The sequence below is a fragment of the Lentzea waywayandensis genome (genome assembly GCF_900115955.1).
GTDB lineage: Bacteria > Actinomycetota > Actinomycetes > Mycobacteriales > Pseudonocardiaceae > Lentzea > Lentzea waywayandensis.
The window spans coordinates 749,491-862,471 of record NZ_FOYL01000003.1; the positions used below are offsets into that span (position 1 = coordinate 749,491).

Here is a 112,981-nt window from a genome sequence, read left to right on the forward strand (position 1 = left end):
AAGCCCTTGGCGCGCGCGTCCGTCGTGGACGTGCCGGCCTTGGTGTTGAGCACCAGCACCGAGCCGGACTTGCCGGCGGCGAGCTTGTTCAGCGTCTCGGCCGCGAGCTTGCCGCCCTGCTCGTTGTTGGACGAGATGGAGGAGACGCCGATCGAGGTGTCCTGGAGCTTGGTGTCGACCTCGACGACCTTGATGCCCGCGTCCTTGAGTTGCTTCATCGGGCCGGCCATGGCCTTGTCGTCGGTCGGCGCGATGAGGACCGCGGCCGGCTTCGACGCGAGGATGCCCGTGACGATCGGGGTCTGCTGGGCCGCGTCGAACTTGGCGGGGGCCTGCGTGTCGAACTCGTAGCCCGCGGCCTTCGCCGCCTCCTCGAAACCGCACTGCATCGAGATGTAGAACGGTTCCGCCGTGATGCCGGGGATCAGCACCAGTTTCTTGTTCGCGGCCGAGTTGCCCGAGTTCGAGTCACCGATCTGGCCACCCCCACCACACGCGGCGAGCAGGAAAGCGGCACAGACAGCCACTGCGGAGCGGATCTTCATTGGTCCAGCACCTTCCCTAACGTTGGTTGCGCGCCCGCCGCCGTGTCTGGTCCAGCCACACGGCGGCCACCAGCACGATCGCCACGGCGATCGGCTGCCAGAACTCCTTGACCCCGATGATCACGAGGCCCTTCTCCAACACCGCCGGGATGAACACGCCGAAGACCGTGCCCAGCACCGAACCCATGCCGCCGAAGATGCTCGTCCCACCCAGGACGACGGCGGCGATCGCGTTCAGGTTGTCCGTCTCGTGGCCGGTGACGACCGCGACGCGGAAGAACGCGTTGCCCATGAACCCCGCGAGACCCGCCAGGGTGCCCGCGAGCAGGTAGACCTTCGTCAGGTGGCCGCGCACCGAGATGCCGACGCGCCTGGCCGCCTCCTCGTTCGACCCGACCGCGTAGGTGTAGCGGCCGAACCGCGTGGTGGACAACAGCAACGCGCCGAGAGCGGTGACGACCGCGGCCACGATCACGATGTTCGGGATGCCGAGGTACGTGCCGGAGCCGAACGTGCGGTTGAGCTTGTCCGGGATGCCGGACACGTTGGAACCGTTGTTCAGCAACAGGGCCGCGCCCTGCGCCGCACCGAACGAGCCCAGGGTCACGATCAGCGGCGGGATCTTCGCCCGCGAGATCAGCAGGCCGTTGAGCAGTCCCCAGACCGCGCCGCTGACCACGGCGACCAGCAGGCCGAACGCGATCACGCCCCAGCCCGCGTTCGTCGCGTCGCCGCCGGACACCGCGTTCATGGCCATGGCCGACGACACCGACGCGAACACCAGCACCGAACCGACGGACAGGTCGATGCCGGACGTGATGATCACGAACGTCATGCCGACCGACAGCACCAGCAGCACGGCGGTCTCCGCGAGCAGGAACTGCAGCGTGGTCACCTGGAAGATCGCGTCCGGGCGGATCGCGCCGAACGTGGCGACCAGGACCAGCAGCACCAGGCCGATCCACAGCGTGTTCGCGCCGGTCAGACGCTTGAGCAACGGGGTGCGCTGCTCGTCCGGCAGAGTTGACAACGTTGTCTTCTCGTCGGTGGTCATTACGCCGCGTCCTCCTGAGTGAGCGCGCCGGTCATCGCGCCGACGAGCTCTTCCACGCTGGTGTCCGAGGCCTTGAAACGGGCCACGCGCCGGCCGAGACGCAACACCTCGACGCGGTCGGAGACCGACAGCACCTCGGGCATGTTGTGCGAGATCAGCACCACGGCGATGCCCTCGTCGCGGACGCGCTTGATCACTTCCAGCACGCGTTCCCGCTGCACCACACCGAGTGCGGCCGTCGGCTCGTCCATGAACACGAGCTTCGACGCCCACGCCACCGACCGCGCGACCGCGACGGACTGGCGCTGGCCACCGGAGAGCGCCGCGATCGGCACGTCGATGCTCTGCAGCGTCGCGCCGAACCGGGTGAAGTGCTCGGCGGCCTGCCTGCGCATCGCCTTCTTGTCCAGCACGCCCAGGAGGCCGAGGACGCCGGGCTTGAGGATCTCCCTGCCCAGGAACATGTTCGCGGCCGGATCGAGGTCCGGCGCGACAGCGAGGTCCTGGAACACCGTCTCGATGCCGAGGTCGCGGGCGCTGTTGGGGGAGTCGAGCACGAGCGGCTCGCCGTCGAAGAACAGCGTGCCGCTGGTCGGCTGCTCCACCCCGGACAGGCACTTCACCAGGGTGGACTTGCCCGCGCCGTTGTCGCCGATCAGCGACACGACCTCGCCGGGATAGGCGGTGAACGAGGCACCGCGGAGAGCTTCCACGGTGCCGTAGTTCTTCGTGAGATCACGAGCCTCCAGCAACGGCTGGCTCACGGAATCACATCCTCCACAGTGGACAACACGGGTGGGCGGCAGCGGATCGCCACCAGGTCGCCGGTCAGCCCCAGCTCGCCGGCCGCGTGCGGTACGACGACGGTGCTGCCCTTGTGCACCTCCAGCGCACCGAGCTGGCCGGAACCCTCCAGCACCACCAGCACGGCGAACGACGGCTCCAGTGCGAAGGAACCCTCCACGTGCAGGCGGTCGGCCTGGAAGAACGGGTCCGCGTCGTGGCCGAGCAGATCGACCGACGGCGCCCACTTCTCGGACGTCTGGCGCACCAGCTCCTCGAGCTTGCCGCTCCAGCCCTGCCGGTCCACGCAGTCCAGGGCGACGCCGTAGCCGAGGCCGAGGTGACCGATGTCGGCGTTCGCGAGGAAGCCCTGCCATTCCAGCGTCACCGAGAAGTCGGTGGGCTGCTGGAGTTCGACGATGAAGACGCCCTCGCCGATCGCGTGCGGCACACCGGCGGGCACGAAGACCGTGTCACCGGGCCGGACGCAGACCGGGTTGAGCGCGTCGAGCATCGCCGAGGTGTTCTGCGTGGCGACCCAGTCCGCGACGGTCGCGGCCGGCACGTCGTCGCGGAATCCGATGTAGACGGTCGGGGTCGCCCCCGTCGTGCCCACGACGATCCACGCTTCCGTCTTGCCGTGGCGGCAGTTCAGGTGTGAGGACGCGAAGGCGTTCGACGGGTGGCAGTGCACGGGCAGGCGCTGGCCCGCGTCGAGCAGCTTCACCAGCAACGCCGTGTCGCCGCCGAACTTCGCGGCGTGGTCCGCGCCGAGCCATCCCGTCGGGTCGGCCTTGACCGCGTCGCGCAGGAGAACGCCGTTTGGCAACGTTGTCAACCCGGCGTCGTCGCGCCCGTAGAGCGTCGTCGTGGACGCCACCCAGTCCTCGGGGCCGAAGTCGCCGCTCGTGCCGCCGCGCAGCGCGGCGATCGCCTCACCGCCGCGGTAGAACTGCTTCGGCTGGTTGGCGGGCAAGTTGACAGGCTGGTGGAGAACACCAGAACTCACGCGTGGACCTCCCCGGATCCTCGTGGCACCAAGCGCACCGGCAGCACGACGCGGCGCGGTGGTGAGTTGTCGCCGTCCAGTCGGGCGAACAACAAATCGGTGGCCGCCTTGCCGAGCGCGCTCGCGTCGTGCGCGATCACGGTCACCGGCGGCGACAACAGGTCGGCGAGTTCGAAGTCGTCGAAGCCCACCAGAGCGGGCCTTTCCGCGACGCCCGCGAGAGCGCGCAGGATGTACACGGTGATGCGGTTGTTGCCCGCCACGATCGCCGTCGCGGGCTCCCGCATGCTCTGCAGGCGCTGCAACGTGGTCCTGACGCTGCTTTCGTCGTGCGGTCCCATCGCCACGAGTTCCTCGTGGTAGCCGATGCCGGCCCGTACGCAGCCCTCGCGGTAGCCCCGCAGGCGCTCGTTGGCGGTGAAGATGTCCGGCGCGTCCCCGAGGAACGCGATGCGGCGGTGGCCGTGCGCGGCGAGGTGCGTGACCGCCTCGACGGTGCCGCCGATGTTGTCCACCAGCACGGTGTCGGCCACGACGTCACCGGCGGGCCGGTCCAGGAACACCACGGGCGTGCCCGCGCGCATCTCCGGCACCAGATAGCTGTGCTGGAGGCCGGCGGGCACGATCAGCAGCCCGTCCACGCGCCTGCTGCAGAACTCCAGCGCCAGTTCGCGCTCGCGGCTCGGATCCTCGTCCGACGACCCCGAGATCACCTGTCTGCCGCGCAAACGGGCGATCTCCTCGACAGCGCGCGTCACGCCGGAGTAGAACGGGTTGCCGACGTCTTCCAGCACCAGCCCGATGGTGCCGGTGGACGAGCCTCGGCGCAGGTTGCGGGCACTCAGGTTCCGCCGGAACCCGAGCTGGTCGATGGCCGCCAGCACGCGCTCCGCGGTGGACGGGTGCACGCCCGGCTCGTCGTTGACCACGCGCGAGACGGTCTTGATGCTCACGCCCGCGAGCCGCGCGACGTCGTTCATCGTCGCGCGACGTACCTTGCGCTGACCGGCTACGGGCCCGCTGGGGGACAACGTTGTCATAGTGGGCGTATCTCACCTTGGCTTTACGGCCTTGTCAACAGTTCCTGACCGGTCAAGGGCGCGGACGCCTATGGCTCACAACGCTGCCTGCGACGCGACGAGCCGGGTCATGTGCGCCGACGGAGTGACGCCCAGCTCGCGGTGCAGAAGGGCGCGGTACTGCTGGTAGTGCCGCAGCGCCGACCCGTGGTTGCCCTGGGCGAGATGTGCTGCGATCACCGTCCGGTGCGCGGTCTCCCGGACCGGGTCGATGGAGATCGCGGTGAACGCGGCCTCCAGCGCGGCGAGGTGCGCGCCGGTCGAGATGAGGTGCTGGGCGATCGCCTCCAGCGCGTGCAGCCGGACCTGCTCCCAGCGGCGCCGTTGCGGAGCCAGCCAGTCGTCGGCCCAGTAGGGCAGCAGGTCCCGGGACAGGGCGCCGACCAGGTCCTCCGCGGCGGGCGCGGCGGAGCCGACGACGAGATGGGCCGCCTCGACCGCCCGGCAGAAGTCGACGGTCAGCGCGGGGGACAGCCGCAGCCGGTCCACCGAGGGTTCGACGACCGGCCGTTCCGTCGCCCGGCGCAGGTGCCACAGCGCCTGCCGCACGTTGGCGGTCGCGCGCTGCCTGCGGCACTCGGGCCACAGTTGCTCGGCGGCGGCCTGCCGGCTCACCGCGTCGCCGTGGTGGATCGCGAGGTAGGCCAGCAGCCGCTGCGCGCCCTTGGGCAGCGTGACGTCACCGCATCCGGCGAGCAGCTCGAACCGGCCCAGCAACACCAGCTGGGCTCCCCCAGTGCCGGCCCGTCTGCCGCCTTCCGCTTCCGTCATCGTGGTCCCCTCCGTCAGCGCCGACGCCGTCGTCCCGAGCATTGCCCGGAAGCGTCTCCGGGGCATCTCGCACTCGCCTGCCGCAGCGTCCGGTCCGCCGCCGGTCGGCCGTGGCCACTCAGTCGTGCGCGGACTTGACGTCCACTCCTGAGGTCACCTGGTCGGGAGGGAGCGGCGACGGCGCGTCGCCGATCTCCCAGAGGATCGGCGGGCGGCCGTAACGCCAATGGCCCAACGGAACCCGCTTGGCCCAGTCCAGCCCATCGAGTGACGCCGATGCGGCCGTGACAGCACGTCGTGCGTCGCGGCGACCTTCGGGAGACGCGGCCACCGGAGCGTGTGTCACCGGGGTCGGACCGGCCCCGACGACATCCAGCCCAGGAGCGCCACCATGACGGACGGCCAGATCAAGAGCGTCGACATCCAGATCGCCCAGGCGGACCTCAAGACGCTGAAGGACAGCGGGTACAAGCTCTGCTTCGCGAAGAAGGTCAACGGCACCTACAACGTCGTGTGGCAGTCGGCCGAGAAGTACCTCCACGACAACACGTTCTCGTGGCAGCCGCTCTACCAGCTCTTCGGCAGCAACACCTTCCAGGGCAACGTGAACGTCAAGGTCGCCACCAACGAGGTGGCCGTCGGCCTCGGCGACCAGGCGACGCTGGACAAGGACGGCAACCTCGGCGAAGCCTCCACCGGCGGCCCGGCGACCGGGATCACGATGATCAACCAGTTCGGCCCGATCCACCCCGGACTGTCCGCGTACTCGACGGACATCAACGGCAACGGCTCGACGACCCCCATCTACGTCGGCGAGTCCCCGATCGTCCTGGGCAACGACCTCCTCACGCCGGTCGAGGCCGTGCAGGTCTGGTTCGAACAGGACGTCGCCACGGGCACCATGTTCAGCGTGGCCAGGTCCAACGCCGTCGACATCGATCTGACCTCGGGCAACTCGGCGGTCCGGCTCTACAGCGACGGCAAGTGGTCGACGCCGAAGTCCCAGGCGCTCTACGCGGACCCGGCGACGATCCTGACCATCATCGCCGGCCTGACCGCGGCCGTCATCGTCCACGACCTCGCGACGAAGATCGCCTCGAAGCTGAGCGGCGTCTACAAGGACATCCAGGTCAGCGTCACGGCGGCGGACGGCCAGAGCGTCAAGATCGTGTACAGCGAGAAGCCACGCCTCACCGGGACCAGGCAGACCCAGACGCAGTTGCTGCTGCTCAACCCGGCCACGATCGACCAGCTCTCCGAGTTCGCCCTGGAGGCGTTCGCGCAGCTCGGCGTCGGCTACCGGACGCTGAACGCGATGCCGGGCCGCTGACCCGGCGGCCCGGCATCGATGTCCGGAACCGGACAAGTGATCGTCATGGGCTTGACCTCGACCGTGTGCGCTCAGCGATGATCTGGTGACGGACAGCGTTGTCAGGCCACGCGGGTCCGGCGAGTAGGCCCCCGGGCCGGGGTGCGCATGCGGCGGCGGTCGCACCCCGGCCCGGTCCCTCCCGGCAACCACCCGACCGGACCACTGCGCCACCCCACACCACCCCAAGATCCCAACTAGGGTGAAAGTCGTGGACGCACTGGATCCCATTGAGTCGGTCAACACCTTCATCGGCACAAAGGACGAGGGCAACACGTTCCCCGGTGCGTCCATGCCGTTCGGCAAGGCGCACTCCAGCCCGATCGGCTCCCACTACGCCGGCTACCGCTACGACGACCAGCAGATCCGGGGCTTCGGGCACTTCTTCCTGTCCGGCGCCGGCTGCTGGGAACAGGGCGGCCTGGTCCCGATCCTCCCGGTCACCCAGCTGCCGCAGAACTTCGACCACAAGCGGTACGCCAGCGGCTACACGCACGACGGCGAGATCGGCAAGCCCGGCTACTACAAGGTCAAGCTGGACCGCGACATCACCGTCGAGTGCACGGCGACCACGCGCGCGGGCGTCGAGCGGTACACGTTCCCCGGTGGCGTCAAGGGCACGCTGCTCGTCAACGTGGGGCAGGCCAACGACAAGGAACCGGTGAGCGCCAGTTCCGTGAGGATCGTCGGCGACCGCACGATCGTCGGAACCGTGGAGACGCAGGCGTTCTGCGGTGGCCGTCCGTACCTCACGCACTTCACCACCAGGTTCGACCGCCCGTTCACGCAGTTCGGCACGTGGGGTCCGACAGGATCCAAGCCGGGCCAACGGGATTCCGCCGGTGGCGCCGGACTGCGGGGCGCCTGGGTGACGTTCGACCCCGGCCCGGTCACGGCCACCACCGCACTGTCCCAAGTGGACGAACAGGGGGCGGCGAACAACCTGGAGACCGAGACCGGCGGCAAGACGTTCGACGACGTTCGCAACGAGGCGCAGGAAGCCTGGCGCGCGGAGCTCGGGTGCGTCGAGATCGAGACCGAGGACTGGGACGAGCGCGCGGTCTTCTACACCGCGCTCTACCACGTGCTGCTCCAGCCGCTGACCGGCAGCGACGCGGACGGCAGGTACCGGGGCTTCGACAACCAGATCCACCAGGCCGATGGCTGGACCTACTACGAGTACTACTCGCTGTGGGACACCTACCGCGCGCACAACCAGCTCCTGGCGCTGCTCCGCACGAAACGCTCCCAGGACATCGCGCGGAGCATCCTGGCCATTCACGAACAGGGCGGTTGGCTCCCGCGCTGGGCGTACGCGAACCAGGAGACGAACTGCATGACCGGCGACCCGGTCACGCCGTTCCTGGTCGACCTCTGGCGCTTCGGCCACCTCAAGGGCTTCGAAGAGCAGGCGTACCAGGCACTTCTCCGCAACGCCGACGGCGTCCCGCCGCAGAGCTCCCGTTTCCAGGGCAGGTCCGGCAACCCGAACTACCTCGCGAACGGATTCGTCCAGTACGACAAGCGCTTCCCGAAGAAGGGCCAGGACACCGACCCGCACCACGGCGCGTCGGCGACCCTGGAGTACGCGCTGGCCGACGCCACGCTCGCGATCATGGCCGCGGAACTGGGCCACGCGGAAGACGCGGAACGACTCCGCAAGCGAGGCCTCAACCACCGCACCCTCTGGGACAACAGCGTCACGGACCGGGGCTTCACCGGGTTCCCACGGCCGAAGCTCCAGGGCGGCGCGTGGCTCACCCCGTTCACGCCGCAGGGCCCGGAAGGGTTCCACGAGGGCACGGCGTGGCAGTACCAGTGGCTCTGCCAGCACGACATACCCGGGTTGATCACGGCGCTCGGCGGCAAGGCGGCGGCCGAGGCGCGGCTGGACGACTTCTTCGCGTACCCCGACCTCCTGAAAGACCCAGCGAAGACCGTCCGCGAGAAGTGGGTCGTGGGGCCGTACGACTACTACAACCAGTTCAGGTACAACCCGAACAACGAGCCCGACCTGCACGCGCCGTGGATGTACGCGCTCATCGGCAAGCCGGAGAAGACGTCGGTGGTCGTGCGAGCCGCGCAGACGTTGTTCGTCAACGGGCCGGCAGGCGTCACGGGCAACGACGACCTCGGCACGATGTCGGCCTGGTACGTGTTCAGCGCGCTCGGGATGTATCCGGCCGTGCCCGGAACCGGCGAGTTCGTGCCACACGCTCCCAAGTTCACGAAAGCCGTGATCCATCTGGAGAACGGCAAGGACATCGTGATCAGGGCGGAGGCGGCCGACATCACGAAGACGCAGGTGGTGCAGCGAATCCGCAGCGGCTGGCGCTCCAGGACGAAGGATCGGATCGAGCTCGCGGAGCTGCGTTCGGGTACCACGCTGGAGGTCGACCTTCACACACTTTCCAATTGAGACGTCAGAACGGTCGTAGTCTCGTGCGATGGGCATCTGCGCGAGCTGTGGCACGGGCTTCGCGCCCCTGCCCTCGCGGGCGCGGTACTGCTCGAACGCCTGCCGTCAGCGTGCCTATCGTCAGCGTTCCGCCGGAACGTCCACTGTGGTCGCGGAGCTGCCCCGCTACGACGACGCGTTCGTCGGCAGGGAGAGCGAGCTCGCGGAGCTGCTTTCGTTGCTGCGCAAGCACAGGATGCTCACGCTCGTCGGGCCGGCCGGGGCCGGCAAGACGCGGCTCGCGGCCGAGCTCGCCGGACGTGCCAGACGCACCGAGGTCCGCACCGTCGAGCTGGGCAGGCTGAGCCGGCCGGAGCAGGTGGTGCAGGCCGTCGCGGAAGCCGTTGGGGTGTACCAGCACGCGGGTGTCGCGCTGCGGACCACGTTGCTCCAGGAGCTGACCAATCGTCGAATCTTGCTGCTTGTCGACAACTGCGAGCATCTCGTCGAAGAATGCTGTGCCGTCGTGGACGCGCTCCTGTCGCGGTGCCCGAACGTGCAGATTCTCGCGACCAGCCGGGAAGCACTGAGATCCATCGGCGAGGTCGTCTATCCGCTGCACGGCATGGAGAGCGACGCGGCGAAGTTGTTCGCCGAACGCGCTGGAACCAGTGGTGACGAGGCCGCGATCGCGGCGATCTGCGCGCGGCTGGACGGCCTGCCGTTGGCCGTGGAACTGGCCGCGAAGCTCTCCAGGTCCGTGCCTCTGTCCGAGCTCGCGGACCGCCTCGACCACCGGCTCGACCTGCTCAGCGACGCCGGGGAGCAGGCACGGCACCAGAGCCTGCGCGCCGCCATCGCGTGGAGCCACGACCTGCTGACCACACCCGAGAAGGAGCTGTTCCGGCGGCTCGCCCTGCTGCCGGGCGGGTTCGGGCTGGAGATCGCCCAGGTCGTGCACGGCGGCGCGGTGATCGGCCTGCTCACGGCGTTGCAGGCGAAGTCGTTGGTGGCACGGGAGAACGACGGCCGGTTCCGGATGCTCGAATCGGTCCGCCTCTACGCCCAGGAGCGCCTCGAAGAGCACGGTGAGCGCGAGGTGACGGCCGAACGGATCATCGCCTGGCTGTGCGAGAAGGGCGAACCCGCCGTCTCGTCGTCGATCCTCACGCCGGAGCAGGTGAAGGCGCAGCACCAGGAGTACGACAACGTGACGTACGCGTTCGCCCATCTGGTGGCATCGCGGGACGACCGGCGGCTGATGCTCGCCACGATGCTGCTCAGGGTGTGCTTCGACCGCGGCTACTTCGCCGAGGCCGGCGCGGTGCTGATGCAGGTGCTGGACCGGTCGCCCGCCGACGCCCGCTACCGCATCCTCGCGTTGGAATACGCGTCTTTGCTGGCGGGCCACGAGCAACGGCACGACGAGGCGGTGAAGTACGCCATCGAGGCGGTCGAGACCGCCGAGGCAGGCGGGCAGGACCTGATCATGTGCCGCCTCTTCCGGACGTTAGCGAGCGCTTACGACGGCATGGGCGACGTGGTGAACACCGCGTGGGCGTTGCGCCAATCGATCCAGCACGGCGTGCGCAACGGCAACGACGTGAGTGTCGCTGTGTCCAGCCAGAACCTCGGCTGGCGGCTGCTCGTCCAGGGTGACGTGGACGCCGCCGCCGTCCTGATCGAGGGCGCGTTGCCGGTGCTCAGACTCCATGCACGGCAGGACGTCGTGGCCGTCGCCGTGCACACGTCGGGCTGCATCGCGTTGGAACGAGGGGACTTGGCGGCGGCCGGCGCCCGGTTCGCCGAGAGCGCGCGCATGACGGCGACCACACCCCGGGCGGTGCTGGAGTCGGTCGAGGGCCGCGGCCTGGTAGCGATGCTGTCCGGACGCCACGAGCTCGGCGTGCGGCTTCTGGCCGCCTGTCAGCAGATGCGCGCGGCGTGGGTCGTTCCGTCCGAAACGTGGTGGCGGCGGAAGATGGGCGCCGCACTGGACCTCGCACGGGAATCCCTGTCTCCAGCGGCTTTTCAGCGGGCGCTCGGTGCGGGCCGGGCGATGGACGTGCGGCACGCCCTGGAAACCGCGCTGGACAAGGAGATCGTGCAGGACCCGGTGCTCAGCGACCGGCAGCGCATGGTCGTCGAACTGGTGGCGCGGGGCCTGACGAACGCGCAGGTCGCGGCCAAGCTCGGCATCTCGCACCGCACCGTGGAATCCCACGTGCACAACGTGAAAACCGTGCTGAATCTTTCGTCTCGCGCGCAGCTCTCGGCCTGGGCCCAGTCGCGCTGACGCGTCCAACTGAGACGTAACGCTGCGGTTCATCCGGATGACTTCCCGCCCCCTGCCGTTCATTGTGAGTACAACGACGGAAGGGGAGGGGTGACGTGGAACCGTTCCGCCTGCTGCACCCCGACCTCGTGCCCCAGCAGCGCGAGTCGTTGCAGCACGCCGCGTCCACGCTCGTCCAGATGGGGCTGGACGACACGGTGCTCTCCGCGTCGCCCGTGCACCAGCGGCTCGCGCGCGTGGTGCTGGCCAGCAGCGGCGTCATCGAGTGGACGCCCGGCTACTGGGTCCAGGACAACGCCCTCGACGAGCGCTTCGGCGTCGTCCGGGTCGGCGGCGACCGCGGCGGGATCTTCCTCTCGGGCGTCCTGATCGCCTACCTCGACGTGCTGGAGAACGCGGCCAGGATGGGCACCTCGATCACCGAGGACTCCTGGCGCACCCTGCTCTGGGCCCCGACCGCGCTCTTCGACCACGTGCTGCGCCGCCCCCAGGTCGGCATGACCGTCGTGACGCCCGGCTGCGGCGCCGAGGACCTGCCGTTCGAACGCACCCAGGCCGGGCAGCGCCTCTACCTCGCGCTGATGCAGGCCGTCCGGTTCGCCGTCAGCGGCGTCCTGCGTGCCCAGGACGACCGCACGCTCGTCGAGGATTGCGTGACGCTCGCGACCGCGTGCCTGCGTGCCGCTGCGGTGGCGCTGGCGTTCGCCTGCGACGTCCCCGGCGACCCGGCGCTGCCGGCCGTGGAGACCGCTGAGCACCGCTACCTGTGGCAGGTGATCAGCGAGGTCCGCGCGGCCGTTCCGAGGGCCCGATTCGAGCAGTTCGCGGCCGCTCTCCGCAGGTTGAACGACGTGTACACCGCCTGCCCGTTGCTGGTTGCAGGCGGCTGACCTCGTTCGTCTCGACTTGGCTTCGACTTTCGTCTTTCCGCCACGCGAACCAGCAGGTGCTGACCTACCGTCTCGTCCATGACGGAGGAACGGTCGGCGGTCGTGGTGCGGGACATCCGCAAGAGCTACGGCGAGCTGAAGGCGGTGGACGGGGTCTCGTTCACCGTGGCCGAAGGCGAGTTCTTCGGCATCCTGGGGCCCAACGGCGCCGGGAAGACCACCACGCTGGAGATCGTCGAGGGGCTGCGCAAGCCCGACAGCGGTGAGGTGCGGCTGCTCGGCGAGAGCCCGTGGCCACGCAACGTGAAGTTGTTGCCGCGCATCGGTGTTCAGCTCCAGGCGACGTCGTTCTTCGACAAGCTGACGGCCAAGGAGCAGCTGCAGACGTTCGGCTCGCTCTACGGCGTGAGTCACGGCACGGCCGCGGACATGCTGGAGCTGGTCGGCCTCGCGGACAAGGCGAACGAGCAGGAGAACAAACTCTCCGGAGGTCAGCGCCAACGGCTCTCGATCGCGTGCGCGCTGGTGCACGACCCGGACATCGTGTTCCTCGACGAACCGACCGCGGCGCTCGACCCGCAGGCCCGCCGCAACCTCTGGGACGTGCTGCGCGCCATCCAGGAACGCGGCAAGACCATCGTCTACACCACGCACTACCTGGACGAGGCCGAGATCCTCTGCGACCGCGTGGCCATCATGGACACCGGCAGGATCCTCGCGCTCGACCCGCCGGCCGTGCTGGTGCGCGGTCTCGACGCGCCGACCCACGTGACGCTCCAGAAGGGCGTTCTGTCCGTTGTGGACGCTTCCGCTCTCGAAGGTGTCGACGAGGCGCACGAGGACGAGGTGTCGCTGACGCTCTCCACGCGCCGCCCGGCTCCCGTGCTGTCGGCGCTGGCCGAACGCGGCGCGCTCGACGGCCTTCAGGTCCGCACGGCCACCCTCGAAGATGTTTTCCTCAACCTGACCGGTCGGGAGTACCGCGCGTGAACGCGTTCAAGACGCTCTCGGTGGCGATGCTCAAGGGATTCCTGCGGGACAAGGTGACGTTGTTCTTCACCTTCTTGTTCCCGTTGATGTTCCTCGTCATCTTCGGCCTGATCCTGCGCGACGTCGGTGCGGACAAGACGCGGATCGCGGTGGTCGGCGACGGCCCGATCGTGTCCGCGCTGCGCGACAGCGGTGCGCTGGAACTGGAGCCGTACAACGACGAGAGCTCCGCCGTGCAGAAGGTGAAGGACGGCGACCTGCCCGCCGCGCTGATCGTCCGCGGGCAACAGCTCGACGTGCGGTTCGCGCAGAGCGACCAGGTCAAGTCCGCGACCGTGCTCGGCATCATCAACGGGTTCGTGGACAAGGCGAACCTCGCCGCGACCGGTCAGCCGCCGACCTTCACGTTCGCCGCGGAGAAGGTCGAGGACGCCTCGCTGAAGCCGATCCAGTACCTGACGCCGGGCATCCTGTCGTGGGGTGTGGCGGTGTCGGCGGTGTTCGGCTCGGCGCTGACCCTCGTGTCGTGGCGCCGCAAGCAGGTGCTGCGGCGCATCCGGCTGGCACCCGTCTCAACGGGTTCCGTGCTGTCCTCGCGGATCCTGGTCAGCGCCGGCGTCGCGCTGGTGCAGGGCGTGACCTTCATCGGCATCGCGTCACTGCCGGTGTTCGGGCTGAAGCTCTCCGGGCAGTGGTGGCTGGCGATTCCGTTGCTGCTGCTGGGAACCGTCGCGTTCTTCGCGCTCGGCATGCTGGTCGGCGCGTTCGCCAAGACCGAGGAAGCGGCGTCGGCGGCCGCGAACATCGTGGTGCTGCCGATGGCGTTCCTGTCCGGCACGTTCTTTCCCGTCGACCAGGCGCCCGCGTGGCTGCAGACCGTCTCGAAGATCTTCCCGTTGCGGCACATGAACGACGGCATGCTCGACGTGCTGGTGCGGGGCAAGGGGATCGAGGCTTTGGCGATGCCGGCGGCGATCCTCGTCGGCTTCTCGCTCGTCGTCGGATTCGTGGCCTCCCGCGTCTTCAAATGGGAGGAATAGACAGTGTTGGATTGCCGCGCCTCCGGCGCGGCGGAGGGTTCGCCTTCAAGTCGGTCGTCCGGCCGAATCGCTCACGAACCCTCAGGGTGGTTGCCGTGTGCCGCCGGTCACGGTTCATGATGGGGAACCATGACGTTCTCCAGCGTGGTCGGACGGTTCCGCATCCTCGCCCTGGCCGAGGCCATCTCCTGGGCGGGCCTGCTGCTCGGGATGTTCTTCAAGTACGTCGTCGTGCAGAACGAGATCGGCGTCAAGGTCTTCGGCCCGATCCACGGCCTGATCTTCGTCGGCTACGTGCTGGTGACGCTGATGGCCGTCGCGCCGCTGAAGTGGGACGCGCGCACGACGGTCCTCGCGCTGTTCGCGAGCATCCCGCCGTTCGGCACGGTGATCTTCGAGCGCTGGGCCTCGAAGACCGGCCGCCTCAGCGAACCAGCCGCCGAACAGCTCTGAGCTCCACCTCGGGGTCGCCGTCGTGGTAGATCCGCTCGGACTCCTCGATGTTGTCCAGGAACTCCTGGTACTTCACCGCGTTGTGCAGGTGTGACGCGCGGCGGGCGACGTCGAGCGCTTCGAGCGGACGGCTGTCCGGGCGGTGCGCGAGCCACGCCTCGCTCCACACCTTCCGGATGTGGTCGTGCAGTTCGGGCCCGGCGTACTCCATGGCCCGGCACGCGTCGAGCGCCGGATGGCCCCACACGGCGTCGGACCAGTCGATGACCTCGCCGCTGCGGCGCCAGTTGCCGGGGTGGAAGTCGCCGTGCGTCAGCGTGTCCGGCAGCCCGAACGACGGCATCGGCACGGTGGTCGGACGCAGCCGCGCCGCGCCGGCCAGCGCGTTCTGCACGGCCACCCAGCGCGGCACGATCAACTCGACCTGCTCCGCCGTGACGGGCCAGCACTTGTCGCCCGGCGCGTCGGCGAGCAGGATCCGGTGCGGCGCCGAGGCGATCAGCGTGGGGACCAGCGTCGGGTCGTGCGCGCCGACCATCTCGATCACCGCGCCCTCGTCGGCGAAGAACGACGGAATGGCCTTCAGCCACACCGGGCCGTTCGCGGTGGGCAGCCGGTGCACGGTCGAGAGGTTCCACGTGCGGACCTGAACGGACGGGCCGGTGCGTTCGACGTGCGTGTCGGCCCACGCGATCAGCTCGGAAGGGCCGCCCAACCGTGCGTACGGTGCGAGGAACTCCGCGTCCGCCTCGGGCTCCTGTGCCGGGTGCAGCTTCGTGCGGTCGGGCTCGCCGTACGCCTCGACGTGGTAGGTGACCAGGCCGTCCTGCGGCACGGTGCCGCCCTCGGCCGAGATCAGCCTGAGCACGTTCGTCCGGACGCCCAGGTGTGCTTCGAGCACCTCGTTGACCGGTTCGACGTGGTACCAGTCGCGGGTGGGCACCGGGAGCGCGTCCGTCCGGCCCGCGAACCCTCCGGGCGCGCTGACCAGGGCGATGATCTTCCGTGCCGTCACGTGGTCACCAGTTCTCTGACGGTCCTGAGCTCGTGCGCGGGGTCGTTCTCGTGGTAGATCCGCTCGGAGTCCTCGATGTTGTCCAGGAACTCCTGGTACTTCACGGCGTTCAGCAGGTGCGAGGCGCGCCGGGCGGCGTCGAGCGCGTCGAGCGGGCGGCTGTCCGGACGGTGCCGCAGCCACGCCTCGCTCCACACGCGACGGATCAGGTCACCCAGTTCGGGCGGGCAGAACCCGATGAGCCGGCCGGCGTCCAGTGCGGGATGGCCCCAGACGACGTCGGACCAGTCGATGATCACGCCACCGCTGAACCAGTTGCCGGGGTGGAAGTCGCCGTGCACCAGCGTGTCCGGCAGTCCGAACGACGGCATCGGCACGACGCACGGCCGCACCCGAGGCGCGCCCGCCAGCGCGTGCTGCACCGCGACCCAGCGCGGCACGATCTCCTCGACGTGCTCGGGCCTGGTGTTCCAGCAGTCCTCGCCGGGAGCCTCACCGAGCAGGACTCGCAGCGGCGCCGAGGCGATCAGTCCGGGCACCAGGCCGGGGTCGTGCGCGGCGACCATCTCGATCACCGCGCCCTCGTCGGCGAAGAACGGCGGGACGGTCTTCAGCCAGGCGGAGCCGTTCGCGGTCGGGAGCCGGTGCACGCTCGACAGGTTCCACGACTTGACCTGCACGGCCGGGCCGGTGCGTTCGACGTGCTCGTCGGCCCACGCGAGGAGTTCGGACGGTCCGCCCAGGCGGGCCCACGGCAGTCTGCGCGGAGCGTCCGGGGCGGGCTCTTCCGCCGGGCGGAGACGGGTGCGGTCAGGTTCGCCGTGCGCCTCGACGTGATAGGTGACCAGACCGCCGCCGGGTGGGTCGCCGCCCTCGGCGGAGATCAGTCTGAGCACGCTCGTCCGGACGCCCAGCAACCGTTCCAGCGCCGCGTTGACGGGTTCGGTGTCGGCCCACCACGGTGACTCGACCGGGATCGCGCCGGTCCGGCCCGCGAACCCGCTGGGGCCGCTGACCAGGGCGATGATCGACCGTTCCGTCACGCGACCATCATCGCGGGACGATCAACCGGATTTCAGTCCTCGAAGTCGCCGCTGGCCCGGCGGACCTTGGCGAGCAGGTCCGTGAGCTGCTCGGTCTGCCGGTCGGTCAGGCCCTTGAGACCCAGGTTGACGTCGACGACGGCCGCGGTCGCGCTCTCACGGCGCTGCAGCCCCGCGTCGGTGATCTCGACCAGCGTCGTGCGGCGGTCGGTCGGGTGCGGCGTGCGGCGCACGAGGCCGTCGCTCTCCAGCCGGTCGACGATGTTGGTCACGCTCGTCGGGTGCAGCTGGAGGCGCTCGCCCATGACCCGCATCGGCAGCGCGCCCTTGCGGGAGAAGTAGAGCAGCACCAACGCCTCGTAGCGCGCGAACGTGAGTCCGTGCGGCTTGAGGGCTGCGTCCACGGCGGACTGGATGATTTGCTGGACACGCATGACGCTCGTGACGGCGGCCATCGATGTGGAGGAACCCACCCGGTCGTCCCACAGTTCGGCCGCGCGGGCGATCGGATCGAACGGCAGCGGTGTCATGGGCACCGAAGCTACCAGTCAGTACCACCCGTGGATCACCAGGAGGCACGTGTGCTTGTCGCGTTCAGTGTTGCTCCGTCCGGTTCGGACGAGACAGGAGGTGTCGCGAAGGCAGTCGCCGAGGCGATCCGGGTCGTGCGGGAGTCCGGCCTGCCCAACGAGACGAACGCGATGTTCACCCTGATCGAGGGGGAGTGGGACGAGGTGATGGACGTGGTCAAGCGCGCGACGGAAGCCGTGCAGGCCAGTGCCTCGCGCGTGTCTCTCGTGCTCAAGGCGGACATCCGGCCCGGCTACACCGGTCAGCTCAGGGCCAAGGTCGAACGGGTTGAGGAGCACCTCGCCGACACGCCATGATTCGGGTCCGCCGCCGACCGTTGGGAGTCGAGCGGAGGCGTGTCTCGTGAGATTCGTGATCACCCTGCTGGCCGTGGTGCTGGCGATCGCTCCAACAGCTCATGCCGGGCCGTCCACCAGGTGGGACAACATCGGTCCGAACGGCGCGGGCGGATATCTGGCGTTCGCCGGGAACGTCGCCTACGTGTTGCCGGGCGCGGGCCAGCAGGTGTTCCGGTCCGGCGACCGGGGCCGCAGCTGGCGGCAGGGACGGCTGTTCCCGGAGATGCGCGGTGCCGCGGTGGCGGCCGATCCGTCGCGGCCGGACACCGTGCTCGTGGCCGGGTACGAAGGCGGTGGCGGTGCGGGCGCCGTGCTGCGCTCTGTGGACGGTGCCGGGACTTTCTCGGTCGCTCTGCGGACGCCTTCCGAGGTGCAGGACGTGGCGTTCGGCGGTGGCTTCTCGTACGCGGCTTCGGCCGAGGGGGTTTATCGCGGCGTTGGCGGGCTTGGGTGGTCGTTGCTGCCCGGCTCGCCTGTCGACGCTGAGGACGTGCAGGTCGTCGGGGCTGATGTCGTTGTGGCAGCCGGTGGCGTTGTGCACGTGTTGAGGTCTGGGCGGTGGACTGCCACGAGCGTGCCGGCGGACAAGATCACCTCGTTGGGCGACGTCGTGGTGGCGCGGAAGTTCAGCGGTGGCGTGCACCTGTCGTTGGACCGTGGGGCTTCCTGGCGTGTGGTCACAGGGCCGTGGACGGCGTCGTGGATCTTGTATGGCGGGATCACGGCCAACGGCTGGATTCAGGTGCAGACGCTGGACGGGCACTTCATCAGCTCGGACCTCGGGGCGTCCTGGAAGCGGACCGACGCGGTGGAGCGGGTCGACGTCTACACGGAGATCGGCAGCTTCGCCGACCAGCCCGAGTGGCAGTGGGTCTACGGGAGCGGCGGCGTTTACGCGACGGCTGACCACGAGCACTTCAAGCGGGTCGGGGTGCCGGGTGCGCACGTGCTGTCGCTCGCGGTGGCCGGGCGTTCGCTCGTGGCCGGGACGATGCAGGGCTCGTACCGGACCGATCTGCCGGTCGTGACGCAGGAGTGGGACTTCGACGGATCCGCGCCTCACGCGGTGGGCAACCGGATCGGGGCGCTGGCGGCTCGGGACGGGGTGCTGCTGCGCGGCCGCAACGCCTATCGAGGGTCGTTGGACACGATCTTCGTCGAGCGGTCGCTGGACGAGGGGCGGACGTGGGTGACGACCGCGACGGTGCCGGGCAACACGCGTTCGCTGGTGTTCGGACCGGGTTCCCAGGTCTATCTGGGCGCGTACCTGGTCAACGCGTTCTACGTGTCCTTCGACGGCGGGCTGTCGTTCGTGCAGCGGGTGCATGGCGCGTTGCGCGGGATTCGGACGGTCGCGGCTGACGCTTCGGGTGTCTGGCTCGCGGACGCCGGTGGGCTGTACCGGTCGACCGATGCCGGGGTGACGGTGAAGCAGGTGCTGCCGGGACGGATGAACTCGGTGCTCGTAGACCCGCGCGATCCGCAGCACGTGGTGGCGGTCGGGCAGAACTCGGTGTTCGTGTCGTTCGACGGGGTGTCGTTCTCCGAGGTGCGTGACGTGTCGGCCGAGCAGTTGTCGGCGGTCGCCATGGGGCCCGATGGCGTGCTCTACCTCGGCTCGATCGCGTTCTCCGGTTCCAGCAAAGGGGTGTTGCGGTCGCTGGACGGTGGCCGTTCGTGGAGCGTGTTCGGGGGCCCGGAGGTGGAGCGTGGCGTGGAGGCGTTGCTCGTCTCCTCGGATGGCCGAACGCTCTACGCCGGCACGGTGAGCGGATCCGTGCACCGGCGTTCGCTGGGTTAGCGTGTCGGGCGTGGACGCGAGACAACTGTGGTTGAGGTTCGAGCCCTACCACGACGTCACGTACTTCACGCCCGAATCCCGCGCGGCGACCGACGCGCTGGGTTGCAAGGGCGGATGGATGGGCTACTTCGGCATGCGCGCCGCACCTCTGGGCGCCGCGTCGCCGGAGCTGGTGACGGCGGTCTTCTACAACTTCGCGCCGCGCATGGTCTCCCGTGCGCTGCCGGACGCGTGGGCGGTCGCCTCACCGTCCGAGTACCTGAGGGTTCGGCTGGCAGGCGCGGACGGTGCGTTGCGTCGTCTGCTGGGCTCGGTGGACACGCCCGAAATCGCCGAGGCGGCCTCGCTGGCTCGTGTCGCGGCTCTGGCGGCGCCTCTCGCCGGGCGTCCGTTGGCCGCGGCGAACCGTGCGTTGCCGTGGCCCGTCGAGCCTCACCTGGAGCTGTGGCACGCCTGCACGATCCTGCGCGAAGCACGCGGTGATGGTCATGTCGCCGCGCTGGTGGCCGCCGGCGTGGGACCGCGCCAAGCGCTTGCGCTCTATGCGCGTGAGCATTCCCTCGATCCGGCATACATGCGCACCGCGCGTGGTTGGACTGTCGAAGAATGGGAAGCAGTGGAGGGAATGCCCGGCGACCTTCCTTCGGTGGAACGTGCCACTGATATGGCCGCTCTAGCTCCGTGGGAAGCGCTGGGTGCAGTTGGTACGTCGCGGTTCATCGACCTGATGACACCGCTAGCTCTACGCATCGCCTCAGCCAACGAGGCGATGCGCGTCAACCCGATGGCCCTGGACCCGGTCCGGGAACTAGCCGTGCCAGGATGGAACACGTGACAAGGCCTGATCCTCGCAAGACCGCCGCACTGTCCGCCGCGCTCTCGGGCGCCGTCGATCTGGGCGCCCTGAAGGCCCGCGCCGACGCCGCCCGCACCGCCGCCGCCACGCCGGCTGCTCCCGCTGGTGCTTCCGCGCCCGACAACGGCTCTGTGCCGTGGATCGTGGACGTCACCGAGGCCTCTTTCCAGGCCGTGGTCGAGCAGTCCCTGCAGGTGCCCGTCGTGGTGCTGCTGGGTGCTTCCTACAGTCCTGAGTCGCAGCAGCTGGCCGCGTCCTTGACCCGGTTCGCCTCGGCTTCCGGTGGGTCCTGGATTCTTGCCCGCGTTGATCTGGAGTCGTCGCCTCGGATCGGGCAGGCGTTCGGGGTGCAGTCCGTGCCCACGACTGTCGCCGTTGCCGCTGGTCAGCCCATTGACGCATTTGCCGGGCCCATTGCCGACGCTGAGTTGTCGCAGTGGATTGCCCGGTTGCTGGATGCCTTGCGAGAGCGGCTTCCTGGGATTCGGGCTGGGGAGGCTCGGGCTGGGTCTCCTGTTGTCGCTGAAGAGGACGTTGTCGAGGATCCTCGGATCGTTGCGGCTGAGGAAGCCTTTGAGCGTGGCGACTATGTTGCCGCTCAGGGGTATTACTCGGAGATTCTCGCTTCTGAGCCTGGCAATGAGCTGGCCAAGGAAGGGCTTGCCCAGGCTCGGTTCGCTGAGCGGGCTGAGGCTGTTGATCCTGCGGTGATCGGGAAGGCTGATTCCGCGCCTGAGGATGTCGACGCTCAGTTGGCCGCTGCTGATGCCGAGGTTGCCGGGCAGATGGTCGACGAGGCGTTTTCTCGGCTTGTTGCGACTGTTCGGCGGGTTTATGGGGACGATCGGGATCGGGTTCGGTCGCATTTGGTCGGGTTGTTCGAGTTGTTCCCCGCTGATGATGCTCGGGTTGCTGCGGCTCGGCGGAATTTGGCTTCTGCGTTGTACTGATCTTGTCGGACCTGCTGAGTAGGTTGAGTTGTAGGGGTTCCCGGATCGGGGGGACGCCTGCGTTAGCGTTGGGTTTCGCCGGTTTCGTGCGTTCCCTGGCTTGTGGGCCTGCGGCTTTGCGGGGTGGTCACCTTGCGGGCGGCCGGCTTGCGGTTGCGTGCTTCCCTCTGGGGGCTCTGCCCCCAGACCCCCGGCAATCTGATCGGGGGAGGGCGCCGTGGGTGGGTTGATGGCACGCCTGTTGGGTTGGGCGGCTGCGCGTTGCTTTGAGGGTTGCGTTGGCGGTGTGTCCCGTCACGAGCCGCACCAAGAGCGGGCCACATGCAAGGAGGGGTGTCAAGCGGACGAAAAGCGTGTCCGCTTGACACCCCTCCTTGCATGCAGCAAGAGCTGTGGCGCGACTCGTGACGGGACCCACCGCCTGGCCCGTTCGGTAAAGACGGCTCGCCTTCGGCTTCGCTGGTGAGTGGGCGTTGTTATGGGCGCCTTCGTTCCAAAAGGACTGTGTCTCGCCATTCGTCGTGGTGTTTGGCGATTCGTTCTCGTACGCCCACTGTTCGGAAGCCTGCTTTGTGGTGCAGGGCGATGCTTGCTCGGTTCTCCGGGAAGATCACTGCTTGGAGGGTCCAGAGGTCGTCTGCGTCTGCTGACGTGACCTGGTGGTGCAGCAGGGTTTTGCCCACGCCCTTGCCCTGGGAGGCGTCGGCCACGTAGATCGAGGTTTCCACCACGCCCGCGTAGCACTCGCGTGCCGATACCGGGGTGGCTGCTGCCCAGCCTGCGATTGTGCCGTCCACCTCGGCTATCCAGCGGTGGTCTGGTAGCCACTTGGATTCCAGGGTTCTGCGGGACGGGACTTCGGTTTCGAACGTCGCGTTGCCTGAGGCTATGCCTTCGCCGTAGATGCGGCGGACGTCTGACCAGTCGGCTGTGGTCATGGGGCGGATGGTCACGCCTGGCATGGGGCGGACCGTGCCTGTGGGCAGGGTGCCCATGACCGCGTCCGCTGCCTGGGGGAGGCCCGTGCAGCAGGCCGGGTTGACTGTGACGAGGGTGGTTGTGCCTTCGCGCTGGACGTGGAGGAAGCCGACCTCTGCCAGTTTGCGGACGTGGTGTGAGCAGGTGGACTGGCTCACGCCCAGCAGGGTGGTCAGTTCGCCGACGGTGACTGGAACCGAGGCTGAGGCCACGTGGTGGAGCAGGCGGACTCGGGTCGGGTCGGACAGCGTCGAGAACCATGAGGCGTAGGTCGTGGCTTCATCGGTTAGCACCGGGCAAGTATCGACGGTGGTCGATGGAAGAATCAAACTGAATACTTTTTGACGCAGAACGAGAGGCCTCGGAAGAAGCCGTCGCCGAACGCTTCCACTCGGGCGAAGCCCGAGGGGACGGCTTTGCCGTTCACGTCCGCTGCGATGAGGCTGTCGTCGGCCAGGAGTTCTGCCACCGCCTCGTCTAGGTCTCCTGGGGACAGGCGCAGGCCCGCTGCCGCGTCCGGGCGGTTCGTCAGGCCTGCCCAGGCTCCTGTCAGGCAGGCGGTGCGCTGGCCTGCCGCGTCGTCGTCCAGCTTGAAGCCTGTGGCGTGCTGGATGGAGAGGGAGAAGCGGGAGGCGATGACGGCGAACGCCGCGAAGTCGCCGATTCCGCCCTTCGAGCCCCTCTTCGGGGGTGTGCCGATCTTCACCAGTGACGGGAGGTCGAGCTGGAGTTGGTTGACGGCCGGGCAGTAGGAGGCCGGGGACGTGGTCTGGGCGTCCGCGCAGGGCTTGATGCCGGCCTTGTCGAAGGCCGGGAAGGCCGCGCCGCTCGTCTTGTAGGCGTCGCGGAGGGACTCTTCGAGGGCCCTGAGGTACTTGTCCTCGTCGATCTTGGCGTTGCCGCGGCCCTGGCCCTGGTCGGTGTCGGAGAGGTCGAAGGGGCGTTCGGTGATGCGCTTGGCGATCTCGGCCTCGTTGATCTCGGCGCAGCGGGCCGCGCCTCGGGTGAAGCCGAACTGGAAGGCCGAGACTCGGTCGAACGCGCTGCCGTGGGCGCCCTGCTTCTCGAACGACGTGCCGGCGCTGTCGCGGATGAAGAACATCGTCTGCAGGACCTGGTTGAGGCCCTCGCCGGTGGAGAGTTCGAAGTGCTTCGACTTGTTCTCGGCGATCCAGCGCATGAAGACGCCGGTGTAGCAGTCGGCCTGCTGCTCCTTGACGATCGACGGGGTGTTGGCACCGATGTTGGAGGCCGGGCCGAGCTTGTACTGGACGGCGTGGCCCATCTCGTGCGCGAGGACCGTCACGACGGCCATCGGGCCGAACGAGTCCTTGAGCATCGGGAGGAGTTCGCCGCGGTCCCAGGTGATGCTGTCGTCGAGGGCGCAGTAGAACGCGTTCGCTATGCCGGTGGTGTTGAGCTTGCAGACCTCGACGCCCTTGCCGTTGGAGTCGTAGGAGATCACGCGCTTCACCGGCTCGAAGGTCTTGCCGGGGAACGAGTTCGGGAACTCGCCCTTCCAGAACTCCTGCACGTCGGCGAGGGTGTTGATCGCGAGGCGGTCCATCTCGCCGCCGTCGCCGTTCTCCACGCTCAGGTCCGCGTCGGGCACACCTGCCTTGGGGCCGGACGGGCCGTTGGAGATCTCCAGGCCCGCGACCTTGGACGGGTCGGGGCGCTCGCCCTTCGGTTCGCCCTCGACCACGGAAGCGCACGCGGTCAAGGCTGCGGTCACGGCCAGCGCGACGGCGATTCGTCCGAATCCCATGAGGTCAGACCCTACTAAGCGCGTTGTGGGCTGTTCGGCGAGGACCCTGCGGCCAAACGTGAAACTCTCTCACCCCCTGGGGTGATTCCAAGACTGCGCGGACTCGTTTTCGTTGTCTCGCATCGGTTTTGAGGCGCACTCTCCCTCCGAGGCAAGCCTTCAGCGTGGAAGGAGTTCGGCGGTATGGGTAGAACGCGCTGGGCACGGTTCGTCGGGGTGCTCGGTATCGGTGTCGTCGGCGCCGGTGCCCTCCTCTTCGGCATGTCCCAGGGAGCGCTGGCCGCATCGTTCGCGGTGTCCGGCACTAATTTCAAGGTCTCCGCCGACAACTTGACGGGCCAGGGATTCGTCCAGTTCGGCGGCGTGGACGCGGGTGCGGGCAAGGTGCACGTCGTCGCGGTCAGCGGGTTCAAGACGGCAAGGCTCGACAAGTTCTGCCAGTCGGTGTTCGTCCCGGGCATGCCGATCGTCGGTGACGTGACGATGCGCATCACCGCGGACAGCGTGGGCGGCATGTCCGCCGACAACCTGGTCGTCAACCTCACGGACCTCAACGGTGACCTGGTCCTCGGCAACCCCGAGATCGGCGTCGACGCGAGCAAGGTGACGAAGGGACCGGAGAACCTCAGGGGTCTGCCGGGGTCGTTCGGTCTGCAGGCTGACACGGCGAACATCACCTCGCTGCAGCAGACCGCCTGGGCCACCACGGCCCAGACCATCAGGTTCAAGGGCATGAACCTGACGATTCGCCAGGGGAAGCAAGAGTGCTTCTGACGGTCTGGCACGGCTTCACCGCGTGGCGACGTGGCCGGCCCTTCTGGGCCGGCCTGTTCGTGGCCGCGGGCGCACTCATCATCCTGTTCCCGCCGTTCGTCGGCGTGAAGCTCGGCGACATGGTCATCTCGATCAAGACGATCGGTGGCGTCTCCGCGCTGCTGATCGGCGCGTTGCTGGCGATCTGCGCGGTCTCGTTGTGGCTGCAGCCCAAGTTCCGGCTCGCGGCCGGCCTCGTCACGGTGCTGTTGTCGCTGGTCGCGCTCGTCGTGACCAACCTCGGCGGCTTCCTGGCCGGAACCGTTCTGAGTCTGCTCGGCGGCGCGCTCGCCGTGGCGTGGACCGACGAACCCAAGAAGCCGAAGGAGGCGAAGGGGTCGAAGAAGGCGAGGCGTGAGAACGCTGCCGTGGAACCAGAGCTAGCGCCGGAGACGACCCAAAGGGTTCAACCCACATGATGCGAACACAGCCGCTGGCCGCCGTCGCGATGGTCGCGGTGCTGGCGCTGCAACCGCCGTCGAGCACCGAGCCACCGCCGTCGTCGACCCCCGGCAGCAGCTCACCGGCCCCGACCAGCACCACGTCGGAGCCGCCCCCGTCGAGCACCAGCTCCACCCCGCCGCCGACGTCGTCGTCCGTGCCGGTCCAGCCGCCCAGCACGGAGCCGACTTCGACGCCGGCGCCCCCGCCACCGGCCCCTGCCCCGGTGGCGGCCGGAGGGCGTGAGTGGACCCTGACGGCGTCGCGGCTCGACCTCGGCGGTCTCAACTTCGTCGGGGTCGTCGACGCGCTGGTCGGCGGGCAGATCGTCAAGGTCCTGAAGTTCACGGCCAACGACATGAAGATCAAGGACCTGGTGCAGTCCGGCGAGATCTCGCCGGGCGTCAGGCTGGTCACGGCGGCACGGCCGGGAAGCACGTCCACGGTGTCACCGGGGCGCATCGAGCTGTACACGGTGCAGCTCAAGGGCAACCTGGACCTGCTCGGGATCAAGATCCCGGTGAACTACACGGCCGCGCACCCGCCGCCGTTGAACGTGCCGTTCGTGACCTTCACCGAGGTCACGGTGCGCAACACGGATCTGATCGGCGGCACGCTGAAGATCCCGGGCGCACGGATCTCGGTCGTGTCCGACCAGGCACCGGTCGAAAGACGCTGAAGCCCGCACCTGGCCCTGAGCCGGTGCGGGCTTCCGCTTGTCCTCAGAACCTCAGACGCCGCACTTCTTCGCGCCCTCGAACACGCCCTCGCGGAACCGCGCCACGCGCTCGAAGCCGGGATCCACGGGGTTGCCGCCCTTGGCGTCCCTGGCCGCGTAGTCGAACTGGAGCAGCACGGTCACGGCCTCGTCGAAGTCGCCCGGCGAGAGCCCGAACCCGTCCTGCCGCTGGAACACCGCGCCCGTGTACGCCCCGGCCAGGCACAGCGCCGCCGCGGAGGCGCCCTCGCCCTCGGTCGGCTTGCCGAACACGGCCAGTTCGGCCATCGCGTACCTGGACGCGATCAGCGTGCCCGTCGCGTAGTCGCCGAGCTCCTTGTGCAGGGCCGGCAGCTCGTCCTTGGTGTCGATCTTGATGGTCTTGTCCGACGGGCAGTACGCGACCGGACCCTGGTCGCCGGAGCAGTTCGGCTCGGACTGGGCGGCCTCCGCGCGCGGCGACGGCCAGGTCTTGCCCCCGGTCGTGGCCAGGTTCTTGAAGAAGCCGTCGAGGTCGGGCGTGACGGACTCGAGCATCTCCGAGAACGGCAGGTTGCCGCCGTTCGCACGGTCCTTGACGCTGGTGAACGCGCGCTGCGTGAACTGGCGGTTCTGCACCGACATGGCCGCGCAGAACTTCGTGCCCTGCTCGTAGCCGTCCTGGAACGCCGCCACGCGGTCGAACGCGCTGCCGTGCGCCTGCTCGTCCTCCGGGGAGGTGCCCACCGGGTCGCGGAACGTGATCAGCGCGCCCAGGGCCTTGTCCAGGGCGTCCGCGTTGATGTCCAGACGCGGCGACTTGCCGTCCGTCACGTTGCGGACGAACGAGCCGGCGAAGCAGTCGGCCTGCGCCTCGGTGAGGATCGTCGGGTACTTCTCCGGCTCACGGCGCTCGGCCTCCGGCGTGATGCCCATGCGGTTCTGCACCGCGTGGCCGATCTCGTGCGCGAGCACCACGACCACGGCGGCCTCGCCGAAGCGGTCCTGCAACACCGGCAGCAGGGACGCCCTGTCCCAGGCGATCGCGTCGGCGGCCGGGCAGTAGAACGCGTTGCCCTCCACGTCGGCGGCCTTCTGCGTGCACGGTGGCGGCTTCGCGGTGGCGTCGGCCGTGTCGACCGAGAAGTAACCGCCGCTCAGCGGCTTCCACGGCTTGTTGAAGGTCGACTGGAACGAGTCGGACCAGAACTCGTCGATGTCGGTGAGCGCGGTGGCGGCCAGCTTGTCGATCGCGCCGTTGTCCGTGCCGCGGATCTGGATCGTGGGGTTGGAGGCTTCCTTCTTCACCACCTTCGCCGCACGCGGGCGCCCTGGGATCTCGGCGGTGCAGCCCACCGCGAGCAGGGCGATGGCGACGATCAGCGCGATGCTCCGGTGCCGCATGAACCCATTGTGCCTGCCGGCCGGCTTCATGGGCGTCCTAGTCGTCCAAGTCAGGCGCATACAAGGGGCAACGTGCGCCGGGCTGATCAGGTTCACCGTGTTGGAGTCACCCGATCGACCCAGCGCCGCCACTCCAGGTCAGTCGGTTTCGGCCGCCGGATCCGGGACCAGCCACAGCACACCGGACGGCGGCAGCTGAAGCAGCGCGGAGTACGGCCGCCCGTGCCACGGCCTGGCCTCGGCCTCGACGCCACCGAGGTTGCCCACACCGGAACCGCCGTAGTGCGCGGCGTCGGTGTTCACGAGCTCCTTCCAGCGTCCAGACGTTGGCAGGCCGACGCGGTAGTCGTGGTGCGGCGACCCGGAGAAGTTCGCCACGCAGGCGAGCGTCGAGCCGTCCTCACCGATCCGCAGGAACGACAGCACGTTGCCCGCCGAGTCGTTCGCGTCGATCCACTGGAACCCCTCCGGCGTGACGTCGTGCGAGAACAACGCCGCCGCCGTCTTGTACACCGAGTTCAGGTCCCGCGTCAGTGCCTGGATGCCCTGGTGCAGCGGTTCCTGCTCGACCAGGTGCCAGTCGAGCGACCGCGACTCCGACCACTCCTGGCGCTGCCCGAACTCACCACCCATGAACAGCAGCTGCTTGCCCGGATGCGCCCACATGAACGCCAGCAGCGACCGAACGCCGGCGGCCTTGTTCCAGTCGTCACCCGGCATCCGCTCCCACAGCGAGCCCTTGCCGTGCACCACCTCGTCGTGCGAGAGCGGCAGCACGAAGTTCTCACTCCACGCGTACACCAGCGAGAACGTCATCTCGTTGTGGTGGAACGAGCGGTGGATCGGCTCGCGCGACAGGTAGTGCAGCGAGTCGTGCATCCAGCCCATGTTCCACTTGAAGCCGAACCCGAGCCCGCCCAGATGCGTCGGCCGCGTGACGCCCGGCCACGCCGTCGACTCCTCGGCGATCATGACCACGCCGGGGTGCCGCCGGTACACGGTCGCGTTCAGCTCCTGCAGGAACCGCACCGCGTCGAGGTTCTCCCGGCCACCGAACTCGTTGGGCAGCCACTGACCCTCGGGCCGTGAGTAGTCGAGGTAGAGCATCGACGCGACGGCGTCCACGCGCAGACCGTCGAGGTGGAACTCCTCGATCCAGTACAGCGCGTTCGCCACGAGGAAGTTCCGGACCTCGTTGCGCCCGAAGTCGAAGACGTACGTGCCCCAGTCGAGCTGCTCACCACGGCGCGGGTCGGCGTGCTCGTACAGCGGCGTGCCGTCGAACTTCGCGAGCGCCCAGGCGTCCTTCGGGAAGTGCGCGGGCACCCAGTCGACCAGCACGCCGATGCCGCGCTGGTGCAACGTGTCCACGAAGTACCGGAAGTCGTCCGGCGACCCGAACCGCGAGGTCGGCGCGTAGTACGAGGTGACCTGGTAGCCCCACGAACCACCGAACGGGTGCTCGGCCACCGGCAGCATCTCGATGTGCGTGAAGCCCATGTCCTCGCAGTAGTCCGCGAGTTCCGTGGCCAGCTCCCGATACCCGAGACCCGGCTTCCACGAGCCGAGATGCACCTCGTAGGTCGACATCGGCGCGTTCGCCCACTGCGTGGCCTCGCGCCGGGCCTCCCACTCCGCGTCCTGCCACTGGTACTCGGACCGCGTCACGACCGAGGCCGTCTGCGGCGGAACCTCCGTCGCGAACGCCATCGGGTCGGCCTTCTCGTGCCAGATGCCGTCCTGGCCGAGGATGCGGAACTTGTACCGCGAGCCCACCACGACGTTCGGCAGGAACACTTCCCAGACACCGCTGGAACCCATGGAGCGCAACGGGTTCGCGCGCCCGTCCCAGCCGTCGAAGTCACCGGTCACGCGCACACCGCGCGCGTTCGGCGCCCACACGGCGAACGAGATGCCGGTGACGTCCCCGGACGCCGTTTCGTAGGAACGGACGTGCGCGCCGAGGACGTCCCAGAGCCGTTCGTGCCGGCCCTCGCCGATCAGGTGCAGGTCCAGCTCGCCCACGGTCGGCAGCCACCGGTACGGGTCGTCGACCTCGACCGCCGGACCACCGTTGTACTTCACCAGCAGCCGGTAGTCGCCGGGCACCTCCGGCAGCTCGCCCTCGAACAGGGCGTCGGCGATGCGCGGCAGCTCGACCTGCTTGTCGCCCCACGCCACGGAGACCGAGGTCGCGCCGGGCCGAAGAGCCCGTGCGATGACCTGGTCGCCCACGGCGTGCACACCCAGCACCGAGTGCGGGTCGTGGTGCGCACCTGACAGGAGTCGGTCCAGGTCGGCCTTCACGGCTTACTCTCCTCCAGAAGTCATCCGGGCGATCGACGACAGCGGAACCGTCAACCACTCCGGCCTGTTGGCGTGCTCGTAGGCGACCTCGTAGACCGCCTTGTCCAGCTCGAACGCGCGCAGCAGGTGCGCGTGGTCCCGCGGGTCGTCCGCCACCTCGGCGTAGCCGTCGCAGAACGCCGCCCGGTTGCGCTTGGTCCACTCCATCGCGCGGTAGGCGAGCTGGTCGTCATCGGGCTGGCCGATGAGCAGCTGCCGGGCCGCGTAGTCGAACGACCTCAGCATCCCCGCCACGTCGCGCAACGGCGACCGCAGCGCGAGACGGTCCTCGACCTTGGCCGCGGGCTCGCCCTCGAAGTCGATCAGCAACCAGCCGTGCACGGTCCGCAGCACCTGCCCGAGGTGCAGGTCGCCGTGGATGTGCTGGATCGGGATGGCGCCGATGTGCTCGCGGGCCTCCTCGAACGCGGCGCGCAACGGCTCCTCGTGGCGGCCCAGTTCCGGCACCGCCTCCAGCACGACGCCGAGACGCCGTTGCATGCCGGCGATGGCGCGCGAGATGGCCTCGTCGTCGGCGATCTGGGTGCCCAACGCCTCGGCCAGGTCGGCGTGCACCTTCGCGACCGCGTGGCCGAGTCGTTGCGCCTCACCGGCGAAGTCGCCGCCGACCTCGAACGCGTGCAGGTCGGCCTCGGCCATCAGGTCGCGCACCGAGGTCTTGGCCATGTCCCAGCCCTCGACCGCGTCCGGCAGGAACTCCTGCAGCATCGCGAGGGTGACCTGCTCGCCGTTCAGCTCGGTCGAGATCGCGCCCAGCGGCAGCGCGATGTGCTCGCAGCCGACCGAACGCAACGCGCGGTGCATCGTGAGGTCGCGGTTCTCGCCGTTCGCGAGCTTGCGGAAGATCTTCAGGATGTACTGCTGGCCGTAGATCAGCGACGTGTTGGACTGCTCGACGCCGATCGGCCGTCCGCGCAGGCCCGAGCGCAGTTCGGTGCCGGGTTCGTGCGCGAAGGTGATGCCGTCCACCTCGTGCCCGGTCGCGATCCGGTCGAGCAGCACGCCGTTGTGCTCGGGGTCGAGCAGTACGTCCCAGGCGCCGGTGCTCAGGCTCAGCGCGCCCTGGTACTGCTCGGTGCGGCCCGGCTGTTCGACCTCGAAGATCACGTGCACCAGGTCGCCGTCCACCACCGTCGTCCTCAGTGGACGGACGGCCGTGATCGGCTTGTCCTTGCCGCCGAACCACCTGGCGGCCGGGAGCAGATCGGGCAGTGAGGCGACCAGCTTCTCGACTAGTTCGTGGGGGTCGGTCACAACGGCCTCCGGTGAAAGTCCCAGCCCTTGAACAAGGGAGAGATCCGGTCTCTGTCAGGCGTCTCCGGACGGAGCCGCGTCGGCCCAGTCGCACGCCTCGCCGCCCACCAGCCCATTGTCTTGCACGCCATTGTGCTCCCGGGATGTTGTGTTGCATGCGGACGGCGTACAAGTGCCGCGCCTACCCGACTCCCGACCAAGCCGCAGCCTTGAACCGTGTTTTCGGGTGTGTGCGTCTGGCGTGGAACAAGACGCTGAGCGAGCGTCAGCTGCGCTACCGAACCGAGGGTGTACGCACCTCGTACAGGGAAACCGACTGCGCTCTGACAGCATGGAAGCGCACCGAGGAACTCGCGTTCCTGTCGGAAGTGTCCTCCGTGCCCTTGCAGCAGACTCTGCGTCACCAACACACCGCGTTTGTGAACTTCTTCGCCGGACGAACCCGTTACCCGCGATTCAAGTCCCGCGTCGGACGTCAAAGCGCGCACTACACCCGCTCGGCGTTCCGGATGCGTGACGGAGTGCTGACGCTGGCCAGAACCAGCTCGCCACTGCGTTTCGTCTGGTCCTTCGACCTGGACGCCGCCACACCGGACCCCACGATGGTCGTGATTTCCCGTGAGCCGGATGGCCGCTGGTACGTGACGTTCACCGTGGACGCCGCGACGGTCGCGCCAACGGCTCCCACTGGCCACGCCGTCGGCGTGGATCTCGGGTTGACCAGCTTCTTGGTGACCAGTGACGGGGAGCGTGTCGCCAATCCGGCGCACCTGGCCCGCAAAGCGCGAAAACTCGCTCGCTACCAACGCCGATTGGCCCGGTGCCGGGAAGGTAGCCGCAATCGCCGCAAAGCCAAGCTCAAGGTCGCTCGTGCACACCGCAAGGTCCGTCACGCGCGCGAAGACTTCCTGCACCGCACCACCACAGGACTTGTGCGCTCGGCAGACATGATCGCGATCGAGGACCTGGCGGTGCGGAACATGATCCGCAATCGCAGCCTCGCTCGAGCCATCTCCGATGCGGGATGGGGCGAATTCCGCAGACAGTTGCAGTACAAGTGCGCCCGTGCCGGTCGGACGTTGGTTGTGATCGACCGTTGGTACCCGTCCAGCAAGACGTGCTCGACCTGTGGGCATCGGCTCGCTGAGCTGAAGCTTTCCACCCGGCACTGGACGTGTCCGGACTGCCGCACCCGGCACGACCGGGACCTCAACGCGGCGAAGAACATCCTTGCGGCTGGTCGAGCCGTAGCCCGAGGCAACTCGGGCGATGCCTGCGGAGCTGATGTCAGACGGCAAGGGTCCTCCTTTCCGCGATCGGCAGTGAAACAGGAAGCCCGCGCCGTGAGGCGCAGTCCGTAGGGACTACCCGCCGCAAGGCGGGCGGGAACCTCGTCCTCGTGGCGAGGGAAGTCAACTCATCTCGCTGTCGTTCGCCTCTACCAGCTGGAACCAGTAGAAACCGTGACCCGGAAGGGTCAGCAGGTAGGGGAGTTCCCCGATCGCGGGGAATTTGACACCTCCGGTGAGCTCCATCGGCGCGTAGTCGCGGTGCTCGGAGAGGTCCAGCTCGACGGGTTGCGGGAAGCGTGACAGGTTGTTCACGCAGAGCACGATGTCCTCGCGGCCGTCCGGGCGCTTCCACTGCCGCTTGTAGGCGAGCACGCTCGGGTTGGAGCCGCCGAGCTCGGTGAAGTCGCCCTCGGCGAACGCGTGGTGCTGCTTGCGCACCTCGATCATGTGCCGGGTCCAGTTGAGCAGCGACGTCGAGCTGTTGAGCTGCGCCTCGACGTTGAGGCCCTGGTAGCCGTAGACCGGGTCCATGATCACCGGCAGGTAGATCCGGCCGGGGTCGCACGAGGAGAAGCCCGCGTTGCGGTCCGGGGTCCACTGCATCGGCGTGCGGACGGCGTCGCGGTCCTGTAGCCAGATGTTGTCGCCCATGCCGATCTCGTCGCCGTAGTACAGAACGGGCGAACCGGGCAGCGACAGCAGCAGTGCGGTGAACAGCTCGTGCTGGTTGCGGTCGTTCTCCAGCAGCGGAGCGAGCCGTCGGCGGATGCCGATGTTCGCCTTCATCCGCGGGTCCTTGGCGTACTCCGCGTACATGTAGTCGCGCTCTTCGTCACTGACCATCTCGAGCGTGAGCTCGTCGTGGTTGCGCAGGAAGATGCCCCACTGCGCGTTCTCCGGGATGGCCGGCGTCTGCGCCAGGATCTCCGAGATCGGGAACCGCGACTCCCTCCGCACCGCCATGAAGATCCGCGGCATCAACGGGAAGTGGAACGCCATGTGGCACTCGTCGCCACCCACGGCCTGATCACCGAAGTACTCCACGACGTCCGACGGCCACTGGTTCGCCTCGGCCAGCAGGACGCGGCCGGGGAACTCGTCGTCGACCACCTTGCGGCACTTGCGCAGGAAGTCGTGGGTCTCGGGCAGGTTCTCGCAGTTGGTGCCCTCGCGCTCGAACAGGTAGGGCACGGCGTCCAGACGGAACCCGTCGATGCCCAGATCGAGCCAGAACCGCAGAATGTCCAGCATCGCCTCCTGCACGGCCGGGTTCTCGAAGTTGAGGTCCGGCTGGTGGCTGAAGAAGCGGTGCCAGAAGAACTGCCCGCGCACCGGGTCATACGTCCAGTTCGACGACTCCGTGTCGACGAAGATGATCCGCGCGTCGCTGTAGCGCGAGTCGTCGTCGCTCCACACGTAGTAGTCGCCGTACGGGCCCGTCGGATCCTGCCGCGACTGCTGGAACCACGGGTGTGCGTCGCTGGTGTGGTTGAGCACCAGGTCCGTGATCACCCGGATCCCGCGCCGGTGCGCCTCCTCCAGCAGGTACACGAAGTCCTCGACCGTGCCGAACTCCGGCAGCACCGCACGGAAGTCGCTGATGTCGTACCCGCCATCGCGCAACGGCGACGCGTAGAACGGTGGCAGCCAGAGACAGTCGACGCCGAGCCACTCCAGGTAGTCGAGGCGCGAGGCGAGTCCTCTGAGGTCGCCCGTGCCGTCGCCGTTGGAGTCGCTGAACGCCCGGACCAGGACCTCGTAGAAGACGGCGCCCTTGTACCAGTCCGGGTTGGGCTTCGCCTGCCTCGCGGACCGGAAGTCCTCTGCCTGGGGCTCGACCAGCAGGCCGTCGTCGTTGACGGCTTCTCCGGTGTGCGGGACACCATCCAACCCGAGTGCAGCGTCGTGACGGGAGTCGTCGGCCATTGTTCCCACCTCGTCGGGGGTTGTGCGGTTGATCAGCTGAAACGCCGCTGAAGGCTGACGACGTGCGCGGTGGCACGCCACGGTTCGAGGCGGACGTAGTTCGCCTGTCCCCAGTCCCAGGTCTCCCCGGTGACCTCGTCGTGCGCGATCACGCGTTCGTGCCAGTCGAAACCGAGCTCGGGCAGGTCGAGGTACAGCGTCCCCTCCTGCGTGTTGTGCGGGTCGAGGCTCACGACGACCACGACGGTGTCGCCCGTCGCCGGGTCGCGCTTGGAGAAGGCGACCAACGCGTCGTTCTCGATGTTCTGGAACCTCAGCGTGCGCATCTGCTGAAGCGCCGGGTGCGCCTTGCGGATGTGGTTCAGCTTGCGCAGCCACGGCTCGAGCGAACGCCCGTCCGCCAGCGCGCGTGCGTAGTCACGAGGACGCAGCTGGTACTTCTCGGAGTTGAGGTACTCCTCGCTACCGGGCTTCACGGCCTCGTGCTCGAACAGCTCGTAGCCGCTGTACACGCCCCACGTGGGGGAGAGCGTGGCCGCGAGTGCCGCGCGGAGCCCGAACATTCCGGGACCGCCGTGCTGGAGCGACTCGTGCAGGATGTCCGGCGTGTTCACGAAGAGGTTCGGCCGCGCCTCGTCCCAGTGGTCGCGGACGTCCTCGCCGAACTCGATCAGCTCCTGCTTGCCCGTCCGCCAGGTGAAGTACGTGTAGGACTGGGTGAAGCCGAGCTTGGCCAGGCCGTAGAGGCGGGCCGGCCGGGTGAAGGCCTCCGCCAGGAACAGCGTGTCCGGGTAGACCTCCTTCACCTTCCAGATCAGCCACTGCCAGAAGTCCGGCGGCTTGGTGTGCGGGTTGTCGACCCGGAAGATCCGCACCCCGTGCTCGGCCCAGAAGAGGACCACGCGCAGCACCTCGTGGTAGAGGCCCTGCGGGTCGAGGTCGAAGTTGATCGGGTAGATGTCCTGGTACTTCTTGGGCGGGTTCTCGGCGTACATGATCGTGCCGTCGGGCTGCGTCGTGAACCACTCCGGGTGCTTGAGCACCCACGGGTGATCAGGCGCGCACTGCAGCGCGAAGTCGAGCGCCACCTCGAGGCCGAGATCGTTCGCCCGTGCGACGAGCGCGTCGAAGTCCTCGATCGTGCCGAGCTGCGGGTGGATCGCGTCGTGCCCGCCCTCGTCCGCGCCGATCGCCCACGGCGAGCCGGTGTCCTCGGGCGTCGCGACGAGCGTGTTGTTGGGGCCCTTGCGGTTGACCCGGCCGATGGGGTGGATCGGCGGGAAGTAGACGACGTCGAAGCCCATCGCCGCGACCCGGTCGAGCTCCTTGGTCGCGGTGGCGAACGTGCCGTGCACCGCCTGGCCGGTCTCGTCGATCCCGCCGGTGCTGCGCGGGAAGAACTCGTACCAGGAGCCGAACGCCGCCTTCTTGCGGTCGCACCAGATCTTGTGGGTCTTGCCCTTGGTGATCAGCTCGCGCACCGGGTGTTCGAACATCAGCTTCTGCACGTCGGCCGCGAACGCCGGCGCGACCCGTTCGGCCAGCGGCCGGTCCTCGTCGCGCAGCGCCGTCGCCGCGGACATGAGCAGAGCTCGCTCTTGCCTTCGATCGGGTCGGCGTGCCACCCGATCGAGTAGCTGGGCACCGATTTCGAGATCATTTGCGAGATCACCGGGACCCTGTCCCGCCGCGATCTTCACCTCAACGGCGTGGTTCCAGGTGCCCCAGGGGTCACTCCACGCATCGATCCGGAACGTCCAGGCGCCTTCGAGGTCTGGAACCACGGTCGCGCCCCACCGATCGAGGCCGATTCCGACCTCGTGCATGCGGGTCTGGCGAGCGACTCGGTCGTTCGGTCCGCGCCAGCTGACTGTGGCCGCGAGTTTGTCGTGTCCCTCGCGCCACACCGTGGCCGCAACCGGAATGTGTTCTCCCACAACGGCTTTGGCTGGATATCTACCAGCCGACACCACCGGGGATACGTCGTCGATTCCGAGTCGTCCGCTCATCGGCAACGCCCTTCCGCCGTGTCGCTCCGCGTCAATGCGTAATCCTGCCTTGCTCGATCAAGCCGTCTGACAGCGGGTTACCCCTTGTAGATCCGTACCCCGCCACTGTCGATCGCACACCTTGAGCGCTCATCGTGTCCAGGGTCTCTCGGCCACGTTCCCGGCATTCGGCGTCCTCTCCAGTGGACTCTTCGCGTACAACTCACCGTGTTAAGAGGGCGCTACAGGTACCGTGCGCGCGTGAACAAGCTTGGCGATCGCTACGTACTGCTCGATCAGCTCGGCGCGGGTGCGATGGGCGTCGTGTGGAGGGCACGCGACGAGTTCCTGCACCGTGACGTGGCGGTCAAGCAGCTACTTCTCAACGACGTCCAGTCGAACGAGTTCCACGAGGCCGTGCAGCGCGCCATGCGTGAAGGCCGCATCGCCGCGCGCTTGCAGCACCCGAACGCGATCGCCGTGTACGACGTCGTGGTCGAGGACGGCAAACCGTGCCTGGTCATGGAGTATTTGCCGTCCCGCAACCTCTCCGCGATCTTGGAGAGCGGCCCGATGCCCCCGATGGAGGCCGCCCGCATCGGGTCGCTGGCCGCCGGGGCGCTGGCCGCCGCCCACGCCGCGGGCATCGTGCACCGCGACATCAAGCCCGGCAACGTCCTCATTGGACGTGACGGCACCGTCAAGATCACCGACTTCGGCATTTCGCGTGCTTTGGGCGATGTGGCCGTGACCAAGACCGGCATGCTCGCGGGCACCCCCGCGTACCTGGCGCCGGAACTGGCCCGCGGCGCCGAGCCCGCGCCGCCGTCGGACGTGTTCTCGCTCGGCGCGACGATCTACGCGATGACCGAGGGCGAACCGCCGTTCGGCAAGAGCACGAACGACCTGGGCCTGCTCTACAAGGTCGCGCGCGGCGAGACCCGCCCGCCGATGCGCTCGGGCCCGCTCACCGGCCTGCTGATCAGGCTGCTGGCGAACGAGCCGGCGCAGCGCCCCACCGCCGCCCAGGCAGCGGAGGAGCTGAAGGCGATCGCGTCCGGCGCCCCGGTCCCGGTCACCCGCGTGATCCCGCCGCGCCCGATGACGCCGCCGACGGGCACCGCCGTGATGGGGGCCGCGGGTCCCGGCACCATGCAGGGCCCACCGCCCCGCACCATGCCGCCCCAGGCGCCACGCACCCGTCCGCCGGCGCCGCTGCCCGAGACCTACGACGACTACGAGCCCGAACCGGAGCCGAAGAAGAACTATCGCGGCCTCGCGGTCGCTGCCGCGATCCTCGGCGTGCTCCTGATCGCCGGCATCGCCTACGCGATCGTGAACAGCGGCGGCAAGGGCAACAAGGTCGGCGCCGGTCCCAGCTCGTCGCCGAAGAGCACGTCGCAGACCCCGGAGCCCACCTCCGGGAAGCCGACGGCCACCAAGCCCACGGCCACCTCCGAGAAGCCGCCGCCGCAGACCTCCCAGAGCCAGCCGCCGTCGTCGAAGCCGCCGGCGACCAAGTTCACCCCGGCCCAGGTCACGACCTTCGTGAAGCAGCACTACGCCAAGCTGCCGGCGAACGTCGAGGCCGCTCGCAACGACTGGGACCCGGACCAGGCACCCGGCCTGGCGGGCGAGAAGGCCTTCTGGGGCAAGTTCTCGAAGCTCGCGGTCAAGGGGAACCCGGTGGTCACGTCCAACGACGACGGCACCTTCAGCGTGACGACGGCGCTCGAGCTGACCAACGCCGAGACGGACAAGGCCGAGACCCAGGAGCACACGCTCGAGATCTCGGGCAAGGGCGCCAAGCTGCTGATCACGGGCGAGGAGAAGGGCTGAACGAGTCCGTTCCGGACTTGACCGGTTCTGCAAGTCGTTGCAGGTCTGACCGGGAACGTTGTCAGGCACTCAGGGGTGGCAGGTAAGTTCGCTCGTCATGCGAGCACTTCGCCGGTTCACCGTCCGAGCCAGCCTGCCGGAGCCCTTGTCCGCGCTGAGCACGCTCGCCACCAACCTGCGCTGGACGTGGCACCCGCCCACGCAGGACCTCTTCGCCTCGATCGACCCGCGTGTCTGGTCCGAGGTCGGTGGCGACCCGTTGCGTCTGCTCTCCGTCGTCGACGCGGGGAAGCTGGAGTCTCTTGCGAGAGACGAGCAGTTCCTGCTCAAGCTCCACGCGCTAGCGAGCGACCTGGAGCGTTATGTCGGAGGGCCGCGCTGGTACCAGCGCAGGCAGGACGAGATCACCCAGCGCCGGGAGCACGGGGCACCGGACACACCGTTGCCCACGAGCGTCGCGTACTTCTCGATGGAGTTCGGCGTGCACGAGGCACTGCCGAACTACTCGGGTGGTCTCGGCATCCTCGCCGGCGACCACCTCAAGGCAGCCTCCGACCTGGGCGTTCCGCTCATCGCCGTGGGTCTGCTCTACCGGTCCGGGTACTTCCGGCAGTCGTTGTCGCTCGACGGCTGGCAGATCGAGCACTACCCGGTGCTCGACCCGCGCGGGCTGCCGCTGGAGCTGCTGACCGAGCCGTCCGGGCTGCCGTTGCTGGTGCACGTGGCCATGCCGGGCGACCGGATGCTGCGGGCGAAGATCTGGAAGGCGCAGGTCGGGCGCATCCCGTTGTTGCTGCTCGACTCGGACGTGGAGCAGAACGACGAGGACCTGCGCGGCGTCACCGACCGGCTCTACGGCGGCGACCAGAACCACCGGATCCGCCAGGAGATCCTCGCGGGCATCGGTGGCGTGCGGGCCGTGCGCACGTTCTGCGAGCTCACCGGGCATGCCCAGCCCGAGGTGTTCCACACGAACGAGGGCCACGCCGGGTTCCTCGGCCTGGAGCGGATCCGCGAGTACATCACCAACGACGGCCTCGACTTCGACCAGGCACTCACGGCCGCGCGCGCCGGTGCGGTGTTCACGACGCACACGCCCGTGCCCGCCGGCATCGACAGGTTCCCCGTCGACCTGGTCCAGCACTACTTCGGCGCCGAGAACCTCGTGCCCGGCGTGAACACCCAGCGCATCCTCGCGCTGGGAGCCGAGGACAACCCCGGCATGTTCAACATGGCCCACATGGGCCTGCGGCTCGCCCAGCGCGCGAACGGTGTGTCCAAACTGCACGGTGAGGTCAGCCGGGACATGTTCCGCGCCCTCTGGCCGAACTTCGACGGCACCGAGGTGCCGATCGGCTCGGTCACCAACGGCGTGCACGGCCCGACCTGGGCCGCGGCCGAGATGAGCAGGCTGCTCGGAGCGTCCGAAGCGGACACCCACACCAGCAACGGGTTCGGCATCGGCGCGTTCGAGCCGGTCACCGACGCGGGGCTGTGGGAGCTGCGGTCGACCCTGCGTGGACGGCTGGTCGACGAGGTGCGCCGCCGGCTGCGCGAGTCGTGGCTTCAGCGCGGCGCGTCGGCGCTGGAGCTGGGCTGGACCGACGGCGTCTTCGACCCAGGCGTGCTGACCGTGGGCTTCGCACGGCGCGTGCCGACGTACAAGCGCCTCACGCTGATGCTGCGCGACCCGGAGCGGCTGCGTTCGCTGCTGCTGCACCCCGAACGGCCCGTGCAGCTCGTCGTGGCGGGCAAGTCGCACCCGGCCGACGACGGCGGCAAGGCGCTGATCCAGCAGATCGTGCGCTACGCCGACGAGGCGGGCGTGCGGCACCGGATCGTGTTCCTGCCGGACTACGACATGTCCATGGCCCGGTACCTGTACTGGGGCTGCGACGTGTGGCTGAACAACCCGATGCGTCCCCTCGAGGCGTGCGGCACGTCCGGCATGAAGTCGGCGTTGAACGGTGGTCTCAACCTGTCCATCCGGGACGGCTGGTGGGACGAGATGTACGACGGCTCGAACGGCTGGGCCATCCCGACCGCGGACGGCGTCAACGACCCGGTCCGGCGCGACGACCTGGAGGCCAACGCGCTGTACGACCTGCTCGGCTCGCAGGTCGCGCCGCTGTTCTACGACCGCGGCGAGGACGGCGTGCCGACCCGCTGGATGTCGATGGTCCGGCACACGCTGGCCTCGCTCGGCCCGGTCGTGCAGGCCTCCCGCATGGTCCGCGAGTACGTCGAGACCTACTACGCGCCGGCCGCCGCGTCCGCGCAGAACGTCGTCGGTGAGGGCTACCGGGGCGCGAAGGAGCTCTCCGCGTACCGGCACCGGCTGCGCGCGTCGTGGACGCGGGTGCGGGTGCTCGACAGCGACCTGGTGCTCGGCGGCTCCTCGGTGCCGGTGCTCGGGTCGCCGGTCATCGTGCGGGCGCGCGTCGAGCTGGCCGGGCTGGAACCGTCCGAAGTGGACGTCCAGGTCGTGCTGGGCAAGGTGTCGCACGACTCCGACGAGCTCAAGGACATCGTGTCCGCGCCGATGAACTACGCGGGCAACGGCAACTACGAGGCCGAGGTGCCGCTGCCGCACGCGGGAGCGCTCGGCTACACCGTGCGCGTGCTGCCGCGCCACGGCCTGCTGGCGACGTCTGCGGAACTCGGCAGGGTCGTTCTGGCTAGTTGATCGCTTTACGAGATCCACACAGGGCATCCGGTTCGCCTTCAAACGGCGGGCTGGATGCCCTGATGTGTTCGTCTTCCTTGTTGCCTGTTCACTGCTCGTGACGAGCGTCAGGCGTGTGTCCGACTTACGGCTTCCCTCAAACGAATGACCCCTTTTTCGAGTGGGTGAATTCGTGATCTCCGCTGGTAGGGGCACGTGTACGGGCTTACGCTCCATGGCATGGAATGAACCGCACCTGAATTCATTGATGGATTTCCGGCGCGGCTCCAAGTGAATTGCGCATTGAGGAAGAAGGTAGCCGTGAAGAAAACGATTACCGCACTCTCGCTCGTCGCTGCTCTGTTCACCGCCTCGACCATCCCGGCTGCCAGTGCGTCGCCCGCCGCGCCAGAACTCCCAGCCGCCTGCGCCGGTCTCGTCACGGACCTCGCCGGAAAACTCACGAAAACCGTCAGCAGTCTTCTGCCTCTGCCCAACGTGGGCGCCGTGACACCGTTGATCGGTGACCTTCTCGGCCTCGTGACCGCGTTGCAGAGTTCGGGCTGTCTGCCGACACCTCCGGTGAGCGTGCCGGGCGTGCCGATACCGGTGAAGGCGGCGGAGTACACCGGCCCGGTCGACCAGTGCCTGCCGGTCGTGCTGAACCTGATCTCCACCATCGCGGGCCTCGGCGGCACGGTGCTGGGCGCCGCCAGTGGTGCGCTACCCGATGTCGGCAAGCTCACCGGCCTGCTGACCACGTTGCTCAAGACCGTCACCGACCTGCTGAGCAAGTGCGGCCTGCCGGCGCCTCCCGGCGGCCTGCCCGCACTCCCCGGCCTGCCGTTGCCGGTCCAGAACAGCTGATCTGAAAATCGCGGGGTGAGAAGGGCCCGTCACCGGTCTCGGTGACGGGCCCTTCTCGTGTGCGCGGAGCGTAGTATTCCGTTTGGGTCAGAATAGCCGTGTCGAGCTGCGCGGTCACCCATTTGTCGCAGTTCAAGTGTTTTCCGGTAAAGCACACAATGGTGCTACCGATTCGTTTCTGCGCGGAAGTTGTGGTTAACCTGCAATTGCTCGATCCGCTGCAAGCAGAACGGAAATAACGCAGATGATCAAGAAGGCAATCGTCCTCGGAGTCGCAATCGCAGGCATGGGCCTGTTCGCGTCGACCGCACAGGCCGCTCCCACCCAGAGCAGGGATGTGCTGGACACGCAGCTGGTGGGCCCGATCTCCATCACCGCGTTGTCGCACAACCCGTGGACTCCCGGCAACGGCAACGTCACCGGATCGGGCAACATCGGAGGCAACGGCAACAACGTCGGAAACAACAACAACGGCGGTAACGGCAACAGCAACGGTGGCGGCGGCAACAACGTCGGTGCGGGCAACTCGGGTGGGAACGGCAACAATTCGCCCGGTTTCCCCGGCTGAACTGACCGCCTGCGTTAACTGATCTCCAGACGGGCGCGGGTCGCCGCCACCCGCGGACTCCAGCCCGCGAGCTCGTGCGCTTCGGCCACGAGTTCGCGGGCCTTCGCGTTGTCGCCGTCGGCCATCCACGCCCGTGCGATGGTGATCAGGTCGTCGGCGCGGCCCACCGCGTTCTCGCTCGACTCGGCGGAGTAGCCGGCGAGCTGCCGGGCCGTCTGAGTGTCGCCCTCGACCAACGCCATGATCGCCAGCGTCCCGTTCGCGCGGTACTTCGGGTATCCGGCCTGGTAGGCGTTGTCGAACATGCTGCGCGCGGTCTCCATCCCGACCTCGGGCGGGAACTGCCCGGACTCGACCGCCAGCACGGCGACGCCGGCGGTGGTCGCCATGACGAACGCCAGGTCACGCGTGCTCAGGTCCTCACGGCTGGTCAGCCCGACCACGGTCTGCAGTGCCTCGAGGTACCGCTCGCGGGCGCAGGCCGTGACGACCTTGAGCCCGACGACGGTGAGCAGCTCGGGGTGGTCCTTCACCAGTTCCGCGTAGATCCGCTCGGCCTCGTCGAGGTCGCCGCGGTGGTAGGCGTCCATGCCGGCGAGCACGCGCGGCCGCGCCTCCAGCTCGCCGAGCGGCCGTCCGGTCATCCTCGGCAGCGAGAACACGTACCAGCCCAGGCTGGTGTGGCCGGGCTTCTCGACCGGCATGAGCTGAAGCAGGAAGCAGGCCGTGGCGGCGAGGGCCATGCCCTTGCCGAACGCGCTGCCGGCCGCGAGCCACATCAGGGCCGCGACGGCCGCGCAGAAGACGATCGCGAACACTCCGTTCAGGACGGTCCGCGTGCGTACACCCGGCTTGAGCCCGGTGATCCCGACCGTGGCGAGCACCGGGATGGTGCGCAGGACGACCCGCTGATGCGTCCACGTCCACGACTTGAGCTCGGCGCCGAGGCCGATGATCACGTGGGTGATCCGGAGTCCGAAGAGGACGGCGCCGAGCGCCAGGCCCGCCTGGACAGCGGTCAGTTCCACGAGCAGGCCGACCAGTGCTCCGGCGAGGCCGAGGTAGAACTCCGGGAGGGTCCAGGCGATCGTGCCGGCCACCACCAGTGCCGTCACGATCCAGCGCACAACTGTCACGATCACCAGACGTTACCGGCGGGACGGCGGTTCCCCGGCGTCAGACCACCGGCTGCGACCCGCCCTCGCGGATCGGCAGGCCGGCCGCGCGCCAGCCCCGGTACCCGCCGACGAGGTCCGTCGCGTTGGGCAGCCCGACCCGTTGCAGGTCCCGCGCCGCCAGGGACGACGCCCAGCCCTCGTTGCACACCACGACGACGGTCGTGTCCGGAGTGAAGCCCGGCAGCCGCCACTCGCCGTCCGGGTCGAGCCGCCACTCCAGCACGATCCGCTCGACCACGACGGAGTTCTCGATCTCGCCCTCGGCCAGCCGGTTGTGGGCCGGCCGGATGTCCACGACCAGCACGTCCTCCAGTGCGAGCACCTCGTGCGGTTCCAGCCGCTTGAGGTGCGAGCGCGCCTCTTCGAGGATGGTGTCGAGGTTGCTCACGGGCCCTCCAGGTCGGCCAGCTGACGCAGTTCTGCCAGCGGCAGGCGCTGCGCGGGCAGCGGCGGGATCGAGTCGGGGATGTCGAGCAGCGACGCGTACTCGCGGGTCGGCACGAGCGGCGGCGAGTAGGCGTGCACGGTCGCGGCCGGTCCGTCGAACGGGTTCAGCACCTGGTGCGCCCGCCCGGACCCGAAGCCCAGCGCCTCCCCGGTGGTCCGCACCGCGGACCGGATCGGCCCGGCGGGGTAGCGGTAGTCCTCCTGCAACTGGCCCGTCAGCACGGTGAACGAGCCGGCCGAGCCACCGTGGTCGTGCGGTTCGGTGCCCTGCCCCGGCAGCCACGACAGCAGCCACAGCTCGACGCCCTCGGTCAGTCCCAACCGCGCCCACCAGCGGCGTTCGGTCGAGTAGTCGAGGATCTGGAGAAGTCCGGTGGTCAGCTCGCTCGCCACGAACGAGGTCAGATCGCGCAGCTCGCGCGGCGTCCACAGCGACCGGGACGGGTGGATCACGTCACGCAGCAGCTGACTGTCCAGCGCCGGGTGGAGGTCGAATTGATCTTGGCCGGAAATGTTTCCGGCATAGGTCGAAGTCACGCACTCGCTCCTGAAGGCCGCGTCGGGTACGGGGTAGCGATCAAGACGCGACGCAGGGCGCTTCAGCGCATGCGTCGCGTCGAGCTACACCCGCACGACGCGACGAGCACGAGATCGATCGTGCGGTCAGTCCAGCAGTAGACGACCACGAACGTGATGGTGCCAGACGTTCTCCGAATGTGGCTAGAGCGTCCATTTGCCGGAAGAACCTCTGCCACAGAGTCAAGTAACCGCAAGGAGTATCAGCGCGGGAGCCGCAGCACGAGCAACGAGCGAGCCGCCACCGTCACCTTCTCCCGCGGCGCGAAGGAACCGGGATTGGCGGGGGAGCCGTCCGCCGTCGTCGTGTCCAGATACGGCTCGTACGCCGGCCCGTAGCGCTCGTGCGGCAGCGTCACGCTGATTTCTTCGGCACCGGCGTGCATCAGCATCAGCCACGAGTCGTCGGACACGAGCTCGCCCTCGCGCGTGCGCGAGAGGCAGTTCGAGCCGTCGATGAACATGCCGAGCGTGCGGCGGCCCTCGTCGAACCAGTCCGTCTCGGCCATCTCCTGCCCGTCCGGCCGGAACCACACCAGGTCCGGGTTGCCGCTGGGGGTCGTGCGGCCCTCGAAGAACTCGGGCTGCCGCAACGCGGGCGACGACGCGCGCAGTTCGATCAGCCGTTGCGTGAACCCCAGCAGCGCCTTCCCCGCGTCGCCCGTCGTCCAGTCGACCCACGAGACGCGGTTGTCGAGGCAGTACGGGTTGTTGTTGCCGCCCTGGGTGCGCCACATCTCGTCGCCCGCGGTCATCATCGGCGTGCCGGTCGACAGCAGCAGCGTCGCGAGCAGGTTCCGCGCCTGCTTGGCCCGCAGCGACAGGATCTCGGGATCGGTCGTCTCGCCCTCGGCGCCGCAGTTCCACGAACGGTTGTCGTTCGTGCCGTCGCGGTTCTCCTCGCCGTTCTCGTCGTTGTGCTTGTCGTTGTACGACACCAGGTCCCGCAGCGTGAACCCGTCGTGCGCGGTGATGAAGTTGATCGACTGCCACGGCCGGCGCAGGTCGTCCGCGTAGAGGTCGCTCGACCCGGAGAGCCGGTACGCGAGATCGCGCACGGACGTGTGGCCGCGCCAGAAGTCCCGGACCGTGTCGCGGTAGCGGCCGTTCCACTCGGCCCACTGCACCCCGAAGTCGCCGACGCGATACCCGTCGCCGGTCGCGTCCCACGGCTCGGCGATCAGCTTGGACCGGCACAGCACCGGGTCCGTCGTGATGGCCGTCAGCAACGCGCTGTCGCGGTCGAAGAACCCGCCGCCGGGACGGCCCATGGTCGAGGCGAGGTCGAACCGGAACCCGTCGACGCCCATCTCGTCCGCCCAGTACCGCAGCGAGTCCGTGACCAGCCGCACGACCTGCGGCGACCCGGCGTCCAGCGTGTTGCCGCAGCCGGTGATGTCGACCGTGCTGCCGCCACCGGCGTGCAGGTAGTACCCCGGCGCGTCGTAGCCGCGGAAGGAGACCGTCGGCCCGTCGGGACCGCCCTCGCAGGTGTGGTTGTAGACGACGTCGATCAGCACCTCGATGTTCGCCGCGTGCAGTGCCGCGACCATCGTGCGGAACTCCTGGATCTCGCGGCCCGGTTCGCTCGCATAGGCGGCGTGCGGCGCGCAGTAGCCGAGCGGCGAGTAGCCCCAGTAGTTTCGCGCGCCCCGGCTCAGCAGCGACGGTTCGTCCAGGAAGGCCTGGACCGGCAGCAGTTCGACCGTGGTGACGCCGAGCCGCGTGAGGTGCTCGATCGCCGCCGGATGCGCCAGCCCCAGGTACGTGCCTCGCAGCTTCTCCGGGATCTCCGGGTGGTTCTTCGTGAAGCCCTTGACGTGCATCTCGTAGATGACGGCCTCTTCGAACGGCACCTCGGGCTTCACGCCCGTGTCCACGCCGCCCGGCGAGCTCACGACGCTCAGGGGCACGCTCCCGAGCGAGTCGACCGCGGACGGCGGCCCGTGCATCGGATCGCCCACGTAGCCCAGAACGGCGTTCAGGTCCGTGATCCCGCCCTCGATCTGCCGCGCGTACGGGTCGACCAGCAGTTTCGCCGGGTTGCAGCGCAGGCCGCGGCCCGCGTCGTACGGCCCGTGCACCCGGAACCCGTACCGCTGACCAGGCATGACGCCGGGCACGAGCCCGTGCCAGACGCCGAACGTCCGTTCGGTCAGCTCGACCCGTTTCTCGGCGCCGTCGTCGTCGATCAGGCAGACCTCGACCGCGTCGGCGACGTGGGACGTCACCGCGAACCGGACACCGCCTGCTTCGGCGTGTGCCCCCAGTGGGAACGGTCGGCCTGCCAGCACCTCGGACTCGGGTCGCGTAGCCATGCACCGATCTTGGCATCCGCGACCGACAAAAAACTTGAGAGTTCACACAGGCGGCCCAGCGGTCTCACCCGGCGCGTGGGACACCCCGATGGAGGACCCGTGCATGGCCGTTCGGAAGAATGGAGCCGTGGCGGACGTCGACGTGACAGATCTGGTCGTGCACATGGCGGGCGTATCGGTCCGCCGCGGGAAGAACACGCTGGTCGGCAACATCGACTGGAGCGTGGAACTGGACGAGCGCTGGGTGGTGCTGGGCCCGAACGGTGCCGGCAAGACCACCCTGCTACGGCTCTCCAGCGCCGACCTGCACCCGACCAAGGGCAAGGTCCACCTCCTGGGTGAACGTCTGGGCAAAACGGACGTCCAGGAGCTCAAGCCCCGGATCGGTCTGTGCTCCGCGGCGCTCGGCGGCCGCATCCCGCCCGACGAGACGGTGGTCGACCTGGTCGTCTCCGCCGGCTACGCGGTGCTCGGCCGCTGGCGCGAGGAGTACGGCAAGCAGGACACGGACCGCGCCCGCGAACTGCTCGGCACCCTCGGCATGGCGCACCTCGCCGACCGCCTCTACGGCACGTTGAGCGAGGGCGAGCGCAAGCGCACGCTGATCGCCCGCGCGTTGATGACCGACCCCGAGATGCTGCTGCTCGACGAGCCCGCCGCGGGCCTCGACCTGGGCGGCCGCGAGGACCTGGTCGCGAAGCTCTCGGAGCTGGCGCTCGACCCGGACGCGCCCGCGATGGTGCTGGTCACGCACCACGTCGAGGAGATCCCGCCCGGCTTCACCCACGCGCTGCTGCTGCGCGAGGGCTCGATCGTCGCCCAGGGTCTGCTGGACGACGTCCTCACCGAAGAGAACCTCTCCAAGACCTTCGGTCAGGACCTGGAGCTGCAGAAGTCCGGGGACCGCTTCTTCGCCCGCCGCAAGGTCTGAGTTTTTTGCCGCTGCTCCGCAGACGGCGGCGAGTTCGCCGGGAAGCCGGTCGTCCGGTCAATCGCCGGCACCGAATTGGGCTTCGCCGAATCCGGCACCGGCGGTTGACCGGACGACCGGCGCGAACTCGCGACTACCGGGCGGTAACGTACGGTCGATCCGGGTACTCATCGAGGAGGGTCTGTTGGCTGAGTTCGTGAGGCTTGAGGTCGAGGACGGGATCGGCACGATCCGCCTGGAGCGGCCGCCGATGAACGCCCTGAACCGGCAGGTGCAGACCGAGCTCCAGGCCGCCGCGAAGGAGGCCTCGGAGCGTTCGGACGTCTACGCGGTCATCGTCTACGGCGGCGAGAAGGTCTTCGCGGCCGGCGCGGACGTCAAGGAGTTCGCGCAGATCTCCCACGCCGAGATGACGCTGCGGGCCAAGGGCCTGTCGGACGCTCTCGGCGCGCTGGCCTCGGTGCCCAAGCCGACGGTCGCCGCGATCACGGGGTACGCGCTGGGCGGCGGCTTCGAGGTCGCGCTCGGCTGCGACCGCCGCATCGCCGGTGACAACGCGAAGGTCGGCCAGCCCGAGATCCTGCTCGGCCTGATCCCCGGCGGTGGCGGCACGCAGCGCCTCGCCCGGTTGATCGGTCCGTCGAAGACCAAGGACCTGCTCTACACCGGCCGGTTCGTCGGCGCCCAGGAGGCGTTGGAGATCGGCATGGTCGACGAGGTCGTCGCACCCGACGACGTGTACGCCGCGGCCGTGCGGTGGGCCAAGCAGTTCGTGAACGGGCCCGTGCTGGCCCTGGCCGCGACGAAGGCCGCCGTCGACGGTGGTCTCGACACCGACCTGGAGTCGGGCCTGAAGCTCGAAAGCCACCTCTTCGCGGCGTTGTTCGCGACGGAGGACAAGAAGAACGGCGTGGAGTCGTTCATCGCGAACGGTCCCGGAAAGGCGAAGTTCAGTGGCAACTGATCCGGCACCGAACCCGCACGCGACGGCCGAAGAGGTCGAGGCGGCCTACAAGGACATCAAACTCGCGCAGGTGCTCTACCACGACTGGGAAGCGGGCACGTACGACGAGAAGTGGTCGATCTCGTACGACGACCGCTGCATCACCTACGCGACGGACAGGTTCCGCGCCGCGGCGGGTGACGTCGGCCCGTACGAGCATGCGCTGGAACTGGGCTGTGGCACCGGCTTCTTCCTGCTGAACCTCATGCAGGGCGACGTGATCAAGAAGGGCTCGGTCACCGACCTGTCGCCCGGCATGGTCGAGGTCGCGCTGCGCAACGCCGCGCACCTCGGGCTGGACGTCGACGGCCGTGTCGCCGACGCCGAGCGGATCCCGTACGACGACAACACGTTCGACCTCGTCGTCGGTCACGCGGTGCTGCACCACATCCCGGATGTGGAGGCGGCGATGCGCGAGGTGCTGCGGGTGCTCAAGCCCGGCGGCAAGTTCGTGTTCGCGGGCGACCCGACGAACATCGGCAACTTCTACGCCCGCAAGCTCGGCCAGGCGACGTGGTGGCTGACCACCAACATCACCAAGGCCGTGCCGGCGCTGGGCGAGTGGCGCCGTCCGCAGGAGGAGCTCGACGAGTCCTCCCGCGCCGCGGCTCTCGAGGCCGTCGTCGATCTGCACACGTTCGACCCGGACCAGCTCGAGGCGACGGCTCGTCGTGCGGGTGCTGTGTCGGTTCGCGCGGTGACCGACGAGCTGTCCGCGGCTCTGTTCGGCTGGCCGGTGCGCACGTTCGAGGCCGCCGTGCCGCGCGAGAAGCTGGGCTTCGGGTGGGCGCTGTTCGCCTACCGCACCTGGCAGAACCTCTCGTGGGTCGACCAGAACGTCTTCGCGAAGGTGCTGCCGCGCGAGGTGTTCTACAACGTGTCGATCACCGGCGAGAAGACTTCCTGAGTTGGGATACGCGTTCACCTCTGCCGACGTGGCGTTCCTGCGCTCTGCCGCCGGAACCGCCGCGTTGACCGAGGTGGACGCGTTGCCTTTCTCGGACGCTTCCCGGTTGCGTGACGTCGAGGTCGCGCGGAAGCTTCTCGGTTCGTCTTTCGCTCCGGTCGTGGAGACCGTGCTGCTGCGGCGTCGTGCCGTGTCCAAACTGGACGGTGCCGGCTCCTGGCTCTTCACCGACGACTCACTCCAGCAGGCCACGGCCTCCGCTGTCGCTCGTCATCGCGCCCTGCGGTTCGCTGGTCGCGATGTGCACGACGTGACGTGCTCGGTGGGTGCGGATCTCTTCGCTTTGAGCGCGGTGGCGTCCCGGTGTCTCGGCTCGGACCTCGATCCGGTACGGCTTGCCATGGCGCGCAACAACGTTCCGGGTCAGCTGGTCGTTCAGGCCGATGCTCTGCGGCCGGTGTCTCGTGCTGGTGCGGTGACCGCTGACCCGGCCCGCCGCGATTCCGCCGGCCGTCGCAAGTGGAATCCTTCGGACTTCGTGCCGCCTCTCGACGAGCTGTCCGAGGTGTACGCGGGCGTTGATCTCGCGGTGAAGTGCGCTCCCGGCATCGACTTCGCCGTCGCGCCGTGGGCTTCCGAGATCGAGGTCGTGTCCCTGGACGGCGCGGTCCGGGAGGCCTGTCTGTGGACCAGAGGCCTTGCCACGCCTGGGGTTTCGCGCCGCGCCTCCGTGCTGCACGGCTCGGATTCGTGGACGTTGACGGACGCCGAACCCGACGACTGCACGGTCGCCCCGCCCGGCGCGTGGATCATCGATCCGGACGGCGCGGTCGTGCGCGCGGGGCTGGTGCGGCACTACGCGGCGCGGCACGGGTTGTGGCAGCTCGACGAACGCATCGCGTACCTGAGCGGGGACAAGCCGCCTCCGGGCATCCGCGCGTTCCGCGTGCTCGAACACGGGCACTACACGGAGAAGTCGCTCAAGTCGTTGCTGAAGACGCGCGGGGTCGGCCGGTTGGAGATCCTGGTGCGCGGCCTGGACGTCGACCCGAACACGTTGCGCAAGCGGCTGAAGCTCTCCGGTTCCGCGTCGGCCACGGTCGTGCTGACCAGGATCGGCTCAAAGCCCGTTTTCGTGCTGTCCGAGGCTGAGCGCACCTAGCAGCAGGTCAAGGCGGTTCTCGTCGTGCACCGGTCGCAGTCTCCCGCCCTGCATGAGGGTTGCGATGCCGTGCAGCGAGCTCCAGAAGACCTCCGTCAACGCCTCCAGGTCGCGTTCGCCTCGAACGGGTTCGACCGCGGCGACCAGTTCTCCGAACGCATCGAGCAGTTCCTGCGGCACCTCGTCCGTGCCCCACGGAATGTCGGACTGCTGCACGAACATCGCGTCGTAGAGCGCGGGCCTTCGTCGCGCGAACTCGAGGTATGCCTCCGCTGCGGCCCGCAGCCGTGACTCCCCTCGTGACGGACGGGCTTTCCGCAACAGCCGGGCCAGGTCACCGCACCCCTGGATCGCGACGGCGCGCACGATCGCGTCCTTGCCCTTGAAGTGGCTGTAGAGCACCGGCTGGCTGTACTCGACCTTCTCGGCGAGCCTGCGCGTGGTGACCGCGTCCCAGCCCTCCTCCTCGGCCAGTTCGCGGGCCGCGTCGATGATCAGCTGGTGCCGCTCCGCGCGTTCACGCTCGCGCCGGTTCTGGATGCTCACCCGCAAAATCTAGCACTGCTAGACATCCGAGCGCTCGCAATGTTAGCGTCGCTCCAATCGCTAGCACTGCTAGATTCTTGCGGAGGATGCAATGCGTTTGACCACGATCCTGGGTTGGCTTGTCGTGCTGGCCGGCTTTTACTTCGGCCTGAGCTACCTGCTCAACGGCGACGGTTCGGCAGCGGGCTTCGGCATCGTCGACCCGGCCGGCTACTACGTCGTGAAGGGCGTGCGCGATCTCGCCTATGCCCTGACAGCCCTGATCCTGCTGCTGATGGGCCATCGGCGAGCCCTGGGCTGGGTGATCCTGGCGGACTCGATCATCCCGATCGGCGACTGCCTCGCCGTGATCACGCACGGCGGCACGGTGGGCTACGCGCTCATGGTGCACGGCTCGGCGGCCGTGCTGGTGCTGCTCACGGCCGGTTTGCTGCTGCGGGAGACAGCGCCCGAACGGCCTCGCGCAGTTCCGGCTCAGTGATCTCCCCGAGCAACAGCCCGGTCAGCACGTGAAACGCTCGCGCCAACTCGTCGGGATGCGTGGACAACACGAGCGTCCCGGCGAACGCGCCGGCGTTCCGCAGGTCGTCCAGCCCCCGCCCCTGCACCGCGTTCACCTCTTCGCGCAGGCACCACAACGACATCACGTGGTCGCGCATCCCGTTGATCATGTAGGCCGCCTGCCACGCACGCCCGCGCGCGATGGACGACCGCGCGTGCAGTGCGTACAGCCAGGCCAGCCCGATGAGCTCGTCACGATCAGGCTGCCCGGACTGCGGCAGTTCGTTCGTCCCGCCGAACAACAGCTTGAACGTGGGTCCGGTGGCCCCGAACTTGTCAGACGGCCAGAACGCGACGTCCACCTGCAACGTCGACCGCATCAGGAACACCCGAAACAGCACCGTGCCGTGCCGAACGTCAAGATGGCTGACGGCACCGCACGCGTACATCAACGCCGTCCAGTCAACGACCACCGCATCCAACTCGCCTTCGACCGACAGCGCGAAGTCGATGTCGGACCAGCGATCTTCCCTGCCCACCGCCGCCGACCCGGTCAGCGCCGCCCCGACCACACGGGGATCGTCGTCGGCGGCGTTGACGAGGTCGCGGCGCAACTGATCACGCTCAGAAACCGAGAACACGGTCCAAGATTATTGGCCGCGGCATCAGCCTCGCTGGAGACCGCGACATTCCACGTCAGCCGGGCTTGCGCACGAGGTTCGTGTACCCCGCCAACGCCAGCGTCGCCAACCCCCACACAGCAAGCTGCACCAGCCAGATGGCCGCGGTGAACGCCTGCCCCTTCTTCGACGCGGTGTCCAGATCGCACCGCGCCCGCATCCCGGTCATGGCCAGCGGCAACCCGCGGTCCAGCCCGAGCCCGATCAGTTCGACCGTGGAGCAGGGAACCCCAGCCACCCCGGTCGCGCTCGTGACCCGTTCGGCGACGAGATGCCCGGGACGGGTGTCGACCTGCCCGGCCCACCAGCCGATCGCCCCGGCGACGACGAGCACCAGCAGCAGGGCGGCGGCCGTGCGGCGCGCTCGGTAGCCGTACCCGGCCAGCACTCCCCACAGCCAGTGGAACCACCGCGTCAACGGCCCACCCAACGACTGAGGGCTGCGCCGCCGCAGATCTGTCTGCTGTGCCATGAGAATCCGGCGCACGGTGCCGTCGTGCCCGGCGGCTCGCTCGACCGCGGCAAGGCGCTGATAGGACGAAGCGTGATAAGCCGGTGTGTGGCAGCGAATCAGGTGAAGCCATTTCTGCCAATCCCAGTCCGCGCCGAGCGATGCGTAGCTGAACTCGTCCAGCCAAACGCGACGAGCGCGGGAGCACTCCTCGAGGCGGCAGATGAGGGTGGGCGGCAGGTTGGCTGATGTTCCGACGACCACGTTCCGCAGGTCCAGCAACGCGATCGTGTTCGCGTCCGCGTGGATCTCGAGCGCCTGTCCGCACCTGAGGGTGCCGCCGACACGGGTGTCGGCCAGGTTCAGGACGGCGTGGCCACCGTTCGCGGACAACCGGGTTCGCCCGAGCAGGATCACGGCACCGTCGACGTGAAGGCGGTACGCACTCACAGCGGGGCCCGCCGTGTTCGCGATCTCCGAGTGCTTGACCGAGAGGTCCGTGTCGATGTGGCCGGCCATCAGGTCGATCGTGCCCTGGGCGCTGTGGGCTGAGATGCGACAGCCTTGCACGAGCAGGTTGTCGGTTCTGATGCCGCCCGCAGCGATCGCTGGGCCTGCGGTGTTGGTGATCTCAGCATTCACCAGCTGGACGCCGCCCGCGATGCGAGTGCCGGCTAGGCGGATCGTGCCGTCCAAGCCGTGTCCGGTGAAGCGCGTTCCGTCTCCCAGGCGGAGGAGACCGCCGGCTTGGGCGCCGTTCATCATGACGGCGGGTCCGGCGGTGTTGGTGATCGTCGTCGCGGCCACTTCGAGGTCGGAACCAAAGCGGGCGCCGACCATGTTGATCGCGCCGAGATTGCTGTGTCCGGTGATCCGCAGGTCGTCTTTCATGATCATTGCGCCGCCCACTGTGATGCCCGCGGCGTTGAGGGCGAGACGTGTAGTACTGGTGATCGCGGCGCCAGAGAGTTCGAGGCTTCCCGCGACGTGAGCGCCCATCAGCCGGATCGCGTCCTGCCCGTCCCGAGCGACGACGCTGGTTCCGGCGTGCAGGAGCAGGTCACTGCTGACGTGGAGGCCGTCCGCGTAGATCTCGGTGCACTTCACCCCATGGAGCACCAGGTGCGGCAGACGTGCGGAGCGGGCGTTGATCAACTCGGTGAAGGTGCAGTCCTGCGCGGTCAAGCCGACGACCGCGTTCACCCTGCTGAGATCGAGGCTGCCCTTGACTCGCGCTCCGATCAGCCGCACGCCGCGCGGATCGAGATCGCCGTGGCGGCCGAGCAGCAACTCCCTGATCAGGTCGGCCCGCACCACGTCACCGGGCCTCAGCCACTCGCCGTCGCGGGCCGCCTTGATGAGCCGCTGCTCGATGTCGGTCACTGCCGGATCATCCTCTCGGCGGGTGCGGCCCAGTCGGTGAACCGAGCCGCCCCACCGGGATGGACTAACCCAGTGCCACAGCGAAGATGTGCATGTTGACGTCGTCCGGCAGCACGACGCTCGCCAGCGTCTTGCCCTCCGGGGCCACGTACGTCTTCGTCGCGAAGATGTGCGTGGCGACCTTCTCGTTGCCGCCGCCCAGCGTGTTGCGATACGGCGTGTTCGCGATGATCACGTTGCCGAAGCTCGGTGCCGCTCCGCCGCCGCCCAGCGTCCAGTCGCTGAACCCGATGTCGACCGACGCCGTGGTGCCGTCCGTGAACGTCACCGTGGCCGGCTTCGTTCGCGCACCGTTGGCCGCGGAGCCGACGAAAGCGAGCTTGGTTCCGGACAGGGCAAGCGTTTGCTTCGCCGCGGTCGCGTTGTCGGGACGGCCGGGAGGCGACGACGGCCACGTGAACGTGAGGCCGTCGACGGTGCTGGTGCCGCCCGGCGGAAGACCGGCCGTGGCCAGGGCTTCCCTCGAGTAGCTGTAGCCGCCGCCGTCGAAGTCGCCCTCGCCGTCCGCGTCGGCGGAGGCGCCCACGTTGTTCACGGCGGCGAGCATGCTGCCCGCCGGCGCGACCTTCACCGTCTGCGGCAGCACGACCGGCTTGGACGCGCCCTCGACGTTCACCGTCACGGTGAAGTCGTAGAAGCCTTGCGCGGTACCGGCTTCGGCCGTGACCGTGAACTCGGCGGGCACGGCACCGGTGGTGGGCGTGAACTTCAGCGTCTCCGGGCCGGTGATCGTGTAGGTCGCCTTCGGGTCACCGTCGTAGAGCTTGACCGAGTTGACCTTCGCCGTCACCGACTTGCCGGGCTCGACCACGAGCTGCCGCGGTTCGACGGTCAGGAAGTACGGCTGGTCGTGCTTGATCGGCTTCTCGCCGTCGCGGAACGACGGCGGGGCATCGGTCGCACCCGTGCCCCAGGCGGAAGGTGCCTTGCCCAGCACGAAGTCCAGCTTGCCGCCGCGTTCCACGAACGACTCGGGCAGCCAGGTCTTCGACGAAGTGCGGCCGTTGACCTTCAACGACTGCACGTACTTCGTGGCGTGGTTCGCTTGAGGAGCGTTGATCGTGATGTCCTTGCCGCCACCGCGGTTGATCTTCACCGACGTGAACAGCGGGCTGCTCAGCGCCAGCTCGGCACGTGACGGCACCTGCGGGTAGATGCCCATCGCGGTGAACACGAACCACGACGACATCGCGCCGAGGTCGTCGTTGCCGGGGATGCCGCCGGGAGCGTTCTTCCACAGCGTGCCGATCGTCTCGCGCAACGTCTCCTGCGCCTTGGCGGGCTGGCCCGTGTAGTTGTAGAGCCACGGCACGTTCACGGACGGCTCGTTGTCCAGTTCGGACTTCGCGCCGCCACGACCCGTGAGGGCCCAGCTGCCGTCGGCGTTGTGGAAGAAGTCGTCCAGTCGCTTGTTGGCGCGTTCGCGGCTGCCCAGCGAGTCGACGAGCCCGGCGACGTTGTGCGTCACCATCCACGTGTACTGGGCGCTGCTGCCCTCCACGAACCCGTTGCCGGTGTCCGGCGTGAAGTCCTTGACCCACGTGCCGTCGGCGTTGCGGTTGCGGATGTAGCCGCCGGTGCTGTCGGCGACCGGGTCGAAGTTGTTCTGCCACCACTGCGCGCGCTCGGCGAACGTCTTCGCGATCTTCTTGTCGCCGGTGCGTTCGGCGAGCTGGCTGATCGCGAAGTCCGCCGCGGAGATCTCCAGGGTCTCCGCAGCGCCGCCCCACGCGTTCGACACGGACGGCATGTACTTGTTCTGCAGGTACTTGTCGAGCGACGGCCGCTGCCCGACCGACATCACGGCCCAGCCGTCCTTGCTCAGGTCCAGCGCCGTGGGCACGGTCGCGGCCTTCACCAAACTCCGAAGCGACGACTTGACGTCGTACCCGTCGCCGCCGAACGCCGAGATGGCCGCCAGCGCGATGGGTGCCGGGTCGCCGTTCATCACGTGCGTGCCGCCGCCGTTGTGCGTCCAGCGGTCCCACACGCCGTTGTTCTGCTCCGACTGGTTGAGCAGCGACTGCGCGATGTCCGAGCCGATCTGCGGTTCGAGCATGGTGAGCAGTTGCAGCTGCGAGCGGTAGATGTCCCAGCCGGAGAACGTGCCGTACTGGGCTTTCTGCCGTTTCTTGTCGATCTTGTGGGTCTTGCCGTCGAACCCGGCGTACTCGCCGTTGACGTCGCTGAACAGGTTGGGGTGCAGCAGGGAGTGGTACAGCGCGGTGTAGAACTTCGTCCGCTCGTCATCGGAGCCGCCGCCGACCTCGATGCGCTTGAGCTGCTTCTGCCACGCGATGTACGCGTTGTCCCTCATGTCCTCAATGGACTGCCCCTTGTTCTCGGCCTTGAGGTTCGCCTTCGCGTTGTCCAGGCTGACGTAGGAGATGCCGACCTTGACGCCGACCTGCGAGCCGGGCGCGAAGCCGAGGTAGGCGCCAGAACCCTTGCCCAGCACCGGCCAGCCGTTCGTTCCGTACGTCGTGCCGCCCTTGGAGGACGTGCTTCCGGCCGTGACAACGTTGTCCTGGTACGTGCCGACCTCGGTGAACTCCTGGTCGAACTCCGCCACGAAGTGCAGCGTGTAGTAGCTGCGGCGGCCGACCTGGTTGATGTAGCCGCAGAAGTTGCCGCTCGTGACGCTGCCGGTGATCGTCCGCTTGTCCTTGTCGATCACCGTCTGGGCGTCGGACGAGCCGACCTGCGACTTGGAGGTGTTGATCAGCACCGTCGCCGGCTTGTCGGCGGGGAAGCTGAACCGCGCGGCACCGGTGCGTTCGGTGGCGGACAGCTCGGCCTTGGCGCCGGACTTCAAAGTCACGTCGTAGCGACCGGGCTTGGCCACCTCGTCGGCGTGCGCGAACTCGCTGGCGTAGACCGCGTCGGTCGCGTCCGTGGTCGGCGACGTGGTGACGGCCCCGACGTGCGGGAAGATCGGGATGTCACCACTTCCGCCCGCACAGCCCGTTCCCGACATGTGGGTGAGGCTGAAGCCGCGGATCTTCGTGGCGTCGTACCGGTATCCGCCGGGGGCCGCGGCACGCAGGGTGTTGCCGCGACTGGCTTCCGGGCTGAAGGAGAACATGCCGAACGGCACGACCGCGCCGGGAAAGGTGTTCCCGAGGTTGGTCGTGCCGATGAACGGGTTCACGTGTGCCGCCGGATCCGGCACCACCTGAATCTGGGGCTGAGCGGAGGCAGGGACCACTCCGAACGTCATGGCCACCGCTACCGCAGCCGTCGTGAGGACTCTTCGCTGCATGGTCGCGGACCCTACTTTCCGTGCCCGCACAACCCCAGAGAGCGACGTGAAGTTGTCGTCAAACGGACAACCGCTGCTCCATGAAGGCCCTCAGCGCGGGCCAATCGCAGTCCTCCGCGACCTCTACCTGGTGCTTTCCCTCGACCAGCGCGCCCTCGTCGTCGATGTCGAGGCCGTGCGTCCTCAGGTGCAGGGTGCCGGGCACGATCGCCTCCGCCACGGCCACGGCGTCGTGGATCAGGATGCCCTCCTCGCGCCCGGACATGTTCTGCTCGGAATGCCTCGCGAGGTACGCCCGGTAGGTGCCGGTGAGGTTGCTCAGCACGGGGTCGACGTTCGCGAGGAACTCGGTGTCCGCGATGCACCGCTGCGTCAGGTTGAGCGGCACGATGATCGGGTTGCCCCTGCGCACGACCGTCCGCGCGGCCTTCGCGTCCGCCCAGAAGTTGAACTCGGCGCGCGCGGTCATGTTGCCCAGGCCGAGCCCGCCACCCATGACGATCAGCCGCGGGAACTCGACACCGGCTTCGAGCGCTTGGGCGATGTTCGTGAGCGGCCCGATGGCCGCGACCACCGTGTCCGGCTTGATGTTGTCCGCGAAGAACTGGACGACGTCTTCACTTCGGACGCCTTCGGCGTTCTCCGGCAACGTGTGCGCCTGCCCGCCGAGCCCGTCCTCGCCGTGCACGTCCGCCGCCCCACCCGGCCCTCCGGAGCCCTTGACCACGGGCACGTCCGTGCGTCCGAGATGAGCGAGCAGTCGCAACGCGTTGGCCGTCGTGAGGTCGAGCCCGACGTTGCCGAACACCGTGGTGAGGCCCACGAGGTCGACTTCGGGGCTGCGTGCCGCGAGCGCGATCGCGAACGCGTCGTCGACGCCGGGGTCGGTGTCGATGATGAGAGGAATCGCCATGCCCCTAGGGTGCCTGAGACTCGGCGCCGACCTCGGACACGTCCCACACGACACAGCGCACGCCAGGCGGTTCTGTCGCCCCTTGGTCGAGCATGTCCTGGTGGTAGCGGCGCGCGTCCGCCTCGTTGTCGTATACCTGGATCATGTGCCCGTCGAGCGTCCACGTGCCGTGCACGAATCCAGGCAGCCCGACCTTGCTCGACGCCATCAGCGGTACCTGCGCCCGCAACGCGTCGATCGCCTCGGGGCTGATGTCCCAGACGCCGATGACCGCCCACATGTCGCACCTCACGTTCGTCGAGGCCACTTTAGAACCGTCTCCAGCGCGCCGGACGCCCGAAGTTAGAGTCTTCGTCCATGACGAGCATGTGGGGCGCACCTGTCTGGACTCGCTGGCGCAGGTCGCGCCGGGACCCGATGCAGGCGCGGTTCCTCACGATGGCCTCGCTGCGCTGGATCCTGCGCCACCGCGCCTACACCCCCTGGTACATCGTGCGGTACTGGCGGCTGCTCAAGTTCCGCCTGCTCAACCCGCACGTGGTGCTGCGCGGCATGGTGTTCTTCGGCAAGCGCGTCGAGGTCATGGCCCGCCCCGGCTTCGGCCGCCTGGAGATCGGCCGCTGGGTGCACATCGGCGACGGCAACGCCATCCGGTGCCACGAGGGGTCGCTGCGCATCGGCGACAAGGTCGTGTTCGGCAAGGACAACACGGTCAACTGCTACCTCGACATCGAGATCGGCGCATCCTCGCTGGTCGCGGACTGGGTCTACATCTGCGACTTCGACCACAAGGTCGAGGACATCACGCTGCCGATCAAGGACCAGGGCATCGTGAAGTCGCCGGTCCGCATCGGGCCGGACTGCTGGCTCGGGGCCAAGGTGACCGTGCTGCGCGGCACCCGCGTCGGCCGCGGGTGTGTGCTCGGCGCGCACGCCGTGGTGCGCGGGGACGTGCCGGACTTCAAGATCGCGGTCGGGATGCCGGCTCGGGTGGTGCGGGATCGGCGGGCCGACTACGAGGCCGATGCGCAGCGGCGGGCGGACATCGCGGACATGGCCCGCAAGGCCAAGGACGCCTTGGCCAAGCGAGCGGAGGCCTGACAGGTCAGCGAGTTGCGTGCCGTTGCCAGGTCAGCGGCGCGAGCTGCGGACGCTTCGGGGTGAAGCCGTCGCCCGGCTGCCGGCCGATGAGCTTGTTGCGCGTCCGCGTGTAGGCGACCGGCAGCACCTGGTCGCGCAGCCACCGCCAGTGATCGAGAACGGAAGCGCTCGCGGCCGCGCCATCCAGCGGCATCAGCCAGGACTCGTCGAAAGCAACATCCAACGCAGACAGCACGTGTCCGGCCAACCGCCTGTGCCCCAACGACGAGAGGTGCAGGCGGTCTGGGCCGAAGTAGCGTGAGTCGTGCACGCACTCGTCGGCCTCCACGTCGACCAGCACCGCGCCGTAGCGGGACGCCGCGGTGCGCATGGCGGAGTTCAAGGTCTCGATGCGCGGACGCATGCGCCAGCCGAACGGCATGCGGTGCGAGATGTCGCTCAACGTGAAGACGGCGACGGTCGGGGAAGAACCGAACGACGTCACGGCGCGCACCATCGCGTCTGCCCGCTCAGCGATCTGGTCCAGAGTCGCGTTGGACATCACGTCGTTGCCGCCGCCGAACAGCACCACCAGGTCAGGCTCCAACGCCGCCGCGGACGGGACCTGCTCCACCAGCATCTGGTCGAGACGGCGGCCGCGCACGCCGAGATTGGCGTAGCGGAAGCCCGGCGCGTCCAGTGCTGACGCGACTCGGTCCGCCCAGCCCCGGTAGCGGCCGTCAGGGAGCAGGTCGTCCAGGCCCTCGGTGCAGCTGTCCCCGAGCGCCACGAAGCGTTGGTATTTCATTCAGTCCTCGGTCACCTGTTGTTAACGGGACCGGCGACTGTAGCGGATCTAGGTGAACAGATTGCCCGTAGCGATCTTGGGGCGGCCCAGGACGCGTGGTTCGCGCACCAAAGCGTTGGCGTAGACGGAAGCCGTGTCGGAAGCGATCGTGGCCCAGTTGAAGTCCGTGGCCAGACGCGCTTTCGCAGCGCGCGCACGAGCAGCGGCCGCGGAAGGATCGGACAGCACGTCACGCACGGCGCGCGTGAGTCCGTCCACGTCACCAGGGGTGAACGACAGCCCGGTCACCCCGTCCAGCACGACTTCGCCGAGCCCGCCGGCGGTCGACGCGACCAGGGGCGTTCCGGCGGCCGCGGCTTCCAGGGCCACGATGCCGAAAGGTTCGTAGCGAGAGGGCAGCACGACGGCGTCGGCTGCTGTGAGCAACGCCGCCAAAGACCTGTCGGACAGATGGCCGACGAACTCCACGGCCCGCAGCACACGATGCTTGCGCGCCTGGTCCTGCAACCACTCGGTCTGCGAACCGCCACCGGCCACGACCACGCGCGTGCCCCGGTGGAAACGACGGATCCGGGGGAGGGCGGCGATCAGGTCCTGAATGCCCTTCTCCCACTCGATCCGGCCGAAGAACAGCAGCAGCGGATCACCGTGCGGCGAGTAGGTCCGCCGAGCGGCGCCGACGTCCTTCGCGCGCACCTTCCATCCGCCCGGCTCGATGCCGTTGTGCAGCACGGAAACGTCGGCGGTGTCCACTTCGAACAGATGCGCGACCTCGCCGCGCATCGCCGATGAGCAGGTGATCAGCGAGTCGGCGCGGTTCGCCAGCCACCACTCCACCGAGTGCACCTGCTGGTTCAGCGGGTGCGACAGCCAGCCGGAGTGCCGACCGGCCTCGGTCGCGTGGATCGTCGCCACCAACGGCACGCCGAACGCCTCGGCGAGAGCCACGGCCGGATGCGCGACCAACCAGTCGTGCGCGTGCACGACGTCGGGACGCCACGAGTCCAGCGCCAGCCCGGCGCGCGTCATCGCGTGACCCATCGCGAGCGTCCACGCCAAGAGGTCCTTCTCGAACACGAAGTGCGCTGGGTCCTCGGCGACGCGGACCAGCCGCACGCCCTCGCTCACCACGTCCACGGTGGGATGGGTGATCGCATCGGTGCCGGAAGGTTGACGGCACAGCACGACGACGTCGTGCCCCTGCGCGGCCAGCTGTGTCGCGAGCGCGTGGACGTGCCTGCCCAGCCCGCCGACGACCACCGGCGGGTACTCCCACGACAACATCAGCACGCGCATCCCGCTACCCCATTCCTCGCGCGTCCAGGTGCCCGAACGGGCCGTCTGCCGCGCGGAGCTCCGTTGCTCTCGCCTGTCCACGACCGTGTCGCGTCAACGCCGCGAGCTCGCTGAAACGGTCGCTGTGAATCTTCGCGCGGTAGCGGGCGTAGTCGGCGGCCGAGTCCTTGGTGACCATGAACGCCCAGTCGCTCGACAGCGCCAGAAGCGCCTCGCGCACCGCCTGGTCCAGCACCGGATTCCTCACGTCGGAGGAGAAGTCCAGTCCCAGCAGCTCTTTCTGCACCGACTCGTTCAACGACACGATGTCCGCCACCTGCGCGCCGTCCCACACGCGCCAGTCCTTGCCGCTGCCCCACGACGACGCCGGCAGCTCGACCGGCGCACCCACGTGCCCGGCCTCGACGGCGCCCCGCAACGTCGTCACGCGCACGCCCGCTTCCGGCAACGCGCGCAGCACGGCCTCCAGCCACAACGGACCCTCGTGCCACCAGTGCCCGTACAGCTCGGTGTCGTAGGCCGCCACGACGAGACCGCCGTCGATCGCGCGCAACCGCCGCACGACCGTCTCCACGAAGTCGGCCACATGCCTGTCGAGAGCCTCGCGCGCCAGCAACGGGTCGTACGGCCGCTTGTCCTCCGGCGCCACGTTCTTGCCCGTCACCCGCGACGGCTTGAGGCCCGTCGGGTGATCGTAGGTGTGAAAATCCCGGTACGCGGCATCGCCCGGATAGCCGACTTTGGGCGACCAGACGCGGTACGAGACCTCCAGATCACGTCCGAACGCCAGCACGTCGGACGAACCCACCGGATGCGCGGACGACGTGTCGCCGTGCAGCGCGGGCCCGTCGACCATGAACCGCCGCACGCCCGCCGCCGCGTACCCCGCCTCCATGCCGGGCGAGTAACCGCACTCCGGCGCCCAGATCCCTTCCGGCGCACGGCCGACGCGTAACGCGGTGTCGTCCAGACCCGTCCGCAGCGCGAACGCCCGCACACGAGGATCCAGCAACGGCTGGAAAGGATGCGTGGCGGGCCCGCCGAGCAGCTCGATCGTCGAAGAGTCCACAAGGGACCGGAGAACCGGCGAGAACCCGTGCCGCCACTGGCTTTCGAACCTGTCCAGCGCCCAGGAGGAGGCGCGGTGCTCGTACGCCGACAGCTCCCGCAGCCGTTCTCCGGCGAAGTGCGAGCGCAGGTGCCAGTTGCCGAGCCAGTCGTGCATGCCGCGCAGGCAGTACGGGTCGTCCAGTTGCGCGGCCAGGATCGGGGTGACGCCGAGCGTCAGGACGTCGGAACGGCCCTCGTCGGCGAACCGGCGCAGCATGTCCACGATGGGCAGGTACGAGTGCGCCCACGCCTGGTAGAGCCACTCCTCGCCGACCGGCCACGCGCCGTGGTGCGCGAGCCACGGCAGATGGCTGTGCAGGACGAGACAGAACGTGCCCTCCGAAGCTTTCGCCGTCACGCGCGCACCGCCACTGCCACGAGATCGAGGCAGGCGTCCATGTCGTCCGGGGTGATGTCGAAGTCTTCCACCGTCACCGACTCCACAGCCTCCTTGAGCTCGGCCGGCCACGGCGCACCGGACAGGGCGACTTCGACCTGTGCGTTGATGATCTGTCCGTTCAGGAGCGTGTCAAGCCTTCGTCCGTGACGCAGTCCGGTCAGTTCGTCAACGCGGAAACCAGCCTCGCGCAGCATCTCGTCCAGTTCGGACGGAGCGAGTTCCCTGGTGTGGAACGGGTTCAGCGGCGTGTCCTGGCCGGGGGAGAACGTCAGCCTGTTCGGCGTCGTCACGATGAGCCTCCCACCGGGACGCAGCACCCGCAGGCACTCCGCCAGGAACCCCTCCTGGTCCCACAGGTGCTCGATGACCTGCAGGTTCGCCACCACGTCGACGCTGGCGTCGCGCAACGGCAGCGTCGCCAGGTTGCCGCGGAGCACGTTGAGCTGCGGGTACGCGCGCGACACGTGCTGCGACGTCAGCTCGTCGTAGTCGAGGGCGATCACCCGGCGCGCGACCGTGCGGATCAGCTGCGCGCCGTAGCCCTCGCCGCAGCCCGCCTCCAGCACGACGGCGTCCGCGCAGTGGCCGATGAGATGGAGATAGGCCGCCTCGTGCCGCCGGAACCAGTAGTTCTCTTCCGCGATACCGGGCACGGTGCGTTCGCCGGTCAGGGGGAGGGTCACGCCCGCCAGGTTACTTGCCAGTAGACCGCCTGCGAACTACCTGGTGCGCGATGGCGGTGGCGACACCGGCCGCGGCGAGTGCCGCCGTCGTCGTGGAGTCCATGTACTTGGACAGGCTGGGTGCCTGACTCGGTCCGGCCAGCCACATCGTCAACGGAGTGGCGTAGGCCAGCGTCAGGGCTCCTGACCACCAGCGCAGCGCCTTGGAACGGCCCTTGCGCAGGCTCGCGACGAGCACGACCACGATCGGGATCCCGGAGAGCAGGCCGAACTTGCCGATCACCATGACGGGAACGGCCCAGGCCGCGACGAGGACGCGCTTCGACGGGTGGACGGAGGCGCGGGTGTCAGTGGACATGGTCTTCTCCTTGGGGGTTTCGGGTGTCGGTGCGGAACGTCAGTTCTGGGCGGGACGGGCTTCGGCGGCGGCCTTGAGGTCGGCCAGCCAGAAGTCGAGGCCGCCGCCGAGGAGCTTGATGGCGGTGGCCGGGTCGGCCTCCACCTGAGCGCCGGTCCAGCTCTCCTCTGTGCGGACCAGGACGCCACCGTCCACCTCGGTGAAGGTCCAGACGTGGACGCCCTCGTCGATGCCGAGGCCCTGGCCGACCGCGGGGCCGCTCCAGCGCACGCACTCGCCGGTCTTGACCCCGAGGACGGTCGAGGTGATGTTCAGCGTGGTGGCGGGCGTGGTCGGCGTCGCGGGTGCCGGGGTCGTCCACTCGAACTTCGAACCCGCCTTCAGTTCGCCCTGGTCCAGCCTCTTCGCGCTGGTGACGGCCTTCTGCCAGGCCGGCCAGCCCTCCACCTCGGTCTGCACCTTCCAGACCGTGCTCAGCGGCGCGTTGATGCGGGTCTCGGTCCGGTGGTGCAGCTGGGCGGCGGGGTTGATGCCCTGGCCCTCGCAGGTCACCGAGGTCGGCGCGGCGGCGCTGCTGCTCGGAGCAGGCGAGCTCGACGGCGCGCTCTGGCATGCGGTGATGGCGAGCAGTCCGGCGCTGAGCGAGAGGGCGGTCAGGGCGGTGCGCGTGCGGGTCATGGGACTTCTCCTTCGGTTCGTTAGCGGCAGTCGCGCTAGTTAGAAGCTCTAACTGTTGTGACATGCAGAAGCTAAACCGAGACGCCCGTGACTGTCAATAACGAATGTGAGAGGGTCTAACCATGACGGAGTCGGTGCGGAACCCCCGAGAGCGCTACCGGGCCCAGGTGCGCGACGAGGTCAAGCGGCACGCGTGGGAGCAGATCGCCACGGCCGGGGTGACGGCGTTGTCGCTCAACGCCATCGCCAAGGAGATGGGCATGAGCGGGCCCGCGCTGTACCGGTACTTCGCCGGTCGCGACGAGCTGATCACCGCGCTCATCCGGGACGCCTACCGCAGCCTCGCCGACACCGTCCGTGCCGCCCACGCGGCCGGCACCACCGCGGTGGCGCTCGCCGCGGTCATCAGGGAGTGGGCCCTGAGCGACCCGCAGCGCTACCTGCTCATCTACGGCACGCCCGTGCCCGGCTACCACGCGCCCGACGACATCACCGCGATCTCGGACGAGATCCTGGCGGTGCTGCTGGAGGTCTGCGCCGGAGAGTCGGAGGAGCCGCCGAAGACCCCGTTCGACGTGCTTCTGAGCATGAACCGCGGCTGGGCGGGCGCTCTCGCCGCGTCATCGCCGACAGTGCATCGCGCCCTGTCCTTCTGGACGCGTCTTCAGGGCGTGCTCTCGCTCGAACTAGCCGGTCACCTCACGCCGATGGGGATCGACCCCGGCCTGCTCCTCGCGGAGGAAGTGGCCGAGCTCTGATCAGAACGGTGAGACGGTGACGGCCAGCGCTCCCGGCCCCACGTTCGCGCCGATCGCCGCGCTGACCTGCGTCAGGACGACGTCGCGGGCGTGCGGGATCCGCTTCTGCAGCATCTGGAGCAGCTCGTGGCCCTCCTTCTCGGCCGCGAAGTGCTCGACCGCGAGGTCCACGTTGCGTCCGTAGGCGAGCGCCACCGCCTTGTCCGCGAGCTTCGACAGCGCCCGGTCCCGGCCGACGACCTTGTCGAACGGCTCCACCTCGCCGTTCACGACCGTGAGCAGCGGCTTCACCGAGAGCGCGTCGCCGAAGAGCTTCGCCGCCGCGCTGACCCGGCCGGCCTGACGCAGGTAGTGCAGCGTGTCGACGTAGATCAGCACGTGGGCGTCGCGGCCGCGCTGCTCGGCGACGCCGCGCGCGTTCTGGACGTTGCCGCCGCTCTGCACGATCCGTGCCGCCGCGAGCGCCGCGAACCCGAGCGTCATCCCCGACGAGTGCGAGTCGACGATGAACACCGGCACGCGCGACTTGGCCGCGGCCGCCTTCGCCGCGTCCGTCGCGGGGGAGAGCTTCGGCGTCACATGCACCGAGATGATCGTCTCCGCGCCCTTCGCCCACGCGTCCTGATAGGCCCAGAAGAACGCGTCCGGCGCCGGCGGCTGCGTCGTGATCGGGATCTGCGCCTCCATCGCCTGGAGCAGCCTGTCGGTCGGCACGTATGCCTCGTCGATCAGTTCCGACCCGATCTTGAGCTGCATCGGGACCGTGATGATGTTGAACCGGTCCGCCAGACGGGCCGGCAGTGACGCGGTCGAGTCGGTGACGACGGCTACTCGTGAGGACACGAACGAGAAGGCTAACGAAGGGTGATCGAAGTAGCCACGACCGATGGAAGGCAATTCGTGTGATCTCGACCTTGATGGTTGCTTTCCGTGCACGGCGAACGCACGGAGTGAACACCCCGAAAAGGAGTCCAGCTTGACACAATCGGGTGACTGCGGGTCGTTTGGTGTTGATCTACGGACGTCTCATTTTCCCAGGAAAGGCCGGTTATTCCACGTGTTACATCAACTCCGTCCGTCCATTGTCGACGCTGGTTGGCGTCACCGGCCGTGGGTAAGCTCGCACAATCTTCAGCCCGGTTGAGTGAGTAGGTGACCATGGGTGCAAAAGAGCAGGAACTAGTTCCGCTGCACGCCGGTTTCGACGTTGTCTACCGAGGTTTTCATCGACGTCAGGTCATCGACCACATCGAGAATCTCGAGGAGCAGCTGCGCTTCACGAGCCTCGACCGCGCCGAGGCGCTGGCGCAGGCAGCCGATTTGCGCAAGCTGCTGGAAATGACGCGGCAGGACCTGGAGGAGGCGCGCGCCAGGATCGAGCGCCTCGAGTCCACCTCGGGCACGCACGCGAGCGCCACCGAACGGATGCACCGCATGCTCCGCCTCGCCGAGGACGAGGCGGCGGAGATGCACCTGCAGGCCGAACGCGAGTGCACCGATCTCCGTGCGCGCACGGACGTTGAAGTCGCCGAGTTGCGTGCCGACGCCGAACGCGAATCCTCCGCCATGCGCGCCGAGGCCGAGTCCGAGCTCTACGCCTCGCGCCAGGACTGCGCCACCCGCGCCGCCGCCATGGAACGGCGCGAGCTGGAGATGGAACGCCGCTGCACCGACCTCGAAGCCCAGCACCGCCAGCGCGCCGACGAGGTGGAGCGCGAGTGCGCCGAGGCCGTCGCCCAGGCTCAGACCGACGCGGACATGTTGCTGCGGGAGACCGCTCTCCAGTGCAACTCGCTGGAGGCCGACTCCGAACGCAAGCGCGAGAAGGCCCAGCAGTTCTTCGAGCTCACGATGACCCGGCGCCGCAACGAGGCCGCGCAGCACCTGCAAGAGCAGGAGGCGCTGGCGCGGGCGCGTTCGGAGTTCGTGGTGAAGATGGCGTGCCGGGAAGCCCAGCGCCGCCTGGCCGAGGTCGCCGACCGGACCGACGAACTGCACGAGCTGAAGCGGGTCGTCCACTCGCAACTGTCCGCCGCCCGCGCCGCCCTGTCGGTGGCCGCTGACCGCGTCGCCCCGCTCCACATACCTGAACAGGTCGCCGCGTCGTGAAGCGCTGGGTGCCGCTGGTCGTCGGCGCGTTGATGGTGCCCGCGTCGGTGACGGCATTCGGGTTCTCCGTGTACGGCGACGAACTGGAGACGGCGCTGTCGTCGTCGCCCGCCGCGCCGGCCGTTCTCTCGGGCCCGATACCGGTATCCGACTTCGTGGCGCCGCAGCGGATGGAGCCGCCCGCACCGGTGTCGCTGCCCGCGGCGGTGGCGCAGGAGGCGGTGCGAACCCTGTTCTCATCGCACGCGGTCAAGGGCATCACGTTCGCGCCGGGCACCGCGTCGTTGGTGGGCCGCGGTGAGGACGTGCGGCGATCGTTGGCCAGCGTCCTGCGCAACGCCACCGGCTCGGTGACGTTGGTGGCGCACGCGTGGAACGGCGAGACGGCGTCGCACCGCTGTGACGTGCTCGCGATGGAGAGGGCCGGCCTGCTGCGGCAGTACCTGGCCGAGCAAGGGGTGGACAGCGAGATCACCACACGGGTGATCGTGGACCCCGTGTGGGGCCCGCCCTCGGACTTCGGACCTCAGATCGACGTCCTCGTCAGCTAGGAGCCTTCGCAATGGCAGGGGCAGTCGGGATCGTCTTCGGACTGTGCGTGCTGTCCTTCACCTTGGGGGCAGCCCTCATGTACGTCGTTATACGACGCCGCGAGGACGCCGCTCCTGGCGTCTCCTCCGCGTCGGACGCGCCGGTTGAACGGACGTGGGTGGAGAAGCCCGCGACCGTCGAGCCGGTGGACGACGACTACGACACCAGGCCGATCCACCGCAACCCGGTGATGGGGTTGCGGCAGCTGGAGCCGCGGCTGGAACCGGCGTTCGCGTCGCTGGCCGAGCCGGTCGCGGAGACGGAGCTGGTCGCCGAGCCGGAGTCGGTCGCCGAGCCGGAGTCGGTCGCCGGGCTGGAGCCCGTCGCCGAGCTGGAGCTGGTCGCCGCGACAACGCCGGTCGCCGAGCCGGAGCCCGTCGCCGAACTGGAGCCCGTCGCCGAACTGGAGCACGTCGCGGAGCAGGAGCTGGTCGCGGAGCCGGAGCCGGAGCCCGAGCCCGAGCCCGACCTCGAACTCGAACCCGAGCCGGAGTCCGAACCCGAGCCCGCCCGGCCACCCACGGTGCAGACCGCGCTGCCCCCGCCCGCCTCCCCCCAGCCCGCGGAGCACACGACGTGGGTGGAGCGCGAGGACTTCCGCCAGCGCTACCTCCGGACGTTCGAAGAGGTGCGCCGCAAGGCCGGCAGCAACTGAGCGCGGCAACCGAGCGCGGCAACCGAGCGCGGGCAGCACCCGAGCGGGCGGCAACTGAGCGGGCGGCAACTGGGCGCGGCAACTGAGCGCGGCAACCGAGCGCGGCTGTGTCGGAAAGTCATCGGTTCCTGTCCGAAACTCGCCGGAAAATGTCGGTGCCTGCTGATATCAATCGATCATGACTTCCGCCGCTGATCGCACGAAGCTCTTCCACGCCCTCCACCGGTCCGGTCCGCTCGCCCTCCCCAACGCGTGGGACGTCGCCTCCGCACTGATCGTCGAGGCGGCCGGGGCGAAGGCCGTCGCCACCACGAGCGCCGGTGTGGCGTGGAGTCTCGGCGCCCCGGACGGCGACGCGCTGGACCGCGACCTGGCCATCGATCTCGTCGCCAGGATCGCGAAGGCGGTCAGGGTCCCGGTGACCGCGGACATCGAGTCCGGGTTCGGCCAGGACGCGAAGGAGGTCGGTGACACGGTGCGGGCCGTCGCCGAGGCGGGCGCGTCCGGCGTCAACATCGAGGACGCCTACGGCAGCGGGCTCCGTGACGTGCGGGAGCAGCAGGAGCGCCTCAAGGCGGCACGGGAGGCGGCGCCGGATCTGTACATCAACGCCAGGATCGACGTGTACCTGCGCGGCATCGGTGAGCCGGAGGGCCGTCTTCAGCACGCGCTCGACCGCGCGAAGGCGTACCTGGAGGCGGGGGCGAGCGGCATCTTCGTGCCGGGAGTGACCGACCTCGGCACCGTCGGGGAACTGGCCTCGAAGATCGACGCGCCGTTGAACGTCCTGGCGGGTCCGGGTGCACCCGCGGTCCACGAGTTGGGGACCGCGGGCGCTGCCAGGATCAGCGTCGGCACCGCGCTGGCGTCAGCGGCTTACGCGACGGCCAGGAAGGCGGCCGAAGAGCTGCTGTCGAAGGGCACCTACGACAGCACCGAAGAGGGGCTGGGCTACGGCGAACTGAACGCGTTGTTCAAGAACGACTAGTGCTTCTTGCCACCGCGGAGCTTGCGCAGCAACTGCTCGGCCTGCGCGCGCTTGCGCGGGTCCTGCGCCATCTGCCGTGCCTTGGCTTGGAGTTTGTGGCCCTGCGGGCTGCGCAGGAACCTGGTGATCTTGTCCATGAAACCGGCCATCGGTCCTCCAGGTGTCCGTTACGTCCAGTTCAACGGACGGAACAGGCCCTGGAGTTCCCGAGGGTCACACCGGCGAAACTGTGATGCCCAGCGCTCCAGGGCCGACGTGGGCTCCGATGGCCGAGCTGACCTGCGTCAACATGAACTGGCGGACGTTGGGCACGCGGCGCCGGAGATTGCGCAGCAGGCGGGCCGCCTTCTCCGGGGCGTCGAAGTGCTCGACGGCGACGTCCACGGTGTCGGTGCCCGCGCGCTTGATCGCGATGTCCAGCATCCGGTTGAGCGCGCGGTCGGCGCCGATCACCTTGTCCAGCGGCGTGATCTGGCCGTCGGCCATGGTCAGAAGCGGCTTCATCGACAGCACACCGCCGACCAGTGCGGCGGCGGCACCGATGCGGCCGCCGCGGCGCAGGTACTCGAGCGTGTCGACGTAGATCAGCTCGGTCGATCTGTCGAAGCGGCGCTGGGCGGTCGCGAGGACCTTCTCCACGCTGCCACCCGCTTCCGCCACCTTCGCGGCGGCCTGGACCGCGTAGCCGATGCTCATCCCGCAGGTGTGGGTGTCGACGACGTGCACGGGCACGCGGACCTGGGCGGCGGCGGTCTTGGCCGCCTCCACGGTCGCGGACTGGCGGCTCGACACGTGCACGGACACGATCGAGCGAACGCCCTGCGCGGCCAGTTCGTTGTACGTCCAGAAGAACGCGCCCGGATCGGGGGGAATCGTCGCGACGGGCACGTTCGAACGCATGGCCGAGACCAGGTCGGGGACCGGGATGCGGGACTCGTCGTCGGTGTGGTCGCCGATCCGCACCTGGATCTGCACCACTTCGATGCCGAGTTGATCAGTCAGCTGCGCCGGGAGACAGGCCGTGGAGTCGGTCACGATAGCTACTCGCCGGTACATGTCAGGGGAGCCTAGTCCCCCGAATGGGTTACGTCTCAAAAGGTGGCGCCACCGGGTGAGAACCATCACGCTTGCGGGGTGCTTGCTGGCGTTTGCAGGGGTGCTACTGGCGGGTAACATCCGGATTGATGGCAGGGTCGTGAACACCCGGCGGCGCAATCCCTAGAGTCCTCCGCGTAAGCGTCGCCGCCCGTCCGCAGGAGGTCGAAGAGGACCTATGAACATTGTTGTCCTGGTCAAGCAGGTGCCTGACACCTGGTCCGAGCGCAAGCTCACCGACGCCGACCACACCCTTGACCGCGAATCCGCGGACGCCGTGCTCGACGAGATCAACGAGCGCGCCGTCGAAGAGGCCCTGCTGCTGCAGGAGGCCCACGGTGGCGAGGTGACCGTGATCGCGATGGGTCCCGACCGCGCCACCGACGCGATCCGCAAGGCGCTGTCGATGGGCGCCGACAAGGCGATCCACGTGAGCGACGAAGCGCTGCACGGCTCGGACGTGCTGGCGACGGCGAAGGTCCTCGCGAAGGCGATCGGCACGGTCGAGAACGTCGACCTGGTCATCGCGGGCAACGAGGCGACCGACGGCCGCGCGGGCGCAGTCCCGGCCATCCTCGCCGAGCTGCTCGGCCTGCCGCAGGTCACCCAGCTGCGCAAGGTCACGGTCGAGGGCACGACGATCAAGGGCGAGCGCGAGACCGACGAGGGCGTCGCGTTCCTCGAGGCGTCGCTCCCGGCCGTGGTCTCCGTGACCGAGAAGATCAACGAGCCGCGTTACCCGTCCTTCAAGGGCATCATGGCCGCGAAGAAGAAGCCCGTCTCCACGCTTTCCGTGGCGGACCTCGGCATCGACGCGTCCGAGGTCGGCCTGTCCGGCGCGTGGACCCAGGTGCTGGAGGCGGCCCCCAAGCCGCCGCGCAGCGCGGGTCAGCGCGTCGAGGACGGTGGCGACGGCGGATCCAAGATCGCCGAGTTCCTCGTCGGCCAGAAGCTCATCTGAGGGAGGGGAAATCATGTCTGAAGTTCTGGTTCTGGTCGACCACGTCGACGGCGAGGTCAAGAAGGTCAGCTACGAGCTGCTGACGGCCGCCGGCCGCCTGGGCACCCCGGCCGCAGTGGTCGTTGGCGCTCCCGGCACCGCGTCGAAGATCCGCGAGTCGCTGGGCAAGTACGGCGCCGCGAAGGTCTACGCCGTCGAGTCCGACGACGCCGCCGGCTTCCTGGTGACCCCGAAGGTCGACGCGCTGGCCGCTCTCGCCCCGAACGCGTCCGCGGTGCTCGTCTCCGCGACGATCGAGGGCAAGGAGGTCGCGGGCCGTCTCGCCGTGCGCATCGGCTCCGGTCTGCTCGTCGACGTCGTGGACATCGAGGCGGACGGCACCGGCGTGCAGTCCATCTTCGGTGGCGCGTTCGTCGTCAAGGCGAAGGTCGGCAACGGCACCCCGGTCATCACCGTCCGCCCCGGCGGCGTCGAGGCCGAGGAGTCCGCCGCGGACGCCGTGCTGGACGAGTCGGTCTCCATCTCCGTGGACGCCACCAAGTCCGCCCGCGTGACCTCTCGCGAGGCCATCACCGGCGGCGACCGCCCGGAGCTGACCGAGGCCTCGGTCGTCGTCTCCGGTGGCCGCGGCGTCGGCTCGGCCGAGAAGTTCTCGACCGTCGAGGAGCTCGCGGACTCGCTGGGTGCCGCCGTCGGTGCCTCGCGCGCCGCCGTCGACTCCGGCTACTACCCGCACCAGTTCCAGGTGGGCCAGACCGGCAAGACGGTCTCGCCGCAGCTGTACGTGGCGCTGGGCATCTCCGGTGCCATCCAGCACCGTGCGGGCATGCAGACCTCGAAGACGATCGTCGCGGTCAACAAGGACCCCGAGGCCCCGATCTTCGAGATCGCCGACTTCGGTGTCGTGGGCGACCTGTTCAACGTCGCGCCGCAGCTGACCGAAGAGGTCAAGAAGCGCAAGGGCTGAGCACAGCTCTCTCCGGATGGCCGTCCCGCAGCAGCGGGGCGGCCATCCGCCGTTTCCGGGGAAGGAACGCCGGACGTTGGCCAGTAGAGATTCACCGGCGGATTTGTCCGTTTCGTGATGCTAAGTGTCGTCAGTGCTTTGTCAGGGGCTTCGCGAAGTCTGTCCATGTTGAAACCGACCTAAGGGGATCAAATGGGGCAGCTCAAGCGCATGACGACCGTGGTGCTCGGCCTGGCGATGGCCGCCGGATTCATGACCATCGCCGCCGCGCCGGCCAGCGCGGACCGGCCGTGCACCGGTCGTCAGCAGAAGCTCTACTTCATGGGGGAGAAAGACGCGAACTTCGGCGGTAGCGGCATCGTGACGCTTCTCAACTGTCACGCGACCAAGCGCAGCGCCAGCATCGACGTGTCGCGCGGGTTCGACCCGGACTGCAAGAACATTCCGTTCGGCGAGACCCGCTCGTTCGAGTACAACCGGCTCAAGGGCATCGCCTCGTACAACAAGCCGAAGTGGTGCTGAGCGGCCCCACACAGCACGAAGCCCCTCCCCGAAACGAACCGGGGAGGGGCTTGCCGCATCAAGACTCAGCCCCAGCGCGCGGGACGACCACCAGCGGTTAACCCGACTGCCACTGACCGGTCATCGTTCTGACCTGCTGCGATTAGCCAACCCGGCTTCACCCTGGTTCGCATGACGCAGCCGGAACTGCTTGTCAGCACCCCCGCCCAGCAGGGTGAGGACGTTCCCCGCTACTCCCTCCTCGTCGCCCGTGACAGCGAAGAAGTCGTCGCCGCGCAGAGACTGCGCTACGAGGTGTTCGCCGGTGAGATGGGGGCGACGCTGCACACCAGCGTGCCCGGCCACGACGTCGACGAGTTCGACCAGTACTGCGACCACCTCGTGGTGCGCGACGACCGCACCGGCGAGATCGTCGGCGGATACCGGATGCTGCCGCCGGAGCGCGCCAAGGAGGCCGGGCGGCTCTACGGCGACGGCGAGTTCGATCTGACCAACCTGAACGACATCCGCAGCTCCACGGTCGAGACCGGCCGCTCGTGCGTGCACCCCGACCACCGCAACGGTGCCGTCGTCAGCCTCGTGTGGGCGGGCATCGCGCGGTACATGCTGCTCAGCGGTCACAAGTGGCTCGTCGGGTGCGCGTCGATCCCGCTCCAGGACGGTGGCAGCTTCGCGGCCGGTGTCTGGGACACGGTGCACGCCAAGCACTACGCGCCCGAGCAGTACCGGGTCACGCCGCACAACCCGTGGGACGTCGACGCGATCGCGCGGCCGGACAAGACCGTGCTGCCGCCGCTGCTCAAGGGCTACCTGCGGCTCGGCGCCAAGATCTGCGGGCGGCCCGCGCTCGACGCGGACTTCGGCGTCGCCGACCTCTTCATCCTGCTCGGCATGGACCACGTGGATCAGCGCTACCTGAAGTTCTTCCTGGGGGAGACGTCATGAGTCACGCCTGGATGCCCACGTCGCCGTGCGGTGACGGGTGCGTCGGCAGCACACCACAAGAAGTCGCCAAGCTCAGGCAGGTCTGGCGCGCGGTCACGGCGGTCACCGCGATCCTGTGCGGCGCGTGGATCGCGCTCGCGCTGCTCCTGCCGGGCAAGCAGCGCGAAAGCGTTGTGCGCCTGTGGTTCCACGCCATCCTGCGGGCGTTCGGCGTGAGGCTGGAAGTCCACGGCGCCAGGAAGTTCCAGGAGATCCCGAAGCGCGGTGTGCTCGTCGCGAGCAACCACGTGTCGTGGCTCGACGAGCTCGCGATCGACTCGGTGCAGCCCGTCAAGATCGTGGCCAAGAAGGACATCAAGAGCTGGCCCGTGCTCGGCCCGATCATCACGGCGGTCGGCACGGTCTACCTCGACCGCGAGAACCTGCGCGAGCTGCCGCGGACCGTGAACGAGCTGGCCACCACCCTGCGCAACGGCAGCGCGGTCGCCATCCACGCCGAGGGCACGACGTGGTGCGGGCTCGCGTCCGGGCACTACAAGCCGGCGCTGTTCCAGGCGGCGCTCGACGCCGGTGTGCCGGTGCGGCCGATCGTGCTGCGCTACCGGATCGGCGACCACCTGACGACGCAGCCGGCGTTCGTCGGCAGCGACACCCTGATCGACTCGATCCGCCGGGTGCTCAAGGCCAGGGACCTGGTCGTCGAGGTGCACGTGCTCGACGAGATCGCTCCCGGACGCGCCGGTACCCGCCGGGAACTGGCGAAACTTGCCGAAGAGCAATCAAACCGCTTGACCTCGACCGAACTGGAGATTGCACCATCTACAGGTGACTCTCACCGCGCGCGAACCATCACGCCTCTGGTCGCCTGAACGCCGCTGGCCCACGACGGGCATCCTCCTGCTGGTCACCCTCCTCGCCTTCGAGGCGATGGGTGTCGGCACGGCGATGCCCACCATGGTCCGCGAACTCCAGGGCGAGGCGCTGTACGCGTGGCCGTTCCTCGCGAACCTCGCGGCGAGCGTCATCGCGACGGTCTTCTCCGGACGGCTCTCGGACCGGCGGGGCCCCAAGCCCGCGGTCCTGATCGGCGTGGTGCTGTTCCTCGCGGGGCTCGTGGTCGCGGGTGTCGCCGAGACGATGACGGTGCTGCTGGCCGGCCGGGTGCTCCAGGGCTTCGGCGCGGGCTTCCTGATCGTCGCGGTCTACGTGCTGATCGCGGTCGCCTACCCCGAGGACACCCGGCCCGCCGTCTTCGGCGCGCTGTCCGCGGCCTGGGTGATCCCGTCACTGGTGGGGCCGGCGGTCGCGGGCTGGGCGACCGAGCATCTGAGCTGGCGGTGGGTGTTCCTCGCGATCATCCCGTTGGTGCTGGTCGGCAGCGTGTTGCTTGTGCCGGTGCTGCGAGGCCTGCCACCGCACGCGGAGGCGCCGCCGACGCGCAGGTACCTGCCGCTCGCCGCGGTCGCCGTCGGTCTCGGCGTGGCGGGTCTGAGCTGGGGGTTGCAGCACCGCACGTGGTGGCTGATCGCCGTGGCGTTGCTTCTGCTCGCGCCGGCGCTGCGCATCCTGTTGCCCAAGGGCACGCTCATCGCCCGCCGCGGCCTCCCCGTCACGATCCTCGCGCGCGGTCTGCTCGCGGGCACGTTCTTCGCGGTCGAGGGCTTCATCCCGCTCACGCTGAGCGTCGTGCACGGCTACTCGCCCCTGGAGGCGGGGATCCCGCTGACGCTGAGCGCGCTCGGCTGGGCCAGCGCGTCGATGTGGGCGTCGAGACACCCCGAGATCGAGCGCCACACGCTCGTTCGCGTCGGGTTCCTGTTCGTCGCGACCGGTATCGCGTCCGTGACGCTCATCGCACCCACGTGGGGCCCGGCCTTCCTCACGCCGGTCCTGTGGGCCGTGGCGGGCGCCGGCATGGGCATGTCGACCTCCAGCGTCGGCGTGCTGATGATGGCCGCGTCACCCGAGGCCGACCGGGGTTTCAACTCGGCCGCGCTGCAGATCTGCGACATGCTCTTCTCCGCGACCATGATCGGACTCGGCGGCGTGCTCGTCGTGGCGACGGCGCCGACCGCGGGCGTGGTGGTGCTCAACCTGTCGATGGCGGCGTTGGCGGTGGTGGGAGCGATTCTGACCGGGCCCCGCATGCGGGCTACCCTTGACTCCTGATGGCTTATCTCGACCACGCCGCCACGACCCCCATGCACCCGCAGGCGGTCGCTGCGATGACCGAGGCGTTGTCCACCACGGGCAACGCCTCGTCGCTGCACACCTCCGGCAGGCGGGCGCGGCGGGCGATCGAGGAGGCCCGCGAGAACATCGCCGACGCCCTGGGCGCCCGGCCGTCCGAGGTGCTGTTCACCGGCGGCGGCACGGAGAGCGACAACCTCGCGGTCAAGGGCATCTACTGGGCGAGCGGCAGGCGCCGCGTGCTGGCTTCGGCGGTGGAGCACCACGCCGTGCTGGACGCCGTCGAGTGGCTCGAACAGCAGGGCGCCGAGGTCACCTGGCTGCCGACCGACCGCTTCGGGCGGGTCTCCCCGGAGTCGGTCGCCGAGGCACTGGACGACGACGTCGCGCTCGTCACCACGATGTGGGCGAACAACGAGGTCGGCACCATCAACCCCGTGCACGAGATCGCCGCCGTGTGCGCCGCACGCGGTGTGCCGTTCCACACGGACGCGGTGCAGGCTGTGGGCGCGGTCCCGGTCGATTTCGCCGCGTCCGGCGCCTCCGCGCTGACCATGACCGGCCACAAGGTCGGCGGTCCGTACGGCGTGGGCGTGCTGCTGCTCGCACGGGACGTGAAGTGCACGCCGTTGATGCACGGCGGCGGCCAGGAACGTGACGTGCGGTCCGGCACCCTCGACGTGCCGTCGATCGTCGGCCTGGCGCGCGCGGTGCGGATCACGGTGGAGGAACAGGCTTCCCAGGCCGTCGAGATCGCGGCGCTGCGGGACGAGCTGATCGCGTCGGTGCGCGCGGTGGTGCCGGACGTGATCGTGAACGGCGACCCGGCGTACCGGCTGCCCGGCAACGCGCACCTGACGTTCCCCGGCTGCGAGGGCGACAGCCTGCTGATGCTGCTGGACGCGAAGGGCATCGAGTGCTCCACCGGTTCCGCGTGCACGGCAGGCGTCGCGCAACCGAGCCACGTGCTGCTCGCGATGGACGTCGAACCCGCGCTGGCCCGTGGATCTCTGCGGTTCTCGCTGGGGCATACGTCGACGCGCGCGGACGTTGAACAACTCGCATCGGTCATCGGACCGGTGGTGGAGAGGGCCCGTACGGCGGGCCTGGCAGGCATGAGGCGGTCCCGGAAGGTGGTCAAGCAGTGAAGGTCCTCGCGGCGATGAGCGGTGGTGTCGATTCCGCGGTGGCGGCGGCGCGCGCCGTCGAAGCGGGACACGACGTGACGGGCGTGCACCTGGCGTTGTCGGCGAAGCCCGGCACCCTGCGCACCGGCGCACGTGGTTGCTGCACGATCGAAGACGCCCACGACGCCCGCCGTGCCGCGGACCTGATGGGCATCCCGTTCTACGTCTGGGACTTCGCCGAGCGCTTCACCGAAGAGGTCGTCGAGGACTTCGTCGCGGAGTACGCGGCCGGCCGCACGCCGAACCCGTGCCTGCGCTGCAACGAGCGGATCAAGTTCGAGGCGTTGCTGGACAAGGCGATCGCCCTCGGTTTCGACGCCGTCTGCACCGGCCACTACGCGCGCCTGGAGATGGTCGACGGCCGTCCCGAGCTGCGTCGTTCCGCAGACATGGGCAAGGACCAGTCGTACGTGCTGGCGTCGCTGACGGCGGAGCAGCTCTCGCACGCGATGTTCCCGTTGGGGGACACCACGAAGGACGACGTGCGCGTCGAGGCGGCTTCGCGCGGGCTGTCGGTGGCGAAGAAGCCGGACAGCCACGACATCTGCTTCATCCCGGACGGCGACACGCAGAAGTTCCTGGCGGGCCGCATGGAGACCAAGCCGGGCCTGCTGATCGACGACGCGACCGGCGCGGTGCTGGGCCGGCACGCGGGCGTGCACGAGTTCACCGTCGGGCAGCGCAAGGGCCTCGGGATCGACGGTCCCGCCGCCGACGGCCGGCCGCGGTACGTGCTGGCGCTGGAGCCGGTGTCCGGCAACGTGCGGGTCGGCGCGGTCGAAAAGCTCGCGGTGACCGGCATTTCCGCTTCGTCGCCGGTCTCGCACGTCGAGCTGGACGGACCCGTCGAGTGCGTTGCGCAGGTGCGCGCGCACGGTGGCACGGCTCCGGCGGTCGCCGAGCTGGTCGACGGCGTGCTGCGAGTGCAGCTGCGGGAGCCGTTGAAGGGCGTGGCGCCCGGTCAGGCCGTTGCCATCTACCGCGAGGACGCGGCGGGTGACATCGTGCTGGCCAGCGCGACGATCGACGCGACCAGCTAATTCGCTTGTAGGGCTGGGAAAGCGGCTCTGGTGGCGTGGCCCGGACGGTGCCGCGTGAATTCGGTCGCCAACGTCCGGGTCACGCCACTAGCGTTCGCTGCGTGACGTTCATCGACACGGCGTTCGCCGACACGCAGGACCTCGCGGTGCGGGCTCGCAGCGCGTTCCGGTGCTTCGTCAGCCCCGCGGACCGGCGGAAGCTGGCCGGTCGTGCCCGGCGCAACGACGAGCCCGTGTGGGTGGTGTCGCCGTTGCGCCGGCTCGGGGCTCGCCGGTTCCGCCGTACTAGCTGGGACGCCACTCCGAGTTCGCTCCGCACAGGAGCACGCAGGGCAGCTCACTCGACACATCGCCCCTGAGGAACGAGGCGAACGCCGCCGCACCGGCGGGTTCGACCGCGATCCGGAACTCCTCCCACAGCCGGTCGCGCGCCGCGAGGATCTCCGCGTCGGTGACGAGCGCTGAGGAAACGTTGTGCTGCTTGAGGATTTCCAGCGACAACGAGCCCGCGCGGGTGGCGCCGAGCGCGTCGGCGGCGATCGAGTTCACCACGGAGTCGACGGGCTCGCCGGCCTCCAGCGCGTTGTGCATCGCACAGCAGTTCTCGGGTTCGACGGCGACGATGTGCCGTCCGCCGGACGCCAGCGCGGCACCCGCGACGAGTCCGCCGCCGCCGACCGCGACGAAGATCGTGTCGACGTCCGGCGCGTCCTCGACGATCTCCTGCGTGACCGTGGACTGGCCCTCGATCACCGTGGCGTCGTTGTACGCCTCGATGTAGGGCAGATCGAGCCCGCGGGCGGCCGCGGCGGCCTCGGCGTAGGTGTTGCCGTGACGGATCAGCTTGGCGCCCAACGCTTCGATGCGCTTGGTCTTGGTCTCGGGCGCCGTCACCGGGACGAACACGGTGGCGTGGGCGCCGAGCAACTGGGCGGCCTGCGCGACGGCGATGCCGTGGTTGCCGCCCGACGCGGTGACGACCTCGGAGACGTTCAACGACAGCAGGGTGTTGACGGCGCCGCGGAGCTTGAACGAGCCGGTGAGCTGGAGGTGCTCCAGTTTGAACACGAGCGGTCGCCCGTCTGCTGACACGCGCATGATCGGGGTCCGGCGGACGTACTGCGACAGCGTTCTCATGAGACCAGCTTCCACAAGAACTGCACGAGAGTCACGATGCCCAGCAGGAAACACACCAGCACGAACGTGCCGCCGGCCATGACGACCAGGCAGGCACCCCAGGACGTCTCCTCGTTCGGCGTCGCCTCGAGCTCGTGCTGCAACTCGACCCGCGCCTCCAGGTACAACGCCGCGAGGCGCGTGCGGGCGGTCTCGGTCGGCGCCTCGTCGACTCGGCCCTGCCAGGAAAGCGCCACCAGACGGGCGTCCGCGCGGCGGTAGGCGCGTTCGAAGGCCAGGAGTTCCTCGGGGTCGCGATCTTCGGAGAGATAAGTCCAACGGCCTGCCTGAGCCGGCTGTCCGAGCACCCGGTAGACCTCGGCGAGACGTTCGCGGAGATCGAGCCGCTGCGGGTAGGTGCCGACGAGTCCAGCGACGCGCTGACGTGCGCTGAGCACGCCCGCGAGGTCGCCTCTGCGTAGCTCCTCGGCCGCTTTGTGGAGCGTCAGCTCTACCGGCATGAAGATTAGTTTTGCAGGTAGGGCTAGCTTTGACCCGTGTTCGGCCTATCGCTGCTGGTCTCCGGCCTCGCCTGGTGGCTGGGTCTGTACCTGCTCGCCCGCGACCCGCGCAAGCCGCTGTTGTGGTGGGCGGGCGTGGGGATGATCGGCTATTCGGCGGCCGTCGTGATGCCACATCCCGTGGTCATCGGGGTGCCGGCGCTCGCCTGGACGGGCGCGATCCTGTTGCTCTGCCGGCCAGAGTTGATCAGGTGGTGGCTGTTCGCGCTGCTGCCGTTCTGCGCAGCGTCCTTCTTCGTGCCGTGGATCGTATTGCTTCCTTTGGCTGCGGCCACGGCTCTAGCCATAAGAAAACGTGCTTACTTTTCACTCGTTGGGGTGATGTTCGGCCTTTCCGCAGGTGCATTCCTGCTGGGCCTGCTGCCCGACGCGATCACCCTGCCGTCGCTCGGGTTCGACGTGGTGGTGTTCGGCGTGCTGGTCGCCGTCACCGACGCCGTCGAGGAGGGCGAGGCGATCCGCGCCGACATGCTGCGGTCGCTGGTGATCTCGGGCTTCACCGCGGTGCTGTTCGGCTCGCAGGTGATCTTCTTCGGCGGCCCGGTGCTGCTCGTCTACACGACCGTGGCGGCGGCCATCGCGGTCCAGGTGCTCGCGAACCCGCTCGCTTTGATGGTCGACCGTCTCGCCGTGCCCGCGGTCGCGGCAGAACGCGCCGAGCTTCGTGACGCCGCCGAGGCGTTGCCCAGGCGCCGGCCGCTGGTGACCGAGGACGAGGCGGAGTTCGCCCGGCTCACCCGCAAGGCTTTGAGCCACTACGGCGACCTCGGGAAACTCGTCGCGAGCCCGTTGATCGCGCTGACCGACGAAGGCCCGCCGCTGGACCGGGCCGCGCAGTTGAAGAGCCTGCTGCTTGCTTCCATTCAACGACTCAAGCCTCTTGACGGCGATTTCGGCACGAGCGACGAATGGCGTTACTACAACGCCGTCTACTTCTACTACGTCAAGGGAATCCGCCCGTATTCGGTCCGGACCAAACGCGAGGACCTCGACGCGGAGGACCGCCGCGCGCTGCAGTGGTTCGTGACACAGGTACCCGAGCGCACGCTCCACAACTGGCAGAACGCCGCCGCACGCCTGGTCGCGGCAGACCTGATGGCAGGAGTTGGCAGCGCATGACATGGCTTTGGCAGCGTTGAGCGAGCCATCGTCAGGCCATGTTGAAATTCGCCTTGAAACTCGACGGTGTCGCTTCGTTCACTCTCGGCCTGCTGACCCTGCTGATTCGCCCGGAAGTCGGAATGCCGGTGGGCTGGCAGATCGGGCTCGGCACTTTCTGCGTCGTTTACGGAGTGGGCGTGTTCTTCTTGGGAACCCGCGCCACCCCTGACCGCCGAATCGTGCTGCTGGTCATCATCGGCAACCTGGTCTGGGGTCTCGACAGCATTCTGACGGCCGAACTGGCGTGGTTCCCGCTCACCGACTCCGGCGTCGCCCTGGTGCTGGCACAAGGGCTCGCGGTGATCGGCTTCGCGGTGCTGCAGTACGTCGGCCTCAAGCGCGCAGGGTCCGCGAGCGACCACGGAACTCAGCCACGATCTCGGTCCCTCGCCTGACCGTGATGTCGTAGATCCCGCTGCGGCCGAACCGGGTCCGTTCCACCGCCTCCGCCACCAGCTCGTCGCCCTCGTGCACGGGCCGGATGAAGTCGATCTCGGCCGTGGCGGCGACGGTGACGGACCCGGCCCTGTTGCAGGCGCAGGCGAACGCGCTGTCCGCCAGCAGGAACACATAGCCACCGTGCGCGATGCCGTGGCCGTTGATCATGTTTTCCGCGACCTTCATCCGCAGCGTCGCGTAGCCGTCGCGCAGTTCGACGGGCTCGATGCCCAGGGCGGTGGACGCCTTGTCGGCGGCGAGCATCTCGGCAGGACCATTCATTCCGTTACTCCAGGTGCTTGCGACAATGTGTGCCGTGAGCAAGACGTTCGTGAAGCGGGCGTTCAAGTACCGCTTCTACCCGACCGAAGTGCAAGCGGCAGAACTGTCGCGCACGTTCGGTTGTGTGCGTCTGGTCTACAACATGGCCTTGGAAGCACGCACTACAGCGTGGAGCTGCGAGCGGCGACGCGTCACTTACAGCGAGACCTCGGCCATGCTCACCGTGTGGAAGAAGACGGAGGCGTTGGGTTTCCTGCGCGACGTGTCCAGCGTTCCGTTGCAACAGGCACTGCGGCACCTGCACGGCGCTTTCGGGAACTTCTTCGCCAACCGTGCATGTCATCCCAGGTTCAAGTCGCGCAAGAAGTCTCGTGCGTCAGCGGAGTACACCAGATCGGCGTTCCGATGGCGTGATGGCCGGCTCTCGCTGGCCAAGATGGCTGAACCGCTGGCGATCGTGTGGTCCAGGCCGCTACCTGAGGGCTCCGAACCGTCTACCGTCACTGTGAGTCGCGACAGCGTTGGGCGTTGGTTCGTGTCGATGCTGGTCGAGACCAGCGTGGATCACCACGCGCCAATCGCTTCCGTCGTAGGCCTTGATGTCGGGTTGAGCGCACTGGTGACGCTCTCCACGGGGGAGAAGATCACCAACTCCCAGCAGGAGAAGAAGTGCCGGGAACGGCTGGAAAGGGCACAGCGTGCTCTCGCCAGGAAGCAGAAGGGATCGGCCAACCGGCAGAAAGCCCGCCGCAGGATCGCGAGACTGAGCGCTCGCATCGCAGACCGGCGGCGAGACACCTTGCACAAACTCAGCACTCGGCTCGTTCGTGAGAACCAAGCGATCGTGATCGAGGACCTGAACGTGCGCGGCATGCTCCGCAATCGTTCGCTGGCGCGCGATCTCTGATGCTTCGTGGTCGGAGTTGCGTCGCATGCTGACCTACAAGGCCTCGTGGTACGGCCGCGAGGTGATCACGATCGATCGGTGGTTCCCGTCGACCAAGACCTGCTCGGCGTGTGGGCAGCGGGTCGAAGAGTTGCCGTTGAAGGTGCGGACGTGGACCTGTTCGTGCGGAGCGGTGCACGACCGGGACGTGAACGCGGCGAAGAACATCCTGGCCGCCGGGCTGGCGGTCGCAGCCTGTGGAGACGGTGTCAGACCGATCCGGCGTGAGCTGGTGAGGCAACCGTCGCGACCTCCCGCCTGAGGGAGAAGAAGCAGGAAAAGTCTGGCGCGAGCCAGACGGAACCCCGCCCTCGGGCGGAGGACAAGCCAATCGTGGCACCTTAATCACTCTGAAGGTGGTGTCACGCAGTGTTGGAGCAGCCTTACTGTCCGACAGGCTTGATCGCTCAACATCGGAGGTGGGCACCATGGGTGGTTGTTCTTGCTGTGGCGGTTGCACGGGTCCGGGCTGCGGTTGCTGCAGCTCCTGCTGAGCGCCCTGACGGAATGAAGAAAGCCGTTGCGAGGACGGAAGTTCCCGCAACGGCCTTCGTTTTTCAGGGGCCGATCAGCCCGTGTAGGTCTTGAACATGTTCGTGAATTCCCAGTTGGCCTGCGAGATTCCACTGCACGTGGGCGAAACTCCGCCGCCGGGGCACGACCCGTTGTCGCGGCCGGCCGACCAGAATGCGATCCGCCCGACGTGGTTGGCCTTCGCGTAGTCGAGGACCTTGCGCGCGTCGGCCTGGGTCGTCGTCGGGCCGGTGTCGTTGCGTCCGATCATCGGCGTGAGGCCCAGCAGTGCCTTCAACTGCGCGTCGGACTTCGACGGCCAGATGGCGCGCATCTGTCCGAGGGTGGCGTTCGCGGCATTGACCATCGCGTCGCCCCAGTTGCCCGTGTAGCCGAAGTTCATCAGCATCGGGTTCACGAGGACGTTGACGCCCTTGGCGGCCGCGTCCTTCAGCACGTCCACCGAGTACGGGTCCATGCCGTAGTCCTGGCCCTGGATGCGCATGGTGTAGCTGACGGTGGTGCCGCGGGCGTCCTGAAGCTTCTTCAGCGCCGCGTTCACGGTGGCCTGCGGGATCGTCGCTTCCACGTCCACGTCGATGCTGTTCGACCCCACGGCGTCCAGCACCTTCACGTAGGCGTTGTACAGCGCGTCGACCGACGAGCAGACGTGCTCCAGGTACGGGCCCATGGCGCCGCCGGTCGCGACGATGACGCTGCCGCCCGCGGCCTTCAAAGCCCTGGTGTCGTTGACGATGCGGCTGTCGTTCAACGGGACCGTGCCGCCCCACGCCGGATCGCAGCCAGCTGACGAACCCAGTGCGAACGCGAGCGTGAAGTGCTTCTGGCCCGTCGCGTTGGCCACGTCGACCAGTGACGGCGTCGGCATGGTGATGTCGATGTACGGGGCGACGCGCGCGCTACCGGGCGTGGGCGGCACATCGGAGGTCGTGGTGGTGGTCGGCCCGGTCGTCGTGGTCGTGGTGGTCGTTGTGCCACCGCCGCCGCCGCCGCACGGGACGCCGTTGAGCTTGCAGTTCGTGGGCAACGCCGAGCCGCTCACCAGGAAGCCGAAGCTGGTCGAGGCACCCGCGGAGACGTTGCCGTTGTACTCGCGGTTGGTGAACGTGTGGTGGTTGCCGCTGCTGGTCGCCGTGGCGTCCCAGTACGAGCCGAGCGTCGCGCCGGCGAGGTCGAACTCCAGCTTCCAGCCGGTCAGCGCGGTGGAGCCCGCGCTGATCGTGAACTTGCCCTGGTAGCCGGAGCCCCAGGACGAGTCCTGGCTGAACGCGGCGGATTCGCCGGCGGCCGAGGCGGTGGGAGCGATGGCGACGAGTCCGGCCACGAGTGCGGTGGCGGCCCCGGCGGCGAAAAGGGCGAAGCGGGCCATCGGGTGTGGTCCTTCCGGCAGGGGAGGAAGGGAGTGGTGCAGGACCACGGGGCGCGTCGCGGTCCTGCACCACGTACAGGGAGGCGCCCGTACGTTAAGCGCCTGCTCAATCACGGTAAGTGGCCTAGACCATAGCGTCAATGGGTCTAGACCTCTTCTGTCCGCCGGACAGTGGAACAATTCGGCGGGTGCGTGGAGCAACTGGAATCGGATCGCTGCCCGGAACCGACATCGACGAGGCGGCGCGCGTCGTCGTCGGAGAACTGCCTGAGCTGCCGCACGTCCCGGAGCTGCCTGCGCGAGGAGTTGGCGCGGACATGATCGGCCGCACCGCCGGCCTGCTCGTCGACCTCGCGATCGAGGTCGTCACCTCCGGCTACCGCGTGAACCCGCGCCCCGGTCGTGACCACCGCCGTGCCGTCGATCTGCTGCGTGGCGACCTGGACGCGTTCGACGAGGCGTTGGAGCGTGCGGGCGCGCAGCCTGAGACGGTCAAGGTGCAGGCCGTCGGGCCGTGGACGTTGATGTCGAACATCGAACTGATGCGCGGCCATCGGGTGCTCACGGACCCAGGTGCCGTGAAGGAGTTCGCCGCGTCGCTCGCCGAGGGCCTCCAGCAGCACGCGGCCGAGGTCGCCAAGCGCACCAAGGCGAAGGTCGTCGTGCAGATCGACGAACCGGGTCTGCCCGCCGTGCTCCAGGGCCTGCTGCCGACGCCGTCCAAGCTCGGCACCGTGCCCGCGGTGCCAGGTCCGGACGCGCGCAACGTGCTCGCCGTGGTGATCGAGGCCCTGAAGGACCACGAGGTGATCGTGCACTGCTGCGCGCCGCACCCGCCGTTGACGCTGCTGCGCGAGGCGGGAGCGACGGCGATCTCGTTCGACCTGACGCTGATCAAGGGTGCAGAGGCGCTCGACGAGATCGGTGAGACGTGGGAGGCGGGCACGACGCTGGCGCTGGGTCTGGTGCCGAGCCTCGACCCCGGCGTGCCGGTCGCGTTGAAGGACGTCGGGCAGCGGGCGTTCACGCTGGTGGACCGTCTCGGCTTTCCGCGGTCGATCCTCGCCGAGAAGGCGCTGCCCACTCCGACGTGCGGTCTAGCGGGTGCTACGTCCACTTGGGTCAAGCGCGCGCTGGCCCTGACCCGTGATCTCTCCTCGTCGTTTTTGGAGCCGCCTGAGGGCTGGTGATGTCCGGTTTGTGCGGCTAGTCTGCTGCGAACTATTAGGAAACTTTCTTAACCGAAGGCCAATCGCCGGGCCTGGACCGGGAGTTCCCCTCATGCGCATCAGACTGGCGGCGCTCGTCGCCGCAGTGCTCACAGGTGTGGTCGTGGCGCCTGCCCAGGCCGCGCCCACCGGCCAGATCCGGCTGGATCAGGTCGGGTTCGGCACCTCCGAGCAGAAGCACGCCTACGTGCTCGGAGGCGCCGCGAACACCAAGTTCTCCGTTGTGGACAGTCGCGGTCGCACCGTGCTGACCGGCAAGACGGGCGCCTCGACGGGCTCGTGGAGCGAGAAGTTCCCCGCGGTGCACCCGATCGACTTCTCCAAGGTCAGGGCGCCCGGGACGTACCGGATCAAGGTCGGCACGACGACCTCGCCGGCGTTCAAGGTCGACTCGCTGAAGAAGCTGTTCTCGCCGGTCGCGCACAACACCGTCGAGTTCTTCCAGGCGCAGCGCGACGGCGCCGACGTCGTCCCCGGCAGGCTGAACCGCAAGCCGGCGCACCTCACCGACCGCGAGGCGCTCGTCTACGAGGCGCCGGTGTTCGCGGGCGAGGGCGGCGACCAGATCGCGGCGCCGTTGAAGCCGACGGGCGCGAAGGTCGACCTCGAGGGCGGCTGGTTCGACGCGGGTGACTTCGTGAAGTTCACGCACGCCTCGTCGTACTCGACCGCGTCGATGCTGCTGGCGTTGCGCAACAAGCACAACGACGCCTTGTACGACGAGGCCAAGTTCGGCCTCAAGTGGCTCGACAAGGCGTTCGACGAGAAGACCGGCACGCTCTACGCGCAGGTCGGCATCGGCACCGGCTCCGAGGAGTTCGGCTTCGTCGGCGACCACGACGTGTGGCGCCTGCCCGAGGCCGACGACAAGCTGAACGTGAAGCCGGGCGACAGCGAGTACTTCATCAAGTACCGCCCGGTGTTCCGCGCCAACGTCGCCGGCGAGAAGATCAGCCCGAACCTCGTCGGCCGGGTGGCCGGTTCGTTCGCGCTGGCCGCGCAGATCGAGGCCGACCGCAACCCGCGCGTCGCGCGTTCGTACCTGGACAAGGCCGCGCAGCTCTTCGCCCTGGCCAAGACCTCGGACGTCGGCGAGCTCGTGACGGCGTTCCCGCACGCGTACTACCCCGAAGAGTCGTGGACCGACGACATGGAGTTCGGCGCCACCCAGCTCGCCCTGGCCGCGAAGGCCTTGCACGACAAGCGCTACACCCAGTTCGCGAAGGCCGCCACGCACTGGGCCAAGGAGTTCCTGGCGACGCAGGACCCCGACACGTTGAACGTCTACAACATCTCCGCGCTCGGCCACGCGGACCTCGCGCCGTTGCTGAAGAAGGGCATCCCGGGCGCCGAGGTGACCGAGAAGCAGATCGTCGGCGACATCGTGCGTCAGCTCCAGAAGGGCGCCGACGCGGCCAAGACGTCGCCGTTCCGCACCGCCGCCAACGTCGAGACCTGGGACGTCGGCTCGCGCACGTTCGGCTACATCACCACGGCCGCGCTGTACCAGAAGCTCACCGGTGACAAGACGTACTCGACCTTCGGCACGCAGCAGCGCGGCTTCGCCCTCGGCACCAACGCCTGGGGCACGTCGCTGATCGTCGGCGTCGGCACGAAGTTCCCCGAGTGCCCGCACCACCAGGCCGCGAACCTCTCGGGTTCGCCCAACGGTGGTTCGAAGGTGCTGGTCGGCGCCGTGATCAACGGCCCGAACGACGCCTCCCTGTTCGGCGACCTCGGTGAGATGCCGCCGGGTTCCGTCGACTGCACCAAGCCCTACACGCTCGAGTTCAACTCCGCGAAGTCCGTGTTCGCCGACGACCTGCGCTCGTGGCCGAGCTCCGAGCCGGCCATCGACTTCACGGCGACGGGCGTGCTCGGCTTCTCGCTGATCGCCAACTCCTGAGTGGCGCCGGCGCGGGCCTGGGTGTCCAATTCGGACTTGTGCTCAGGCTCGCGCTGGTCATCTTGCTGCTCACGGCCGGTACGGCGCATGCGCTGCCGGTGAAGCTCTCCTGCCGAGTTCCCGGCGTGCACGACGCGGACGTCATCCGCGTCGTGCACGCCGTTGGTCTTTCTCGGGGCGTGAGCGACAAGGTGATGCTCGCCGGGTTCGAGGCCGGGTGGGTCGAGTCGCACATGAACAACCTCGACTGCGGCGACGCCGACTCGCTGGGCGTGTTCCAGCAGCGGCCGTCGATGGGCTGGGGCGCGCCGGAGCAGATCATGGACGTCTCGTATGCCGCGGGGCGCTTCTTCGAGTACGCGGTGCGCGTCGACCGGCCTGATCTCTCGGCGGGGCGGCTCGCCGATGCCGTGCAGCGATCCTGCTGCCCGGAGCGGTACGACCAGGCGGAGGCACGCGCGGGGGCGATGCTGCGGCAGGCCTGGCAGGGCGGTCCTGAGGTCGCCGGTGGGGTCTACGTGGTGCAGGACGGCGACGTCTGGGCCGATGGCGCGCGGCTGAGCACGTCGGGTGTGTTCGTCGGACGTCCTGCGGTGGCCGGCCGGTTCGTGTTCGCCCGGACGGCCCGCGGCGAGGTCATGGCGCTGGCGGACGGGGCGTGGCGGCCGGTGGCGTCGGGTGTGGCAGGCGACCCCGAGGCCGTGGCCCGTCCGGACGGGACCGTCGACCTGTACGCGGTGCTGGCCGACGGCAGCGTCGCGAGAACGAGTCCCGGCTGGCAGCCTCTGAGCCCGCCCGGGTTCGCCACCGGCAAGCCGTCGGTGATCGCCTACCCGGACGGGTCCGTGGCCGTCTACGTCCGCTCCGGCAACAAGCTCATGGCCAGCGCCGCCGGCACCTGGCGCGAGATCGCCCAGGGCCTGGACGCCTCACCCGAAGCGGTGCTCCGTCCAGACGGAACGGTCGGCATCTACACCTTGATCGACGGCCGCCTGAACCGCCTCACCTCGACCTGGGAACCGTTGGGCGAAGGCCGTTTCATCGACACCGTGTCCGCACAGGTCGACGGCACGGTCTACGCGCGCACGGCCGAAGGAAAGGTGCTCAAAGTCGGTTGAACGGCTCCGCGTACCGGAACGCCCCAGCGGGCACTTCACCGAACAACCGAGCCTGGAAGTGCGGTGCCCACTCGGGAACCGGCGGCGTGATCCCGAACTCCGCAGCGAGCCGGAACCCGAACCGCGAGTAGTACCTGGGGTCGCCCAACAGGATGACCGCGAGCTCGCCCCGAGCCTCCGCCGCACCCAGAACCGCGTGCACCAACGCCGACCCGATACCGGCCCGCTGATGCGAAGGATGCACGGCGATCGGCCCGAGCCCGAGAACGGCCACCGAGTCGATGTACCCGCGCGTGCACACGACGTGCCCGAGCACCCCGTCCTCCACCAGCGAGAACTCCGGGATCCACCCCTCGTCCGCGCGCAGCCAGTCGATCAGCGGAGCTTCCGGCCCGTCCTTGAACGCGAGGTTCGTGACCGTGCGGATGGCGTCGATGTCTGCGGGTGTCTCCCGCCGGATCAGCATGACGCGCACTGTGACCAACCCTGTCGTCGCGCGCCACTCAGTTTTCGCCGCCATACTCCGCAGCGTGGTCGTGAGACAGACCTTGATGGTGTGCGTACTTGCCGTGCTGGCCTATCTCGGCGTGTGGTGGGCGTTCAGCGGAACCGACGAACCTGCGCAGTCAGCGCCGGAGTCCATGTTCCTCACCGACTACTCCAAGGCCCAGAAGGGCAGCTGCGTGAGGTTCAACGGACCGGGGGAGAACGACCTGGGCCTGACCGTCATCGACTGCGGCGGTGACCGGGCCGCGTTGAAGGTCGGGACCGTTCTGACCGAGACCAGCGCGGAGTGCCCGCGCGGCGACTACAAGGTGTTGCGCGACACCAGACACGACGCCGCCCTGTGCCTGATGCCCAACGCCGCGCGGGGCGACTGCTTCGAGCTCGACACCGACGATCTGCAGAGGTCCGTCGTGTCCAAGTTCGACTGCGCGGCACCGCGGGTGAACGTGCAGGTCGTCGACATAGCCGAAGAAAGTTGCCCCGAAGAGGCCGAACTCGGTGTTCCCTATGAGGACATGACGCTTTGCTTGAGGAGAGTGCGTTGATCGTCTTCGAGGAACCCGCGCAGTTCGACGCTTGGCTGCACGAGAACGGCTCCAGCGAGACCGAGCTGTGGATCAAGTACGCCAAGAAGGGCTCGGGGATCAAGTCGATCAGCTACGGCGAGGCGCTCGACATCGCGTTGTGCCACGGGTGGATCGACGGACTGACCCGGTCCGTGGACGAGACCTGGTACTCGCAGCGGTGGACGCCTCGACGTCCGAAGAGCAAGTGGTCCAAGCGCAACTGCGGCAAGGTCGAGGAACTGATCGCGGCGGGCAAGATGCTGCCGGCGGGGCTCAGGGAGATCGAGAAGGCCAAAGCGGACGGACGCTGGGACGCGGCCTACGCGGGGCCGGCGACGATCGAGGTGCCGGACGACCTCACCGAAGCTTTGCAGGCCAATCCCAAGGCCGCCGAGTTCTTCAAGACGTTGAACAGTCAGAACAGGTACGCCGTGCTGCTGCGCATCCACGACGCGAAGAGGCCGGAGACGCGGCAGAGGCGCATCGCTCAGTTCGTCGAAATGCTGGCGGAGGGGCGCAAGCTCTACAGTTGAGAATCATGAAGTGGTTCCGCCGCCGCAAAGCCGAAGACGTCGTCCCCGCCCACCTGCCGAACGCCGAGGAAGCCGCACAACGGTTCTGGGAACGGTGGTTCGAGCTGGTACCGGTGGTCAGCGCGGCGCTCGGGGACGGCGAGCCGCACCGGGTCGAGGATGAGCTGAAGGACCTCGTGAGCTCGTTGCACCCGGACCTCCTGTTCTCTCTCGAGCAGGGCCACATGGCGATGTACGCGCTGGTGATCAGCGGTCAGGAAGACCCGAGGCTGCGCCCGTACACCGACGCGTGGATCGCCGCCGCGCCGCCGTCGGACATGGTGTGGGAGTTCCACGACTCGGTGCCGCCGGTGCCGGACCCGACCGAGGTGATCGTGAACCTCGGCCAGGTGAGGATGCGGCTCGGGGACTACCGGGTGGTGGCGCAGGTGGACGGTGACGTCGTGGACGTCGCGGTCTACCACCCCGCGCTCGCGGACCTGAGCGACCAGCAGCGGCAGACGATGACGTTCCTGCCGCTGGACGTCACTCTCGGCGAGCGGCTGGCGGGGGAGCGGTTGCGGCGCGTGGAGACCGCGGAACTGGAGCCGCAGGGCACGATCAGCCTGCTGGAGCTGCGTTCTCTGGTCAGGGAACTCGCCGGAGATTCGGACCGCTGAAAACTGTCGGACCTGGTCACTAAGCTGTGGGACGTGACCAGCGAGAGCCTTGAAGACGTCCCCGCAGAGGTGCGCGAGCGGCATGCCGTGCTCGCGGAAGAGGTGCGCTCGCACCAGTTCCGCTACTACGTGCTGGACGATCCGATCGTCACCGATGGTGAGTTCGACGGCCTGCTCAAGCAGCTGGAGGCGGTGGAGGCCGAGCATCCCGGCCTCGCGACGCCCCAGTCGCCGACGCAGCTGGTCGGCGGCACGTTCTCGACCGAGTTCAAGGCGGTCGACCACCTGGAGCGCATGCTCAGCCTCGACAACGTCTTCGCGCAGGACGAGCTGACGGGCTGGTTCGAGCGCGTCGGGAAGGAGATCGGCTCCGGCACGCACTTCCTGTGCGAGCTGAAGATCGACGGCCTTGCGATCAACCTGCTCTACGAGAAGGGCCGGCTGACGAGGGCGCTCACCCGCGGCGACGGCCGCACCGGTGAGGACGTGACGCTGAACGTCCGCACGATCGCGGACGTTCCGGTGGTGCTGAAGGGTTCCGCCGAGTACCCGGTGCCGGACCTGGTCGAGGTGCGCGGCGAGGTCTTCTTCGCGGTGGAGGACTTCCTGGCCCTGAACGCCTCGCTGGTCGAGCAGGGCAAGCCACCGTTCGCGAACCCGCGCAACACCGCCGCGGGGTCGTTGCGGCAGAAGGACCCGAAGGTCACCGCCTCGCGCAAGCTGCGGATGATCTGCCACGGCATCGGCAAGACGGAGGGCTTCGAGGCCGCCAGTCAGTCGCTGGCCTATGAGGCGCTGAAGGCGTGGGGCCTGCCGACGTCACCGCACACCGAGGTGCTCACCGACCCGGCGGACGTCCGCAAGAAGGTCGAGTACTGGGGCGAGCACCGGCACGACGCGGTCCACGAGATCGACGGCCTCGTGATCAAGGTCGACGAGGTGTCGCTGCAACGGCGCCTCGGCACGACGTCGCGGGCGCCGAGGTGGGCCATCGCCTACAAGTACCCGCCGGAAGAGGCCACCACCACGTTGCTGGACATCCAGGTCCAGGTGGGTCGCACGGGCCGCGTGACGCCGTTCGCGCTGATGGAGCCGGTGAAGGTGGCGGGTTCGACGGTCGCGCGGGCCACGCTGCACAACGGGTCCGAGGTCAAGCGCAAGGGCGTGCTGATCGGCGACCGCATCGTCATTCGCAAGGCGGGTGACGTGATCCCCGAGGTGCTCGGCCCGGTGCTGGCCGCGCGCCCGGCCGACGCGCGCGAGTTCGAGATGCCGACCCGCTGCCCCGAGTGCAACTCCGTGCTGCGGGCCATGAAGGAGGGTGACGTCGACATCCGTTGCCCCAACGCGGAGACGTGCCCCGGCCAGCTGCGCGAACGCCTGGCGTACCTGGCTTCCCGTGCCGCGCTCGACATCGAGGTGCTCGGCTACGAGGCGGCCGCCGCGATCACCGAGTCCACGATCTACGCGAACGAGGCCGACCTGTTCGACCTCGACGCCGAGGCGTTGCGACAGGTCGAGCGCTTCACGACGAAGAACGGTGAGCTGTCCGCGAACGCGCTGAAGCTGCTGGACAACCTGGAGGCGGCCAAGGAGCGTCCTCTGTGGAGGGTGCTGGTCGCGTTGTCGATCCGCCACGTCGGCCCGACGGCCGCCCGCGCGCTGGCGCAGCAGTTCGGCTCGATGGACGCGATCATCGAGGCTGAAGAAGACGCGCTGGCCGGCGCCGAGGGCGTCGGCCAGACCATCGCGACGGCCGTGGTCGAGTGGCGCGAAACGGAGTGGCGCCAAGGCGTCGTGGAGCGCTGGCGGGCCGCGGGCGTGCGGATGGAGGACGAGCGCGACGCGTCCATCGTGCGCAACCTCGAAGGTCTGTCCATCGTGGTCACCGGCTCGCTGACGGAGTACTCCCGCGACTCCGCCAAGGAGTCGATCCTCGCCCGCGGCGGCAAGGCGGCGGGTTCGGTCTCCAAGAAAACCGCTTTCGTGGTGGTCGGCGACTCGCCAGGATCCAAGTACGACAAGGCCGTCTCCCTGAAGGTCCCGGTCCTCGACGAGGCGGGCTTCCGCGTCCTGCTGGAACAGGGCCCGGACGCGGCGAGGGAGGTGGCCCTCCCCGTCGACGAAGGCTCAGTGGAAGAAGGCGCAGATGGCTGATCTGATCATCCGCCCGGCAACGGAGGCCGACCTGCCGTCGGTCGGCTCCGTGACGGTCGAGGCGTACCGCGCGGACGGCATCGTGGGTGACCACGACGACTACGCGACTCTCCTCGCCGACGCGGCCTCCCGCTTCCGCGACGCCGGCCTGCTCGTCGCCCAGGACGAGTCCGGCGCCGTCCTGGGCTCGGTGACGGTCGTGCGTCCCGGCACGCCCTACGCGGAGATCTCCAGGCCGGGTGAGCTCGAGTTCCGCATGCTGGCGGTGTCGGCGGCCGCGCGAGGTCGTGGCGTCGGCGAGGCCCTGGTGCGCGCGGTGATCGACAAGGCGCGCGAGGCCGGAGCGACCCACGTGGTCCTGTCGTCGTCGGAGAAGATGCTGGCCGCACACCGGTTGTACGAGCGGCTGGGGTTCACGCGGCTGCCGGACCGCGACTGGTCACCGTTGCCGGGCGTGGATCTGAGGGCGTACGCGTACGGAATCCCGCTCTGACCAGGGAAACCAGGTCGTCCACCGATCTTGTCGGACCACCTGAGTACGTTGAGATGTAGGGGTTCCCGGCACGGGGGTACCCCTGCGAAAGCGCGCGAATGGGGGGTCGCTGGTGAGAGCGACGGCTGTCCTGCTCGTGGCCGCGGCACTGCTGGGCGCCTCGGCCACACCGGTCGCCCTGGCGGAGGCCGACCAGGGCGAGATCCTCGGCATCGCCCAGCGCTACCTGCACAACCGGGCGCAGAAGGTCACCACCGGACCGCAGACGCCCGGCTTCGGTGTCCCGGTCACCCCGGAGCTGGCCACGAGACTGGCCGTGCACGAGACGAAGCTCGAAGCGGCCAGGACGTCGGCCCGCACCCGCTACCGGGCAGCGGTGGTCGAGACGAGCGCCGAACGGTTCGACGTCGACCAGACCGGCCGGACCGTGGTGGCACGCGTCCACGAGCACGCCGAGCTGTACTTCGCCGAGGCCGGCACCGCCGAGTTCACCGGCTACGGCCTGCCCCACCTGCTCACCTTCCGCCGCGCGGGCGAGGGCTGGGTGCTCGCCGACGTCGCACTCGGCCACTACAAGCACTGCGCGCTGCTGCCGGAGACGCAACAACCGTCAGCGTGCTGAGATGATCCGCGCCCGCAGCTGGGGGTCGCCCGCCGCCTGCTCGTACAGCAGCTCCCGCAGGACCTCGGCGGGCAACGCTCTCAGCACGTCCTTGAGCTCCACGTCCTCGGCGTCCGGCGGCGGCACCGTCTCGCCCCGGTCCAGCAGCACCAGCCCGACAGCCACGCAGTGCTTGCAGAAGAACCCCTCGGACCCGTGCGGACAGCTGCACGCCCCCACCAGATGCGTCCCCGACCACGACAGCTCCACCACGTACGCCGAGTCGTCACCGCCGCGCACCCGCGCCGCCACGTGCCGGCTGTGCACCCGCAGGGACAGCACCGACTCGCGGTAGGTCAGGCCGCGCCAGTACGACTTGGTGCCCGCGCGGTGCAGCAGCAGCTCGGTGGTGAGGGTCGTCGACACGAGGGTCATCCAACCGGGTGACCACAGAAAGGATCAACATGATCGCGATCGGCCCACTCGAACCTGCGGACAGAGCCCAGTGGCAGGAGCTCTTCGAGGGCTACAACACGTTCTACGAACGCACACTGCCAGCGGAAACGTACGACGAGAAGTGGCAAGCCTTCCAAGCCAACGAAAACATCCACGCCCTATGCGCCCGCGACAACGGCAACCTCGTCGGCATCACGCACTTCTTCAAGCACCCCAGCACGTCCGGCCCGGACGTCTGCTACCTGCAGGACCTCTTCACCGCCCCCGAGGCGCGCGGCCGGGGCGTCGGCCGCGCGCTCATCGAGGCGGTGACGGAATGGGCGAAACAGCAGAACTGCTGCCGCGTCTACTGGCACACCAGCGAGTGGAACGAGACCGCCCGCAAGCTCTACGACCAGGTCGCGGAGAAGACGCCGTTCGTCCACTACCGCATCGTGCTCTAACGAGCCGTCGCCTCCAGGTCGAGCAACGTCACGGCCGCGCGGAAGTACTTGTTGGTGCCCAGGTCACGCACGGTCTTGATGTTGAACGCGGCCTTCAGCTTCTCCGCGTCGCCGGGGCTCACGCCCTGCAGGGCGTCCACGGGGGCGTCCAGGATCTCGGTGAGGGGGAGGTTCTCGTAAGCCTTGTCGAGGAGCATGTCGAGGTTCACGGTGATGGCCATGATCTTCATACCTCCAGAGGTGGGGCGATCACGGCAGATTCTGGAGTGAGATCCGGTATTCCGCAGTGCGAGTCATCGCTTCCGTTTGACCGCCACCACGATCACCGTCACCACCGCGAGCAACCCGGCCACCCCCAGCGCCAGATCGCCCACCGCCAGCTCGTTCCCTTGGGCGAGCACCAGGGCCAGTCGCATGTCCTCACGGTAACCCTTGGAGCAACGCCGTCAGAAGGATTGTGTGGGACCGTATGAGGTGTGCTGCAAGCCTGTCTGAACGGCTCCCGCGCAGCCGAGGAGCACCCGGCCCTGCCGTTGTCCCCCGAACGCCTCGCCGAGGACGCGGCCGACGTCGCCGCGCTCGGCGTCACGTCGGTGCACATCCATCCGAGAGACGTCATCGGCGCGCTCACGCTCGTGGGGCCGGAGGTGGCCACGACGATCGCCACCGTCCGCGCCGCCGTGCCGGGCATCGAGATCAGCGTGTCCACGAACGTTCCCGGCAGCCGCGCCACGTTGATCGGCAGCTGGGCGCCGCTCGCGGCGGGGCGGCCGGACATCGCCAGCGTGCACGTGAACCAGCCCGGCTGGCGGGATCTCGCGCAGGCCCTGCACCGGGTCAACGTCCAGGTCGAGCTCGTCGTCGACAGCCCGGCGGACCTGCAAGACCTGCCGGACGGCGTCAGCCGGATCACGGTGAGCGCGACGCGTGACACGGCGGAAAGCCTGCTCGCCCAAGTGGAACCGCTCGGACTGCCGGTCCTGGTGCACGGCCGCGACGCCGAGGCCTGGCTCGTCCTCGACTACGGCGCGCTCCTCGAACACCACGTGCGCATGGGTTTGGAGGACACCCTGCAGATGCCCGACGGCCGCACGGCGAAGAACAACGCCGAGCTGATCGCCATGGCCCGCAGGCGGCAGAGGTCCAGGGCCCCGAGCTAGTCGGGGAGCACCACCGCGACGATGCCGGCCAGGTGTGCCAGGCGGGCCACCTCGGCCGCGCGGAACATCGGGCCGCCAGGGCGTCCGACGACGAGCACCCGGTCCGGCTTGCCCAGCGGCGTCGCGGCGAGTTCGGTGCCCAGCTCGCGCCAGGTCTCCGGTACCCAGTCCTCCTCGCCGTCGAGCACGGTCGCGCGCTCCAGCGGGAACCACGGCACGTTCGCCATCCGGGTCTCCGGGGCGGCGGACGACGAGGTCAGCCGGTTGATGCCGGTGCCCTCGGGGCCGACCACGACGGCCCAGCCGGCGCGGATGATCTTCGGGACGCCCTCGGTGAAGACCTCCAGGCCCTTGTGCGGGGCGTCGGCGATCTCCTCCACCAGTTCGAGCTCGCGGTGGGTGTCGAGAATGCCCGCGTACGGGCGCACCGCGTCGACCTCGACGCCCTCGATGGACTCCGCCGCGGTGATCAGGGTGTCCGGCAGGCGGCCGGACGGCAGTTCGACGACGAGGTCGTCGATGGCGATGCCGGAACCGCGTTCCACCACGTCGACGCTGAGTATGTCCGCCCCGATCTCGCCCAAAGCCGTTGCGACCGCGCCGAGGGTGCCGGGACGGTCCGGGAGCTGGACCCGGATCAGGAACGACAAGGTGAACGCCTCCATAGCTCGTGCGAGAGACCCCGCGTCTCGCGCCGTTGCCGGTCGGTGATTCTCGCAGACGCATCGTCAACGCATGACCCGCTGTCCGCGTTGCGGAACGGTTAAGTTGACGTGCCGGTCAACCACGGAGGCGGTAACCCGTTCGAAGGCGCGCCTGACCAGCCCATAGACTCACGGGGTTCCCGATTCGTATCCCGACCCTACGGGGGTTGACAGGAGTGCCCAGCATCTCCCGCGACGAGGTCGCGCACCTGGCGAAGCTCGCCAGGCTGGCTGTTACCGAGGACGAGCTCGACTTGTTCGCCGGACAGCTCGACGTGATCCTCCAGTCGGTGGCCTCGGTTGGCGACATCGCCACGGCCGACATCCCGCCGACGTCGCACGCCGTTCCGCTGACCAACGTCTTCCGCGAGGACGTGGTCCGTCCGAGCCTCGGTCAGCAGCAGGCGCTCTCCGGCGCTCCTGAGGCCGAGGACGGCCGGTTCCGCGTGCCCCGCATCCTGGGTGAGGAAGCATGACCAACGACCTGATCCACGCCACCGCGGCCGAGCTCGCCGCGAAGATCCACAGCGGCGAGATCTCCAGTGTCGAGGTCACGCAGGCCCACCTGGACCGCATCGCCGAGACCGACGCGAAGGTCCACGCCTTCCTGCACGTCGACACCGAGGGCGCGCTCGCGCAGGCCCGCAAGGTCGACGAGGCCGTCAAGGCCGGCGAGCAGGTGTCCTCGCTCGCCGGCGTGCCGTTGGCGCTCAAGGACGTCATGACGACCGAGGGTGTGCCGACCACGGTCGGTTCCAAGATCCTCGAAGGCTGGATCCCGCCCTACGACGCCACGGTGACGCGCAAGCTCAAGGAAGCCGGCGTCGTCATCCTCGGCAAGACGAACATGGACGAGTTCGCCATGGGTTCGTCCACCGAGAACTCGGCGTACGGCCCCACGCACAACCCGTGGGACCTCGACCGCATCCCCGGCGGCTCCGGCGGTGGCTCGTCCGCCGCGCTGGCCGCCCTGCAGGCGCCGCTCGCGATCGGCACCGACACCGGTGGCTCGATCCGCCAGCCCGGCGCGGTCACCGGCACCGTCGGTGTGAAGCCCACCTACGGCGGCGTTTCGCGCTACGGCCTGGTGGCCTTCTCCAGCTCTTTGGACCAGGCCGGTCCGTGTGCGCGCACGGTGCTCGACGCCGCGTTGCTGCACGAGATCATCGCGGGCTACGACCACATGGACTCCACGTCCATCAACGCGCCGGTGCCGCCGGTCGTCGCCGCGGCCCGCGAGGGTCTGTCCGGCGACCTGTCCGGCCTGCGCGTCGGTGTCGTCACGCAGTTCAGCGGTGACGGCTACCAGCAGGGCGTGGCCCGCAGCTTCGAGGCCGCCGTGTCGCAGCTCAAGGAGCTCGGCGCGGAGATCGCGGACGTGTCGTGCCCGAGCTTCGACTACGCGCTGCCGGCGTACTACCTCATCGCGCCGAGCGAGTGCTCGTCGAACCTCGCCCGGTTCGACGCCATGCGCTACGGCCTGCGCGTCGGCGACGACGGCACGCGCAGCACCGAGGAGGTCATGTCGCTGACCCGCGAGGCCGGCTTCGGCCCGGAGGTCAAGCGCCGCATCATGATCGGCACGTACGCGCTGTCGTCCGGCTACTACGACGCGTACTACGGCTCGGCGCAGAAGGTCCGCACGCTGATCACGCAGGACTTCGCCAAGGCGTTCGAGAAGTTCGACGTGCTCATCTCCCCGACCACGCCGACCACGGCGTTCAAGATCGGTGAGCGCGCGAACGACCCGATGGCCATGTACAAGGCCGACCTCTGCACGATTCCCGCGAACCTCGCGGGCACCCCGGCCATGAGCGTCCCGAGCGGTCTGTCCGATGAGGACGGAATGCCGGTCGGCCTGCAGATCATGGCGCCGGCGCTGCAGGACCACCGCATGTACCGGGTGGCCGCGGCCTACGAGGCCGCGCGCGGCGCGTTCGGAGGCCCGTCGCTGTGAACATCAAGAAGGCAAGGGGTCTCCTGGGCATCGCCGGCGCCGTGGCCGGTGCCGCCGCCGCGTTCTCGGGCTTCCGGAACGCGCGGGCGAAGAACGACAAGCTGGCTCTGGCGAACGCGATCGCGAGCATCGCCGTGGCGATCACCGGTGCGGCGCTGGCCGTCCGTGCTCTGCGGAAGGACGACTTGGCATGACCTCTCTTGTTGAGCTGATGGACTACGACGAGGTCATCGAGAAGTACGACCCCGTCCTGGGCCTGGAAGTGCACGTCGAGCTGCACACCAACACGAAGATGTTCTGCGGCTGCGCCAACGTCTTCGGCGGCGAGCCGAACACCAACACCTGCCCCACGTGCCTCGGCCTGCCGGGCGCGCTGCCGGTGGTGAACGCGAAGGCGATCGAGTCCGCGATGCGCATCGGCCTCGCGCTCAACTGCGAGATCGCCGAGTGGTGCCGGTTCGCGCGGAAGAACTACTTCTACCCGGACATGCCGAAGAACTTCCAGACGTCGCAGTACGACGAGCCGATCGCGTTCAACGGCTGGCTCGACGTGACGCTGGACGACGGCGAGGTCATCCGCGTCGAGATCGAGCGCGCGCACATGGAGGAGGACACCGGCAAGTCGCTGCACGTCGGCGGCGCCACCGGTCGCATCCACGGCGCCGAGCACTCGCTGCTCGACTACAACCGCGCCGGCGTGCCGCTGATCGAGATCGTCACGAAGATGATCCCGGGCACCAAGGAGCGCGCCCCCGAGGTCGCCCGCGCGTACGTGACGGCCCTGCGCGACCTGCTCAAGGCGCTCGACGTGTCCGACGTCCGCATGGACCAGGGCTCGCTGCGCTGCGACGCGAACGTCTCGCTCTCACCGAAGACCACCGGCGCCCTGGGCACCCGCACGGAGACCAAGAACGTCAACTCGCTGCGCAGCGTCGAACGCGCCGTCCGCTTCGAGATGACGCGTCAGGCCGCGGTGCTGGAGTCCGGCGGCGAGGTCACCCAGGAGACCCGTCACTTCGACGAGTCCTCAGGCTCGACGTCGGCGGGCCGCAAGAAGGAGACGGCGGAGGACTACCGCTACTTCCCGGAGCCCGACCTGGTCCCGATCGCGCCGTCGCGCGAGTGGGTCGAGGAGCTGCGTCTCACCCTGCCCGAGCTCCCCTGGGAACGCCGCGCGCGCATCCAGAAGGACTGGAACCTCACCGACGAGGTCCTGCGCGACCTGGTCAACGCGGGCGCCCTGGACGTCATCATCGCGACCGTCGAGGCGGGCGCGAAGCCGGACGAGGCCCGCTCCTGGTGGGTGTCCTACCTCGCGCAGCAGGCCAACTCGAAGGGCATCGAGCTCACCGACCTCGCCATCACCCCGGCCCAGGTCGCGAAGGTGATCGAGCTGGTGAACGCGGGCACGCTGACCAACAAGCTCGCCCGCGAGGTCGTCAACGGCGTCCTGGAGGGCGAAGGCTCCCCGGAAGACGTCATCGAGAAGCGTGGCCTCAAGGTCGTCTCGGACGACTCGGCCCTGGAGAAGGCGGTCGACGAGGCCCTCGCGGCCCAGCCCGACGTCGCGCAGAAGATCCGCGACGGCAAGGTCCAGGCCGCCGGTGCCATCGTCGGCGCGGTCATGAAGGCCACCAAGGGCCAGGCCGACGCGGCCCGCGTGCGCGAGATCGTGCTCGCACGCTGCTCGTAGATACACATTCGCCATAAAAATCACAAAGGGTCACCTGTTCGTGCAGGTGGCCCTTTGTGATCTTAGGCCGTCTGAGTGGCTGTTAGCTAAATGAGACGTATGTCTGTAGCCGTGTGTGTCACCCTCTTGCTGCAACCCATCTGGGGGGATGGGAAGTAAATAGTCCAAACGAGGGGGGAATCCTCATGAGTGGCCAGCACGAAGGTTTGTTCACAAACATCGTCGACAAGTTCAAGGACATGTTGGACGGGGACGACCGCAAGGACAAGACTCCGGAACCGGAAGACCCGCCGCTGACGCCGCAGTGCTGCGGCGTCACGCCTCCCGGGCATCCTGTGGTCGCCATGCCCGTCGAGCACGAGCTCGACTGCCCGAACCACCCGGGCAACGTGGCCAAGGAAGAAGTAGCCAGCTAGTGACACTCCGCGCTGTCCGCTACCAGGTCTGCGCCTGGTTGGCGGACAGCGCCGTTTGGGCGCATGTGGTGTGATGATCACATGCCCGCTCGTGCCTTGGACAGAGCGCGCGAGTTGTACGAAACGGGATGGGCCGAGTATGCGAAGTACAGCTTCCCTCCAGCCATCCGCCTTTTCAAGCGTGCACTCGCGCATGCCGATCGTGCCCCGGCGAGCCCGGTCCTGGCGGAGTTGCGTGCTCGCATCATGTACACGCTCGCCCGGTGCTACGGCGAGACCCAGGGTTCGGACGCGGCCGTCGAGCTGTTCGACCTGGCGGCGCGTGAAATCGAGCTGATCGATGATCCGCGTCGCCGGGTTCTGCTGAAGGGCAGCGCGGACTACCAGCGCGGCGGCATGATCATGCGCTTGGGCGAGCCCGAGCGGGCGGTTCACTGGTTCAGTCCGTTCATCAAGTTCGCCGAGGACGAGATGCGGACCTCGCCTGAGCAGTTCGACTTCGAGTGGGTGAGCCTGCTGGCGAACTCGCTGACCGTCAGGGCCCTCTCGAACGCGGCCATCCGCCGGCCTGAACTGGCCATCGCGGATCTGGAACGGGTCACCGTGCTCAGTCGTGAGCACGGCCTGGACCAGCTCTACCCGTTCACGGTCCAAGCGCTCGCCAACACCTACAAGCAGAGCGGGAACCTGCCGGAGGCCCTGCGGCGCTACGAAGAAGCGGAACGCATTTTCGGTGCGTCCGAAAGCCCCACGATCATCGCCAGCATCCAGCTCATGCACGCCGAGGCCATGCTCATGGTCGGCATGTCCGATGACGTCGGCCGGATGCTGGACGAGGCGTTGCCGGTGCTTCGCAAGGACAAGATCAGCCAGGACATCGCCGAGGTCGAGATGTACCGGGCCTCGGCGGCGCTGTTGGACGAGCAGTTCGACCTGGCTCGCCGGATGGCCAAAGCCTCCATGCGCAAGTTGGAGAAACGCGGCAGCACCTGGTGGATGATGGCGGCTCTGATCGAGCTCTGGGCCCATTCCATGCAGGCGAAGCGCGTGACGAACGCGTTGGTGCAGAAGGCGTTGACGCTCTCCGGGCACCTCTCGGCCAACCACCTGCTCGACGAGGCCTGGCTCGCCAGGGTGCTCGCCGCCAGGTTGGAGGTCCGCAGGGGCCGGCTCGAGGAGGGCGAGGAGCTGTTGCGGCAGCTGCCGAGCCCGCGCGCTGTCACTCCGCTGGACCACCGCATGCAGCGCCGGCTCGTGCTGGCCGAGCTCGCCCTGGCCAAGGGCGACCGTCGTACCGCATTGCTGCACGCACGCAAGGGTCTGGACGAGCTCGGGCTCGTGCGCGACCAGCTCGGCGGGCTGGAGCTGGTGTCCGCGACCGCGGTGCACAGCCGCGAGCTGCGTGAACTGGCAATACGCCTGGCGTTGGAGAGCAACAACGCGCGCCAGGTGTTCGTGTGGCTGGAGCGCACCCGAGCACAGGCTTACCGTTACGAACCGTTGGAGCACGTGGAGAACGCCGAACTGGCCGAGCACATCGCCGAGGTGCGCGGACTCGGCCGGGAGCTGATGCGCGCCGGTCTCGACGGCAGGCCGACCGCCGAGCTGCGCACCAAGCTGGTGAAGGCGCAGCGCGAGGCCAACAGACTTGGATGGCACGCGCAGCGGTGGGGCAGGCCGCGGCCGATGGCGGGCCTCAGCGAGGTGATCGCCGAGCTCGGCGAGCGGGCCATGGTCAGCTTCGTGGTGTCGGGTGGCGGCATGGTCGCGGTCGTCATCGCCGGTGGCCAGGTGCGGATGGTCCGGCTGGGTGTCGCCAAGGACGCCCTCGAAAGCGCGCAGAAGCTCCACTTCGACCTCAACGCGTTGGCGCCCGACTACCTGCAACCGCCGTTGGCTCAGGTCATCGAGGCCTCCGCGCGCAAGCAGGCCGATGCGCTGGACACGTTGCTGATCAAGCCGTTGATCCACCTCATCGGCGAGCGCGAGCTGGTCGTGGTGCCTACGGGCACGCTCTACGCGGTGCCGTGGGGTGTCATCCCGAGCCTGCACGGCAGGCCGGTCGTCACGGCGCCCAGCGCGACGGCCTGGCTCGCTGCCGCGCAGTCGGACAAGCCGAAGACCGACAAGGTGTTGCTCGTGCGGGGGCCGAGTCTGCAGTTCGCGGACGGTGAGCTGGACCGGCTCGCCGCCCATCACGTCAGGGCCACCGTGTTGTCGGGGGAGGACGCCACAGCGGCGGAGGTTCTCGCTCACCTCGACGGCGCGGACCTCGTGCACGTCGCCGCCCACGGTGAGCACGAGAACGAGAACGCCCTGTTCTCGCGGCTCGAACTCGTCGACGGACCGCTGTTCGCGCACGAACTCGGACGTCTCCGAACGCCTCCGGCACACGTCGTGCTGGCCGCCTGCTCGCTGGCGTTGAACCGGATCAGGCCCGGCGACGAGGCGTTGGGGTTTGCCGGGGCGATGCTGGCGGGTGGGACGCGGACTGTGGTCGCCGCGGCCAGCAAGGTCGGGGACGAGGCCAGTGCCGCGGCGATGGCCGACTACCACCGGGCGCTGGTGGCCGGGGCCGCGCCTGCGGTGGCGTTGGCCGAGGCCATGGCGAAGGATCCGTTCCGCCGGCCGTTCCTCTGTCTGGGTTCTGGCTAGGCCGTTCGAGTGGTTGTACGTCGTTCAGTGAAATGAACGCGCTGGTCAGCGGTTATTTGTGCCCCATTTGGCTGGCTGGGTTGGTGAACTTTTCTCGCTGCGCGCCAAGAGCTGTGCCACTCTCGACGGCACAGGTCTTGACCGAGGGGAAACAACGGCCCGCCTATCGGCTCTAGTCGATGAGCGGGCTGTTGTGCGAGAAACGTCCGCATGCGCAGAACTCTGCTCGCTGTTCTCCTGGCCGCCGCCGCGATCGTGGCAGCACCGGCCAACGGAACAGCGCAACCGTCGAGTCCAGACCGAGAACCGGGAAACGGGCCTGAGCGCAACGAGGTCGCCACCCTGGACAACGCTTTCCAGGCTCAGCTGGCACTGGCCCAGGGGGAGAACCAGGCCGACAGACACCAGGGTTACCCGCGCCGGACGAAGCTGCGGACGTACCCGGAGAACACGGCCGACAAGTCCATCAAGCTCGGCCTCGCGCCGTACCACTCGCTCGCGCCGAAGCTGAACGCGTTGCAGCAGAAGAGCAACAGGATCTCGGTCGAGGTCGTCGGCCAGTCGGGACTCGGGCGTGACCTGTACCTGGTCACGCTGACCGCGCCGGAGAGCGCGACCCAGACCCGGATCCAGGAACAGTTCCGCGCCACCATCGAAGAAGGCCGCAACGTCCCTGCGGGGCTGTACAAGGCGCCGATCTGGATCAACAACAACATCCACGGCGACGAGTGGGAGGGCACGGACGGCGCGCTGCGCGTCATCGAGCACCTCGCCACGAGCAACGACGCCGAGACCAGGAACCTGTTGCAGCGCAGCAGGGTCTACTTCAACCTCACGGCGAACCCGGACGGTCGTGTCGCCGGCACGCGCGTGAACAGCGCGGGGTTCGACCTCAACCGCGACTTCGTCACGAGTTCCCAGCCCGAGAACCGGGCGATGCAGGACATGGTGGAGCGCACGCAGCCGTTGATGATGCTGGACGAGCACGGTTACGTGACGAACACGCTGATCGAGCCGACCACGCCGCCGCACGGCCAGAACTACGATTTCGACCTGTACATCAAGCACGGTTACGCGGGCGGCCTGCTGATGGAGAAGGCCGTGCAGGCCCTCGGGCATCCCGAGACGGCGAAGCCGGAGATCCCGTTCCGCGACTACCCGGTCGGCGAGTGGGACGGCTGGGCGCCCATCTACACCGCGCAGTACTCGATGTACCACGGTGCCGTCTCGTACACGATCGAGATCCCGCAGCAGGTCAACCGTCAGGCGTACGAGACCCTGCCGGCGACGGAGCTGCAGCGGCGTTCGAAGATCAACACCGACGTCGTCGAGGCCACCATCAAGACCACGCTGGACTACGTGGACGACAACCGGCGCAGCCTGATCGCGAACCAGACGGAGATGTTCCGCCGCGGCGCGGCTGGTGAAAAACAGCGGTACATCCCGGACGGCTTCGTGCCCGGCTTCGGGCCGGAAGACCGGTTCAGCACGGAGTTCCCGCGCGCCTACGTGATCACCGCGGAACGGTCGGCGCCCGCCGCCGCACGGCTCGTCGACCAGCTGGTCCGGCACGACGTCCGGGTCGAACGGGCGGAGAAGCCGTTCACGCTGGGCGGTAAGCGTTATCCGGCCGGGTCGTACGTCGTGGACATGCACCAGCCCAAGCGCGGCCTCGCGAACGTGATGCTGGAGCAGGGCAGCGACATCTCCGCCAAGGCGCCGGTCATGTACGACATCTCCGGCTGGAGCCACCGCCTGCTCTGGGGTGCGTCGGTCGACATCTTCAAGAGCGGCCAGTTCCGGTTCGACGGCAAGCCGGTCGTGGCCGCCGCGCCGACCGGGGACGTCGATGCCGCACCGGGTGCCGACCTCGCCCTCGCGCTGACCGACCAGAAGGACGTCAGCGCCGTCAACGACCTGCTGTCGCGTGGTCTCGGCCTGCGCCGCCAGGACGACGGCACGATCGTCGTTCCGGCCAGCGAAAGGGCCGCCGCGAAGGAGGTCGCCGACCGCTACGGCGTGCGCTTCACGACCGCCAAGCCGGGTGGTCAAGCGTTGCAGCGCAAGGTGATCGCGGCCGCTGTGTCCGCCGACGAGCTTCAGGTGCTGCGCGAGTCCGGGTTCGACGTCCGCACGATCTCCACCGCCGTGCTGAACGCGGGCTTCGACTGGTCGCGCATCGACGCGCTGTACGTGGGCGCGGGCCTCAGCTACGCCCAGCTGAACGCCGCCGCGAAGACAGGGCTGGACGAGTTCCTCAAGCGCGGTGGCGTGGTCACGCGCGGTGCGACGGGCAGCAGGTTCAACACCGAGGCCAAGCTCCTGCAGGCCACGCCCACAGCCGGCTGGGAGGACGCCAACGGCGTCGTGAACGTCGTCAACGGCACCGGCCCGATCGGCGCCAACGCGTTGCCGCACTCGTTCGTCTACGCACCGCAGTGGTTCACGAACCTCGGCACGGGCGTGACGGTCGAACAGCGCTACGGCAGCACGGTGATCGCCTCAGGCCACTGGCACGCACGCGACAATGGCACTGGCGGCCAGGATGCGGCAGCGGGTCAGGCAGCGGTCGTGTCGGGTACGGCGGCCAACGGCGCGAAGGTCGTCCTCTTCGGCACCGAACCGATGTTCCGCAACCACCCGAAGGGCCTGTACGCCCAGGTGGCGCGGGCGATCTTCTGGACGAGCACGCGCTAGACGAGAAAGGGGCGGGGAGCCCCGACAGCCTCCCCGCCCCACTCGCTGTACCCCACACCAGGGTTCCCGGTTCGCGATCTCGGAAACCCCAGGTCAGGACTCCCCGGCCCCCGGCGGCAGGAAGCCGTGCGCCGACAGGTCGAACCAGTTGCCCTCGGGATCGATCGCCCGGTACTCCGCGAACGGCCGGTCCCCGCCCCGCAAAGCCGGCTTGGGTTCCAGCGTCTCCAGGTACGGAGCGACGTCCTGCACCTGGAACCCGAAGTGGTTGAAGCCGGTCGGCACGTCGCCGTCGAGCCGCTGCTGGATCAACGCCAGGTTGATGTACCCATCGGTGACGAAGTGGCTGCCATCGGGATCCGTGTGGAACAACGACATCCCGAACTTCGACGTGTAGAAGTCGGCCATCTCCTTCGCGTCCTGCACGACGAACGCGATGTGCCGCAACCGTGGCCTGGTCATGACAGTCCCTTCGGGATCATGTTGTGGAACGCGGCGATCTCCCACCCGTCCTCGCGCCGCACGACGACGGCCTGCGCGTGGGTGGTGATGCCCGCCGGGGCGATGGACGACGTGACGTGCACGACCGAGATCTCTGAGGTCAACGGCCTGATCAGGCTGATCTCCGCGGTGAGCTTGGTGTCGCGGTACGGCCCGGCGAAGAGCTGGGAGTGCCCGAGAGCCACCGCGCGACGCCCGAACAGCTCCTCGCCACGCACGGTCACGAAGTCGACGTCCTCGGCGAAGACGGACGCGAACGCGGCGCCGTCGCCGACAGCCCAGCCCTGCTCCATGCGCTGCCACAACGAGTAGATCTGTTCGGTCATGAGTGGTTCGTCCTCAACGGCAGGCGCAGGCACTCGGAGTCCCATGCGGCAAGCGAGTAGTAGAGACCGCCATGGCGGCGTTCGAGGTAACAGACGACGTTCACGGGCCATCCGCTGTTGCGGAACATGTGCTCGTCCATCGGCGTAGGGCTGTCGCTCAACGGCCGGTTGCGCTCGCACTCGGGCCCGAGCCGGTGCCAGTCCGGGTGCAGGTGGATCGAGCCGAGCACGTCCAGGCCGGAAGCGTCGGCCCTCCGCGTGATCGTCAGCAGGTCGGCGGGATCGAGCCACCACGCCCGCACCGGGTTCTCGTAAGCCGTGCCGAACCGCGGCACGATCGTCGACGCGAACTCCTCGCGTGCCGACGGGTCCGTCAGCCGCGCGTTGCGGCCGAACGCCACCTCCGACACCACGGCCTCGCTGCCGGCGGACCGGCCGAGCAGCACCGCGAAACACGGTCTCGGTTCATCCTCGGTGATGAACGAGTATTCGGCGGACGCGGCCTCCAAAAACGTTTTCACAGCGCGATCCGAAAACAACACCGCGTCGGTGCGCGTCGGGCGCTCGGCCAATTCCATCACGTGACCGAACGTATCGAGACCGTCACGTCTCACGCGAGATAGCGAAGGGTATTGGCCCTATTACATTGAGCGATAACATCAGGCGCATGCGTCTGGAAGTGCGGCATCTCGAACTGGTCGTGGCGATCGCCGACTGCGGCAGCCTGCGCAAGGCCGCCGCCCGGCTGCACCTCACCCAGCCTGCGGTGACGACGCAGCTCAAACGTATCGAGGACCATCTGGGCGGCACGTTGTTCCTGCGCACGGCCGATGGCGTCAAGCTCACGCCGACCGGCCAGGATTTTGTCCAGGAGGCGCGATCGATGCTCACACAGCTCGTCACGCTCGAACGCGTAACGCGCCGTAACACGCAAAGCCCCAGTGCGCCTACCAGGCTCGCGGGAATCCCCGCTTATCACTTCGGACTACTCGTCGGCGCGTTAAAGGACAACGTCACCAGCCGCACCATCAAGGAGACCGGCACGCTCACCGCGTTGCTCACCACCGGCGAACTCGACATCGCGGTGATGCGGCAATTTCCCGGTACTCCGCTGACACTGCCGCCGAACGTCGGCCATCGCCTGCTCACCCGCGAACCGCTGTTCGCCGGCGTGCCCGACCGGCATCCCCGGGCGCAGGGACCCGAGATCGAACTCGAAGCGCTCGCGGACGACAAGTGGGTCATGCCGGAGCCCGACGACAGCGGCATGAACGCCCACTTCGCCCGTGAGTGCGCGGCCGTCGGGTTCGAGCAACGGATCGCGCACTTCAGCAGCGAGGCGCACGTCGTGCTGACGCTGATCAGGGAGTCCGGCGCGGTGTGCCCGCTCTACCCGGTCGGCGGCACCCCGCCCGGCGTCGCCCGCCTGCCGATCGCCGGGAACCCGCTGGTGCGCGAGGTCGTGCTGGCCTGGCGCACGGACGCGCCGGTCGCCGAGGAGATCGACGACCTGTGCGAGCAGGTCGCCACGGGGTACCTGAAGCTGGTCGAGGAGAGCGAGGTCTACGCGCGGTGGTGGCGCGCGGGAGGAGAGGCGTTCGCGCTCAGTCCGTAGAGCGCTCTCAGTCCTTGGAACCGCCGCCGCCGTCCGGGCGCACGATGATGACGACCCGGTCGTCCGACGAGATGGGCTTGCCGCCGTTCTTGTTGACCGTGCCGACCAGCGACGCCGTCTCGTTCAGCATCTCCATCGGCCCGAGCAGGCCGAAACCGTCCTCCGCCATCGCGGCCTCCGGCTTGCCCGTGAAGGCGCCGGTTTCGTTCATCGACAGCAGCTGGTAGCCGGGCGTCTTGGACGTGGCCACGCTCAGCTCGTTCGAGTACGACGAGCAGCCCATCACACCGGGCTTGTCCGGCCACGCCCACGCGACCTCGCCGAGCTTGCCCGGAACGACGCGGTAGACGACGTCGCCGCTCGCGGCCCAGTCCGTCACCCAGATCTTCGAGGTGTCCGCCGAGACGCACAGGCCGCCGGGGAGCCGCAGCCCGGACGAGACGACCGTGCTGCCGGCCGTCGGGTTGCCCTGGGCGGGCTGACCGGAGCCGTCGATCCGCAGCACCTTGCCCGCCAGGGAGTTCGGGTCGGCGGCCAGCGCGGGGTTCCCGGCGTCACCGGTCGCGACGAGGATCGCGCCCTTGCGGTCGCTGGCGAGCACACCGCGGTTGCCGGAAGGCCCCTTCGGGATGCCGGTGAGGATCGGCTTGGGCGTGTCACCGGGCGCGATGCGCAGCACCCGGTTGTCCGTCGCGGTCGTCACGTAGACGTACGCGAGCTGGTCCTCCGCGAACGTCGCCGACAACGCCAGCCCGGACAGTCCGCCGTCGGTCGACGTGTCGACCTCCAGCTGGGCGATCACGACGGGGTCGACGTCCTTGGTGACCTTGAGCAGGCGCCCGCCGCGTTCGGTCGCGTACGCCGCGACCCCGCCCTGGGCGTCCGCGCCGATCGGGGCGACTCCCGTGACGACGTTGAGGCACGTGGCCACCACGGCGGGGTGGTAGTCCTTGCAGCCCTGTGGCGGCGGCACGCTCTGCGGCGCCGGGTTGCGGCCGGGGTCACCCGGTGTCGGGCGGTACTCGCCCGGCAGCTCGGGCTTCGGACCTGCCTGCGGGGTCAGCTGTGGCTGGGCGCTCCACTGGGTGGGCGCCGGCTCGTCGGGAAAACTCGCACAGCCCCCTGCCAGCAGGCAGACGGCGGTCAGCAACGCGACGGAACGAACCACGACTCCCAGGTTAGGTGCGCGGCCGTGAACCGGAAGTGAACGCCTCCGAGGTGGCGAAGTCGACCGACCGCACCCGGTCGAGCAGCAGATCGAGTTCGGCGGCGACCACCTCGGGTGCCTCCAGCGGCAGGTAATGGCTGCACGGCAGCACGCGCAGCCGTGCCTGGGGCAACGCGCCGACGGGACCGGACATGCTCTCCGTCGTCGCGAGCAGGTCGTCGCGACCGGCCAGCAGTGTGACGGGGCACACGATCGGGGTGAGGTCCTGGCGCGGCGTCTCGCCCAGCGCGAGCGCCAGCGTGAAGTACCAGCGCCAGTCGTGTTGCAGGAACCGGCTCACCGCCTGGGTGACAGCCTTCGGGTCGCTGCTCGGCTTGATCACGCCGCTGTGCCGCAACAGGAACGTCGTCGCGTCCGTCACCGGGACGCGGTGCAGCACCCTGTCCAGCACCGGACCGGCCTGTTGCAGCAGTTTTGCGCTGGTGAGCCCTACGAGCCGCCGGACGTTCTTGGGCACCAACGGCAGCATGGCGTCGAACGAGTCGCCCGGCGCGCCCGCGACGAGCAGCAGGCCCGCCACGCGTTCCGGATGACGCAGCGCCAGCTCTGCCGCGACCGTCACGCCCATCGACCAGCCCATGACGACGCACCGCTCGATGCCCGCCTCGTCCAGCACGGCGAGCGCGTCCGCCACGTGGTCGTCCAGCGAGATGTTGCGCTCGTCGACGGGCCGGTCCGACCCCATCGTGCCGCGCATGTACCAGCTGAGCATGCCGCCACGATCGGTCAGCGACGGCCACGACTCGGGTCCGGAACCCACGCCGGGGCACAGCAGCACCGGTGTTCCCTCACCCGGTACCTGCCACGCTCGGATCTTCGTGCCGTCCCACGCGATGACGTCGTGCTCCCGCATGACAGACATTCTGACGTACGTTGCTCTGGTGACGCTCACCGTGCTCGTGCCAGATGATTTCGGAGTTCAAGCGCTGTCTCAGGTGGACGGTGTCCGGCCGGTTCGTTACGTGCCGGGGGAGCCGCTGCCGTCCGACGCGCTGAACGCCGAGGTCCTGGTCCCCAGGTTCCTCGCCGGCACCGACCCGCGCGAGGTGTTCGCGCAGTTGCCGAATCTCAAACTCGTGCAGTTGCTCAGTGCCGGCGCGGAGAACTTCATCGGCAAGGTGCCGGACGGTGTGCTGCTTTCCACGTGCCGGGGCGCGCACGGCGGCAGCACCGCGGAGTGGGCCATCGGCGCGTTGCTCGCGATATACCGAGACTTCCTCGTTTTCGAACGCGCCCGCGCCGAGGGCCGCTGGGACTACCACCTGACGGACACCTTGCAGGACAAGAAGGTCCTCATCGTCGGTGCCGGCGACCTGGGCGAGCAGCTGAAGCGCCGCCTCGAACCGTTCGACGCCACGGCGACCATGGTCGGCCGCACCGCCAGGGATGGCGTGCACGGCCAGGACGAGCTGCCCTCGTTGCTGCCGGAGTTCGACGCGGTGGTGATCTTCACGCCGATGACCGAGGAGACCCGCCACCTCGTCGACGCCAAGTTCCTGGCCGCGATGAAGGACAACGCGATCCTGGTCAACGGCGCGCGCGGCCCGGTCGTCGACACGGACGCATTGCTCGCCGAACTGAATTCCGGGCGACTGCGCGCGGCCCTGGACGTGACCGATCCCGAACCCCTGCCGGCCGATTATCCACTGTGGACCGCACCGGGCCTGCTGCTGACCCCGCACGTGGCCGGATCCTGCACGGGCCACGCACATCGCGCCTACGCGATCGCCGCCTCGGAGATCTCCAGGTACGGTGCGGGAGAGCGTCCGCGCAATCTTGTGAACGGCACCTACTAGGGCTGCACTAGGCCATTTGGGTGAACCTGGGCTGCCGTTCGGCTCTCGCGCGCCCGCACGAGGTCTCCTAGCGTGCGGGCGTGGCTACTCACGACAAAGGCTCGACGAGTTCGAGCGCTTTCTCCGACGACTCGTTCTATTCGAGCAGCGGAGGGGGAGTGCACCACTTCGACGACAGCACGGCCAGAGTCGGCGGAGACACCGTCCAGTCGTACGACTCGTCGACGAAGGCGTTCGACAACTCGGGTTACACGCCGCTGG

General features: G+C 68.5%; 110 protein-coding genes and 1 pseudogene (2 of these 111 running past the window's edge). 62 read left to right on the forward strand and 49 right to left on the reverse strand.

The annotated features are described in order from the left end of the window. From BM417_RS14240 to BM417_RS14265, 6 genes are all read right to left on the reverse strand, one after another. On the reverse strand, nt 1–545 hold the 5' portion of the coding sequence (locus BM417_RS14240) for an ABC transporter substrate-binding protein (RefSeq protein WP_093592853.1). 430 nt of this gene lie to the left of the window's left edge; only the first 545 of its 975 coding nucleotides appear in the window; its start codon is at nt 543–545; the stop codon falls past the left edge of the window. A gap of 16 nt (nt 546–561) precedes the next feature. Then, complete coding sequence (locus BM417_RS14245; protein WP_093592855.1) at nt 562–1,599, reverse strand: ABC transporter permease; 1,038 nt, start codon at nt 1,597–1,599, stop codon at nt 562–564. Then, nucleotides 1,599–2,363, reverse strand: a complete 765-nt coding sequence (locus BM417_RS14250) for an ATP-binding cassette domain-containing protein (RefSeq protein ID WP_093592858.1) — start codon at nt 2,361–2,363, stop codon at nt 1,599–1,601. Before BM417_RS14250 ends, BM417_RS14245 begins: the two co-directional genes overlap by 1 nt. Continuing rightward, nucleotides 2,360–3,358, reverse strand: a complete 999-nt coding sequence (locus tag BM417_RS14255) for a class I mannose-6-phosphate isomerase (RefSeq protein ID WP_245821909.1) — start codon at nt 3,356–3,358, stop codon at nt 2,360–2,362. The genes BM417_RS14250 and BM417_RS14255 overlap by 4 nt, the downstream gene beginning before the upstream one ends. Before the next feature lie 29 nt (nt 3,359–3,387). Then, the gene (locus BM417_RS14260; RefSeq protein WP_093592864.1) at nt 3,388–4,371 is read right to left on the reverse strand and encodes a LacI family DNA-binding transcriptional regulator; all 984 of its coding nucleotides are present in this window, start codon (nt 4,369–4,371) and stop codon (nt 3,388–3,390) included. A gap of 135 nt (nt 4,372–4,506) precedes the next feature. After that, complete coding sequence (locus BM417_RS14265) at nt 4,507–5,241, reverse strand: AfsR/SARP family transcriptional regulator (protein ID WP_177320428.1); 735 nt, start codon at nt 5,239–5,241, stop codon at nt 4,507–4,509. 391 nt (nt 5,242–5,632) lie between these two features. On the opposite strand from BM417_RS14265, the gene BM417_RS14270 reads away from it, so the two are divergent. The 7 genes from BM417_RS14270 to BM417_RS14300 all read left to right on the forward strand — a co-directional run bounded on the left by BM417_RS14270 (nt 5,633) and on the right by BM417_RS14300 (nt 14,677). Next, nucleotides 5,633–6,571: a hypothetical protein gene (locus BM417_RS14270; protein WP_093592869.1), complete on the forward strand. Its 939-nt coding sequence runs from the start codon at nt 5,633–5,635 to the stop codon at nt 6,569–6,571. Nucleotides 6,572–6,821: 250 nt separating this feature from the next. Next, entirely contained in the window at nt 6,822–9,029 is a 2,208-nt protein-coding gene (locus BM417_RS14275; protein ID WP_245821910.1) for a GH92 family glycosyl hydrolase, read from the forward strand. Between the two features lie 28 nt (nt 9,030–9,057). Continuing rightward, on the forward strand, nt 9,058–11,304 hold the full coding sequence (locus BM417_RS14280; protein ID WP_093592875.1) for a helix-turn-helix transcriptional regulator: 2,247 nt from the start codon (nt 9,058–9,060) through the stop codon (nt 11,302–11,304). 95 nt (nt 11,305–11,399) lie between these two features. After that, nucleotides 11,400–12,194: a hypothetical protein gene (locus BM417_RS14285; RefSeq protein ID WP_093592878.1), complete on the forward strand. Its 795-nt coding sequence runs from the start codon at nt 11,400–11,402 to the stop codon at nt 12,192–12,194. 78 nt (nt 12,195–12,272) lie between these two features. Beyond that, a complete protein-coding gene (locus BM417_RS14290; RefSeq protein ID WP_093592881.1) occupies nt 12,273–13,184 on the forward strand; it encodes an ABC transporter ATP-binding protein in 912 nt (303 codons plus the stop codon). Beyond that, a complete protein-coding gene (locus BM417_RS14295) occupies nt 13,181–14,224 on the forward strand; it encodes an ABC transporter permease (protein WP_245821911.1) in 1,044 nt (347 codons plus the stop codon). Before BM417_RS14290 ends, BM417_RS14295 begins: the two co-directional genes overlap by 4 nt. Nucleotides 14,225–14,353: 129 nt before the next feature. Further along, nucleotides 14,354–14,677 (forward strand): DUF3817 domain-containing protein, encoded by a 324-nt coding sequence (locus BM417_RS14300; protein WP_093592884.1) that lies wholly within the window; start codon nt 14,354–14,356, stop codon nt 14,675–14,677. Here BM417_RS14300 and BM417_RS48655 read toward each other — a convergent pair. From BM417_RS48655 to BM417_RS14315, 3 genes are read right to left on the reverse strand one after another with little or no spacing between them, the layout of a single operon-like run. Continuing rightward, on the reverse strand, nt 14,649–15,692 hold the full coding sequence (locus BM417_RS48655; RefSeq protein ID WP_218164465.1) for a phosphotransferase: 1,044 nt from the start codon (nt 15,690–15,692) through the stop codon (nt 14,649–14,651). The two genes, BM417_RS14300 and BM417_RS48655, sit on opposite strands and share 29 nt — an antisense overlap. Then, the gene (locus BM417_RS14310; protein ID WP_218164466.1) at nt 15,689–16,735 is read right to left on the reverse strand and encodes a phosphotransferase family protein; all 1,047 of its coding nucleotides are present in this window, start codon (nt 16,733–16,735) and stop codon (nt 15,689–15,691) included. The genes BM417_RS48655 and BM417_RS14310 overlap by 4 nt, the downstream gene beginning before the upstream one ends. 32 nt (nt 16,736–16,767) lie before the next feature. Then, complete coding sequence (locus tag BM417_RS14315) at nt 16,768–17,265, reverse strand: MarR family winged helix-turn-helix transcriptional regulator (protein ID WP_093592887.1); 498 nt, start codon at nt 17,263–17,265, stop codon at nt 16,768–16,770. A gap of 51 nt (nt 17,266–17,316) precedes the next feature. On the opposite strand from BM417_RS14315, the gene BM417_RS14320 reads away from it, so the two are divergent. Genes BM417_RS14320 through BM417_RS14335 form a run of 4 tightly spaced genes read left to right on the forward strand, consistent with a single transcriptional unit; the run spans nt 17,317 to nt 21,271 of the window. Next, the gene (locus BM417_RS14320) at nt 17,317–17,622 is read left to right on the forward strand and encodes an MTH1187 family thiamine-binding protein (RefSeq protein WP_093593744.1); all 306 of its coding nucleotides are present in this window, start codon (nt 17,317–17,319) and stop codon (nt 17,620–17,622) included. A 55-nt stretch (nt 17,623–17,677) separates the two neighbouring features. Next, nucleotides 17,678–19,465: a WD40/YVTN/BNR-like repeat-containing protein gene (locus BM417_RS14325; protein WP_093592890.1), complete on the forward strand. Its 1,788-nt coding sequence runs from the start codon at nt 17,678–17,680 to the stop codon at nt 19,463–19,465. A 10-nt stretch (nt 19,466–19,475) separates the two neighbouring features. Further along, on the forward strand, nt 19,476–20,300 hold the full coding sequence (locus tag BM417_RS14330; protein ID WP_093593747.1) for an SCO6745 family protein: 825 nt from the start codon (nt 19,476–19,478) through the stop codon (nt 20,298–20,300). Continuing rightward, a complete protein-coding gene (locus BM417_RS14335; protein WP_218164467.1) occupies nt 20,297–21,271 on the forward strand; it encodes a tetratricopeptide repeat protein in 975 nt (324 codons plus the stop codon). Before BM417_RS14330 ends, BM417_RS14335 begins: the two co-directional genes overlap by 4 nt. 476 nt (nt 21,272–21,747) lie before the next feature. On the opposite strand, the gene BM417_RS14340 is transcribed toward BM417_RS14335, so the two are convergent. Next, nucleotides 21,748–22,542, reverse strand: coding sequence for a helix-turn-helix domain-containing GNAT family N-acetyltransferase (locus BM417_RS14340; protein WP_245821912.1), 795 nt, complete (start codon nt 22,540–22,542; stop codon nt 21,748–21,750). Nucleotides 22,543–22,574: 32 nt separating this feature from the next. Beyond that, on the reverse strand, nt 22,575–24,017 hold the full coding sequence (locus BM417_RS14345) for a neutral zinc metallopeptidase (protein WP_093592899.1): 1,443 nt from the start codon (nt 24,015–24,017) through the stop codon (nt 22,575–22,577). 183 nt (nt 24,018–24,200) lie between these two features. Here BM417_RS14345 and BM417_RS14350 point away from each other — a divergent pair, with 183 nt between their 5' ends. From BM417_RS14350 to BM417_RS14360, 3 genes are read left to right on the forward strand one after another with little or no spacing between them, the layout of a single operon-like run. Then, a complete protein-coding gene (locus BM417_RS14350) occupies nt 24,201–24,791 on the forward strand; it encodes a DUF6230 family protein (RefSeq protein ID WP_093592902.1) in 591 nt (196 codons plus the stop codon). Beyond that, complete coding sequence (locus BM417_RS14355) at nt 24,782–25,249, forward strand: DUF6114 domain-containing protein (RefSeq protein WP_093592906.1); 468 nt, start codon at nt 24,782–24,784, stop codon at nt 25,247–25,249. Before BM417_RS14350 ends, BM417_RS14355 begins: the two co-directional genes overlap by 10 nt. Continuing rightward, a complete protein-coding gene (locus tag BM417_RS14360; RefSeq protein WP_093592909.1) occupies nt 25,246–25,950 on the forward strand; it encodes a hypothetical protein in 705 nt (234 codons plus the stop codon). Before BM417_RS14355 ends, BM417_RS14360 begins: the two co-directional genes overlap by 4 nt. Before the next feature lie 51 nt (nt 25,951–26,001). Here BM417_RS14360 and BM417_RS14365 read toward each other — a convergent pair whose 3' ends face one another. From BM417_RS14365 to BM417_RS14375, 3 genes are all read right to left on the reverse strand, one after another. Continuing rightward, the gene (locus BM417_RS14365) at nt 26,002–27,372 is read right to left on the reverse strand and encodes a neutral zinc metallopeptidase (RefSeq protein ID WP_093593750.1); all 1,371 of its coding nucleotides are present in this window, start codon (nt 27,370–27,372) and stop codon (nt 26,002–26,004) included. A 138-nt stretch (nt 27,373–27,510) separates the two neighbouring features. Next, complete coding sequence (gene glgB / locus BM417_RS14370; RefSeq protein ID WP_093592912.1) at nt 27,511–29,679, reverse strand: 1,4-alpha-glucan branching protein GlgB; 2,169 nt, start codon at nt 29,677–29,679, stop codon at nt 27,511–27,513. 3 nt (nt 29,680–29,682) lie between these two features. Further along, nucleotides 29,683–30,993: an aminoglycoside phosphotransferase gene (locus BM417_RS14375; protein ID WP_093592915.1), complete on the reverse strand. Its 1,311-nt coding sequence runs from the start codon at nt 30,991–30,993 to the stop codon at nt 29,683–29,685. Between the two features lie 155 nt (nt 30,994–31,148). Between BM417_RS14375 and BM417_RS14380 the strand changes: the two genes are divergently transcribed. After that, nucleotides 31,149–32,354, forward strand: a complete 1,206-nt coding sequence (locus BM417_RS14380; protein ID WP_093592918.1) for an RNA-guided endonuclease InsQ/TnpB family protein — start codon at nt 31,149–31,151, stop codon at nt 32,352–32,354. 51 nt (nt 32,355–32,405) lie between these two features. Here BM417_RS14380 and treS read toward each other — a convergent pair whose 3' ends face one another. Together treS and BM417_RS14390 are read right to left on the reverse strand one after the other, a co-directional pair. Next, the gene (gene treS, locus BM417_RS14385) at nt 32,406–34,211 is read right to left on the reverse strand and encodes a maltose alpha-D-glucosyltransferase (protein WP_093592921.1); all 1,806 of its coding nucleotides are present in this window, start codon (nt 34,209–34,211) and stop codon (nt 32,406–32,408) included. 32 nt (nt 34,212–34,243) lie between these two features. Continuing rightward, entirely contained in the window at nt 34,244–36,220 is a 1,977-nt protein-coding gene (locus tag BM417_RS14390) for an alpha-1,4-glucan--maltose-1-phosphate maltosyltransferase (RefSeq protein ID WP_093592924.1), read from the reverse strand. Between the two features lie 240 nt (nt 36,221–36,460). Between BM417_RS14390 and BM417_RS47755 the strand changes: the two genes are divergently transcribed. From BM417_RS47755 to BM417_RS14410, 4 genes are all read left to right on the forward strand, one after another. Beyond that, the gene (locus tag BM417_RS47755) at nt 36,461–38,038 is read left to right on the forward strand and encodes a serine/threonine-protein kinase (protein WP_245821913.1); all 1,578 of its coding nucleotides are present in this window, start codon (nt 36,461–36,463) and stop codon (nt 38,036–38,038) included. Between the two features lie 97 nt (nt 38,039–38,135). Further along, nucleotides 38,136–40,724, forward strand: a complete 2,589-nt coding sequence (gene glgP, locus BM417_RS14400) for an alpha-glucan family phosphorylase (protein WP_093592926.1) — start codon at nt 38,136–38,138, stop codon at nt 40,722–40,724. Nucleotides 40,725–41,024: 300 nt separating this feature from the next. Further along, on the forward strand, nt 41,025–41,570 hold the full coding sequence (locus tag BM417_RS14405; protein WP_093592929.1) for a hypothetical protein: 546 nt from the start codon (nt 41,025–41,027) through the stop codon (nt 41,568–41,570). 244 nt (nt 41,571–41,814) lie between these two features. Continuing rightward, a complete protein-coding gene (locus tag BM417_RS14410) occupies nt 41,815–42,138 on the forward strand; it encodes a hypothetical protein (protein WP_093592931.1) in 324 nt (107 codons plus the stop codon). Between the two features lie 14 nt (nt 42,139–42,152). On the opposite strand, the gene BM417_RS14415 is transcribed toward BM417_RS14410, so the two are convergent. The 4 genes from BM417_RS14415 to glgX all read right to left on the reverse strand — a co-directional run bounded on the left by BM417_RS14415 (nt 42,153) and on the right by glgX (nt 46,657). Beyond that, nucleotides 42,153–43,274: a hypothetical protein gene (locus tag BM417_RS14415; RefSeq protein WP_218164468.1), complete on the reverse strand. Its 1,122-nt coding sequence runs from the start codon at nt 43,272–43,274 to the stop codon at nt 42,153–42,155. 40 nt (nt 43,275–43,314) lie between these two features. Continuing rightward, nucleotides 43,315–43,704 (reverse strand): rhodanese-like domain-containing protein, encoded by a 390-nt coding sequence (locus BM417_RS14420; protein ID WP_093592936.1) that lies wholly within the window; start codon nt 43,702–43,704, stop codon nt 43,315–43,317. Then, the gene (locus tag BM417_RS14425) at nt 43,701–44,300 is read right to left on the reverse strand and encodes a cysteine dioxygenase (protein ID WP_177320429.1); all 600 of its coding nucleotides are present in this window, start codon (nt 44,298–44,300) and stop codon (nt 43,701–43,703) included. The genes BM417_RS14420 and BM417_RS14425 overlap by 4 nt, the downstream gene beginning before the upstream one ends. Nucleotides 44,301–44,542: 242 nt before the next feature. Next, nucleotides 44,543–46,657, reverse strand: coding sequence for a glycogen debranching protein GlgX (gene glgX, locus BM417_RS14430; RefSeq protein WP_093592939.1), 2,115 nt, complete (start codon nt 46,655–46,657; stop codon nt 44,543–44,545). A gap of 103 nt (nt 46,658–46,760) precedes the next feature. On the opposite strand from glgX, the gene BM417_RS14435 reads away from it, so the two are divergent. The 4 genes from BM417_RS14435 (at nt 46,761) to BM417_RS14450 (ending at nt 50,660) form a co-directional block, all read left to right on the forward strand. Next, the gene (locus BM417_RS14435) at nt 46,761–47,588 is read left to right on the forward strand and encodes an ABC transporter ATP-binding protein (protein ID WP_093593759.1); all 828 of its coding nucleotides are present in this window, start codon (nt 46,761–46,763) and stop codon (nt 47,586–47,588) included. A gap of 184 nt (nt 47,589–47,772) precedes the next feature. Further along, on the forward strand, nt 47,773–48,552 hold the full coding sequence (locus BM417_RS14440; RefSeq protein ID WP_093592942.1) for an enoyl-CoA hydratase/isomerase family protein: 780 nt from the start codon (nt 47,773–47,775) through the stop codon (nt 48,550–48,552). Then, nucleotides 48,542–49,498 (forward strand): class I SAM-dependent methyltransferase, encoded by a 957-nt coding sequence (locus BM417_RS14445; RefSeq protein ID WP_093592945.1) that lies wholly within the window; start codon nt 48,542–48,544, stop codon nt 49,496–49,498. Before BM417_RS14440 ends, BM417_RS14445 begins: the two co-directional genes overlap by 11 nt. Before the next feature lies 1 nt (nt 49,499). Continuing rightward, on the forward strand, nt 49,500–50,660 hold the full coding sequence (locus BM417_RS14450; RefSeq protein WP_093592948.1) for a THUMP-like domain-containing protein: 1,161 nt from the start codon (nt 49,500–49,502) through the stop codon (nt 50,658–50,660). Here BM417_RS14450 and BM417_RS14455 read toward each other — a convergent pair. Continuing rightward, nucleotides 50,619–51,206 carry a TetR/AcrR family transcriptional regulator gene (locus tag BM417_RS14455; protein ID WP_093592950.1) on the reverse strand — a complete coding sequence of 196 codons (588 nt, stop codon included), beginning with the start codon at nt 51,204–51,206 and terminating at the stop codon, nt 50,619–50,621. The genes BM417_RS14450 and BM417_RS14455 overlap by 42 nt on opposite strands. A gap of 91 nt (nt 51,207–51,297) precedes the next feature. Here BM417_RS14455 and BM417_RS14460 point away from each other — a divergent pair, with 91 nt between their 5' ends. Continuing rightward, nucleotides 51,298–51,687, forward strand: a complete 390-nt coding sequence (locus BM417_RS14460; RefSeq protein ID WP_093592953.1) for a DUF4267 domain-containing protein — start codon at nt 51,298–51,300, stop codon at nt 51,685–51,687. Here BM417_RS14460 and BM417_RS14465 read toward each other — a convergent pair. The 5 genes from BM417_RS14465 to BM417_RS14485 form a co-directional block, all read right to left on the reverse strand. After that, nucleotides 51,623–52,348 carry a hypothetical protein gene (locus BM417_RS14465; protein ID WP_093592955.1) on the reverse strand — a complete coding sequence of 242 codons (726 nt, stop codon included), beginning with the start codon at nt 52,346–52,348 and terminating at the stop codon, nt 51,623–51,625. The two genes, BM417_RS14460 and BM417_RS14465, sit on opposite strands and share 65 nt — an antisense overlap. Before the next feature lie 55 nt (nt 52,349–52,403). Next, nucleotides 52,404–54,221 carry a hypothetical protein gene (locus BM417_RS14470; RefSeq protein ID WP_093592958.1) on the reverse strand — a complete coding sequence of 606 codons (1,818 nt, stop codon included), beginning with the start codon at nt 54,219–54,221 and terminating at the stop codon, nt 52,404–52,406. Nucleotides 54,222–54,285: 64 nt separating this feature from the next. Then, nucleotides 54,286–57,543, reverse strand: coding sequence for a GH92 family glycosyl hydrolase (locus BM417_RS14475; RefSeq protein ID WP_093592961.1), 3,258 nt, complete (start codon nt 57,541–57,543; stop codon nt 54,286–54,288). Nucleotides 57,544–57,601: 58 nt separating this feature from the next. Continuing rightward, nucleotides 57,602–58,456, reverse strand: a complete 855-nt coding sequence (locus BM417_RS14480; RefSeq protein ID WP_093592964.1) for a nucleoside hydrolase — start codon at nt 58,454–58,456, stop codon at nt 57,602–57,604. Nucleotides 58,457–58,460: 4 nt separating this feature from the next. After that, the gene (locus BM417_RS14485; protein WP_093592967.1) at nt 58,461–58,736 is read right to left on the reverse strand and encodes a hypothetical protein; all 276 of its coding nucleotides are present in this window, start codon (nt 58,734–58,736) and stop codon (nt 58,461–58,463) included. A 77-nt stretch (nt 58,737–58,813) separates the two neighbouring features. Here BM417_RS14485 and BM417_RS14490 point away from each other — a divergent pair, with 77 nt between their 5' ends. Then, nucleotides 58,814–59,557, forward strand: a complete 744-nt coding sequence (locus tag BM417_RS14490) for an acyltransferase (RefSeq protein WP_093592970.1) — start codon at nt 58,814–58,816, stop codon at nt 59,555–59,557. A 4-nt stretch (nt 59,558–59,561) separates the two neighbouring features. Here BM417_RS14490 and BM417_RS14495 read toward each other — a convergent pair whose 3' ends face one another. From BM417_RS14495 to BM417_RS14520, 6 genes are read right to left on the reverse strand one after another with little or no spacing between them, the layout of a single operon-like run. Further along, nucleotides 59,562–60,344, reverse strand: coding sequence for an SGNH/GDSL hydrolase family protein (locus BM417_RS14495; RefSeq protein WP_093592973.1), 783 nt, complete (start codon nt 60,342–60,344; stop codon nt 59,562–59,564). A 48-nt stretch (nt 60,345–60,392) separates the two neighbouring features. Further along, the gene (locus BM417_RS14500) at nt 60,393–61,640 is read right to left on the reverse strand and encodes a glycosyltransferase family 4 protein (protein ID WP_093592976.1); all 1,248 of its coding nucleotides are present in this window, start codon (nt 61,638–61,640) and stop codon (nt 60,393–60,395) included. Between the two features lie 4 nt (nt 61,641–61,644). After that, nucleotides 61,645–63,108, reverse strand: a complete 1,464-nt coding sequence (locus BM417_RS14505) for a 1,4-alpha-glucan branching protein domain-containing protein (protein ID WP_093592979.1) — start codon at nt 63,106–63,108, stop codon at nt 61,645–61,647. Continuing rightward, the gene (locus BM417_RS14510; RefSeq protein ID WP_245821914.1) at nt 63,105–63,833 is read right to left on the reverse strand and encodes a class I SAM-dependent methyltransferase; all 729 of its coding nucleotides are present in this window, start codon (nt 63,831–63,833) and stop codon (nt 63,105–63,107) included. Before BM417_RS14510 ends, BM417_RS14505 begins: the two co-directional genes overlap by 4 nt. Nucleotides 63,834–63,843: 10 nt before the next feature. Then, the gene (locus BM417_RS14515; protein ID WP_093592982.1) at nt 63,844–64,191 is read right to left on the reverse strand and encodes a hypothetical protein; all 348 of its coding nucleotides are present in this window, start codon (nt 64,189–64,191) and stop codon (nt 63,844–63,846) included. 39 nt (nt 64,192–64,230) lie between these two features. Further along, a complete protein-coding gene (locus BM417_RS14520) occupies nt 64,231–64,869 on the reverse strand; it encodes an SRPBCC family protein (RefSeq protein ID WP_093592985.1) in 639 nt (212 codons plus the stop codon). A 122-nt stretch (nt 64,870–64,991) separates the two neighbouring features. Here BM417_RS14520 and BM417_RS14525 point away from each other — a divergent pair, with 122 nt between their 5' ends. Further along, nucleotides 64,992–65,627: a TetR/AcrR family transcriptional regulator gene (locus BM417_RS14525; RefSeq protein ID WP_093592988.1), complete on the forward strand. Its 636-nt coding sequence runs from the start codon at nt 64,992–64,994 to the stop codon at nt 65,625–65,627. Here BM417_RS14525 and BM417_RS14530 read toward each other — a convergent pair whose 3' ends face one another. Then, nucleotides 65,628–66,470 (reverse strand): DegV family protein, encoded by an 843-nt coding sequence (locus BM417_RS14530; protein ID WP_177320430.1) that lies wholly within the window; start codon nt 66,468–66,470, stop codon nt 65,628–65,630. Between the two features lie 315 nt (nt 66,471–66,785). Between BM417_RS14530 and BM417_RS14535 the strand changes: the two genes are divergently transcribed. From BM417_RS14535 to BM417_RS14550, 4 genes are all read left to right on the forward strand, one after another. Beyond that, complete coding sequence (locus BM417_RS14535; RefSeq protein ID WP_093592994.1) at nt 66,786–67,736, forward strand: coiled-coil domain-containing protein; 951 nt, start codon at nt 66,786–66,788, stop codon at nt 67,734–67,736. Continuing rightward, nucleotides 67,733–68,287 carry an OmpA family protein gene (locus BM417_RS14540; protein ID WP_093592997.1) on the forward strand — a complete coding sequence of 185 codons (555 nt, stop codon included), beginning with the start codon at nt 67,733–67,735 and terminating at the stop codon, nt 68,285–68,287. Before BM417_RS14535 ends, BM417_RS14540 begins: the two co-directional genes overlap by 4 nt. Nucleotides 68,288–68,298: 11 nt before the next feature. Continuing rightward, nucleotides 68,299–68,982 (forward strand): hypothetical protein, encoded by a 684-nt coding sequence (locus BM417_RS47760; RefSeq protein ID WP_177320431.1) that lies wholly within the window; start codon nt 68,299–68,301, stop codon nt 68,980–68,982. Between the two features lie 178 nt (nt 68,983–69,160). After that, the gene (locus BM417_RS14550) at nt 69,161–69,970 is read left to right on the forward strand and encodes an isocitrate lyase/PEP mutase family protein (RefSeq protein WP_093593003.1); all 810 of its coding nucleotides are present in this window, start codon (nt 69,161–69,163) and stop codon (nt 69,968–69,970) included. On the opposite strand, the gene BM417_RS47765 is transcribed toward BM417_RS14550, so the two are convergent. Next, nucleotides 69,967–70,119, reverse strand: a complete 153-nt coding sequence (locus BM417_RS47765; protein ID WP_177320432.1) for a hypothetical protein — start codon at nt 70,117–70,119, stop codon at nt 69,967–69,969. The genes BM417_RS14550 and BM417_RS47765 overlap by 4 nt on opposite strands. Nucleotides 70,120–70,183: 64 nt before the next feature. Next, nucleotides 70,184–71,026, reverse strand: coding sequence for a DegV family protein (locus tag BM417_RS14555; RefSeq protein WP_093593006.1), 843 nt, complete (start codon nt 71,024–71,026; stop codon nt 70,184–70,186). Between the two features lie 217 nt (nt 71,027–71,243). On the opposite strand from BM417_RS14555, the gene BM417_RS14560 reads away from it, so the two are divergent. The 8 genes from BM417_RS14560 (at nt 71,244) to mnmA (ending at nt 78,877) form a co-directional block, all read left to right on the forward strand. After that, complete coding sequence (locus BM417_RS14560) at nt 71,244–72,026, forward strand: electron transfer flavoprotein subunit beta/FixA family protein (protein ID WP_093593009.1); 783 nt, start codon at nt 71,244–71,246, stop codon at nt 72,024–72,026. Between the two features lie 13 nt (nt 72,027–72,039). Beyond that, nucleotides 72,040–72,993 carry an electron transfer flavoprotein subunit alpha/FixB family protein gene (locus BM417_RS14565; protein WP_093593011.1) on the forward strand — a complete coding sequence of 318 codons (954 nt, stop codon included), beginning with the start codon at nt 72,040–72,042 and terminating at the stop codon, nt 72,991–72,993. A 192-nt stretch (nt 72,994–73,185) separates the two neighbouring features. After that, entirely contained in the window at nt 73,186–73,515 is a 330-nt protein-coding gene (locus BM417_RS14570) for a hypothetical protein (RefSeq protein WP_093593013.1), read from the forward strand. 171 nt (nt 73,516–73,686) lie between these two features. Then, complete coding sequence (locus BM417_RS14575) at nt 73,687–74,460, forward strand: GNAT family N-acetyltransferase (RefSeq protein WP_093593016.1); 774 nt, start codon at nt 73,687–73,689, stop codon at nt 74,458–74,460. Then, on the forward strand, nt 74,457–75,329 hold the full coding sequence (locus BM417_RS14580; RefSeq protein ID WP_093593764.1) for a lysophospholipid acyltransferase family protein: 873 nt from the start codon (nt 74,457–74,459) through the stop codon (nt 75,327–75,329). The genes BM417_RS14575 and BM417_RS14580 overlap by 4 nt, the downstream gene beginning before the upstream one ends. Continuing rightward, nucleotides 75,286–76,629 carry an MFS transporter gene (locus BM417_RS14585; protein ID WP_245821915.1) on the forward strand — a complete coding sequence of 448 codons (1,344 nt, stop codon included), beginning with the start codon at nt 75,286–75,288 and terminating at the stop codon, nt 76,627–76,629. Before BM417_RS14580 ends, BM417_RS14585 begins: the two co-directional genes overlap by 44 nt. Then, the gene (locus BM417_RS14590) at nt 76,629–77,798 is read left to right on the forward strand and encodes a cysteine desulfurase family protein (protein ID WP_093593022.1); all 1,170 of its coding nucleotides are present in this window, start codon (nt 76,629–76,631) and stop codon (nt 77,796–77,798) included. The genes BM417_RS14585 and BM417_RS14590 overlap by 1 nt, the downstream gene beginning before the upstream one ends. Continuing rightward, on the forward strand, nt 77,795–78,877 hold the full coding sequence (gene mnmA / locus BM417_RS14595; protein ID WP_093593025.1) for a tRNA 2-thiouridine(34) synthase MnmA: 1,083 nt from the start codon (nt 77,795–77,797) through the stop codon (nt 78,875–78,877). The genes BM417_RS14590 and mnmA overlap by 4 nt, the downstream gene beginning before the upstream one ends. 285 nt (nt 78,878–79,162) lie before the next feature. Here mnmA and BM417_RS14600 read toward each other — a convergent pair whose 3' ends face one another. Then, entirely contained in the window at nt 79,163–80,014 is an 852-nt protein-coding gene (locus BM417_RS14600) for a serine/threonine dehydratase (protein WP_093593028.1), read from the reverse strand. After that, nucleotides 80,011–80,514, reverse strand: coding sequence for a DUF6584 family protein (locus tag BM417_RS14605; RefSeq protein WP_093593031.1), 504 nt, complete (start codon nt 80,512–80,514; stop codon nt 80,011–80,013). The genes BM417_RS14600 and BM417_RS14605 overlap by 4 nt, the downstream gene beginning before the upstream one ends. 36 nt (nt 80,515–80,550) lie before the next feature. Between BM417_RS14605 and BM417_RS14610 the strand changes: the two genes are divergently transcribed. Next, nucleotides 80,551–81,693 (forward strand): hypothetical protein, encoded by a 1,143-nt coding sequence (locus BM417_RS14610; RefSeq protein WP_093593033.1) that lies wholly within the window; start codon nt 80,551–80,553, stop codon nt 81,691–81,693. A gap of 38 nt (nt 81,694–81,731) precedes the next feature. Next, nucleotides 81,732–82,130 carry a hypothetical protein gene (locus BM417_RS14615; protein WP_093593036.1) on the forward strand — a complete coding sequence of 133 codons (399 nt, stop codon included), beginning with the start codon at nt 81,732–81,734 and terminating at the stop codon, nt 82,128–82,130. Here BM417_RS14615 and paaI read toward each other — a convergent pair. Next, a complete protein-coding gene (paaI, locus tag BM417_RS14620) occupies nt 82,069–82,455 on the reverse strand; it encodes a hydroxyphenylacetyl-CoA thioesterase PaaI (protein WP_093593039.1) in 387 nt (128 codons plus the stop codon). The genes BM417_RS14615 and paaI overlap by 62 nt on opposite strands. A 25-nt stretch (nt 82,456–82,480) precedes the next feature. Between paaI and BM417_RS14625 the strand changes: the two are divergent. Next, nucleotides 82,481–83,663: pseudogene (locus BM417_RS14625) on the forward strand (RNA-guided endonuclease InsQ/TnpB family protein). Between the two features lie 306 nt (nt 83,664–83,969). Here the strand turns inward: BM417_RS14625 and BM417_RS14630 are convergent. Next, complete coding sequence (locus BM417_RS14630; protein WP_093593042.1) at nt 83,970–85,304, reverse strand: glycoside hydrolase family 18 protein; 1,335 nt, start codon at nt 85,302–85,304, stop codon at nt 83,970–83,972. 140 nt (nt 85,305–85,444) lie between these two features. On the opposite strand from BM417_RS14630, the gene BM417_RS14635 reads away from it, so the two are divergent. The 3 genes from BM417_RS14635 (at nt 85,445) to BM417_RS14645 (ending at nt 89,557) form a co-directional block, all read left to right on the forward strand. Further along, complete coding sequence (locus tag BM417_RS14635; protein WP_093593045.1) at nt 85,445–86,494, forward strand: methionine synthase; 1,050 nt, start codon at nt 85,445–85,447, stop codon at nt 86,492–86,494. Nucleotides 86,495–86,585: 91 nt separating this feature from the next. Then, nucleotides 86,586–88,439: a glycoside hydrolase family 9 protein gene (locus BM417_RS14640; RefSeq protein WP_093593048.1), complete on the forward strand. Its 1,854-nt coding sequence runs from the start codon at nt 86,586–86,588 to the stop codon at nt 88,437–88,439. Nucleotides 88,440–88,477: 38 nt separating this feature from the next. After that, nucleotides 88,478–89,557, forward strand: coding sequence for a hypothetical protein (locus BM417_RS14645; RefSeq protein WP_093593051.1), 1,080 nt, complete (start codon nt 88,478–88,480; stop codon nt 89,555–89,557). Here the strand turns inward: BM417_RS14645 and BM417_RS14650 are convergent. Then, nucleotides 89,544–90,023, reverse strand: a complete 480-nt coding sequence (locus BM417_RS14650) for a GNAT family N-acetyltransferase (RefSeq protein ID WP_093593767.1) — start codon at nt 90,021–90,023, stop codon at nt 89,544–89,546. The genes BM417_RS14645 and BM417_RS14650 overlap by 14 nt on opposite strands. A 64-nt stretch (nt 90,024–90,087) precedes the next feature. Between BM417_RS14650 and BM417_RS14655 the strand changes: the two genes are divergently transcribed. From BM417_RS14655 to BM417_RS14680, 6 genes are all read left to right on the forward strand, one after another. Then, nucleotides 90,088–90,609 carry an LppU/SCO3897 family protein gene (locus BM417_RS14655; RefSeq protein WP_143138646.1) on the forward strand — a complete coding sequence of 174 codons (522 nt, stop codon included), beginning with the start codon at nt 90,088–90,090 and terminating at the stop codon, nt 90,607–90,609. After that, nucleotides 90,606–91,163 carry a YdeI/OmpD-associated family protein gene (locus tag BM417_RS14660; RefSeq protein WP_218164469.1) on the forward strand — a complete coding sequence of 186 codons (558 nt, stop codon included), beginning with the start codon at nt 90,606–90,608 and terminating at the stop codon, nt 91,161–91,163. Before BM417_RS14655 ends, BM417_RS14660 begins: the two co-directional genes overlap by 4 nt. Before the next feature lie 5 nt (nt 91,164–91,168). Further along, complete coding sequence (locus BM417_RS14665) at nt 91,169–91,822, forward strand: hypothetical protein (RefSeq protein ID WP_093593059.1); 654 nt, start codon at nt 91,169–91,171, stop codon at nt 91,820–91,822. 33 nt (nt 91,823–91,855) lie between these two features. Then, nucleotides 91,856–93,979: an NAD-dependent DNA ligase LigA gene (gene ligA / locus BM417_RS14670; protein WP_407656143.1), complete on the forward strand. Its 2,124-nt coding sequence runs from the start codon at nt 91,856–91,858 to the stop codon at nt 93,977–93,979. Beyond that, nucleotides 93,972–94,472 (forward strand): GNAT family N-acetyltransferase, encoded by a 501-nt coding sequence (locus BM417_RS14675; RefSeq protein WP_093593064.1) that lies wholly within the window; start codon nt 93,972–93,974, stop codon nt 94,470–94,472. The genes ligA and BM417_RS14675 overlap by 8 nt, the downstream gene beginning before the upstream one ends. 112 nt (nt 94,473–94,584) lie before the next feature. Further along, the gene (locus BM417_RS14680) at nt 94,585–95,094 is read left to right on the forward strand and encodes a hypothetical protein (protein ID WP_143138647.1); all 510 of its coding nucleotides are present in this window, start codon (nt 94,585–94,587) and stop codon (nt 95,092–95,094) included. On the opposite strand, the gene BM417_RS14685 is transcribed toward BM417_RS14680, so the two are convergent. After that, on the reverse strand, nt 95,083–95,499 hold the full coding sequence (locus tag BM417_RS14685) for an SWIM zinc finger family protein (RefSeq protein ID WP_143138648.1): 417 nt from the start codon (nt 95,497–95,499) through the stop codon (nt 95,083–95,085). The two genes, BM417_RS14680 and BM417_RS14685, sit on opposite strands and share 12 nt — an antisense overlap. Before the next feature lie 38 nt (nt 95,500–95,537). Here BM417_RS14685 and BM417_RS14690 point away from each other — a divergent pair, with 38 nt between their 5' ends. Then, nucleotides 95,538–95,972, forward strand: a complete 435-nt coding sequence (locus tag BM417_RS14690; RefSeq protein ID WP_093593072.1) for a GNAT family N-acetyltransferase — start codon at nt 95,538–95,540, stop codon at nt 95,970–95,972. Here BM417_RS14690 and BM417_RS14695 read toward each other — a convergent pair. Next, nucleotides 95,969–96,193, reverse strand: a complete 225-nt coding sequence (locus BM417_RS14695; protein WP_093593770.1) for a hypothetical protein — start codon at nt 96,191–96,193, stop codon at nt 95,969–95,971. The two genes, BM417_RS14690 and BM417_RS14695, sit on opposite strands and share 4 nt — an antisense overlap. A 72-nt stretch (nt 96,194–96,265) precedes the next feature. Then, nucleotides 96,266–96,388: a hypothetical protein gene (locus tag BM417_RS49855; RefSeq protein WP_281251315.1), complete on the reverse strand. Its 123-nt coding sequence runs from the start codon at nt 96,386–96,388 to the stop codon at nt 96,266–96,268. A 60-nt stretch (nt 96,389–96,448) separates the two neighbouring features. Here BM417_RS49855 and BM417_RS14700 point away from each other — a divergent pair, with 60 nt between their 5' ends. Continuing rightward, complete coding sequence (locus BM417_RS14700; RefSeq protein WP_093593075.1) at nt 96,449–97,132, forward strand: 3-keto-5-aminohexanoate cleavage protein; 684 nt, start codon at nt 96,449–96,451, stop codon at nt 97,130–97,132. On the opposite strand, the gene BM417_RS14705 is transcribed toward BM417_RS14700, so the two are convergent. Beyond that, nucleotides 97,129–97,782 carry an ACT domain-containing protein gene (locus tag BM417_RS14705; RefSeq protein ID WP_177320452.1) on the reverse strand — a complete coding sequence of 218 codons (654 nt, stop codon included), beginning with the start codon at nt 97,780–97,782 and terminating at the stop codon, nt 97,129–97,131. The genes BM417_RS14700 and BM417_RS14705 overlap by 4 nt on opposite strands. A 230-nt stretch (nt 97,783–98,012) precedes the next feature. Between BM417_RS14705 and gatC the strand changes: the two genes are divergently transcribed. From gatC to BM417_RS14740, 7 genes are all read left to right on the forward strand, one after another. Further along, complete coding sequence (gene gatC / locus BM417_RS14710) at nt 98,013–98,312, forward strand: Asp-tRNA(Asn)/Glu-tRNA(Gln) amidotransferase subunit GatC (protein WP_030467875.1); 300 nt, start codon at nt 98,013–98,015, stop codon at nt 98,310–98,312. Beyond that, nucleotides 98,309–99,793, forward strand: coding sequence for an Asp-tRNA(Asn)/Glu-tRNA(Gln) amidotransferase subunit GatA (gene gatA, locus BM417_RS14715; protein WP_093593081.1), 1,485 nt, complete (start codon nt 98,309–98,311; stop codon nt 99,791–99,793). The genes gatC and gatA overlap by 4 nt, the downstream gene beginning before the upstream one ends. Beyond that, complete coding sequence (locus BM417_RS14720; RefSeq protein ID WP_245821917.1) at nt 99,790–99,987, forward strand: hypothetical protein; 198 nt, start codon at nt 99,790–99,792, stop codon at nt 99,985–99,987. The genes gatA and BM417_RS14720 overlap by 4 nt, the downstream gene beginning before the upstream one ends. Continuing rightward, on the forward strand, nt 99,984–101,486 hold the full coding sequence (gatB, locus tag BM417_RS14725) for an Asp-tRNA(Asn)/Glu-tRNA(Gln) amidotransferase subunit GatB (protein WP_093593084.1): 1,503 nt from the start codon (nt 99,984–99,986) through the stop codon (nt 101,484–101,486). The genes BM417_RS14720 and gatB overlap by 4 nt, the downstream gene beginning before the upstream one ends. Nucleotides 101,487–101,725: 239 nt before the next feature. Continuing rightward, a complete protein-coding gene (locus BM417_RS14730; RefSeq protein ID WP_177320433.1) occupies nt 101,726–101,902 on the forward strand; it encodes a hypothetical protein in 177 nt (58 codons plus the stop codon). A 246-nt stretch (nt 101,903–102,148) separates the two neighbouring features. Beyond that, complete coding sequence (locus BM417_RS14735; RefSeq protein ID WP_177320434.1) at nt 102,149–104,557, forward strand: CHAT domain-containing protein; 2,409 nt, start codon at nt 102,149–102,151, stop codon at nt 104,555–104,557. Between the two features lie 210 nt (nt 104,558–104,767). Next, nucleotides 104,768–107,254, forward strand: a complete 2,487-nt coding sequence (locus BM417_RS14740; RefSeq protein ID WP_093593091.1) for a M14 family zinc carboxypeptidase — start codon at nt 104,768–104,770, stop codon at nt 107,252–107,254. Between the two features lie 93 nt (nt 107,255–107,347). Here the strand turns inward: BM417_RS14740 and BM417_RS14745 are convergent, their stop codons facing one another. The 3 genes from BM417_RS14745 to BM417_RS46790 are packed head-to-tail and all read right to left on the reverse strand — an operon-like array spanning nt 107,348 to nt 108,602. Beyond that, complete coding sequence (locus tag BM417_RS14745) at nt 107,348–107,716, reverse strand: VOC family protein (protein ID WP_093593094.1); 369 nt, start codon at nt 107,714–107,716, stop codon at nt 107,348–107,350. Beyond that, complete coding sequence (locus BM417_RS14750) at nt 107,713–108,081, reverse strand: SgcJ/EcaC family oxidoreductase (RefSeq protein WP_177320435.1); 369 nt, start codon at nt 108,079–108,081, stop codon at nt 107,713–107,715. Before BM417_RS14750 ends, BM417_RS14745 begins: the two co-directional genes overlap by 4 nt. Then, entirely contained in the window at nt 108,078–108,602 is a 525-nt protein-coding gene (locus BM417_RS46790) for an MPN domain-containing protein (protein WP_143138650.1), read from the reverse strand. Before BM417_RS46790 ends, BM417_RS14750 begins: the two co-directional genes overlap by 4 nt. A gap of 146 nt (nt 108,603–108,748) precedes the next feature. Here BM417_RS46790 and BM417_RS14755 point away from each other — a divergent pair, with 146 nt between their 5' ends. Continuing rightward, nucleotides 108,749–109,696: a LysR family transcriptional regulator gene (locus BM417_RS14755; protein WP_093593100.1), complete on the forward strand. Its 948-nt coding sequence runs from the start codon at nt 108,749–108,751 to the stop codon at nt 109,694–109,696. A gap of 7 nt (nt 109,697–109,703) precedes the next feature. Here the strand turns inward: BM417_RS14755 and BM417_RS14760 are convergent, their stop codons facing one another. Next, the gene (locus BM417_RS14760) at nt 109,704–110,864 is read right to left on the reverse strand and encodes a PQQ-dependent sugar dehydrogenase (protein WP_245821918.1); all 1,161 of its coding nucleotides are present in this window, start codon (nt 110,862–110,864) and stop codon (nt 109,704–109,706) included. A 10-nt stretch (nt 110,865–110,874) separates the two neighbouring features. Further along, nucleotides 110,875–111,777 (reverse strand): alpha/beta fold hydrolase, encoded by a 903-nt coding sequence (locus BM417_RS14765; RefSeq protein ID WP_245821919.1) that lies wholly within the window; start codon nt 111,775–111,777, stop codon nt 110,875–110,877. On the opposite strand from BM417_RS14765, the gene BM417_RS14770 reads away from it, so the two are divergent. Further along, nucleotides 111,776–112,720 carry a 2-hydroxyacid dehydrogenase gene (locus BM417_RS14770; protein ID WP_093593779.1) on the forward strand — a complete coding sequence of 315 codons (945 nt, stop codon included), beginning with the start codon at nt 111,776–111,778 and terminating at the stop codon, nt 112,718–112,720. The genes BM417_RS14765 and BM417_RS14770 overlap by 2 nt on opposite strands. 80 nt (nt 112,721–112,800) lie before the next feature. Next, nucleotides 112,801–112,981, forward strand: partial view of a DoxX family protein gene (locus BM417_RS14775; protein WP_245821920.1) — the 5' end (the start) only. The gene runs 548 nt beyond the window's last position; the window shows 181 of its 729 coding nt (coding positions 1–181); its start codon is at nt 112,801–112,803; its stop codon lies off the right edge, out of view.

What these genes read in the sequence shown, in the direction of transcription:
- BM417_RS14245 (WP_093592855.1), bottom strand. Translation starts at nt 1,599, where the DNA reads ATGACCACCGACGAGAAGACAACGTTGTCAACTCTGCCGGACGAGCAG.
- BM417_RS14260 (WP_093592864.1), bottom strand. Translation starts at nt 4,371, where the DNA reads ATGAACGACGTCGCGCGGCTCGCGGGCGTGAGCATCAAGACCGTCTCG.
- BM417_RS14265 (WP_177320428.1), bottom strand. Translation starts at nt 5,241, where the DNA reads ATGACGGAAGCGGAAGGCGGCAGACGGGCCGGCACTGGGGGAGCCCAG.
- BM417_RS14270 (WP_093592869.1), top strand. Translation starts at nt 5,633, where the DNA reads ATGACGGACGGCCAGATCAAGAGCGTCGACATCCAGATCGCCCAGGCG.
- BM417_RS14280 (WP_093592875.1), top strand. Translation starts at nt 9,058, where the DNA reads ATGGGCATCTGCGCGAGCTGTGGCACGGGCTTCGCGCCCCTGCCCTCG.
- BM417_RS14290 (WP_093592881.1), top strand. Translation starts at nt 12,273, where the DNA reads ATGACGGAGGAACGGTCGGCGGTCGTGGTGCGGGACATCCGCAAGAGC.
- BM417_RS14300 (WP_093592884.1), top strand. Translation starts at nt 14,354, where the DNA reads ATGACGTTCTCCAGCGTGGTCGGACGGTTCCGCATCCTCGCCCTGGCC.
- BM417_RS14315 (WP_093592887.1), bottom strand. Translation starts at nt 17,265, where the DNA reads ATGACACCGCTGCCGTTCGATCCGATCGCCCGCGCGGCCGAACTGTGG.
- BM417_RS14345 (WP_093592899.1), bottom strand. Translation starts at nt 24,017, where the DNA reads ATGGGATTCGGACGAATCGCCGTCGCGCTGGCCGTGACCGCAGCCTTG.
- BM417_RS14350 (WP_093592902.1), top strand. Translation starts at nt 24,201, where the DNA reads ATGGGTAGAACGCGCTGGGCACGGTTCGTCGGGGTGCTCGGTATCGGT.
- BM417_RS14360 (WP_093592909.1), top strand. Translation starts at nt 25,246, where the DNA reads ATGATGCGAACACAGCCGCTGGCCGCCGTCGCGATGGTCGCGGTGCTG.
- BM417_RS14365 (WP_093593750.1), bottom strand. Translation starts at nt 27,372, where the DNA reads ATGCGGCACCGGAGCATCGCGCTGATCGTCGCCATCGCCCTGCTCGCG.
- BM417_RS14380 (WP_093592918.1), top strand. Translation starts at nt 31,149, where the DNA reads ATGCGGACGGCGTACAAGTGCCGCGCCTACCCGACTCCCGACCAAGCC.
- treS (WP_093592921.1), bottom strand. Translation starts at nt 34,211, where the DNA reads ATGGCCGACGACTCCCGTCACGACGCTGCACTCGGGTTGGATGGTGTC.
- BM417_RS14390 (WP_093592924.1), bottom strand. Translation starts at nt 36,220, where the DNA reads ATGAGCGGACGACTCGGAATCGACGACGTATCCCCGGTGGTGTCGGCT.
- glgP (WP_093592926.1), top strand. Translation starts at nt 38,136, where the DNA reads ATGCGAGCACTTCGCCGGTTCACCGTCCGAGCCAGCCTGCCGGAGCCC.
- BM417_RS14410 (WP_093592931.1), top strand. Translation starts at nt 41,815, where the DNA reads ATGATCAAGAAGGCAATCGTCCTCGGAGTCGCAATCGCAGGCATGGGC.
- glgX (WP_093592939.1), bottom strand. Translation starts at nt 46,657, where the DNA reads ATGGCTACGCGACCCGAGTCCGAGGTGCTGGCAGGCCGACCGTTCCCA.
- BM417_RS14435 (WP_093593759.1), top strand. Translation starts at nt 46,761, where the DNA reads ATGGCCGTTCGGAAGAATGGAGCCGTGGCGGACGTCGACGTGACAGAT.
- BM417_RS14460 (WP_093592953.1), top strand. Translation starts at nt 51,298, where the DNA reads ATGCGTTTGACCACGATCCTGGGTTGGCTTGTCGTGCTGGCCGGCTTT.
- BM417_RS14475 (WP_093592961.1), bottom strand. Translation starts at nt 57,543, where the DNA reads ATGCAGCGAAGAGTCCTCACGACGGCTGCGGTAGCGGTGGCCATGACG.
- BM417_RS14480 (WP_093592964.1), bottom strand. Translation starts at nt 58,456, where the DNA reads ATGGCGATTCCTCTCATCATCGACACCGACCCCGGCGTCGACGACGCG.
- BM417_RS14485 (WP_093592967.1), bottom strand. Translation starts at nt 58,736, where the DNA reads ATGTGGGCGGTCATCGGCGTCTGGGACATCAGCCCCGAGGCGATCGAC.
- BM417_RS14490 (WP_093592970.1), top strand. Translation starts at nt 58,814, where the DNA reads ATGACGAGCATGTGGGGCGCACCTGTCTGGACTCGCTGGCGCAGGTCG.
- BM417_RS14495 (WP_093592973.1), bottom strand. Translation starts at nt 60,344, where the DNA reads ATGAAATACCAACGCTTCGTGGCGCTCGGGGACAGCTGCACCGAGGGC.
- BM417_RS14500 (WP_093592976.1), bottom strand. Translation starts at nt 61,640, where the DNA reads ATGCGCGTGCTGATGTTGTCGTGGGAGTACCCGCCGGTGGTCGTCGGC.
- BM417_RS14515 (WP_093592982.1), bottom strand. Translation starts at nt 64,191, where the DNA reads ATGTCCACTGACACCCGCGCCTCCGTCCACCCGTCGAAGCGCGTCCTC.
- BM417_RS14520 (WP_093592985.1), bottom strand. Translation starts at nt 64,869, where the DNA reads ATGACCCGCACGCGCACCGCCCTGACCGCCCTCTCGCTCAGCGCCGGA.
- BM417_RS14525 (WP_093592988.1), top strand. Translation starts at nt 64,992, where the DNA reads ATGACGGAGTCGGTGCGGAACCCCCGAGAGCGCTACCGGGCCCAGGTG.
- BM417_RS14535 (WP_093592994.1), top strand. Translation starts at nt 66,786, where the DNA reads ATGGGTGCAAAAGAGCAGGAACTAGTTCCGCTGCACGCCGGTTTCGAC.
- BM417_RS47760 (WP_177320431.1), top strand. Translation starts at nt 68,299, where the DNA reads ATGGCAGGGGCAGTCGGGATCGTCTTCGGACTGTGCGTGCTGTCCTTC.
- BM417_RS14550 (WP_093593003.1), top strand. Translation starts at nt 69,161, where the DNA reads ATGACTTCCGCCGCTGATCGCACGAAGCTCTTCCACGCCCTCCACCGG.
- BM417_RS47765 (WP_177320432.1), bottom strand. Translation starts at nt 70,119, where the DNA reads ATGGCCGGTTTCATGGACAAGATCACCAGGTTCCTGCGCAGCCCGCAG.
- BM417_RS14555 (WP_093593006.1), bottom strand. Translation starts at nt 71,026, where the DNA reads ATGTACCGGCGAGTAGCTATCGTGACCGACTCCACGGCCTGTCTCCCG.
- BM417_RS14560 (WP_093593009.1), top strand. Translation starts at nt 71,244, where the DNA reads ATGAACATTGTTGTCCTGGTCAAGCAGGTGCCTGACACCTGGTCCGAG.
- BM417_RS14565 (WP_093593011.1), top strand. Translation starts at nt 72,040, where the DNA reads ATGTCTGAAGTTCTGGTTCTGGTCGACCACGTCGACGGCGAGGTCAAG.
- BM417_RS14570 (WP_093593013.1), top strand. Translation starts at nt 73,186, where the DNA reads ATGGGGCAGCTCAAGCGCATGACGACCGTGGTGCTCGGCCTGGCGATG.
- BM417_RS14575 (WP_093593016.1), top strand. Translation starts at nt 73,687, where the DNA reads ATGACGCAGCCGGAACTGCTTGTCAGCACCCCCGCCCAGCAGGGTGAG.
- BM417_RS14580 (WP_093593764.1), top strand. Translation starts at nt 74,457, where the DNA reads ATGAGTCACGCCTGGATGCCCACGTCGCCGTGCGGTGACGGGTGCGTC.
- BM417_RS14590 (WP_093593022.1), top strand. Translation starts at nt 76,629, where the DNA reads ATGGCTTATCTCGACCACGCCGCCACGACCCCCATGCACCCGCAGGCG.
- BM417_RS14600 (WP_093593028.1), bottom strand. Translation starts at nt 80,014, where the DNA reads ATGAGAACGCTGTCGCAGTACGTCCGCCGGACCCCGATCATGCGCGTG.
- BM417_RS14605 (WP_093593031.1), bottom strand. Translation starts at nt 80,514, where the DNA reads ATGCCGGTAGAGCTGACGCTCCACAAAGCGGCCGAGGAGCTACGCAGA.
- BM417_RS14615 (WP_093593036.1), top strand. Translation starts at nt 81,732, where the DNA reads ATGTTGAAATTCGCCTTGAAACTCGACGGTGTCGCTTCGTTCACTCTC.
- paaI (WP_093593039.1), bottom strand. Translation starts at nt 82,455, where the DNA reads ATGAATGGTCCTGCCGAGATGCTCGCCGCCGACAAGGCGTCCACCGCC.
- BM417_RS14630 (WP_093593042.1), bottom strand. Translation starts at nt 85,304, where the DNA reads ATGGCCCGCTTCGCCCTTTTCGCCGCCGGGGCCGCCACCGCACTCGTG.
- BM417_RS14635 (WP_093593045.1), top strand. Translation starts at nt 85,445, where the DNA reads ATGGGTCTAGACCTCTTCTGTCCGCCGGACAGTGGAACAATTCGGCGG.
- BM417_RS14640 (WP_093593048.1), top strand. Translation starts at nt 86,586, where the DNA reads ATGCGCATCAGACTGGCGGCGCTCGTCGCCGCAGTGCTCACAGGTGTG.
- BM417_RS14650 (WP_093593767.1), bottom strand. Translation starts at nt 90,023, where the DNA reads ATGCTGATCCGGCGGGAGACACCCGCAGACATCGACGCCATCCGCACG.
- BM417_RS14665 (WP_093593059.1), top strand. Translation starts at nt 91,169, where the DNA reads ATGAAGTGGTTCCGCCGCCGCAAAGCCGAAGACGTCGTCCCCGCCCAC.
- BM417_RS14675 (WP_093593064.1), top strand. Translation starts at nt 93,972, where the DNA reads ATGGCTGATCTGATCATCCGCCCGGCAACGGAGGCCGACCTGCCGTCG.
- BM417_RS14690 (WP_093593072.1), top strand. Translation starts at nt 95,538, where the DNA reads ATGATCGCGATCGGCCCACTCGAACCTGCGGACAGAGCCCAGTGGCAG.
- BM417_RS14695 (WP_093593770.1), bottom strand. Translation starts at nt 96,193, where the DNA reads ATGGCCATCACCGTGAACCTCGACATGCTCCTCGACAAGGCTTACGAG.
- BM417_RS49855 (WP_281251315.1), bottom strand. Translation starts at nt 96,388, where the DNA reads ATGCGACTGGCCCTGGTGCTCGCCCAAGGGAACGAGCTGGCGGTGGGC.
- gatA (WP_093593081.1), top strand. Translation starts at nt 98,309, where the DNA reads ATGACCAACGACCTGATCCACGCCACCGCGGCCGAGCTCGCCGCGAAG.
- gatB (WP_093593084.1), top strand. Translation starts at nt 99,984, where the DNA reads ATGACCTCTCTTGTTGAGCTGATGGACTACGACGAGGTCATCGAGAAG.
- BM417_RS14730 (WP_177320433.1), top strand. Translation starts at nt 101,726, where the DNA reads ATGTTGGACGGGGACGACCGCAAGGACAAGACTCCGGAACCGGAAGAC.
- BM417_RS14735 (WP_177320434.1), top strand. Translation starts at nt 102,149, where the DNA reads ATGTACACGCTCGCCCGGTGCTACGGCGAGACCCAGGGTTCGGACGCG.
- BM417_RS14740 (WP_093593091.1), top strand. Translation starts at nt 104,768, where the DNA reads ATGCGCAGAACTCTGCTCGCTGTTCTCCTGGCCGCCGCCGCGATCGTG.
- BM417_RS14745 (WP_093593094.1), bottom strand. Translation starts at nt 107,716, where the DNA reads ATGACCAGGCCACGGTTGCGGCACATCGCGTTCGTCGTGCAGGACGCG.
- BM417_RS14750 (WP_177320435.1), bottom strand. Translation starts at nt 108,081, where the DNA reads ATGACCGAACAGATCTACTCGTTGTGGCAGCGCATGGAGCAGGGCTGG.
- BM417_RS14755 (WP_093593100.1), top strand. Translation starts at nt 108,749, where the DNA reads ATGCGTCTGGAAGTGCGGCATCTCGAACTGGTCGTGGCGATCGCCGAC.
- BM417_RS14770 (WP_093593779.1), top strand. Translation starts at nt 111,776, where the DNA reads ATGACAGACATTCTGACGTACGTTGCTCTGGTGACGCTCACCGTGCTC.
- BM417_RS14765 (WP_245821919.1), bottom strand. Translation starts at nt 111,777, where the DNA reads ATGCGGGAGCACGACGTCATCGCGTGGGACGGCACGAAGATCCGAGCG.